This window comes from Pantoea sp. EKM10T, from assembly GCF_011800685.1.
Lineage (GTDB): Bacteria > Pseudomonadota > Gammaproteobacteria > Enterobacterales > Enterobacteriaceae > Pantoea > Pantoea agglomerans.
This window is the reverse complement of record NZ_JAALEU010000003.1, coordinates 400,205-513,134: the sequence shown is the minus strand read 5'-3', so window position 1 is coordinate 513,134 and position 112,930 is coordinate 400,205. Positions and strand designations below refer to the sequence as shown.

At 55.2% G+C, this 112,930-nt stretch carries 110 protein-coding genes, 1 pseudogene and 1 riboswitch (2 of these 112 cut by a window edge); of the genes and pseudogenes, 62 read left to right on the top strand and 49 right to left on the bottom strand.

What is annotated here, in order from left to right; genetic code table 11:
* The 3 genes in view from HFD95_RS08900 to HFD95_RS08890 are tightly spaced (each overlapping or abutting the next) and all read left to right on the top strand, a layout consistent with a single transcriptional unit that may run on beyond the window.
* Positions 1–102 carry the 3' portion of an efflux RND transporter periplasmic adaptor subunit gene (locus HFD95_RS08900; protein WP_167430133.1) on the top strand. Its footprint begins 987 nt before the window's first position, so 102 of the gene's 1,089 nt are visible here — the last part of the coding sequence; its start codon lies beyond the left edge, outside the window; its stop codon occupies positions 100–102.
* Positions 102–3,164: an efflux RND transporter permease subunit gene (locus tag HFD95_RS08895; protein ID WP_045139961.1), complete on the top strand. Its 3,063-nt coding sequence runs from the start codon at positions 102–104 to the stop codon at positions 3,162–3,164. Before HFD95_RS08900 ends, HFD95_RS08895 begins: the two co-directional genes overlap by 1 nt.
* Complete coding sequence (locus HFD95_RS08890) at positions 3,157–4,122, top strand: acyltransferase family protein (protein WP_167430132.1); 966 nt, start codon at positions 3,157–3,159, stop codon at positions 4,120–4,122. Before HFD95_RS08895 ends, HFD95_RS08890 begins: the two co-directional genes overlap by 8 nt.
* Here the strand turns inward: HFD95_RS08890 and HFD95_RS08885 are convergent.
* The 4 genes from HFD95_RS08885 to HFD95_RS08870 all read right to left on the bottom strand — a co-directional run bounded on the left by HFD95_RS08885 (position 4,108) and on the right by HFD95_RS08870 (position 6,855).
* The gene (locus HFD95_RS08885) at positions 4,108–4,800 is read right to left on the bottom strand and encodes a DJ-1/PfpI family protein (RefSeq protein ID WP_124890722.1); all 693 of its coding nucleotides are present in this window, start codon (positions 4,798–4,800) and stop codon (positions 4,108–4,110) included. The genes HFD95_RS08890 and HFD95_RS08885 overlap by 15 nt on opposite strands.
* 56 nt (positions 4,801–4,856) lie before the next feature.
* Positions 4,857–5,759: an alpha/beta hydrolase gene (locus HFD95_RS08880; protein WP_010246804.1), complete on the bottom strand. Its 903-nt coding sequence runs from the start codon at positions 5,757–5,759 to the stop codon at positions 4,857–4,859.
* A 107-nt stretch (positions 5,760–5,866) separates the two neighbouring features.
* Positions 5,867–6,190 carry an AzlD domain-containing protein gene (locus tag HFD95_RS08875; protein WP_167423109.1) on the bottom strand — a complete coding sequence of 108 codons (324 nt, stop codon included), beginning with the start codon at positions 6,188–6,190 and terminating at the stop codon, positions 5,867–5,869.
* Positions 6,187–6,855 carry an AzlC family ABC transporter permease gene (locus HFD95_RS08870; protein ID WP_010246808.1) on the bottom strand — a complete coding sequence of 223 codons (669 nt, stop codon included), beginning with the start codon at positions 6,853–6,855 and terminating at the stop codon, positions 6,187–6,189. The genes HFD95_RS08875 and HFD95_RS08870 overlap by 4 nt, the downstream gene beginning before the upstream one ends.
* A gap of 111 nt (positions 6,856–6,966) precedes the next feature.
* Between HFD95_RS08870 and HFD95_RS08865 the strand changes: the two genes are divergently transcribed.
* On the top strand, positions 6,967–7,515 hold the full coding sequence (locus tag HFD95_RS08865; RefSeq protein WP_010246810.1) for a helix-turn-helix domain-containing protein: 549 nt from the start codon (positions 6,967–6,969) through the stop codon (positions 7,513–7,515).
* Here the strand turns inward: HFD95_RS08865 and HFD95_RS08860 are convergent, their stop codons facing one another.
* On the bottom strand, positions 7,516–7,854 hold the full coding sequence (locus HFD95_RS08860) for an ASCH domain-containing protein (RefSeq protein ID WP_167430131.1): 339 nt from the start codon (positions 7,852–7,854) through the stop codon (positions 7,516–7,518).
* 119 nt (positions 7,855–7,973) lie between these two features.
* Here HFD95_RS08860 and zigA point away from each other — a divergent pair, with 119 nt between their 5' ends.
* Together zigA and HFD95_RS08850 are read left to right on the top strand one after the other, a co-directional pair.
* Positions 7,974–9,203, top strand: coding sequence for a zinc metallochaperone GTPase ZigA (zigA, locus tag HFD95_RS08855; protein ID WP_010246814.1), 1,230 nt, complete (start codon positions 7,974–7,976; stop codon positions 9,201–9,203).
* A 92-nt stretch (positions 9,204–9,295) separates the two neighbouring features.
* On the top strand, positions 9,296–10,474 hold the full coding sequence (locus HFD95_RS08850; protein WP_167430130.1) for an FAD-binding oxidoreductase: 1,179 nt from the start codon (positions 9,296–9,298) through the stop codon (positions 10,472–10,474).
* Positions 10,475–10,477: 3 nt separating this feature from the next.
* Here HFD95_RS08850 and HFD95_RS08845 read toward each other — a convergent pair whose 3' ends face one another.
* On the bottom strand, positions 10,478–11,848 hold the full coding sequence (locus HFD95_RS08845) for an aldehyde dehydrogenase family protein (RefSeq protein ID WP_010246818.1): 1,371 nt from the start codon (positions 11,846–11,848) through the stop codon (positions 10,478–10,480).
* Between the two features lie 459 nt (positions 11,849–12,307).
* Here HFD95_RS08845 and HFD95_RS08840 point away from each other — a divergent pair, with 459 nt between their 5' ends.
* From HFD95_RS08840 to HFD95_RS08830, 3 genes are all read left to right on the top strand, one after another.
* A complete protein-coding gene (locus tag HFD95_RS08840) occupies positions 12,308–13,237 on the top strand; it encodes a RepB family plasmid replication initiator protein (RefSeq protein WP_010246820.1) in 930 nt (309 codons plus the stop codon).
* Positions 13,238–15,044: 1,807 nt separating this feature from the next.
* Positions 15,045–16,244 carry an AAA family ATPase gene (locus HFD95_RS08835; RefSeq protein WP_010246822.1) on the top strand — a complete coding sequence of 400 codons (1,200 nt, stop codon included), beginning with the start codon at positions 15,045–15,047 and terminating at the stop codon, positions 16,242–16,244.
* Positions 16,245–16,251: 7 nt separating this feature from the next.
* Positions 16,252–17,223, top strand: coding sequence for a ParB family protein (locus HFD95_RS08830; RefSeq protein WP_010246824.1), 972 nt, complete (start codon positions 16,252–16,254; stop codon positions 17,221–17,223).
* A 1,143-nt stretch (positions 17,224–18,366) separates the two neighbouring features.
* On the opposite strand, the gene HFD95_RS08825 is transcribed toward HFD95_RS08830, so the two are convergent.
* The 4 genes from HFD95_RS08825 to HFD95_RS08810 are packed head-to-tail and all read right to left on the bottom strand — an operon-like array spanning position 18,367 to position 22,336.
* Complete coding sequence (locus HFD95_RS08825; RefSeq protein ID WP_167430129.1) at positions 18,367–19,377, bottom strand: transketolase family protein; 1,011 nt, start codon at positions 19,375–19,377, stop codon at positions 18,367–18,369.
* A gap of 1 nt (position 19,378) precedes the next feature.
* Positions 19,379–20,221, bottom strand: coding sequence for a transketolase (locus HFD95_RS08820; RefSeq protein WP_122459676.1), 843 nt, complete (start codon positions 20,219–20,221; stop codon positions 19,379–19,381).
* A gap of 12 nt (positions 20,222–20,233) precedes the next feature.
* The gene (locus tag HFD95_RS08815) at positions 20,234–21,532 is read right to left on the bottom strand and encodes an MFS transporter (protein WP_033779972.1); all 1,299 of its coding nucleotides are present in this window, start codon (positions 21,530–21,532) and stop codon (positions 20,234–20,236) included.
* A 54-nt stretch (positions 21,533–21,586) separates the two neighbouring features.
* Positions 21,587–22,336 (bottom strand): SDR family NAD(P)-dependent oxidoreductase, encoded by a 750-nt coding sequence (locus HFD95_RS08810; RefSeq protein ID WP_167430128.1) that lies wholly within the window; start codon positions 22,334–22,336, stop codon positions 21,587–21,589.
* Positions 22,337–22,533: 197 nt separating this feature from the next.
* Here HFD95_RS08810 and HFD95_RS08805 point away from each other — a divergent pair, with 197 nt between their 5' ends.
* From HFD95_RS08805 to HFD95_RS08790, 4 genes are all read left to right on the top strand, one after another.
* Positions 22,534–23,436 carry a LysR substrate-binding domain-containing protein gene (locus tag HFD95_RS08805; protein ID WP_167430127.1) on the top strand — a complete coding sequence of 301 codons (903 nt, stop codon included), beginning with the start codon at positions 22,534–22,536 and terminating at the stop codon, positions 23,434–23,436.
* A 199-nt stretch (positions 23,437–23,635) separates the two neighbouring features.
* A complete protein-coding gene (locus tag HFD95_RS08800; protein ID WP_022624569.1) occupies positions 23,636–25,087 on the top strand; it encodes a sugar porter family MFS transporter in 1,452 nt (483 codons plus the stop codon).
* 345 nt (positions 25,088–25,432) lie between these two features.
* Positions 25,433–25,993: a lipid IV(A) palmitoyltransferase PagP gene (gene pagP / locus HFD95_RS08795; RefSeq protein ID WP_167430126.1), complete on the top strand. Its 561-nt coding sequence runs from the start codon at positions 25,433–25,435 to the stop codon at positions 25,991–25,993.
* An 18-nt stretch (positions 25,994–26,011) separates the two neighbouring features.
* On the top strand, positions 26,012–27,511 hold the full coding sequence (locus HFD95_RS08790; protein WP_167430125.1) for an alpha/beta fold hydrolase: 1,500 nt from the start codon (positions 26,012–26,014) through the stop codon (positions 27,509–27,511).
* A 39-nt stretch (positions 27,512–27,550) separates the two neighbouring features.
* On the opposite strand, the gene HFD95_RS08785 is transcribed toward HFD95_RS08790, so the two are convergent.
* On the bottom strand, positions 27,551–28,405 hold the full coding sequence (locus HFD95_RS08785) for an aldo/keto reductase family oxidoreductase (RefSeq protein WP_167430124.1): 855 nt from the start codon (positions 28,403–28,405) through the stop codon (positions 27,551–27,553).
* A gap of 95 nt (positions 28,406–28,500) precedes the next feature.
* On the opposite strand from HFD95_RS08785, the gene HFD95_RS08780 reads away from it, so the two are divergent.
* Entirely contained in the window at positions 28,501–29,448 is a 948-nt protein-coding gene (locus tag HFD95_RS08780; protein WP_167430123.1) for a LysR family transcriptional regulator, read from the top strand.
* Here the strand turns inward: HFD95_RS08780 and HFD95_RS08775 are convergent.
* Both HFD95_RS08775 and HFD95_RS08770 read right to left on the bottom strand, forming a co-directional pair.
* A complete protein-coding gene (locus HFD95_RS08775) occupies positions 29,413–33,945 on the bottom strand; it encodes an ATP-dependent helicase (protein ID WP_167430122.1) in 4,533 nt (1,510 codons plus the stop codon). The two genes, HFD95_RS08780 and HFD95_RS08775, sit on opposite strands and share 36 nt — an antisense overlap.
* A 109-nt stretch (positions 33,946–34,054) precedes the next feature.
* Entirely contained in the window at positions 34,055–35,245 is a 1,191-nt protein-coding gene (locus HFD95_RS08770; RefSeq protein ID WP_022624565.1) for an MFS transporter, read from the bottom strand.
* A gap of 152 nt (positions 35,246–35,397) precedes the next feature.
* Here HFD95_RS08770 and HFD95_RS08765 point away from each other — a divergent pair, with 152 nt between their 5' ends.
* The 3 genes from HFD95_RS08765 (at position 35,398) to HFD95_RS08755 (ending at position 36,717) form a co-directional block, all read left to right on the top strand.
* Positions 35,398–35,670 (top strand): antitoxin, encoded by a 273-nt coding sequence (locus HFD95_RS08765; protein ID WP_022624564.1) that lies wholly within the window; start codon positions 35,398–35,400, stop codon positions 35,668–35,670.
* A complete protein-coding gene (locus HFD95_RS08760; protein ID WP_031292451.1) occupies positions 35,670–36,035 on the top strand; it encodes a type II toxin-antitoxin system PemK/MazF family toxin in 366 nt (121 codons plus the stop codon). The genes HFD95_RS08765 and HFD95_RS08760 overlap by 1 nt, the downstream gene beginning before the upstream one ends.
* A gap of 289 nt (positions 36,036–36,324) precedes the next feature.
* Positions 36,325–36,717 (top strand): VOC family protein, encoded by a 393-nt coding sequence (locus tag HFD95_RS08755; RefSeq protein WP_031292449.1) that lies wholly within the window; start codon positions 36,325–36,327, stop codon positions 36,715–36,717.
* A 124-nt stretch (positions 36,718–36,841) separates the two neighbouring features.
* Here the strand turns inward: HFD95_RS08755 and HFD95_RS08750 are convergent, their stop codons facing one another.
* The gene (locus HFD95_RS08750; RefSeq protein WP_010246855.1) at positions 36,842–37,459 is read right to left on the bottom strand and encodes a pyridoxamine 5'-phosphate oxidase family protein; all 618 of its coding nucleotides are present in this window, start codon (positions 37,457–37,459) and stop codon (positions 36,842–36,844) included.
* 409 nt (positions 37,460–37,868) lie between these two features.
* Here HFD95_RS08750 and HFD95_RS08745 point away from each other — a divergent pair, with 409 nt between their 5' ends.
* The 3 genes from HFD95_RS08745 to HFD95_RS08740 all read left to right on the top strand — a co-directional run bounded on the left by HFD95_RS08745 (position 37,869) and on the right by HFD95_RS08740 (position 39,385).
* Positions 37,869–38,417 (top strand): GNAT family N-acetyltransferase, encoded by a 549-nt coding sequence (locus tag HFD95_RS08745; protein ID WP_010670580.1) that lies wholly within the window; start codon positions 37,869–37,871, stop codon positions 38,415–38,417.
* A gap of 142 nt (positions 38,418–38,559) precedes the next feature.
* The gene (locus HFD95_RS22215) at positions 38,560–38,691 is read left to right on the top strand and encodes a hypothetical protein (protein WP_022624561.1); all 132 of its coding nucleotides are present in this window, start codon (positions 38,560–38,562) and stop codon (positions 38,689–38,691) included.
* 127 nt (positions 38,692–38,818) lie between these two features.
* Positions 38,819–39,385: a TetR/AcrR family transcriptional regulator gene (locus HFD95_RS08740; RefSeq protein ID WP_022624560.1), complete on the top strand. Its 567-nt coding sequence runs from the start codon at positions 38,819–38,821 to the stop codon at positions 39,383–39,385.
* On the opposite strand, the gene HFD95_RS08735 is transcribed toward HFD95_RS08740, so the two are convergent.
* Entirely contained in the window at positions 39,372–40,253 is an 882-nt protein-coding gene (locus HFD95_RS08735) for a LysR substrate-binding domain-containing protein (RefSeq protein ID WP_167430121.1), read from the bottom strand. The two genes, HFD95_RS08740 and HFD95_RS08735, sit on opposite strands and share 14 nt — an antisense overlap.
* Positions 40,254–40,349: 96 nt before the next feature.
* On the opposite strand from HFD95_RS08735, the gene HFD95_RS08730 reads away from it, so the two are divergent.
* The 3 genes from HFD95_RS08730 to HFD95_RS08720 are packed head-to-tail and all read left to right on the top strand — an operon-like array spanning position 40,350 to position 41,568.
* Positions 40,350–40,655: a carboxymuconolactone decarboxylase family protein gene (locus HFD95_RS08730; RefSeq protein ID WP_010246860.1), complete on the top strand. Its 306-nt coding sequence runs from the start codon at positions 40,350–40,352 to the stop codon at positions 40,653–40,655.
* On the top strand, positions 40,655–41,044 hold the full coding sequence (locus tag HFD95_RS08725) for a tautomerase family protein (RefSeq protein WP_045139977.1): 390 nt from the start codon (positions 40,655–40,657) through the stop codon (positions 41,042–41,044). Before HFD95_RS08730 ends, HFD95_RS08725 begins: the two co-directional genes overlap by 1 nt.
* On the top strand, positions 41,041–41,568 hold the full coding sequence (locus tag HFD95_RS08720; RefSeq protein WP_010246862.1) for a DUF4865 family protein: 528 nt from the start codon (positions 41,041–41,043) through the stop codon (positions 41,566–41,568). The genes HFD95_RS08725 and HFD95_RS08720 overlap by 4 nt, the downstream gene beginning before the upstream one ends.
* A 25-nt stretch (positions 41,569–41,593) precedes the next feature.
* On the opposite strand, the gene HFD95_RS08715 is transcribed toward HFD95_RS08720, so the two are convergent.
* Positions 41,594–41,971, bottom strand: coding sequence for a RidA family protein (locus HFD95_RS08715; RefSeq protein WP_029519589.1), 378 nt, complete (start codon positions 41,969–41,971; stop codon positions 41,594–41,596).
* Positions 41,972–42,431: 460 nt separating this feature from the next.
* On the opposite strand from HFD95_RS08715, the gene HFD95_RS08710 reads away from it, so the two are divergent.
* Together HFD95_RS08710 and HFD95_RS08705 are read left to right on the top strand one after the other, a co-directional pair.
* Positions 42,432–42,707: a hypothetical protein gene (locus HFD95_RS08710; RefSeq protein ID WP_010246864.1), complete on the top strand. Its 276-nt coding sequence runs from the start codon at positions 42,432–42,434 to the stop codon at positions 42,705–42,707.
* Positions 42,708–42,721: 14 nt separating this feature from the next.
* The gene (locus tag HFD95_RS08705; RefSeq protein ID WP_010246865.1) at positions 42,722–43,060 is read left to right on the top strand and encodes a type II toxin-antitoxin system RelE/ParE family toxin; all 339 of its coding nucleotides are present in this window, start codon (positions 42,722–42,724) and stop codon (positions 43,058–43,060) included.
* Between the two features lie 294 nt (positions 43,061–43,354).
* On the opposite strand, the gene HFD95_RS08700 is transcribed toward HFD95_RS08705, so the two are convergent.
* Together HFD95_RS08700 and HFD95_RS08695 are read right to left on the bottom strand one after the other, a co-directional pair.
* Positions 43,355–43,675 (bottom strand): hypothetical protein, encoded by a 321-nt coding sequence (locus tag HFD95_RS08700; RefSeq protein ID WP_010670571.1) that lies wholly within the window; start codon positions 43,673–43,675, stop codon positions 43,355–43,357.
* A 115-nt stretch (positions 43,676–43,790) separates the two neighbouring features.
* Positions 43,791–44,486: a B3/4 domain-containing protein gene (locus HFD95_RS08695; RefSeq protein ID WP_061902326.1), complete on the bottom strand. Its 696-nt coding sequence runs from the start codon at positions 44,484–44,486 to the stop codon at positions 43,791–43,793.
* Positions 44,487–44,529: 43 nt separating this feature from the next.
* Here HFD95_RS08695 and HFD95_RS08690 point away from each other — a divergent pair, with 43 nt between their 5' ends.
* Positions 44,530–45,132 carry a helix-turn-helix transcriptional regulator gene (locus tag HFD95_RS08690; RefSeq protein ID WP_010670569.1) on the top strand — a complete coding sequence of 201 codons (603 nt, stop codon included), beginning with the start codon at positions 44,530–44,532 and terminating at the stop codon, positions 45,130–45,132.
* 5 nt (positions 45,133–45,137) lie between these two features.
* On the opposite strand, the gene HFD95_RS08685 is transcribed toward HFD95_RS08690, so the two are convergent.
* Positions 45,138–45,644 (bottom strand): MarR family winged helix-turn-helix transcriptional regulator, encoded by a 507-nt coding sequence (locus tag HFD95_RS08685; protein ID WP_010670568.1) that lies wholly within the window; start codon positions 45,642–45,644, stop codon positions 45,138–45,140.
* Positions 45,645–45,781: 137 nt separating this feature from the next.
* Here HFD95_RS08685 and HFD95_RS08680 point away from each other — a divergent pair, with 137 nt between their 5' ends.
* The 4 genes from HFD95_RS08680 (at position 45,782) to HFD95_RS08665 (ending at position 49,014) form a co-directional block, all read left to right on the top strand.
* Entirely contained in the window at positions 45,782–46,939 is a 1,158-nt protein-coding gene (locus HFD95_RS08680; protein ID WP_167430120.1) for an MFS transporter, read from the top strand.
* 67 nt (positions 46,940–47,006) lie between these two features.
* Positions 47,007–47,699, top strand: coding sequence for an aspartate/glutamate racemase family protein (locus HFD95_RS08675; RefSeq protein WP_060679343.1), 693 nt, complete (start codon positions 47,007–47,009; stop codon positions 47,697–47,699).
* Positions 47,700–47,732: 33 nt separating this feature from the next.
* A complete protein-coding gene (locus HFD95_RS08670; protein WP_167430119.1) occupies positions 47,733–48,062 on the top strand; it encodes a DHCW motif cupin fold protein in 330 nt (109 codons plus the stop codon).
* 211 nt (positions 48,063–48,273) lie between these two features.
* Positions 48,274–49,014: a YoaK family protein gene (locus HFD95_RS08665; RefSeq protein WP_029519590.1), complete on the top strand. Its 741-nt coding sequence runs from the start codon at positions 48,274–48,276 to the stop codon at positions 49,012–49,014.
* 45 nt (positions 49,015–49,059) lie between these two features.
* Here the strand turns inward: HFD95_RS08665 and HFD95_RS08660 are convergent, their stop codons facing one another.
* Positions 49,060–49,785 (bottom strand): SDR family oxidoreductase, encoded by a 726-nt coding sequence (locus HFD95_RS08660; RefSeq protein ID WP_010246877.1) that lies wholly within the window; start codon positions 49,783–49,785, stop codon positions 49,060–49,062.
* A 99-nt stretch (positions 49,786–49,884) separates the two neighbouring features.
* Between HFD95_RS08660 and HFD95_RS08655 the strand changes: the two genes are divergently transcribed.
* A complete protein-coding gene (locus HFD95_RS08655; protein WP_167430118.1) occupies positions 49,885–50,769 on the top strand; it encodes a LysR family transcriptional regulator in 885 nt (294 codons plus the stop codon).
* Positions 50,770–50,789: 20 nt separating this feature from the next.
* Here HFD95_RS08655 and HFD95_RS08650 read toward each other — a convergent pair whose 3' ends face one another.
* Positions 50,790–51,185 carry a cupin domain-containing protein gene (locus HFD95_RS08650; protein ID WP_010246880.1) on the bottom strand — a complete coding sequence of 132 codons (396 nt, stop codon included), beginning with the start codon at positions 51,183–51,185 and terminating at the stop codon, positions 50,790–50,792.
* 115 nt (positions 51,186–51,300) lie between these two features.
* Entirely contained in the window at positions 51,301–52,317 is a 1,017-nt protein-coding gene (locus tag HFD95_RS08645; protein WP_167430117.1) for a substrate-binding domain-containing protein, read from the bottom strand.
* A gap of 424 nt (positions 52,318–52,741) precedes the next feature.
* Between HFD95_RS08645 and HFD95_RS08640 the strand changes: the two genes are divergently transcribed.
* Positions 52,742–52,936, top strand: coding sequence for a hypothetical protein (locus HFD95_RS08640; protein WP_010246886.1), 195 nt, complete (start codon positions 52,742–52,744; stop codon positions 52,934–52,936).
* A gap of 473 nt (positions 52,937–53,409) precedes the next feature.
* Here the strand turns inward: HFD95_RS08640 and HFD95_RS08635 are convergent, their stop codons facing one another.
* From HFD95_RS08635 to HFD95_RS08620, 4 genes are all read right to left on the bottom strand, one after another.
* Positions 53,410–53,664, bottom strand: a complete 255-nt coding sequence (locus HFD95_RS08635) for a biofilm/acid-resistance regulator YmgB/AriR (protein ID WP_010246887.1) — start codon at positions 53,662–53,664, stop codon at positions 53,410–53,412.
* A 160-nt stretch (positions 53,665–53,824) separates the two neighbouring features.
* Complete coding sequence (locus HFD95_RS08630; RefSeq protein WP_010246889.1) at positions 53,825–54,118, bottom strand: hypothetical protein; 294 nt, start codon at positions 54,116–54,118, stop codon at positions 53,825–53,827.
* A gap of 174 nt (positions 54,119–54,292) precedes the next feature.
* A complete protein-coding gene (gene ycgZ, locus HFD95_RS08625; protein ID WP_010246891.1) occupies positions 54,293–54,538 on the bottom strand; it encodes a regulatory protein YcgZ in 246 nt (81 codons plus the stop codon).
* 247 nt (positions 54,539–54,785) lie between these two features.
* Entirely contained in the window at positions 54,786–55,079 is a 294-nt protein-coding gene (locus HFD95_RS08620; RefSeq protein ID WP_167430116.1) for a hypothetical protein, read from the bottom strand.
* A 482-nt stretch (positions 55,080–55,561) separates the two neighbouring features.
* Here HFD95_RS08620 and HFD95_RS08615 point away from each other — a divergent pair, with 482 nt between their 5' ends.
* From HFD95_RS08615 to HFD95_RS08600, 4 genes are read left to right on the top strand one after another with little or no spacing between them, the layout of a single operon-like run.
* Complete coding sequence (locus HFD95_RS08615; RefSeq protein WP_371815233.1) at positions 55,562–56,452, top strand: metal ABC transporter substrate-binding protein; 891 nt, start codon at positions 55,562–55,564, stop codon at positions 56,450–56,452.
* Positions 56,449–57,264 (top strand): manganese/iron ABC transporter ATP-binding protein, encoded by an 816-nt coding sequence (locus HFD95_RS08610; RefSeq protein ID WP_010246897.1) that lies wholly within the window; start codon positions 56,449–56,451, stop codon positions 57,262–57,264. Before HFD95_RS08615 ends, HFD95_RS08610 begins: the two co-directional genes overlap by 4 nt.
* A gap of 2 nt (positions 57,265–57,266) precedes the next feature.
* Complete coding sequence (gene sitC, locus HFD95_RS08605; RefSeq protein ID WP_010246899.1) at positions 57,267–58,127, top strand: iron/manganese ABC transporter permease subunit SitC; 861 nt, start codon at positions 57,267–57,269, stop codon at positions 58,125–58,127.
* Positions 58,127–58,966, top strand: a complete 840-nt coding sequence (locus HFD95_RS08600; RefSeq protein WP_167430114.1) for a metal ABC transporter permease — start codon at positions 58,127–58,129, stop codon at positions 58,964–58,966. The genes sitC and HFD95_RS08600 overlap by 1 nt, the downstream gene beginning before the upstream one ends.
* 20 nt (positions 58,967–58,986) lie before the next feature.
* Here HFD95_RS08600 and HFD95_RS08595 read toward each other — a convergent pair whose 3' ends face one another.
* Positions 58,987–59,880 (bottom strand): LysR family transcriptional regulator, encoded by an 894-nt coding sequence (locus tag HFD95_RS08595; RefSeq protein WP_010246903.1) that lies wholly within the window; start codon positions 59,878–59,880, stop codon positions 58,987–58,989.
* Between the two features lie 439 nt (positions 59,881–60,319).
* On the opposite strand from HFD95_RS08595, the gene HFD95_RS08590 reads away from it, so the two are divergent.
* From HFD95_RS08590 to HFD95_RS08570, 5 genes are all read left to right on the top strand, one after another.
* Positions 60,320–60,808: a (2Fe-2S)-binding protein gene (locus HFD95_RS08590; protein WP_022624540.1), complete on the top strand. Its 489-nt coding sequence runs from the start codon at positions 60,320–60,322 to the stop codon at positions 60,806–60,808.
* Positions 60,805–61,797 (top strand): xanthine dehydrogenase family protein subunit M, encoded by a 993-nt coding sequence (locus tag HFD95_RS08585; RefSeq protein WP_167430113.1) that lies wholly within the window; start codon positions 60,805–60,807, stop codon positions 61,795–61,797. The genes HFD95_RS08590 and HFD95_RS08585 overlap by 4 nt, the downstream gene beginning before the upstream one ends.
* Entirely contained in the window at positions 61,794–64,178 is a 2,385-nt protein-coding gene (locus tag HFD95_RS08580; protein ID WP_167430112.1) for a xanthine dehydrogenase family protein molybdopterin-binding subunit, read from the top strand. The genes HFD95_RS08585 and HFD95_RS08580 overlap by 4 nt, the downstream gene beginning before the upstream one ends.
* Positions 64,179–64,273: 95 nt before the next feature.
* The gene (locus HFD95_RS08575) at positions 64,274–64,840 is read left to right on the top strand and encodes an NTP transferase domain-containing protein (protein ID WP_033768802.1); all 567 of its coding nucleotides are present in this window, start codon (positions 64,274–64,276) and stop codon (positions 64,838–64,840) included.
* Entirely contained in the window at positions 64,837–65,820 is a 984-nt protein-coding gene (locus HFD95_RS08570) for an XdhC family protein (RefSeq protein WP_167430111.1), read from the top strand. Before HFD95_RS08575 ends, HFD95_RS08570 begins: the two co-directional genes overlap by 4 nt.
* Here HFD95_RS08570 and HFD95_RS08565 read toward each other — a convergent pair.
* Positions 65,809–66,915, bottom strand: coding sequence for an ABC transporter substrate-binding protein (locus HFD95_RS08565; RefSeq protein WP_088234225.1), 1,107 nt, complete (start codon positions 66,913–66,915; stop codon positions 65,809–65,811). The two genes, HFD95_RS08570 and HFD95_RS08565, sit on opposite strands and share 12 nt — an antisense overlap.
* Before the next feature lie 22 nt (positions 66,916–66,937).
* The gene (locus tag HFD95_RS08560) at positions 66,938–69,058 is read right to left on the bottom strand and encodes a TonB-dependent siderophore receptor (RefSeq protein ID WP_167430110.1); all 2,121 of its coding nucleotides are present in this window, start codon (positions 69,056–69,058) and stop codon (positions 66,938–66,940) included.
* Positions 69,059–69,529: 471 nt separating this feature from the next.
* Here HFD95_RS08560 and HFD95_RS08555 point away from each other — a divergent pair, with 471 nt between their 5' ends.
* Positions 69,530–70,420: a MurR/RpiR family transcriptional regulator gene (locus HFD95_RS08555; RefSeq protein WP_163763467.1), complete on the top strand. Its 891-nt coding sequence runs from the start codon at positions 69,530–69,532 to the stop codon at positions 70,418–70,420.
* Positions 70,421–70,624: 204 nt separating this feature from the next.
* Entirely contained in the window at positions 70,625–72,598 is a 1,974-nt protein-coding gene (locus tag HFD95_RS08550) for an autotransporter outer membrane beta-barrel domain-containing protein (protein WP_167430109.1), read from the top strand.
* Between the two features lie 145 nt (positions 72,599–72,743).
* Here the strand turns inward: HFD95_RS08550 and sfnG are convergent, their stop codons facing one another.
* Complete coding sequence (gene sfnG, locus HFD95_RS08545; protein ID WP_010246924.1) at positions 72,744–73,829, bottom strand: dimethylsulfone monooxygenase SfnG; 1,086 nt, start codon at positions 73,827–73,829, stop codon at positions 72,744–72,746.
* A 312-nt stretch (positions 73,830–74,141) separates the two neighbouring features.
* Here sfnG and HFD95_RS08540 point away from each other — a divergent pair, with 312 nt between their 5' ends.
* Complete coding sequence (locus tag HFD95_RS08540) at positions 74,142–74,612, top strand: GNAT family N-acetyltransferase (protein WP_167430108.1); 471 nt, start codon at positions 74,142–74,144, stop codon at positions 74,610–74,612.
* A 103-nt stretch (positions 74,613–74,715) separates the two neighbouring features.
* Positions 74,716–75,594, top strand: a complete 879-nt coding sequence (rluF, locus tag HFD95_RS08535; RefSeq protein ID WP_033768811.1) for a 23S rRNA pseudouridine(2604) synthase RluF — start codon at positions 74,716–74,718, stop codon at positions 75,592–75,594.
* A 58-nt stretch (positions 75,595–75,652) separates the two neighbouring features.
* Here the strand turns inward: rluF and HFD95_RS08530 are convergent, their stop codons facing one another.
* The gene (locus HFD95_RS08530) at positions 75,653–76,711 is read right to left on the bottom strand and encodes an SDR family oxidoreductase (protein WP_010670548.1); all 1,059 of its coding nucleotides are present in this window, start codon (positions 76,709–76,711) and stop codon (positions 75,653–75,655) included.
* Between the two features lie 97 nt (positions 76,712–76,808).
* On the opposite strand from HFD95_RS08530, the gene HFD95_RS08525 reads away from it, so the two are divergent.
* The 3 genes and pseudogenes from HFD95_RS08525 (at position 76,809) to HFD95_RS08520 (ending at position 78,674) form a co-directional block, all read left to right on the top strand.
* On the top strand, positions 76,809–77,720 hold the full coding sequence (locus HFD95_RS08525; protein ID WP_010246931.1) for a LysR family transcriptional regulator: 912 nt from the start codon (positions 76,809–76,811) through the stop codon (positions 77,718–77,720).
* Positions 77,698–77,793: pseudogene (locus HFD95_RS22110) on the top strand (transcriptional regulator); the annotation flags it as partial. The gene HFD95_RS08525 and the pseudogene HFD95_RS22110, both read left to right, overlap by 23 nt.
* A 209-nt stretch (positions 77,794–78,002) precedes the next feature.
* Positions 78,003–78,674, top strand: coding sequence for a hypothetical protein (locus HFD95_RS08520; protein WP_163641174.1), 672 nt, complete (start codon positions 78,003–78,005; stop codon positions 78,672–78,674).
* A gap of 90 nt (positions 78,675–78,764) precedes the next feature.
* Here HFD95_RS08520 and HFD95_RS08515 read toward each other — a convergent pair whose 3' ends face one another.
* Complete coding sequence (locus HFD95_RS08515) at positions 78,765–79,616, bottom strand: Vmh family MBL fold metallo-hydrolase (protein WP_167430107.1); 852 nt, start codon at positions 79,614–79,616, stop codon at positions 78,765–78,767.
* A 146-nt stretch (positions 79,617–79,762) separates the two neighbouring features.
* Here HFD95_RS08515 and HFD95_RS08510 point away from each other — a divergent pair, with 146 nt between their 5' ends.
* From HFD95_RS08510 to HFD95_RS08500, 3 genes are all read left to right on the top strand, one after another.
* Positions 79,763–80,644, top strand: a complete 882-nt coding sequence (locus tag HFD95_RS08510) for a LysR family transcriptional regulator (protein ID WP_022624525.1) — start codon at positions 79,763–79,765, stop codon at positions 80,642–80,644.
* A gap of 38 nt (positions 80,645–80,682) precedes the next feature.
* Positions 80,683–81,102: a VOC family protein gene (locus tag HFD95_RS08505; protein ID WP_061703275.1), complete on the top strand. Its 420-nt coding sequence runs from the start codon at positions 80,683–80,685 to the stop codon at positions 81,100–81,102.
* Between the two features lie 486 nt (positions 81,103–81,588).
* Entirely contained in the window at positions 81,589–81,891 is a 303-nt protein-coding gene (locus tag HFD95_RS08500) for a type 1 fimbrial protein (protein ID WP_061902348.1), read from the top strand.
* Between the two features lie 316 nt (positions 81,892–82,207).
* Here the strand turns inward: HFD95_RS08500 and gabP are convergent, their stop codons facing one another.
* Both gabP and gabT read right to left on the bottom strand, forming a co-directional pair.
* The gene (gabP, locus tag HFD95_RS08495; protein WP_010246943.1) at positions 82,208–83,623 is read right to left on the bottom strand and encodes a GABA permease; all 1,416 of its coding nucleotides are present in this window, start codon (positions 83,621–83,623) and stop codon (positions 82,208–82,210) included.
* A 76-nt stretch (positions 83,624–83,699) separates the two neighbouring features.
* Positions 83,700–84,986, bottom strand: coding sequence for a 4-aminobutyrate--2-oxoglutarate transaminase (gabT, locus tag HFD95_RS08490; RefSeq protein ID WP_010246953.1), 1,287 nt, complete (start codon positions 84,984–84,986; stop codon positions 83,700–83,702).
* Positions 84,987–85,096: 110 nt separating this feature from the next.
* Between gabT and HFD95_RS08485 the strand changes: the two genes are divergently transcribed.
* From HFD95_RS08485 to HFD95_RS08470, 4 genes are all read left to right on the top strand, one after another.
* Complete coding sequence (locus tag HFD95_RS08485) at positions 85,097–86,587, top strand: PLP-dependent aminotransferase family protein (RefSeq protein ID WP_181955259.1); 1,491 nt, start codon at positions 85,097–85,099, stop codon at positions 86,585–86,587.
* 97 nt (positions 86,588–86,684) lie between these two features.
* Positions 86,685–88,061, top strand: a complete 1,377-nt coding sequence (locus HFD95_RS08480) for a glycoside hydrolase family 10 protein (RefSeq protein ID WP_241773177.1) — start codon at positions 86,685–86,687, stop codon at positions 88,059–88,061.
* 83 nt (positions 88,062–88,144) lie between these two features.
* Entirely contained in the window at positions 88,145–88,885 is a 741-nt protein-coding gene (locus tag HFD95_RS08475; RefSeq protein ID WP_022624518.1) for a nitroreductase family protein, read from the top strand.
* A gap of 166 nt (positions 88,886–89,051) precedes the next feature.
* A complete protein-coding gene (locus tag HFD95_RS08470; protein WP_010246959.1) occupies positions 89,052–90,254 on the top strand; it encodes an MFS transporter in 1,203 nt (400 codons plus the stop codon).
* Positions 90,255–90,317: 63 nt separating this feature from the next.
* Here HFD95_RS08470 and HFD95_RS08465 read toward each other — a convergent pair whose 3' ends face one another.
* Both HFD95_RS08465 and HFD95_RS08460 read right to left on the bottom strand, forming a co-directional pair.
* Complete coding sequence (locus HFD95_RS08465) at positions 90,318–90,533, bottom strand: YdgH/BhsA/McbA-like domain containing protein (protein ID WP_010246960.1); 216 nt, start codon at positions 90,531–90,533, stop codon at positions 90,318–90,320.
* Positions 90,534–90,642: 109 nt separating this feature from the next.
* Positions 90,643–91,560, bottom strand: a complete 918-nt coding sequence (locus HFD95_RS08460; protein ID WP_022624428.1) for a LysR substrate-binding domain-containing protein — start codon at positions 91,558–91,560, stop codon at positions 90,643–90,645.
* A 161-nt stretch (positions 91,561–91,721) separates the two neighbouring features.
* Between HFD95_RS08460 and HFD95_RS08455 the strand changes: the two genes are divergently transcribed.
* A complete protein-coding gene (locus HFD95_RS08455) occupies positions 91,722–92,402 on the top strand; it encodes a type 1 glutamine amidotransferase domain-containing protein (RefSeq protein WP_167430105.1) in 681 nt (226 codons plus the stop codon).
* A 1,085-nt stretch (positions 92,403–93,487) separates the two neighbouring features.
* On the opposite strand, the gene HFD95_RS08450 is transcribed toward HFD95_RS08455, so the two are convergent.
* Positions 93,488–94,000, bottom strand: a complete 513-nt coding sequence (locus HFD95_RS08450) for a LysR substrate-binding domain-containing protein (RefSeq protein ID WP_256378164.1) — start codon at positions 93,998–94,000, stop codon at positions 93,488–93,490.
* Between the two features lie 400 nt (positions 94,001–94,400).
* On the opposite strand from HFD95_RS08450, the gene HFD95_RS08445 reads away from it, so the two are divergent.
* Complete coding sequence (locus HFD95_RS08445; RefSeq protein WP_010246964.1) at positions 94,401–94,925, top strand: phenolic acid decarboxylase; 525 nt, start codon at positions 94,401–94,403, stop codon at positions 94,923–94,925.
* Positions 94,926–94,944: 19 nt separating this feature from the next.
* Here the strand turns inward: HFD95_RS08445 and clcA are convergent, their stop codons facing one another.
* Complete coding sequence (clcA, locus tag HFD95_RS08440; protein WP_243208627.1) at positions 94,945–96,273, bottom strand: H(+)/Cl(-) exchange transporter ClcA; 1,329 nt, start codon at positions 96,271–96,273, stop codon at positions 94,945–94,947.
* Positions 96,274–96,427: 154 nt separating this feature from the next.
* Positions 96,428–96,736, bottom strand: a complete 309-nt coding sequence (locus HFD95_RS08435; protein WP_010246966.1) for a YicS family protein — start codon at positions 96,734–96,736, stop codon at positions 96,428–96,430.
* Positions 96,737–96,901: 165 nt separating this feature from the next.
* Here HFD95_RS08435 and HFD95_RS08430 point away from each other — a divergent pair, with 165 nt between their 5' ends.
* Positions 96,902–98,128, top strand: a complete 1,227-nt coding sequence (locus HFD95_RS08430; protein WP_132499166.1) for an FAD-dependent oxidoreductase — start codon at positions 96,902–96,904, stop codon at positions 98,126–98,128.
* 152 nt (positions 98,129–98,280) lie between these two features.
* The gene (locus HFD95_RS08425; RefSeq protein WP_132499164.1) at positions 98,281–100,047 is read left to right on the top strand and encodes an EAL domain-containing protein; all 1,767 of its coding nucleotides are present in this window, start codon (positions 98,281–98,283) and stop codon (positions 100,045–100,047) included.
* 42 nt (positions 100,048–100,089) lie between these two features.
* On the opposite strand, the gene HFD95_RS08420 is transcribed toward HFD95_RS08425, so the two are convergent.
* The 6 genes from HFD95_RS08420 to ascF all read right to left on the bottom strand — a co-directional run bounded on the left by HFD95_RS08420 (position 100,090) and on the right by ascF (position 106,456).
* Complete coding sequence (locus HFD95_RS08420) at positions 100,090–101,025, bottom strand: ABC transporter substrate-binding protein (protein ID WP_010246971.1); 936 nt, start codon at positions 101,023–101,025, stop codon at positions 100,090–100,092.
* A gap of 23 nt (positions 101,026–101,048) precedes the next feature.
* Positions 101,049–101,810 (bottom strand): ABC transporter permease, encoded by a 762-nt coding sequence (locus HFD95_RS08415; protein WP_010670446.1) that lies wholly within the window; start codon positions 101,808–101,810, stop codon positions 101,049–101,051.
* On the bottom strand, positions 101,807–102,547 hold the full coding sequence (locus HFD95_RS08410; RefSeq protein ID WP_132499160.1) for an ABC transporter ATP-binding protein: 741 nt from the start codon (positions 102,545–102,547) through the stop codon (positions 101,807–101,809). Before HFD95_RS08410 ends, HFD95_RS08415 begins: the two co-directional genes overlap by 4 nt.
* Positions 102,544–103,245, bottom strand: a complete 702-nt coding sequence (locus tag HFD95_RS08405) for a TenA family protein (protein WP_132499158.1) — start codon at positions 103,243–103,245, stop codon at positions 102,544–102,546. The genes HFD95_RS08410 and HFD95_RS08405 overlap by 4 nt, the downstream gene beginning before the upstream one ends.
* Positions 103,246–103,313: 68 nt before the next feature.
* A riboswitch (TPP riboswitch) is annotated at positions 103,314–103,416 on the bottom strand.
* Positions 103,417–103,522: 106 nt separating this feature from the next.
* Positions 103,523–104,953, bottom strand: coding sequence for a 6-phospho-beta-glucosidase (locus HFD95_RS08400; protein ID WP_132499156.1), 1,431 nt, complete (start codon positions 104,951–104,953; stop codon positions 103,523–103,525).
* Between the two features lie 36 nt (positions 104,954–104,989).
* Positions 104,990–106,456, bottom strand: a complete 1,467-nt coding sequence (ascF, locus tag HFD95_RS08395; protein WP_132499154.1) for a PTS cellobiose/arbutin/salicin transporter subunit IIBC — start codon at positions 106,454–106,456, stop codon at positions 104,990–104,992.
* A 256-nt stretch (positions 106,457–106,712) separates the two neighbouring features.
* Between ascF and HFD95_RS08390 the strand changes: the two genes are divergently transcribed.
* The gene (locus HFD95_RS08390) at positions 106,713–107,732 is read left to right on the top strand and encodes a LacI family DNA-binding transcriptional regulator (RefSeq protein WP_010246982.1); all 1,020 of its coding nucleotides are present in this window, start codon (positions 106,713–106,715) and stop codon (positions 107,730–107,732) included.
* Here the strand turns inward: HFD95_RS08390 and HFD95_RS08385 are convergent.
* Both HFD95_RS08385 and HFD95_RS08380 read right to left on the bottom strand, forming a co-directional pair.
* On the bottom strand, positions 107,729–108,478 hold the full coding sequence (locus tag HFD95_RS08385) for a DNA-binding transcriptional regulator YciT (RefSeq protein ID WP_167430103.1): 750 nt from the start codon (positions 108,476–108,478) through the stop codon (positions 107,729–107,731). The two genes, HFD95_RS08390 and HFD95_RS08385, sit on opposite strands and share 4 nt — an antisense overlap.
* A 76-nt stretch (positions 108,479–108,554) precedes the next feature.
* Positions 108,555–109,817, bottom strand: coding sequence for a DUF1479 domain-containing protein (locus HFD95_RS08380; protein ID WP_022624415.1), 1,263 nt, complete (start codon positions 109,815–109,817; stop codon positions 108,555–108,557).
* Positions 109,818–110,072: 255 nt separating this feature from the next.
* On the opposite strand from HFD95_RS08380, the gene HFD95_RS08375 reads away from it, so the two are divergent.
* Positions 110,073–110,894: a Cof-type HAD-IIB family hydrolase gene (locus HFD95_RS08375; RefSeq protein WP_159226933.1), complete on the top strand. Its 822-nt coding sequence runs from the start codon at positions 110,073–110,075 to the stop codon at positions 110,892–110,894.
* Positions 110,895–110,923: 29 nt separating this feature from the next.
* On the opposite strand, the gene HFD95_RS08370 is transcribed toward HFD95_RS08375, so the two are convergent.
* The gene (locus tag HFD95_RS08370) at positions 110,924–111,316 is read right to left on the bottom strand and encodes a helix-turn-helix domain-containing protein (RefSeq protein ID WP_010246990.1); all 393 of its coding nucleotides are present in this window, start codon (positions 111,314–111,316) and stop codon (positions 110,924–110,926) included.
* A 111-nt stretch (positions 111,317–111,427) separates the two neighbouring features.
* Between HFD95_RS08370 and HFD95_RS08365 the strand changes: the two genes are divergently transcribed.
* The gene (locus HFD95_RS08365; protein WP_167430102.1) at positions 111,428–112,477 is read left to right on the top strand and encodes an NAD(P)-dependent alcohol dehydrogenase; all 1,050 of its coding nucleotides are present in this window, start codon (positions 111,428–111,430) and stop codon (positions 112,475–112,477) included.
* A 220-nt stretch (positions 112,478–112,697) separates the two neighbouring features.
* Here HFD95_RS08365 and HFD95_RS08360 read toward each other — a convergent pair whose 3' ends face one another.
* Positions 112,698–112,930, bottom strand: the final stretch of a protein-coding gene (locus tag HFD95_RS08360) for a hypothetical protein (RefSeq protein ID WP_167430101.1). Its footprint extends 457 nt past the window's final position; 233 of the gene's 690 nt are visible here — the last part of the coding sequence; its start codon lies beyond the right edge, outside the window; its stop codon occupies positions 112,698–112,700.

Sequence of the window (112,930 nt, the reverse complement as noted above, 5' to 3'; positions counted from 1 at the left end):
ATCAGCGGGCTGAAGCCGGGCGACCGTATCGTTTCCGCCGGTGTGGGTGAGTTGCGTGACGGTGAAGCGGTGCGCATCTGGCAGCGCGAGCGGGGGTTATAATGCGTATTCAGGAGCATTTTCTTGATAAACCCATTCGCATCTGGATGGTCATTCTGTTGCTGGGCGTGGGCGGAATCTATGCGCTGCTCAACATTGGCCGCCTCGAAGATCCGCTGTTTACCATTAAGTCGGCAGTAATTGTCACCCACTATCCCGGCGCGTCCGCACAGCAGGTTGAAGAGGAGGTAACGCTGCCGCTGGAGAATGCGCTGCAGCGCCTGCCGTCGCTGGACAATGTCACGTCCATTTCTGGCAATGGCCTGTCCCAGATTACCGTTAATATTCATACCCGCTATCTGGCCGATCAGCTGCCGCAAATCTGGGATGAGTTACGTCGTCGTGTCGGCGATGCGGCCCGGCAGTTCCCGCCTGGCGTTCAGGCCCCGCTGGTTAACGATGATTTCGGCGATGTTTACGGCTACTTCTTCGTCATTCACGGTAAAGACTTTACCAACAGCGAACTGCGCAACTATGCCGATCAGCTGCGGCGCGATCTGGTGCTGGTGCCTGGCGTCGCCAAAGTTGCAGTAGCGGGCGTCGAGCAGGAGGAGATCCGCATCGCTCTCTCCGCCAGCAAAATGACCGCCTATGGTATGACGCCGCAGCGCGTCGCCGATCTGCTGAGCCGGAATAACAGCGTTGCCAGTGCCGGAACGCTGCGGGTCGACAGCGAATCGATCCGTTTTCATCCCACCGGCGAACTGCAGACGCTGGACGATCTGGCTAATCTGCCGATTCTGCCCGCTGGCAACCCACAGAACGTGCATTTGCGTGATATCGCCACACTGACGCGTGGCGTTACCGACAATCCCGCCAATATCTACTTTGCAGACGGTGAAGCGGCTCTGGCTATCGGCATTTCGTTCGCGCCTGGCGTCAATGTGATTGATGTTGGCGACGCGCTTTCCGCCCGAATGGCGCATTATCAGCAGGATACGCCCGCCGGTATCAGCCTGAAGGTGTTCTATAACCAGGCCCATGAGGTGAAACAGTCGGTTGATGGCTTTATCCTCAATTTCCTGATGGCGCTGGCGATTGTGGTGGGAACGCTGCTGCTATTTATGGGCCTGCGCAGCGGCATGGTGATTGCCGCCTCGCTGGCGCTTAACGTGCTTGGCACACTCCTGATCATGTACCTGTTTAAACTTGAGCTGCAGCGGGTGTCGCTGGGCGCGCTGATTATTTCGCTCAGCATGCTGGTGGATAATGCCATTGTGGTGGTCGAAGGGGTCAAAATCGATCATCAGCGCGGGCACCCTTTACAGCAGGCCATTGCCCGCATGGTGCGGCGCACTGCCCTGCCGCTGCTGGGTGCCACGGTGATTGCAATTCTCGCCTTTGCACCGATTGGCCTGTCGCAGGATTCGACCGGCGAATACTGTAAATCGCTGTTCCAGGTGCTGCTGATTTCACTGATGCTGAGCTGGGTCACGGCGCTGACCTTAACGCCGGTGTTTATCAACTGGAGTGAGAAGCGCCGCAGCACGGCTCAGCCTGAGCAAACCGAACCCTCGGCACCTTATCAGGGCATCGTATTCCGGCTCTATCGTCAGGCGCTGGGCGGCCTGCTGCGTTTCCGTCTGACCACGCTGACGGTAATGGTGGCACTGCTGGCTCTGTCGCTGTATGGCTTTACCCTGGTAAAGCAGAACTTTTTCCCCTCCTCCAGCACGCCGGTCTTTTTCACCGATCTCTGGCTGCCCTATGGCACCGATATTCATTACACCGCGAATACGGCGGCGGACATTGCCCGGTTTATTAATCAGGATCCTGAGGTCGCAGCCACGGTCACGACGGTGGGCCAGGGCGCTCTGCGCTTTACCCTGACCTACGACGCGGCACGGCAGTACAGCAACTTCGCCCAGATTATGGTGCGGGTTAAGGATGGCCGACAGCTTGATGCGCTGGCGCTGAAAACCGAGGCCTATATTGAGCAGAACTTCCCACAGGTGAATCAGCGCATCAAACGTATCCAGTTTGGCAGCGCCAGTGACAGCGCCATTGCCCTGCGGGTGATCGGCCCCGATCCCGAAGTGCTGCGCCACATCGGCAGCCAGCTGGATGCCATTTTCCTGGCGGATGGCTCAACGTTTCCGGTTCGCAATGACTGGCAGGAGCGCAGCAAAGTGATCCGCCCGGTCTATTCGGCGCTGCGTGGTCAGGAACTGGGTATCGATAAACGTGACATCGATCAGGCGCTGAGAATGAATTTCAGCGGTGACGCGGTGGGCATTTTCCGTGACGGTTCGCGGCTGATGCCGGTGATGCTCTATCCGGCTGATGAAGAGCGGCAGAGTGTCGATCACATCGAGAATATTCAGCTGTGGAGTGCCGCCCTGCAGCACTTTGTGCCACTGAGCAATGTGATTTCCGACTTCCGGCTGGAGTGGGAGAATCCGCTGATTATGCGCCGCGATCGTACGCGCGTGCTGACGGTGCAGACCGATCCCGATCCCGCTTCAGGGTTAACCTCCGCACAAGTGGTGGCGCGGGTTCAGCCACAGATCGACCAGCTTAAACTCCCGGCGGGCTACCGGCTTGAATGGGGAGGTGAGCTGGAGAGTTCACGTGAAGCACAGAGCGGGCTGCTGAGTTCGCTGCCGGTGGGATTCCTGGCGATGTTCATCATTACCGTGCTGATGTTTAACTCACTGCGCGACGCCGTCGCTATCTGGATCACCGTGCCGCTGGCGCTGATTGGCGTCACCTGTGGCTTTTTGTTCACCGGTATTCCGTTTGGCTTTATGGCGCTGATTGGGCTGCTGAGCCTGTCGGGCATGCTGATCCGTAACGGGATCGTGCTGATTGAGGAGATCAGGCTGTTCCGGCAGGAGAAATCGCTGCAGCTGGCGATTATTGATGCGGCGACCTCACGTCTGCGTCCTATTCTGCTGACCGCCTTCACCACGGTGCTGGGCCTGCTGCCGCTGCTGCGCGACGTCTTTTTCCAGAGCATGGCGGTGGTCATTATTTTTGGCCTCGGGTTCGCGACAGTATTGACCCTGCTGGTGCTGCCGGTCATCTATCGTTGCTTCCATGGTCGGGAGGCGCACGGTGAATAAGAGCGGACTGGCAATGCTGAAGACGCTGGCCTGTATCACCGCCGTCTCGTTTTTCACGCTTTACCAGAGCTACGACAGCTACCATTACGACATTAATCTGACGCTGAACGTGCTGAGTTTTGTTTCGACGATCGCCACGCCGCTCTATTTTCTGCTCAGCGGTTATATCGACGCCGGTGAGCTGCATACGCCCGCGTGGCAGCTCGGCAAAATTCGCCGCATTCTGCTGATTTTTATCTTCTGGTTCAGCTTTTTCTGGTTTGCCGGGATGCATCATAAGGGCTATCTGATTCAGCCGTGGTTTGTAATTGCGCTGATTGTGATTTATGTGTCGCATCCGCTGATTGACCGACTCATTCAGCGGCCTGGGCTGATGGCATCGGGGATTTTACTGCTGCTGGTGTTAGCTTTTGCCTATGACCTGCTCGCCAGCCTCTACCCGGGCCAGCGGGCCTTTTCGCTGCTGCCGCAATACCGAATCTGGACCTGGGTGCTCTACTACCTCACAGGTCGGCTGATGGCCGCGCCGCGCGTGATGCAGTTGCTGACATCACCCAGAGTGATAAAGATCAGCCTGCTGCTGCTGCCCGCGGTTTATCTCTTTACCTGGCTGTATGAGCGTCATTACTTTCTTGCGCGCTTTCTGGCGACCCATAACGATGTGGTGCTGACGGGCTCGCAGGTTTATCTGCTGGTGGTGCTGATTGTGATCAGCATTAACGCCATTCGCCTGCCGGAAAAAGTCCAGTGGCTGACGCCGTTTCTGACGACCCCGGGGAAGACCATGACCGGCGTCTATATCCTGCACTATCTGATTTTTGGCCTGCTGGCGGCGGCAATCCGCATCCAGACACTGGGCGATAAACTGCTGGTCATCGCCCTGACGTTAATCTTCTCAATGGCGCTGTCACTGCTGCTGTTGCGCATCCCCGGTGTCAGTAAGCTAATCAGCCTGTAGTCGCAGAGCGGCTCGTTCGGTTGCCGCACGGCGAGTGGCAAGAAACTCAGCCATTTTCGCCCGCGCCTGCTCCACTTCCTGTGGCGGTGCGGTATGCGGCGAACCGCTGGTAAACGGCGGTTCGGGATCATATTCCATCTGCAGCTGAACCGATTTCGCCACCGCGTCACCCGCAATTTCTGCCACCAGCGTCAGGGCAAAATCGATGCCAGAAGTCACGCCTGCGCCGCTGATACGATTGCGGTCGCGCACCACCCGCTCACTGACCGGCTCCGCGCCAAGCAGTGCCAGTTGATCGATGGAGCTCCAGTGCGAGGTCGCACGATATCCCTTTAGCAATCCGGCGGCCCCCAGCACCAGCGAACCGGTACAGACCGACGTAACCCACTTCGCCTGTTCGGCCTGCTGGCGAAGGAAATTCAGCGTGACGTCATCCGACATCAGGGCGATCTGTCCCGGCCCGCCAGGCACACAGATCACATCCAGTGGCGGGCAATCTGCAAACGTAGTAGTCGGCAATATCGACAGGCCGCGATCGGAACGCACCGGCTGGCGATCTTTCCAGATGAGATGGCATTCGACACCAGGCGTGCGCGCAAATACCTCCCACGGGCCGGTTAAGTCGAGCTGAGTGACATCAGGGAACAGCAAAAGACCAATCTGTAGCGGACGCTTCATGCGTGAACTCCGGGCAGGTGATGAAACGCCATCATGCCGCGATGCCCGGTCAGATATCAATCCCGGCTACCGGAAACTATTTCCAGCGTATCCACCAGCGATGAGGGTAATATCTGGCCGTGACTCTGACCGGCATAACGCGTCAGAATCAGTCTGGCACCGCTCGGGCGCAGGATGTCGGTAAGCGCGCGCTCTTCCTGCTGAAGATCGTCAGAGTGGCCGGTTCGGCGTTCGGTGATGCCATCGCCCTCCATCAGATAGAGCGACAAATGTTTTAGCGGTCCGGCGTCGGCGCGTCGGGCCAGGGTAAGAATGCGCTGATGATTCCAGCTCAGCGAGGGAGCGGCCGCAAAATAATGGCTGAACCAGGCGGCATGAAAGAAGGTGTCCAGCACGAACAGTCCGCCGTAGGAGTGACCCCAGAGCGCACGCCGCTGCGGATTACTGGGCGCAATGCGTTCTGCCCATGGGACAATTGTGTTCAGCAGCAGCTGACGAAACTGATGGCTGCCTCCGCCTTTGCGGCCATGAGGCTGAGTGACCAGAGTATCAGGCGCATCATTGGGTGGGGTGTAGTCGTAATTACGCGCCACCACATCAAAGGGCAAATGGGTGTCGTAACCCACCGCGACCAGCACTGGCGGCGTGCCGCTGCTCAGCTTTTTAAGCAGAGGTTCTGTCAAATGTGCCATCGCCGCATTGCCATCCAGTAGCCAGAGCACCGGATAGCCGCCTGGCGGCGCATCGCTTTTGGGGATAGCAAGCCACACCCGATAGTGCCGTTCCCCATCCTGTGAAACAAACTTTTTACTCTGGAAGCGATACCAGGCGGAACCTGTGTCGGCGATGTTCTTGCCCAGCGGACGCATATCGGGTCGGGCAATAGCCGGAACGGCGGTTAAACCGGCTGTCATCACGGTCAGCAGCATCAGGAGGAAACAGGTACGGATAGTGTTCATTCAGCAATCCCTGCAAGGTTATCGGGCTAATCACGCCTGAGAGAGTGCCATCCTGACAAATTTTCACCGCGATAACATCCCCGCTTTTGCCGGGGTTAATAACATCCTCAGGGCATGCCGAGAAAACGCAACAGCGCCGTCATCGCCGCCGCCCCCAGAATAATCATAATCAGCGGCGCACGACGCCACGCCAGCAACAGGGCAAAGCCCACGCCCGCCACCCGTGCCACACCGGCAAAATGCTGGCCTTCAAACAGCGTGGTGGTGGCCGCTACCGCCAGCAACAATATCGTGGCGGCGTCGGAGAGCATCTGCTGGGTGCGCTCGCTGATTGGCAGACGGTTTCCCAGCCTGACGCCTGCAAACCGCATCAGATAGGTTCCGGCAGCCAGCAGGGCAATCCCGGCGATAATCATTCCCTGATGTGTCATTTGCGCGATCTCCATGTCAGCAGGCCCAGCAGTGAAAACAGCACCGGCATGCCCGCCGGAACCAGTGGCGTCGCCAGCAAGGAGAGCAGTGCGCCGACGGTCGCGGGGATCCGGGTGCGTCGCTGGCGCAGCGCCGGGAAGATCAGAGCAATCAGGATCGCCGGAAACACCGCATCCAGTCCGATCACCGAGACATCAGGAATAAACTGCCCGATTGCTGCCCCGATCATGACGCTGACCGGCCATATTAAGCCGATACCGATACCGCACAGCCAGTAAGCACTGCGGCGCTGCGCCAGTTGCGGCTGAGAGATCCCAAACACCACACTTTCATCGTTCATGATGTGACAGCCCAGCCAGCCTGACGGACCCTGCCCCACCAGATCCTTGACCGCGATGCCAAACGGCAAATGACGTGCGTTTACCAGCAGGCCCGCTGCGGCGGCGGTAAATGGACTGCCGCCACCGGCCACAATGCCGATAAACAGGAACTCCGACGCCCCCGCCAGCACCAGCGTTGAGAGCGCCAGCGGCACCCAGAGCGGAAACCCGTCGGCCGACGCCAGCGAGCCATAGGATAAACCAACAATTCCATCAGCCAGGCAGACCAGAAAAATCGCTTTGATCACCCCTTTGTCCAGCAACTGCATTTGCGGAAAAAGCATCACTCTGTCTCATAATGAACATATAATCCGATATAATGAACACTGCGAAAACGTTTTACAAGATGAACGTTATGTTCGATATAAAAAACATTCAGGTTATCAGGAGTGCGTTTGAATACCCCTATCAGCATTATTGCCAATGCCTTAGTACGTGAACGTCAGCGAGCCGGTCTTTCACTGGCTGAAGTGGCGCGCCGCGCAGGGATCGCCAAATCTACGCTGTCACAGCTGGAAGCGGGTAATGGCAATCCGGGCATTGAAACCCTGTGGTCGCTTTGCGTAACGCTGAACATTCCATTTTCACGTCTGCTGGAGCCGGATGCGCGTCGTCTGCAGGTGATTCGGCGTGGAGAGGGCCTGACGGTTACCGCCGATCTTGCCGATTATCAGGCCGTTTTGCTGGCCTCCTGCCCGCCCGGCGTTCGGCGTGATATCTATCTGCTGGAAGTTCAGCCCGGCAGCGAACGCATTTCCCAGCCCCATATCCCCAATACCATTGAGCATATTATTATCGCTAAAGGGCGTGCGCTGGTGGGCCCGGTCGACAGTGCGGTGGAGCTGGATGTGGGGGATTACATTACCTATCCGGGCGATGAGCTGCATATCTTTCGGGCGCTGGAAGCCGATACGATGGCGCTGCTGGTGATTGAGCATAGCTGATCACTGTTTAGTGAGCTTCTGCAGGGTTTCTGCGGGCGTGAGGTGAGTGATTAGCTGCACCTCACTGCTCAGCCTGATCTCCGGATAGTGCTCGCGCTTCCCTTCCAGCAGCACCTCATCAGGCCATTCCTCCTGTTTCCCCAGCGTCGCGGCGACTTCGCTTAAGCGCAGCGTGTCGACCTGCGTCACCCACACGATTACCGCGTCCGTTTCATCGTGCTGATTCACCAGTCTCAGCGGACCCATGGTGATATCGCCCTCCTGCCAGCGAATCGTCGAGGTTTTCTCTCCGGACCTGACGGCTGGGATCAGACGCGGGACAAGCGTGAGTTGTTGCATTTCCACTCCCTTTTAAACGCTCATTGATACCCGAAACAAAAACACAAATCCGGGTTGAAAACAAACTCACTAATGTTATGTTATAACGTATCTATAATCACATTCTTACAGGTAATACCATGACACTCTCTGCTCTGACATCCGACGATCCCCGTCTGCCGGTTGCCGTTCTCTCCGGCTTTCTCGGTGCCGGTAAAACTACCCTGCTTAATCATATTCTGAACAACCGCGAAGGACGACGGATCGCGGTGATCGTCAATGATATGTCTGAAATTAATATTGACGCAGCGCTGGTGCGCGATGGCGGCGCGCAGCTCTCCCGCACCGATGAAAAGCTGGTCGAAATGAGTAACGGCTGCATCTGCTGCACGTTGCGTGAAGATCTGCTGCTGGAGGTAAAACGTCTGGCTCAGGCCGGGCGTTTTGATCACCTGGTGATTGAGTCTACCGGCATTTCTGAACCGCTGCCGGTTGCCGAAACCTTTACGTTTGAAGATGAAGCGGGTGAAAGTCTGTCAGCCTATGCCCGGCTGGACAGTATGATCACCGTGGTCGATGGCTTTAACTTCCTGCGCGATTATCGTTCAGCCGATGATCTGCAGTCACGTGGCGAATCGCTGGGCGCGCAGGATGAGCGCTCAGTGGTTGATCTGCTGGTAGATCAGATTGAGTTTTGTGATTTGCTGGTGCTGAACAAAACGGACCTGCTCAGCCCGGCGCAGCTGCACCAGTTGAAGGGCATGCTGCAGGCGCTTAATCCGCACGCGCTTATTGTAAACAGTGAGTTTGGGCAGGTTCCGCTGGACTGCCTGCTGAATACCGGCCGGTTTGATTTTGACCGGGCAGCGCAGGCACCCGGCTGGCTGCAGACCCTGCGCGGTGAGCATCAGCCGGAATCGGAGGAGTATGGCATTCGTAACTTTGTCTATCGCGCCCGTCGTCCGTTCCATCCGCAGCGTTTCTGGCATGCAGTAAACCACCAGCTTGACGGCGTTATCCGCTCTAAAGGCTACTTCTGGCTGGCCAGTCGGCCGGAATATGCCGCAATGTGGTCGCAGGCGGGCGCGGTGGCACGTCAGGGTTATGCCGGGCGCTGGTGGGTCAGCGTGCCGCGGACTGAATGGCCACAGGATGCAGATTCGCTCAACTTTATCGCTGAACAGTGGCAGGAAGGTACCGGCGATGCGCGCCAGGAGCTGGTCTTTATCGGCATTGAGATGGACGAGAAGAGCGTCCGTGCCGCGCTGGATCATGCGCTGCTGACACCACAGGAGATGGCTGCGGGGCCTGAACAGTGGATCACCCTGGCCGATCCGGTGCCCGCATGGTTCGATGAAACCACCGCCTGACGCTGCGGTTGACGTACTTCTTTGACTTCGCAATAGTAAACGAACCGGCGGGTAGCAGTTTTCCACTAATCCCTGTTCAGGAGAGACCAGATATGCCACAACGTATTGCCGTAATCGGTGCAGGCGTGCTGGGTTTAGCCGTCGCGCAGTCATTGTCGCGACGGGGCGCACAGGTCACCGTCTTCGATAAAAACTATCCTGGCAGCGGAACCAGTCAGATCAGCTATGCCTGGGTCAATGCCAACGGCAAAGAACCCACCAGCTATCATGATCTTAATGCCCATGCGATAGACGAGCACAAGCGCTGGCAGGCCAGCCATCCTGCATCACCCCGATGGCTGCTGGAAACTGGCACGCTGGAGTGGGCAGCCGATGATTCATCCCTGCGCCAGCTGGCGCAGCGCGCAGCAAAGCTTACGACGCTCGATTACCCCGTAGAGAAACGTAGCCGCGCCGCACTTCTGGGTGCAATGCCCGAGTTGCGACTTGATCCCCGCGTTCAGCACGCCTGGTCTTTCCCGTCGGAGTGTCTGCTTTATCCGAGCCTGTTTATCGCCTCTCTGCTGGCAGAGCTGCGTACCAGTGGCGGGCAGTTGGTCTGCAACAATGAAGTGACGACGCTGACTGAATCGGCGCAGGATGTCCATCTTACGCTGGCCAGTGGGGATGAATGGCGCGGCGATCAGCTGGTGCTGGCGACCGGCCGCTGGGCACCGGAACTGATAAGTCAGTGCGGGCTTGAACTGGCGATGACCGATGCGAATCGAGCCGATCCTGTTGCCTGCAGTTTTCTGGCGCAGACCCAGCCTCTGCCGATCCCACTTAAATGCAATCTGATTACCCCGGAACTGAATGTGCGGCCGGATGGCGGTGGCCGTCTGATGCTGCAGGCGCTGGATCTGGATCAGCACGCCGATCCGGCGCGGCCGGTCTCGCCGGATGGACTGATTGGCAAAGAGATGCTGCGTCGATTGCGGCGGCTGTTTAAAAACACCGAAGCCGCGAGAATTGAGCGGATTGAAACAGGACAGCGGTCGCGTCCGTCAGATGGCTTGCCGGCATTAGGCTACATCAGCGAGTCAGCACGCGTTTATCTGATGGTCAGCCATAGTGGCATGACACTTGCCCCATTGCTGGGCAGGCTGGTGGCTGAGGAGATGCTGAGCGGCACAGCGTCACCAATGCTGAGTGCGTTTGCACCGCATCGGTTGCTGCGTCCGCTCAGTGCGGTCGCTAAAACAGCGCCCGCTTATCTTCCGTCGGCACAGTAAACACTAGCGACGATTCTTCCAGACGGTCTGCACGTTACAGAATTCGTGCACACCAAAGTGCGACAGCTCACGGCCGTAGCCGCTTTTCTTCACACCACCGATGGTAACGCGCGGATCGGACGCGCCGTTGCCATTAATAAACACAGCACCGACTTCCAGCTGGAGCGCCAGACGATCGGCAATCTCTTCATTACCGCTCCAGACGGTGGCGCTGAGGCCAAATTCGCTGTCGTTGGCGATCTCCAGCGCATGTTGTGGATCCCTTGCGACCGCAATAGCGGCTACCGGGCCAAACAGCTCCTGCCTGAACGCGGTCATGTCGCTGGTGACATCAGCGAGAATGGTCGGCGCGTAGTAGTTACCCTGCCCTGCCACTTTCTCGCCGCCCAGTACCAGACGTGCACCTTCACGCAGCGTGGCCTTTACCTGTCCATCCAGTTCGTCACGCAGATCGGCGCGTGCCATCGGGCCCAGGAAGGTATTTTCATCCAGCGGATCGCCCATGGTGAGTGCCTGGACCGCGGCAGTGAAGCGTTTTTCAAATTCTTCAGCGATCGGAGCTTCCACAATAAAGCGTTTGGCAGCCATACAAACCTGCCCGGTATTCTGGAAACGTCCAATAACGGCTGATTTAACCGCTTCATCAAGATCGGCATCCGCCAGCACGATAAAGGGATCGGATCCACCCAGCTCCAGCACGGTTTTCTTAAGTGCTGCGCCCGCCTGTGCGGCGATCGCGGCGCCAGCCCGGACACTTCCGGTAACGGCAACGGCGGCAATACGGTCATCTTTGATGGCTACGGAGACACCATCGTTGTCAACGTTGATCAGGTTAAAGCCGCCAGCAGGCAGATCGGTTGCCCTGAACAGCTCAGCCATCAGTGTGGCGCTTCCCATGACGTTAGGCGCGTGTTTGAGCAGATAGGTGTTGCCCGCCAGCAACATACTCACTGCGCCCCGCAGAACCTGCCACAAGGGGAAATTCCATGGCATTACAGCCAGGATCACCCCGATGGGACGGAATCGCTGCCACGCATCGGCAATCTGAGTGGGCTGATCGGCCAGCATTGCAGGGCCATGTTCCGCATACCAGTCGCATAAGTTAGCGCATTTCAGAACTTCAGCGCGTGCCTGTGCAATGGGTTTACCCATCTCCAGGGTGATCATGCGGGAAAGATCCTGCTCACGCAGACGGATCTGTTCGCCAAGCTGACGCAATACGCGAACGCGGTCCGTCATGGTGCTCTGTTTCCATGCAGCAAAAGCAGATGCGCTTTCAGTCAGTGTCTGTTCCAGCTCTGCACTATTCTGCAAAGGATAGCGTGCCAGAATTTCACCAGTTGTGGGGTTACGTGATAGGGCATGTTCAGTCATGGTGCCGTATTCCTCATTCTGTCAGTGATGGAGAGACGATACGCGCTGTAGTTGATGATGAAAAATGAATAATATTGAGGAAGTTGTTTATCGATTGAGAATGAATGCGGCTATGACCGATTAGTCGGTCAGGCAGTGGGCAGATTGCGGGCCAGTTTTTGCTGGTGGTCAACACGTCTGAAAATGATGTCACGCCTTAAGTTTTCCACTTATACAGTGACCAGATCCTAATAAACGATCCTTAATAGATCATATAGAGATCCTAAGAGATCCCCGATCGTCGCAGGCCGCACCCCACAAGGGCTGAAAGGGTGATCGCGTTCACTATAATCAGTAAAGTGTTCACTGTAATCAGTACTTTATTCACTGTACCAGGTAGAATGTTCACTGTAAACAGTGCTAATGTTCACTGTAGTCAGAAAACGATCCCTTTCATCCACAGAATGAAGATCTTACGCCATGGCAGATAAAGACAACGAAAACAAAGCGTTACTTGAACCTTTTCTGTCAGTGACAAAAAACAGCGGTGAAGTTATTCAGCTTCATCCCAACAAGAATAATACCGTTCAGCCTGTCGCTTTAATGCGTCTTGGGCTGTTCGTGCCGACGCTGAAATCTACTGCACGCGGTAAATCCGGTGCGATGGCATCAACGGATGCGACGAAAGAGCTGAAGAATCTGACGCTGGTGAAAGCGGAAGGCTACGAAAAGATTACCATTACCGGCGCGCGGCTGGATATGGATAACGATTTCAAAACCTGGGCGGGTATTATTCAATCGTTTTCCCGCTATCCGACCAAAGGCGATACCGTCACGCTGCCGTTTATCGATTTTGTGAAGATGTGTGGCATTCCCTCTGCCAACTCTTCAGCCGCCCTGCGCAAGCGTCTTGATGCCTCTCTGCGCCGCATCGCGACCAATACGCTCTCTTTTGAAGGCAACGGTAAGGCCTATCATACCCACCTTGTTCAGTCTGCTTATTACGATCGCGAAAAAGATATTGTGCGCATCCAGGCCGACCCCAAGCTGTTCGAACTCTATAACTTCGACCACAAAGTCCTGCTTCAGCTCCGTGCGATATCCCGTCTGAAGCGTAAAGAGTCTGCGCAGGCGCTTTACACCTTCCTGGAAAGCCTGCCAACCAATCCGGCGCCTATCTCGCTTGCACGCCTGCGTATGCGCCTGAACCTCGGCTCTAAGACCACCACGCAGAACCATGTCGTGCGGCGCGCGATGGAGCAGCTGAAAGAGATCGGTTATCTGGATTACTCAGAAGTGAAGCGTGGCCGCTCAGTCTTTTTTATTATCCACAGCCGTACGCCTAAGCTTGATGGCATCAGTAATCTGGAGAGCATCGATTCGCTGGATGAGATCGAGTTTGATGATTAGCCCCTCACGTTCACTGTAATCAGTATTCCTGCGTGGCAGTGTCACTTTCTGCGTCACCGGTGACATTGCGCCATCCACTCTTCATTCACTGTAATCAGTACTCCCCAGGGATTCACTGTGATCAGTAACGTTCACTGTAATCAGTATACGGGCCGCCGGACAAAAGTGTGTTCTTCCCCCTCTCCCTTCTGCGTGCCATTTTATAAGGCTTAACAAGTAAGTTAGTACTTACTCTCATATTTGTTAGCACTCACTTATACTGTGTTTACTGATTACAGTGAATGCCCTGACTTCGGTTGGCTAAGCCCCTCTCTGCTGATTACAGTGAATCCTTTTTACTGACTACAGTGAATGCCTTTGCTTTGCCCTGTTCTCGAATAGCATTACCGGCTGGCCAGCAAATCAGGGCTGGATGCGGTTTACCATGAGGGGTCTGCTCAGCGTGATTCACATGATACGTATGACCTGAATGACACACTTAACCAGAGAGAGCAGCGTGACACTGTTACTGACTACAGTGAATGTTTGCTGATGGGCACCACCCTCGCCTCACCATTGAATCTCTTTAACGGCTTTCCGAATGGCTACTGATTACAGTGAACGTTGTTGCCAGATGTCCGGTCTGAAGCGAGTCATAACTGCCATGGCGAGATGCTAATCTTGTACTGATTACAGTGAACGTTCTGCTGATTACAGTGAATGTTTGCTGCGGTGTACCTGAAAGTATCGTGCATTCTACTGATTACAGTGAACGTTCAAGTGAACTTGCTGACGGCATTGCTGATGTATACGATACGGGGCTGGTGCATGACTGGCTGAAGGGCGATAGAAGAAGCCGTTGCTCGCAAGGTCTGGTCACTTCATGACTCGGAACAACGTCGGCACACTCTGATGCAGAACAGAATCGCCTCTGTCTACTTACTGCTATCTACTGACTCATATTACGACCCCGTCGGCACGCCCTGATTCAGAACAGAATCGCTTCTGCCTACTTACTGCTAAACAGGAACTACTGACTACAGTGAATGTTTGCGCGGTTGTTCTCCTTCTAATCCCTTTTCTGTTTGTGATGTTACTGACTATAGTGAATGTTTACTGCTTTCTGGATTTACTGATTACAGTGAACGTTTATGGGCTTTACGCTTCTGTATCGCAGACCAGAGTCGGTTGTGACGTTGCCGGTGTATATTCCCTCTCCAGATTCCGATGCTTTTATAATCCGCTTAGGATTTTTCAACCCATCCTTACTGACTACAGTGAACGTTTACTCTGCCCTGCTCCCTCTTCTGGCTCCTGATCGGCAAGTTTACTGATTACAGTGAACGTTGCTCTTCACAGAGCTGAACACGTAAAATGCTACTGACTATAGTGAATGTTGAAGTGATGCAGTTGCAAAGATCAGCACAGCAACCGCATTTACTGCCTGAAAATCCGTTTATGAATGTATCCATCGCGCTTTCGCCTGCTCCATAAGTCACCGAATGAGACACAAGCTTTACTGACTACAGTGAACGTTTGATCTCTCCAGGGCTGTCTCCTGAGGTCTCCCCTTTCCTGCTCACTGTACCCGGTTTGTCTGATGATTTTTTAAACCTGTTTGCTCACTACAGTGAATGTTCTGCTGATTACAGTGAATGCTGACCGCAATTAACCTGCAAAATATACTGGGCCAGACGAAATAATGTGATGAAGCTCACCAAAACCCGTGTGGTTACATAAAAACGGAGATTATGTTGAGAAGATAATTTATTGCCTCACGTGCAGGATTTCTGTATAAAGTCATAAATCCTACATGTTTGGAGCAACTATGGCTAATGATGACAAGCAGGTGATGAAGGTTGCGCAGCGTTCAGAACGCATGCTGCTAAGCCTCACCGAGCAAATTCAGGCGCAAAAGCAGGAACTGCATGAAAATACCTACTATCAGGTCTATGCCAAAGCGGCGCTGGCAAAGTTGCCCAAACTGACCCGAGCCAGTGTGGATTACGCAGTCAATGAGATGGAAGAGAGCGGTTATCAATTTGATAAACGCGCGGCCGGTTCTTCCGTTAAATATGCTATGTCGATTCAGAATATTATCGATATCTATCATCATCGTGGCGTGCCCAAGTATCGCGATCGGCATAGTGACGCTTACACCCTGTTTGTCGGTAATCTGAAGGGCGGTGTCTCCAAAACGGTTTCTACCGTCTCGCTGGCACATGCGCTACGTGCACATCCCCATCTGCTTTTTGAAGATTTGCGCATCCTGGTTATCGACCTTGATCCGCAGTCCTCAGCAACCATGTTTCTGAACCACGAGCGCTCTGTAGGGCTGGTGGAAGCGACTGCGGCGCAGGCAATGCTGCAGAATGTCTCACGAGATGAGCTGGTCAATGAGTTTATCGTTCCGTCGATCATTCCGGGTGTGGATGTGCTGCCTGCATCGATTGATGACGCCTTTATCGCCTCAAGCTGGGATCAGCTTTGTGCTGAGCATCTTCCGCAACAGAACGTTCACGCCGTGTTGTATGACAACGTTATTGCCAAACTGAAAAAAGATTATGACTTTATCTTTATCGACAGCGGCCCGCATCTTGATGCCTTCCTGAAGAATGCGATTGCAGCGTCAGATCTTCTGATGACTCCGGTGCCACCGGCTCAGGTAGACTTTCACTCGACACTAAAATACCTGACACGTCTTCCGGAACTGATTGCGATTATCGAAGACTCCGGCGCGACCTGTCGGCTGCAGGGTAATATTGGCTTCATGTCGAAGCTCTCCAATAAAGCAGACCACAAACTCTGTCACAGCCTGGCAAAAGAGATTTTTGGTGGCGACATGCTTGATGCTGCCCTTCCCCGCCTTGATGGTTTCGAACGTTGTGGCGAATCCTTTGATACGGTTATCTCCGCCAATCCTTCGACCTACGTCGGCAGCAGCGAAGCGTTGAAGAATGCACGATCCGCCGCAGAAGACTTTGCTAAAGCCGTCTTCGACCGTATCGAATTTATTCGCCTGAACTGAGGTTTGTATGAGCGCAAAAAGAATTACGATTGGCAGAACCTTCAGCCAGACTCCACTGGAAAATGACACACCAGACAGCCAGCACAACCAGACATTCGTTCTGGCAACGGGCAAGCGCGCTTTGTTTCGTTTTGAACGCATTGCCGCCAGCGACGTTGAAAGCAAAACGTTTGTCACAATGGAAACCAACGGTCGCGATCAGGCAGGCCTGACACCTGATTCGCTGCGCGACATTATCCGGACCATTAAGCTGCAGCAGTTCTTTCCCGCTATTGGCGTGATGCGCGATGACCGCATCGAAATCCTCGACGGTTCACGTCGTCGGGCAGCGGCGCTCTACTGCAAAACCGGCCTGGACGTGCTGATTACTGACGCGGCCATCACCGCTGATGAAGCCCGCCGACTGGCGCAGGATATTCAGACGGCACGGGAACACAATCTGCGCGAAGTGGGTATGCGTCTGTTAACGCTTAAAGATGGCGGTTTATCGCAGAAGGAGATTGCTGAAAATCAGGGTTTGTCCCAGGCAAAAGTGACGCGTGCCCTGCAGGCCGCCAGCGTTCCGTCAGATTTAATTTCACTTTTTCCTAATCACGCTGAGCTGACCTATCCCGACTATAAAGCGTTGTTACAGGCTGCTGACAAGTTGAGTGAGTCCGGGCAAAGCGTTGAAGCTCTGATCAAATCCATTTCCAGGGAAATTGATGTGGTCTGTGCCCGTGAAGGTCTGGCCGAGGACGAGCTTAAAAATCATATCCTGCGTCTGATTCGACAGGGCAGCCAGACTCTGATCAAAGAACCGGAGAAAGATAAAACCCAGGCGACTGCACTCTGGTCTTTTGCTGATAAAGATCGCTTCGCCCGCAAAAAGGTACGCGGACGGATGTTCAGTTATGAATTTAACCGGCAGTCGAAAGAGTTGCAGGAAGAGCTGGATAAAGTTATTGCGGAGACCCTGAAAAAATATCTCAACCGTTAAGGCATCCGCACTCAAATCAGCCAGCGATAAACGCTGGCTTTTTTTTTGATTTTTTAGGTAATCGGCGTTAATAGAGATGGCGGACACCTAAATTTCAGGCTGAAATCGCCAGATTTTCAAGTGTGAATTCATGATTATGCTATTGAAATATAATAAATTAATCTATTGTGTCTTGCTGAAAAACTGCATGAAATCGCCACTTCGCTGAACTCTTTCGCCAGATACCGAAGCCGCTTCCAAACCGCACAGGTCACTATAAACAGAGATAACGTTTTTCGTCTGATGCTATCGTTGATGAATCTCATCGCCGCCAGCGCGCATCCGACGGTCAGAATATTGCAAGTAATGATTTTCCGGGACTGGTTCATTAGTGACCAATCAACTTTACTAAACCTCAGTCACAGCGTACCGGCTTCACACACTCCGCTAATTCCTCTGCCTGGCCTTTCTCCAAACATTAGCCCGCCAGCGATATTTCGTAATTAACTGTTTGTTTTTAGTATAAAAGATTAAAAAATTTCAGCCTGAAATCGCCATGCCTGCAGTTAAACACTCCCTCGTTTCAGGTCTGAGGGCGAACGGATAAGATCAGAAAAGAGGCGTATATTAAGAGCAGTAAAGTCCTGAACAGAGAGTGAAAAAAGATACTCAGAAACTATCCCTCACTTATCCACAGAAAAAGTGGATAACTTTTTCTGCGAGATAAAATTTTTTTTGAAGAGGTGCGATACAAGATGCAGCTTTGGCAGGGAACTCCATTAAAACCTGATCAGCGCGAAAAGATTGTCACAGTCTGCTCATGACGGAAAGGCAGTTGCATGGCATCAGATTCACTGTATTGGGTAAAGCAGATGAAATCGGCAGCTTACGGACGAAGAGCTCCTATCGGCCTACCTGATAAAAGGCGATGGCTCACTGCACTGCTGTTTACAGTGAATTGCGAGAAATAACGTCTCTATGGCATTGAACCGGGTTATCAGTGGCTGTTATCGGCATACAGCGTAGTTGCTGATGCGCAGAGAGTGCTGACCACTGCAATCAGTAATCAGACCTACATGAAGTGACGTAATGCAATGATGATCTTCCACGGCAGTACCGAACCTATGCAGAAGAAAACCGGGCCAGGCCCGGTTTTGAAATGAATCAGGCTTCAAGCCAGGCGGTGATTTGCTTAACCATGGCATCCGTTGAGATGCCATAACGGTTATGTAGCGTCGGTAGTGCGCCTGCTGCAAGGAAAGCATCCGGCAGAGCAATCTGTTTAAAGCGCGGCGTCACATGGTTTCGCATTAACAGGCCGGCAATAGCTTCGCCTAAGCCACCCGTTATCGAATGATTTTCAGCGGTGATAACCAGCTGGTTATGATGCAGTGCTACTCCTGCCTCACGCAGGATGGTCTCTTCATCCAGAGGCTTAATCATGGGTGAGTGAACCACACCGACCTCAATCCCCTGCTTCTCCAGCGCTTCAGCGGCTTCAAGCGCCCGCATGGTCATCAATCCGCTGCTGATAATAACGGCATGCTTACCGCCGCGCAGGCGCTGAGCCTTACCGTGGTGATAGCGATAGTCATATTTATCCAGCACCAGCGGAACCTTACCGCGCAGCAGGCGTAAATAGACCGGGCCCTGATGTTCAGCAATAGCCGGTATCACCTGGCTAATCTCAAGTGCATCGCAGGGATCGATGATAGTCAGGTTCGGCATGCCACGGAAGATTGCCAGGTCATCAGTAGCCTGATGACTCGGTCCATAACCGGTGGTCAGGCCCGGCAGTGCGCAGGCGATTTTAACGTTCAGATTCTCTTCGGCGATGGCCATGCAGATAAAATCATAAGCGCGGCGGGAAGCAAAGACGGCATAAGTGGTGACAAAAGGCATAAAGCCTTCACGCGCCATACCTGCTGCGGCGCTCATCAGTAACTGTTCCGCCATGCCCATCTGATAAAAGCGTTTCGGAAAAGCCTCTGCGAACAGGTGCAGATCGGTGTATTTACTTAAATCAGCCGTCAGCCCGACCACATCTGAGCGCTGCTCTGCCAGAGAGACCAGGGCATGTCCAAAAGGAGCTGAAACCGTGGGCTGGCCTTCAGCGGCGATCGAGGCGATCATGGCGGATGTGGTCAGACGTTTTTTTTGCGGTTGTGAACTCATCTCAGACTCCTTGCTCAAGTGCTGTCAGGGCTTTGTCCCACTCATCGGCATCGACCCGAATAAAGTGGGTTTTCTCACGACTTTCCAGAAACGGCACCCCTTTTCCCATTCGGGTATCGCAAATAATGACGCGCGGCTGCGGTTCGGGCCAGTTGCGAGCCGCATCAAAGGCGGCCTGCAAAGCAGAGATATCGTTGCCATCAACCCGCTGGGTGTACCAGCCAAAAGCCTGCCAGCGATCCACAATGGGTTCAAAAGCGAGAATCTCACTGCTATGACCGTCAGCCTGCTGATTGTTGACGTCGATAAGGGCGATCAGGTTATCAAGTTGCCAGTGTGAGGCGGACATTGCCGCTTCCCAGGTAGAGCCTTCATTCAGTTCACCATCTGAAAGCAGGTTATAGACTCGTGCCTGCGAGCCTTTCTGTTTCAGCCCCAGACAGGCACCCACGGCAATACCTAAGCCATGACCCAGTGAACCGCCGGTAATTTCCATACCTGGCGTATAGGCAGCCATGCCGGACATCGGCAAGCGGCTCTCATCAGTCCCATAGGTTTCCCTCTCCTCTTCAGGTATCACGCCTGCTTCCAGCAAGGCGGCGTAAAGGGCGATAGCGTAATGGCCAATCGACAGATAGAAGCGATCGCGGTCTTCCCACTCAGGTTGATCCGGCCGGTAATTCATGGCGTGGAAATAGCTGACAGCAAGCAAATCGGCGGCACCCAGCGCCTGACCGATATATCCCTGCCCCTGAATCTGCCCCATTAATAAGGCATGGCGGCGAATATTGGTGGCTCGTTGCTGCAATGAGAGCACGTGTGAAGCGTGACGAGAGTCAGTCATGTTACCTCCTGATTAACGATTAACGTCCGCTGCCCGGATGCGCAGCACGCATAGCGCGCCACCCAGCAGGACGGCAGCAATAAAGTACATTCCGGAAGCGGGCGTACCGGTTGCGGTGGTGATGGTGCCTATCAGCCACGGTGAGAAAAAACCGGCCAGATTAGCAATGCAGTTCACGGCGGCGATGCCTGCGGCGGCAGAGACGCCACCTAACAGATTGGTCGGCAACATCCAGAACAGCGATGAGGCGGAAAGAATGCCCGCAGCGGCAATACAGAGGGAGAGCAGTGACAGGGAAACGCTATGGCTCAGCAGAGTTGCCAGCGTCAGTCCGGTGAGTCCGATCAGCATCGGAACAATCAGATGCCAGCGGCGTTCACGATAGCGATCGCCACTGCGCCCGGCCAGCAGCATAAAGATAATGGCGCAGAGGTAAGGCAGACTGGTCAGAAGCCCAATATGCAGCGGTTCACTGACGCCTGAGTTTCTCACCAGCGTCGGTAACCAGAACGTCAGGGCGTACTGACCCATCACCACACAGAAGTAGATCAGCGCCAGCAGCCACAGACGACGGTCGGCGACAAAGGCTTTTACCGTGCCATGACAGGCTTTCTGCTGATTATCCTCGTCCAGATCGGCACGCACCCGGCGTTTCTCATCTTCATCCAGCCACTCTGCCTGTTCAACGCGATCCTTCAGAACCAGCAGTACCACTAATCCCATAATAAGAGTGGGGATAGCTTCCAGCATAAACATCCACTGCCAGCCTGCCCATCCGTGAAAGCCTGCAAAGGTCGCCATAATCCAGCCTGAGAGCGGGCCGCCAATCATCCCTGAGAGTGGAATGGCGACAAACCAGAGCACGGTCATACGCGCGCGACGGTGTGATGGAAACCAGTAGGTCAGGTAGAGCAGTAAACCTGGCGCAAGACCGGCCTCGGCAACGCCGAGCAGAAAGCGCAGCAGGTAGAACTGCCATGCGGTTTCTACAAAGGCGAACAGGGCTGAGATGATTCCCCATGTGATCATAATGCGGGCAATCCAGCGGCGTGCGCCGACACGGTGCAGGATCAGGTTACTCGGCACCTCAAAGAAGAAGTAGCCGATAAAAAAGATCCCGGCACCCAGTCCATACACGGTTTCGCTGAGAGACAAATCATCCATCATCTGTAATTTAGCGAAGCCCACATTGACGCGATCAAGATAGGCGCAGAGATAACAGAGCATCAGCCAGGGCATCAGGCGCCAGGCAATTTTGCGATAGGTTATATCGCGCGCAGCAGAGGCTGCGCTCAGATTAAGCGTGGTCATGGTGTTCACTCCCGAAGTTAGCCCGCCAGGCGTGCGGGCAGGGAAGGGCGCTATTTAATGGATCAGCATGCCGCCGTTCACATCCAGCGTGATGCCGGTGAGATAACCGGAGAGATCGCTGGCGAGAAACAGCGCAGCGTTGGCGACGTCACTGGCGGACCCAAGGCGGCCGAGCGGAATTCCGTCGAGAATGGCGTGGCGGCGTTCATCCTGTAACAGGCCACCAGTGATGTCCGTCTGGATCAGACCGGGCGTCAGGGCATTAATGCGTATCTGGTCAGGGCCAAATTCGCGCGCCATCGCTTTAGTCAGGCCCAGAACGCCCGCTTTAGCGGCACTGTAGTGCGGGCCACCGAAAATCCCGCCGCCGCGCTGTGCTGAGACCGAGGACAGGCAGATGATGCTGCCGCCTTTCTGCTGCTGCATGGTGGGGATCACCGCCTGAGACATCAGCAGCGTGCCGCGCAGATTGACATCAAGAATACGGTTGTAATCCTCGATGCCGATTTCCAGTGTTTTAACCGGCTGAGTAATACCTGCATTGTTGACCAGCACATCAATACGGCCGAAGTGATCAAGGACCTGGTCGATAGCACGACGAACAGAGAGGGGATCGGTCACATCGGTGGCCAGGCCGAGATGCCCATCACCACAAGACAGTGCGCTGGCCTGGGCGGCCTGCAGATCTAAATCGAGCACGACCACGCGCGCGCCATGATGAGCAAAACAGGCGGCTGTGGCCCGGCCAATGCCGCGCTGAGAGGCGGCACCTGTAATAATCGCAACATTATTTTCGAGTAACATTGTCCACTCCAGAAAAATAATTATTAGTGGTTCGGTATCGCTACCGGCAGGGTCACGATCAGAATTGATAAAGCGGCTAATATTGGCAATGCAAAAAAATTCATTTGATGCTGAATGAATTTGTTGGTTTGATGCAGTTAACAATTCTGCGATTTAAAAATGGGCACACATCACAAAATTCCAGTGTGGAGAGGCGGATGGAAAAGCAGTCTGATCACTTACCTTCGATTAAATCACTGCGGGTTTTTGAGCAGGTGGCCCATTTTGGTAATGTCGCGCGTGCGGCCGAGGAATTAAGTATTACGCCTTCGGCGGCCAGTCATCAGCTGGCAAAACTGGAGCGTGAACTGGGCTGTATTCTGTTTAATCGTTCGGCAAAGGGCGTAGTGCTGACGCTGTCGGGTGAGCATTACCTCAGGGAGATTGGTCCGATACTGCTGAGTCTGACGCAGGCGACTGCACGCATCAGTAACGAGAAAGCCCGCAGCAACCTCAGGATCCACTGCGCGCCCAGTTTCGGTCTGCTGTGGCTGTTGCCGCGCATCCATAAATTTCGCGACAGCTATCCGGAGTTCCAGCTCACGCTCTCCTGCTCTTACGAGAATTTATCTTTCAGCCGCGACAATATTGATATTGCGATACGCCATGGATTCCCGGACTGGAACTCATTCGAGATAAAAACGATCCGCCACGAAAGAATGTCGGTGCTGGCCTCGCCTGAGTATCTGAAAAAGCATCCTGTTAATCAGGCCGCCGATTTAATTCATCATGCGCTGATATTATCGGAGTCGCCGCTTATTCAGTGGCCGCAATGGTTTGCTTCTCAGCAATTACCTCAGCCGGATAAAGAGTGGTTATTTCGCTTTGATCGCTCTTATATGAGTCTTGAGGCGGCTATGTTAGGCCACGGTCTTATATTTGAAAGTGAATTGCTGGCGGAGGATTATCTGCGCAGTGGAAAACTGGTCAGAGTCTTGTCCGAACAGGAGAGTCTGCCCGTGAGCGCCCATCATCTGGTCTTCCCACGTGGGTTTGCCCAGTTTCCCCGCGTCGCGCATTTCCTGAGCTGGATCCAGCAGGAACTGAAAGCGTTAACCTAATGTTAAGATGAATTTCCCGGCGTCATTATTGCGCTGGTTTATTTCTTCGGTCAACTATCCCTGTTATAAAAATCGCATTGCTAAAGCTAACTTTTAAATACCGTCTACACTTCTTTACCCACTCGGTAAATATGTTCCATTTCTATTCCGTATGAAATTTAATCAAACGGATGTTTAACTTATTAATGGCAGGGATATTATGAGTACGAATACACCAGACTCTGGTGAAGCGGGCGATCACGCGCCTGCGGATACGGTACGCCAGCGCATTTTTTTGGTGGTACTGGTTGCCACTATGGGCGCGCTGGCATTTGGTTATGACACCGGGATTATCTCGGGTGCGTTACCCTATATGACCTCACCACCCGATCAGGGTGGACTTGGACTGAACTCATTCACTGAAGGGCTGGTAGCCTCTTCGCTGGTGTTCGGTGCCGCGATCGGCTCTTTCCTGAGTGGTTTCTTCTCTGACCGATTTGGCCGGCGTATTACCCTACGCAGCCTGGCGGTTATTTTTGTGCTGGGTTCACTGGGAACAGCGCTGGCGCCTTCTGTCAACGTCATGGTGGCAATGCGCTTCCTGCTGGGGATTGCTGTCGGCGGCGGCTCCTCTACCGTGCCGGTGTTTATCGCCGAAATTGCCGGACCGCGCCTGCGTGCGCCGCTGGTCAGCCGCAATGAGCTGATGATCGTTACCGGACAGCTCATTGCTTATGTTGCCAGTACGCTGCTGAGCTATCTGCTGCATGATGAGCACCTGTGGCGCTACATGCTGGCAATTGCCATGGTACCGGGTCTTTTGCTGTTTATCGGCACGTTCTTCGTTCCCGCCTCACCTCACTGGCTGGTGGCGGAAGGGCGTCTGAAAGAGGCTAAAAAGATCCTGAAATATCTGCGTGAAACGCCGCGTGAAGTGCGCCATGAGATGGCGCAGATGAAGAAGCAGGCGAGAGCGGCGGAACGTGGGCCGGATGCGAAAACCTTGATCCGTGAAAAGTGGGTGATTCGCCTGATGGTTATCGGCGTCGGTCTGGGCTTTGTTGCCCAGTTCACCGGGGTAAATGGTTTTATGTATTACACCCCGATCATCCTTAAACAGACCGGACTTGGCACCAGCGCCTCGATTGCCGCGACCATCGGTAACGGCGTGGTCTCAGTGGTGGCGGCGATTGTAGGTATCTGGGCGGTCAGTCGCTTCCCGCGCCGGACGATGCTGATTACCGGCCTGTGTCTGGTGGTCGCTTCGCAGATTATGCTGGGCAGCGTGATGACCTTTATCGCTCCCAGCCTGATGCAGAGCTATCTCGCCCTGGCCTGTATTCTGCTATTCCTGTTCTGCATGCAGATGTGCATCTCGCCGGTCTACTGGCTGATGATGTCGGAACTGTTCCCGATGCAGTTGCGTGGCGTGTTAACCGGCGGCGCTGTCTCACTACAGTGGATCTTTAACGCGATAGTCGCCTTTGGTTTTCCACCGATAATGGAATATGCCGGCAGCACCACCTTCTTCATCTTTGCCGCGATTAACGTCGGGTCGCTGATTTTCGTGATGGCGATGGTGCCAGAGACGCGGGGCAAAAGCCTGGAAGAGATTGAGTCACACATGAAAGAGAAGTTTGGTGAAAAGCCAAAAGAGGCTGAAGCCTCCTGAGTCTCCCACCGGATTCAGCCCACCGGCTGAATCCGGTTTTACCTCCTTATCGCCTTATCTTGTTACCTCCTTATCTTCTTACTAACCGTTGCACCGCATTTCTCCGTCCTTATCCTCACTAAATCCCAGCAGACAACATTCACTGTAATCAGCAATTTTCCCTCGATTAATTTCCATACAGTTCTGGCGATTTCAGGCTGAAATCGCCAGAACCTGACTGAATAAGCTGTCGTTATTGTCTTCAGAAACTACCGGTTAAGCGAAGCATGACCGCTGACAAAGATTGCATCAGGCTCTGCGCTATACTCATTTTTCATCTGCTCCGCACGCTGACCGGTAGGCACTATGAAAATTTCAACCACCACGGCAGTTTTTGCCGCATTGCTGACTACTGCGCCATTGCATGCTGAAAACACACCAATCTCCTCCTGGTGGAATGGATTCACTGACGATGTTGCGCAGACCTGGAACGCGCCTCAGCATACCGATCTCTACCTGCCATTTATCAGCTGGCACGCCCGCTTTATGTACGACAAAGAAAAAACCGATAACTATAACGAGAATCCCTGGGGAGGCGGTCTGGGCATTTCCCGCTACAGCGACAGCGGCAACTGGAGCGCGCTTTATGCAATGGCTTTCAAAGACTCACACAATGAGTGGCAGCCGATTGTCGGTTATGGCTGGGAGAAGGGCTGGTATCCTGGTTCGAATCAGGACTTTCGTTTTGGCGCGGGATTAACCGCCGGTATCACCGCACGCGAAGATTTTGGTAACTATATTCCGCTACCGATTATTCTGCCGCTGTTCTCTGCCGGTTATAAGGCGCTGAATGTACAGTTCACCTATATTCCGGGCACGTACAATAATGGCAACGTGCTGTTCGCGTGGTTTCGCTATGCATTTTAATTTTTCAGGAAAGGATTTATGACCCGGAGGTGGAAAACCGTCACCCGCAGGCTCTGGCGCCTTGCGATTGTGTCTGGAGTATTGTTACTGCTGCTACTGATTATTCGAATCTATGAGGCGGAGCGCGGGCCGGAGTTACATCGCTGGCACACCTGGGTCCCGCATGAACTGACAGTAGAACAGCTTGATAATGCGACCTATGCCGACTACCTCAAGGCCGAAAATCATCTGTTCGACGAGATGAAGCAGCAGGTCAGCAACCGGCTGGATGCGGAAGATAAAACGCCACTCAACCGATACTATGCCGGCAGCATGATCTATCCGGGGCATTTCGCGCAGGACTGGAACCGTTCCTATATTCTGCAACCGACGGGCACGCCGCGCGGTGCGGTGGTGCTATTACATGGACTGACCGACAGTCCTTATAGTCTGCGGCATGTGGCGGAGGCTTACCGTCAGCAGGGTTATGTGGCAGTGGCGATACGGTTACCGGGTCATGGTACGGTGCCTTCGGGTCTGACCGATGTTGACTGGCAGGACTGGATGGCCGCCACACGTCTGGCGGTGCGGGAAGCGACCCGGCTGGCGGGCACGCAGACGCCGCTGCATCTGGTGGGTTTCTCGAACGGCGGGGCGCTGGCGATAAAATATGCGCTCGACAGCCTGGGCGATCACACGCTGCGTCGTCCGCAGCAATTGATTCTGTTATCGCCGATGATCGGTGTGACTCGTTTTGCCCGGTTCGCAGGTGTTGCCGGGTTGCCCTCTGTTTTCCCTGCCTTTTCGAAAACGGCCTGGCTGAATATCGTGCCGGAGTTTAATCCGTTTAAATACAACTCTTTTCCGGTTCACGCTGCCCGGCAAACCTATTTGCTGACGCAGGCGCTGCAGAAAGAGATCCTGCAATATGCGCGTAATCAGCAGCTCTCCGGTTTCCCGCCCGTGCTGACCTTTCAGTCGGTCATGGATTCCACCGTCAGTACGCCTTCGGTCATCCGCTCGCTCTATAATTATCTGCCAGTGAACGGCAGCGAACTGGTGCTGTTCGATATCAATCAGGCGGTCAGCGTCAGTCCGTTATTCCGCCACTCCTCATATACCGCGGTTAATCAGCTGTTGCCTGCGGCGCGTCGGAATTACTCATCCACAGTGATCACCAATGCCTCCGCCACCTCACTGGAGATGGTGACGAAAAGCGTTCCCGCGGGAGAGATGCAGGAACGGATTCAGCCGCTGGCAATTGCCTATCCTGCGGGTCTCTACTCGCTGTCGCACGTTGCGATTCCGTTCCCGGCCGAGGATGGGTTATATGGCAGTGCGCCCGCGCAGAAGAATGAGTTTGGTATCAGTTTTGGGACGTTGTCGCTGCGCGGCGAGAGTGCAGTGCTGATTGTCGGGCTGGACTCAATTATGCGCGCCACCTCTAACCCGTTTTATCCTTATATGATTAACCGAATCGATCATCACATCAGTTGTAGCGACAAGCCGCAACTTGCGGCCTGCCTCAGCAGTTTCTGAATCAGTACAGCATCAGGCCCGCATCGTGCGGGCCTGATGTTAAATAGCGTTCAGCTTTTCCATCACCTCATCCGACAGTTCCAGGCTGCCGCTGGCAAGATTCTCTTTAAGATGTTCCGGGGAAGAGGTGCCTGGAATCAGCAGAATATTTGGCGATCGCCGCAGCAGCCACGCAAGTGCGACCTGCATCGGCGTGGCATTCAGGGATGCAGCCACTTCATTAAGCTGATCCGACTGCAACGGAGAGAAGCCGCCCAGCGGGAAGAACGGCACATAAGCAATTCCCTGCTGCGCCAGCTGATCCACCAGCTCATCATCCTGTCGATGCGCCAGGTTATACATATTCTGCACGCAGACAATCGGCGTCATCGCCTGAGCTTCTGCGATCTGCGTGGCGGTAACGTTACTCAGGCCAATATGGCGAATCAGTCCGCGCGCCTGTAACGCCAGCAGCGCCTCCAGTTGTGGCTTCAGAGAGCCTTCTTTCGGCCTGGCCGGATGCAACATACTGCGCAGGTTCACCACTTCAATCACATCCAGCCCCAGGTTGCGCAGGTTATCTTCAACTGCCTGCGTCAGCGCCTCTGGCTCCATCGCCGCCAGCCAGCCGCCTGTGGCGTCGCGTCGGGCACCCACTTTGGTGACGATGCAGAGATCCTGCGGATAGGGATGTAGCGCCTTTTTAATCAGCTGGTTGGTTTCGTGCGGACCGTAAAAATCGCTGGTGTCGATATGATTAACGCCTGCCGCTACAGCGTCGCGCAAAACCCGGATTGCCCGGGCTTCATCTTTTACCGGGCCGAACACGCCCGGCCCGGCCAGTTGCATTGCGCCGTAGCCGATACGGTTAACTTCACGATCGCCTAACGTAAAAGTCATGGTGGTGTTTGACATGAAAACCTCCTGCGTGAATGTAGATCAATTGTAACGGTGATTCAGCTGTGCAACTATCCGGTGAAATCAGGATAGACTGTACGGGGTGATGCACAATGGCGATCGATATGGCGCTGCTGGATGCCGTCGTGGCGGTGGCAAAAGCGGGAGGGTTTCGGGAAGCGGCACGCGTCACCGGCAGCAATGCGTCACGCCTGAGCGATGCGGTACGACGGGCGGAACAACAGCTGGGCATTCGTCTGTTTCACCGCACCACCCGCACCGTGGTGTTAACCGAAGCGGGCAGGGCGCTGATGGAACGTCTGCTGCCCGCGATCAATGAAGTTAACGCCGCGCTGGATGCGGTTAATCGCTACCGAAACACCCCTGGTGGCACGCTGCGGCTGAATGTGCCGGTCAGTGCAACCCGGCTGGTGCTGCCCGCGCTGGTGCCGGAATTTTTGCAGCGTTATCCCGACATCCGGCTGGAAATTGTGGCGGAGAGCAGCGTGCAGGATGTCTTTCGAGACGGTTGTGACGCCGGAATTCGTTATGATGAGCGGCTGGAGCAGGATATGGTGGCGATGCCCATTGGCCCCAGACAGCAACGGTTCGCGCTGGCGGCTTCTCCGGCTTATCTGGCAGAACATGGCCGACCGGAACATCCGCGCGACCTGATCCATCATCGCTGTCTGCGTGGCCGTTATGCCAGCGGCATCATGGCTGACTGGACCTTCAGCCATGAGGGCGAAGAGATCAGCGTTGAAACCAGCGGGCCGCTGGTGGTTTCGGTCGGTGGCGCAATGGATCTGGCGGTGGAGGCGGCCATCGCCGGAAGCGGCGTGATATATCTGTTTGATGAGTGGCTCAGGCCAGCCCTTGACAGCGGCAGGCTGGACCCGCTGCTGCAACCCTGGTGGCTGACTTTCTCCGGTCCGTGGCTCTACTACAACGATCGCCGCCTGATCCCCGCCCCGCTTCAGGCATTTATCGACTTTGTGCGCGAAAAAAACGGGCGCGAAAACAACTCAGCTATACCAGCTAAACCCCTGTGGCACGCGTGAAAATCCGGCATGTCGCAACGCGTTAAGCAGTGGTGACTGCGAAACCGGTTCTCCATCTACCTTCTCCAGCGTGAAACTCGCGGGCTTTTCACGCTTCAGTGCCAGGCCCAGCGCCGCCACCGCGATCTGCTGCAGCGCGGGATCGTCGATGAATGTCAGCAACTCTTTGCCTCCCGGCGTCAGGTAAAGTACCAGCGCGCCGCCTGCAATCACCACGCGTCCCCCCTGACGGCGGGTCGGGCGGATGCCGCTGGCGTGGAGCGGCCAGCTCAGCAACGCGCCAAACGGATTTGCCGGGTCCGGTGCGGCCAGCGCCACAGCCTCTGTCGCGGTCAGCGGCTTTTCTGCCAGCTCCCGCAGCCGCTCAATGGTGTTATGGTCGGCAAACTGCGCGCCGCCCGCACCAGCGACAAACCGGCCACGCAGCAGCCGTCCGGCATCTTCCATGCTGCGTAATACCGGCTGTAACGCCGGGAATCCTCCGGGGATCTGCTCCGATATCGCGCTACCCCGGCTGATCACCCCATAACGGTCGAGAAGATTTTCCACCAGCGACAGGGCCAGCCGGGCAGGAGCAACCTCCTGTCGGTTAACCCGCGACCAGCGACCAGCCAGCGTGTTGACCGCCGGTCGGCGTGCAGAAAGTGCGCCCGGGGTGAAGCGCTGACCAAAACGGGTGCGCAGGGAACGCGCGGGACGTGAACGGGTCGCGCCTGGCGTGGTCAGCAGCCCACGCACCGCAATCCAGCTATCGGTAGTGACATAGCCCTGCCACACCAGTTGCCACAGGGCAGCATAAATATCGGTGGTTTGCGTTTCTGCCTCGTCCATCTGTGCCATGATCTCATGAACAAACCACGAGCCACCCCGGCTCAATGCGTCGAGAGTCGCCTGCTGAATCGGCGTCAGAGGCTGTATGGTGTCAATCACCGGCAGTGTTTCAGCGGCATATTCCGTGAGGTGCAGCGAGATCAACCCATCATTCTGACCCAGCGCTTTGTGTCCGCACCAGGTAACCTCGCCACTGGCTAACAGTTCATCGAGCATCGCGGGCTGATAGTCGGCTATCCTGGCGCGCAGGATTTGTGGCTCCCACAGCGAGGCCGGTAGCGGCACGCCCGCAAGTTGCTCAATCACACGTAACAGCCTGCTAACCCCCTGATGCTCTTCACGCTGCGTGTTAAGCACATCGTGACGCTCCAGCAGCAGACTAATCCAGGCGGCAGGTGGAACAGGCCGGGTTGCTTCACGTGCTGATTGCAGTGAACGTAAGCGTAACCGTTTGAAGATCTCTGTGGAAACCCACTCCGTATCCGATGCGCCCTCTGGCGAACCCATATTGAGCAGGTTGCCTTGCTGATGCAGGGAAAGCAGCACCTCATTCACGACGGCCACACCCAGACCAAAATGCGTGGCCAGCTGTCGGGCGGTGAACAGGGTATGGGTTCGGGCGTAGCGGTTAATGAGATCGCGGAGCGGATCGGCCTGCGGCTCCAGAAATGTTTCGGGCAGATCGTCAGGCAGTACAACGGCCAGTGCATCGCGCAGGCGGGCTGCATCTTCAATGATCGCCCAGCGCTCTTCACCGGCAAGGGTGACCGTAATCATTCGCTGCGCGGCATCGAACTGCGTTATGGCTTCCGCGATCTGCTGGGCGTTGCCACTGAAACGTGCCGCAATACCGGCAACCGCGAGCGGGCCAAGATCGCGCAGCAGATCGATAATGCCTTCGGCGTGTTGTGCCTGATAGCGGGAATCGATGCGCTGCAGTTCCTGTTCAACCTGCTCAACGACGTCAGGTGCCAGCAAATCACGCTTGCTGGTCTGGCCGAGAAGCTCACCCAGCAGGTTACTGTCGAGCGCCAGCAGTGAGGCGCGCCGTTCTGCCAGGGGGGCGTCGCTGGCGTAAATAAACTCTGCAACATAGCCAAACAGCAGCGGCGCGGCAAAAGGGGAGGGCTGTTCGGTCGTCACCTCGACCAGCTTTACCTTTCCCTGTGCCATCTGTTCCATCAGCTGGTGCAGGGCAGGCAGATCGTAGACATCCTGCAGACATTCGCGTGCGGTTTCGATAAGGATGGGGAAATCGTCATACTGTCGTGCAACTTCCAGCAACTGACCGGCGCGCAGCCGCTGCTGCCAGAGCGGCGAACGTTTGCCCGGATTACGCCTCGGCAGCAGCAGAGCGTGTGAGGCACATTCACGGAAGCGGGCGGCAAACAGCGCCGACTGACCGACACTCTCAGTGACCTCCCGGGTCAACTGGTCGGCGTCGAACATAAACAGGTCAGCGCCGGGTAACACTCCCTCGCTGGCGGGAAAGCGGGCCACGATGCCGTCATCGCTGGCCGCAACAGAAGCATCAATGCCCAGGCGTTGCTGGATTCGGGCGGCAATCGCCAGCGCCCAGGGCGCATTGACCCGCTTTCCCCAGGGCGAATGCAGGATCACCCGCCAGTCGCCGATTTCGTCACGGCAGCGTTCGATCAGCAATGTGCGATCGTCCGGCAGTACGCCGGTCGCGGTGCGTTGTTCAGCCAGCAAAGCCAGCAGATTCGTGACTGCGCGGGCATCCAGCCCCAGCGCGCCCAACTGCTCCTGCGCATCCGCCGGTGAAGCCGCACTCAGATGACGCAGAAACAGCCCGAGGCTGGCACCCGATTCGGCCGAGCGGCCCACACCTTCTCCGCGCCAGAAAGGCAGACGAGCCGGACGGCCTGGCGCAGGCACCACCAGTACCTGGTCGTGGGTAATCTGCTGAATCCGCCACGACGTTGCGCCCAGGGTAATAATGTCATTGACCCGCGACTCATAGACCATCTCTTCATCCAGCTCGCCGACACGACGTGAGCCAGCCTGCTCTTCGCCTTCCGGCAGGATGACGCTGAACATGCCGCGATCGGGAATGGTGCCGCCGCTGGTCACGGCCAGATGCTGAGCGCCGGGTCGCGGCGTCAGCAGTCCGCTCTGACGATCCCACACCAGCTGCGGCCGTAGCTGAGCAAAAGCGTCAGAGGGAAACTTACCCGCCAGCATATCGAGCGTGGCATCAAACAGCCGACGCGACAGAGTGCGAAACGGATCGGCCCGACAGACCTGCGTGTACCAATCATCGACCTGTAAGGGATCCATTGCGACGGCCGCCAGGGTTTGCTGCGCCAGAATATCGAGCGGGTTACGTGGCGGAGCCAGCGCATCGAGCTGGCCCGCACGCATTGACTGCAATATGACGGCCGAATCCAGCAGATCGCGTCGGGTGCGCGGAAAGAGGATGCCGGTTGATACGCCGCCGACCTGATGTCCGGCGCGTCCCACGCGCTGCAGTGCACTGGCGACTGAAAGCGGTGCGCCCACCTGGATCACCAGATCCACCGGCCCCATATCAATGCCAAGTTCCAGACTGGAAGTCGCCACCACGCAGCGCAGTCTGCCCAGCTTCAGTGCGGCTTCAATCTCGCCTCGCTGCTCCTTCGAGACGGACCCGTGGTGCGAGCGGGCAATAAGATCGTCACTGTCGTCCGGTTCTGCATCCCGATCGCCAGCGGCTGTCTGCTGCGCCAGATAACGCGCATTGAGCCGCGCAGTCAGCTTTTCCGCCAGGCCACGCGAATTCACAAACACCAGCGTGGCGCGATGGGACATGACCTGCTGCAGAATGCGCGCTTCAATGTGCGGCCAGATCGAACCGCTGGCAGAGGTGGCTTCACCGGTCAGGTCATCGGGGCTGGCGATATCGGTCATATCTTCGACCGGAACCTCGATGGTCAGGTGCAGCGTCCGATCGGCGGCCGGATTAACGACCTGAACGGGCTGACAGCCGCCAAGGAAGGCGGCGACCCGCTCAACCGGTCGTACCGTAGCGGAAAGCCCGATACGCTGGGCGGGCTGTGGCAGCAGCGCATCCAGCCTCTCCAGGCTCAGCGCCAGCTGGGAACCCCGCTTCGATCCCGCCACCGCATGCACCTCATCGACGATGACCGTGGTCACGCCCTGCAGCGTCGTTCGCGCTTTTGAGGTCAGCATCAGAAACAGTGACTCGGGTGTGGTGATCAGAATATCGGGCGGGCGGCGCACCAGCCTGGCGCGCTCTGCACCGGGCGTATCGCCGGATCGCATTCCGATATTCAGAGTGATCTCTGGCTCATTCAGCGCCTGCCGCTCAGCGTAAACGCCTGCCAGCGGCAGATTAAGGTTGCGCTGTACGTCCGCGGCCAGCGCTTTAACCGGTGAAATATAGAGAATGCGGGTGGTCGTTTCACGTGCAGGTGAGGGCTGCGCGGTTCGGAACTGAAACAACGTGTCGATGGCGGTGAGGAAGGCCGCCAGCGTCTTCCCTGAACCGGTCGGGGCGATCACCAGCGCATGTTCTCCGCTGGCTATCGCCTGCCATGCCGCCTGCTGCACCGGCGTGGGTGCAACAAAGGTGGCAGAAAACCAGCGTCGTGTGGCGGATGAAAACCGGGCTAAAACCGCATCAGATTGGGATTTCGACATCATACTCACGGTATCACGCAGCAACTGCGCCTGAAATTAATCCGTTGAGTGTAAGTGAAAATTGCCGTTTGTGGATGACGCGGCAGATATCTGGCCGCGTCGGGCGGATTTATTAACTGGCCGCTCCGGCTAAAGCGCGACCTCTGATCGCCAGCAGCGACACCAGTGCCAGCACGATAATAGTCATGCCATAGAACCAGGCGGTCTGGTTCAGCCCGATATGCGGCGCTGCCACTCCGGCGGCAATCGCAGGGAGGGCAAAGGCGAGATAGCTTTTGATCAAAAAGGCGGAGAACAGTCCGGCGCGTTCATGACTTTCAGCTAACTGCATAATGATCTTCAGCACGCTGGAGAAAATCGATCCAAATCCCTGACCCGCAATGGCAGTGCCGAGATAGAGCCAGGCCACGCTGTGCAGAGAAAGGCCCGCAAGAGTGACGCTGACGCCCACTATCAGCATCAGCGTACCGATAACTAATGCCCGCGCAGGCGGTAACGGGCGAAAGAGAAATACTGCTGCCGTTGCGCTCAGCATCAGCGTCGCCACAATCGAGCCGCCGATAAAAGGCGATGTCAGGCCGGTTGCGTTCGCCACCATTGAGGGCATCAGTGAAAGGTAAAATCCGCCCAGCATCCAGGTTGCGATATTAACCGGCGTCACCATTAACAGCGGGCCCAGCGCGCGTCGCGGTATGCTGACCTGAGGTCGCAGTGCGGCCAGAACACCCGGCTGAGGCGCAATGGTTTCTGGTATTAGCGGCAACAGCGCCATGGCAACCAGCATCAGTATCAGCAGCAGCGCGTAAAGCGTCACCGTGGGAAAGGGCGCAAAGGTGACCAGTATGCCGCCCGCCAGCGTGCCCAGCGTCATCCCCAGAAAGGCGGTGAATGAGTTCAGCAGTGGCCCACGGGTTTTACTGGCGTCAATCAGGCTGGCACCAAAGGTCGGTAAGGCAATACCGGTAGCAAAGCCCTGCACCAGCCGGGCGGCGATTAAGGTGGTGGCAGAGTTGGCAGACATAAAGATCACCAGCGCGACCGCATTGATCGCCAGCGCCAGCAGCATCAGCGGGCGGCGGCCGGTATAGTCGGACACTTTACCGACCGTCAGCAGCGCGGCCAGCAACGCGAAAGCATAGGCACCAAAGATCAGCGTCAGCATGGTCGGCGTCAAATGAAACAGGCTGCGATAAAGTGGGTAGAGCGGCGTTGGCGCACTGCTGGTGGCGGAAATCAGCGCCGCACCGGTAAAACTGAAAAGCGTGGTGCGGGCAGCAGCCTGAGGCGTCAATGTGGGGTTCATGGAAATCACCTTAATGCAAAGTATTAGCTTTTAATAAGGTATACGGCTATCTGTACCTTAATGCAATATCTTTGCTTTAACCTATTTTGCTGTGTGACTTAGTGTCACCCTGTGGTAAGATTTGTGTTACTAAGTCACACATGGGAGGAGATATGGCTTCAACAAGACTTCGTCAGCAGGGCGGGGCGGTCGTGCTGACTATCCCCAGCGAGATTGCTGCCAGAGCGGGCTGGACTGTTGGCATTGAGCTGGACGTCACCGCAGAAGGCGAATCCGTGAATATTGTGCCGGTAACGCGTGTACCACGCGGTCGCCGCACAGTTGCTCAGTTGCTGGCCGGTATCGATCAGCAGGAAATTCAACAGTATAACGAAGAGGCCGCCGACGGGCTGAACGACGCGCCGCAGGGCAGGGAGCATATCTGATGGTTTCAAGGAGAGTGCCGCAGAAAGGCGAAATCTGGCACGTTAATGGCGATCCGGTTGAAGGGCGAGAGTTTAAAGGGCCGCATTATTACCTTGTTATCTCGCAACGGGAGTTGGTTGCGGCTTTGGGAACGGCAGTTTGCGTGCCGGTAACAAGTGGCGGCGGCGCATCACGCTCACAGGGCGTGACCGTTTATCTGGACGGTAACAGCACAGATACTGGCAAAGTGAACGGCGTGGCGCTGTGCTATCAGGTGCGCTCGCTTGACCTGACTGCGCGCAGGGCAAGCTATGCCGCCACAGTTGAGCCACATGTTATGGATGAAATATTGTCTTTGGTCGTAGACCTTATCGACCCGCGGTAAATCAACACTGGCTGAAAGTTAAAACTTAATAATTATAAATTCCTGGAAAGCATAAAGGTCTGGTCCATATTGTGATCGTGTGACCTGATGCAAGCGTTACAACCCCAAATGGGGCTCGTTAATGCTAACTCACATCCGCTCTCCCTTCGCCTGCGCTTTGTCTCTCCGGGCCGCTTTCCTGCGCTCTTCTCTGTCCGTTTCCTGATACGTGTTGTTATGTGCTTTGTGGGTTGTTTATCAATAATATTTCGGCGAGTCTCACTGTTAATAACAATCAGGGAGCCAGATGATGAAGATAGCTGAGATCGATCATATCCATCTCTACGTTGAAAATATTGAACAGGCAGAAAAGTGGTACAACGAGATCCTGGGCTTTGAACACGACCCTTCCCTGTACTTCTGGTTTGAACAGGGTGGGCCGCTGGTCATAAGAAATAACAGGGCATCACTCTCTCTTTTCCTGCGAAAATCTCAGCCACCAGGCCATACGGTGGCTTTCGGGGTGGCAGCATCATTTTTCAACGAACTTATGCCTGTACTCCGTAAGAATAAAATCCCTTTCAGCGTCAGTGACCACGACGTGTCGATGTCCGTCTATTTCAGCGATCTCAGTAATAATAAAATTGAAGTGACCTCTTACGACTACCTGCATGCAAAGCAGATACTGGAGAGCTTTGCGTAACGCTATCGCTGTTTGCGCTTAGAGGCGTGACTGCAGGCGCACTTGTGATCTCCGTTCCGAAAGTATAAGTACTTCACTCATCAGCACGCCGGATCAAGTGAAGCCTCCAGGCCCTGAACGGCGATTAGTAAAGTGAGTTCTTCAATCTCTCAGGCAGCGCTTTGTCGTAGGCATCGCCATCAATCTCTGCAATCTGTTTGAGGATGGAACCGGTGCTGGGCAGCGACTGCCGTGAGATCTGCGTTTCGGCATCCCATAATCCGGAGCGAATAATCGCCCGGCTGCACTGAAAGAAAACGCTCTCCACAGTGATGCGCAATACGGTTTTTGGCAGCTGATTGTTGATGGCAAAGCGCTCAAGCAGCGCCGGGTCGGTGCTGATTGCTGCCGTGCCGTTCACGCGCAACGTCTCGCCAATGCCAGGGATGAGAAAAAGCAGCGCTACCCGATTGTCATGCAGAATGTTGCGCAGGCTGTCGATGCGGTTATTGCCGCGTCTGTCGGGTAGTAACAGGGTCTTGTCATCTTCGATTTCGATAAATCCGGCCGGATCGCCGCGCGGTGAAACATCCAGTCCCTCAGGCCCCGACGTTGCCAGCGCCACAAAAGGCGAGGCGGCGATAAACGGACGATAGGCGGGATGAATATGATCCGTCTCTTTAGCGACAGAGGGCCGGGCGACCGTGCCGTAAAGACCTTCAAGTTCGGTAAGTTCAGTGATAATGCTGCTCTGTTCAGACATTTTTGCACTTTCCTTTCACTATTCAGATCCTCATAACGCTGAAGGTGAGACTACACAGACCCGACGCGCCAGTTTAAGCTGCACTTTAACACCCATGCAGCGTATTCAGAACCCGTTCGCCACCCTTTATGGCAATCGCCCCAGGTGAATCCGTCTTCCCGCCGCGAAAACAGCTTATTACCTGGGGCGGCAACCTCTTTCCACCCTTTACCAATATCAGAAGCACAACACAACGAAGTGACAGCCTCTGATGAGAGATCCATATTTTGCAATCAGATGAGTACAAAACCGCGGCTTGTGCTCTGAAATTAGCCACCGTTCGTTAAGCGTATTAACAGAGTTGGTGACAGCAGAAGTTGCTGATATAAAGAGTAAAGATTGCTTATTCAGCACCTAAAAGGAGCGCATGATGGTTTGGGAATCAGAGCGGCTGCTCTACAGATATACTCTTCGCGAGGATCTTGACGACCTCTTCAGAATTTATGGCGACCCCGAAACGCATAAATTTAACCCGCGAGGTCCATGGCCCGACAGAACGTATGCCATTCAGGCCATAGAGCGCATATTACAGAGCTATCAGGAACAGGGTTTTGGCGACTGGACGATATTTGAGAAAGCCCATCCGGATAAAATCATTGGCTTTGGGGGCGTTTTCAGAAGCCAGTTTGACGGTCGTCAGACGAATAATCTCGGTTACCGGTTTGAGCCTGCTGCCTGGGGAAAAGGGTATGCCACCGAGCTTTCCCGCAGAGCCATTCGCTACGGATTCGAAGAGGCCGGGCTGAGCATCATTACGGGTGTGACGCGCGAAAACCATCTGGCTTCGCGGCGGGTACTGGAAAAAGCGGGCCTGACCTTTTTGAAAAAGGTCGACGATCCTGAGGGGTTGCCTCCCAGCCTGATGTACACCCTGACACGACGTGACTGGCTTGCGGCTGGCAACATCGTTACCGAATAAGTTTGATCTTTCCCGTTTGTGATTCAGGCGTGGCGAAATCTGCGCCACCTTTTCGCGCAAAGTCCCTTTAAACCCTCTCTTATCCCGCGATTAATACTCCCCTGTGTGGATTACTTTAGCCACCTTAATCAGGGGAGGCTTTATGGATATTCGTACAATTTTTATTTCAGCAGTTATGGCAGTCAGTCTTTTATGGATAGGCGCATCAGATAACCGTTCGTCACGTCTCACCGCCGAGCCGGTTAAATCTGTCCTGAGTAAACTGCAGCCTTGATTCTCAATCGCCCGATAGCACACATTAGCGCCTGCTCAGCCTGAGATGCGGTACACTGCCGGTATCTGTTAATGCAACTTCGTTGCTTTAACCATGACGTTCAGGCTGATAAAAGCGGGAGAAAGAGATGGCGAGGGAGATGATTCGGCAGGGTGGGCGCAGCGCACGTATTCAGGCGGAAGTGCATAACACCGTTAACCGCTTGCTTGAAACGCTTGATCGTTCAGCTATTACAGTGCCGATGATCGCCGAACAGGCAGGTGTGACACCTTCCACGATCTATCGGCGCTGGGGCGATCTGTCCCAGTTGCTGGCGGATGTGGCCGTGGCACGGATGCGGCCCATTGCAGAACCGGAAGATACCGGATCGACGGCCGGCGATCTTACCGCGTTCATCCAGCAGTATGCTGAAGAGATGTCGTCCAAAGTCGGTCGTGAGCTTCTGGCTGATGTGATAGGAAGTCAGGCTGAAGTGGCGAGCCAGAAATGCTGTGGGTTTACCTATCAGCATCTTGAAACACTGAAAAGTCGGGCCGAGGCACGCGGCGAATCAGGCTTTGACGTTGATCGCATCATCGATGTGGTCGTGGCGCCGGTGATGTTTCATATTCTGTTCGGTGACCGCGACATCTCAGCAAAATACTGTTCGTCTCTGGTTCAGCGGGCATTTCAGACAGCAGTCAGCGCTGAATAAAGGGCAGGGCGGCTTGCGTTATCAGATGCTGCAAGAGTGCTCGCGCCGGATCGTCACCCTGATCTGAGCGGGCGAGCGCGATACCCAGATAGCCGGGCATTGGCAGCCGGTGTGATTCAATCACCAGCGTCTCCGGCAACCCTGCGCGGGTGCGCAGGGTGATGCCCAGCCCGGCCTGTAATGCCGCCCAGATCCCGCTAAGACTGTGGCTGGTGAACACTACTCGCCACGGAATACCTGCCTTATCCAGCGCCTCAATGGCGCGCGATCGCATGACACACGGCGCATCGAATGCCACCAGCGGCAGCGGCTCGCCGCGCTGCAGATATCCCGCCAGATCAAACGCCGGATGCTGTAACCAGGCTAACGGACACTGACCAATTAACTGCGTGCCAGCCTGCTGCTCTGCCTGCCACAGCAGCGCCAGGTCCAGCTCATGACGGGCCAGCGCCGTAAGCAGCGGCAGATTTCTGTCGACGCGTGCGGTCAGCATCACCTCCGGATGCTGCCGGTTGAACGCGCCGAGAATGTCCGGCATCAACGCCTCGCCAAAATCCTCCTGCATCCCGATGCGTATTTCGCCCTGCAACGCTTCGCCTTTCACTGCCCGCAATGTCTCATCGTTCAGCGACAGCAGGCGTCTGGCGTAACTCATCAGCTGTTCACCGCTGCGGGTCAGCTGCACATGACGCCCTTTTTTCATCACCAGCGCCGTGCCGCATTGCTGCTCCAGTTTCTTAAGCTGCGCACTCACGGCCGAGGCAGACCGACACAGATGCTGTGCCGCCAGGGCAAAGCTGCCGGCATCAATGCCCGCGACGAAACTGCGCAGCGCATCCATATCGAAGGACTCCGGTACCTTTTTCATTATTGTCCTGTAATTATGGATGGTAATAGCTGATTAATTTGATTTTCAGGATTGAAGGCCTGAGTGACACTCTGTCTCACCACTGAGGAGTGTGCAATGAAAAAATCGCTTGATCGGGAAACACTGGCGCAGCGCGCGCCAAAACTGGCCGAACTGACACAGCAGGTGCTGTTTGGTGATATCTGGCAGCGCGAACTGCTGTCACCGCGTGAACGCAGCCTGCTGACGCTGGCAACGTTAACCGCGCTGGGGCGGGTCCAGCAGCTGCCGTGGCACATCGATTTCGCCCGACAAAATGGGCTGACGCAGGATGAGCTGGTGGAGAGCTTCACCCATCTGGCGTTTTACGCAGGCTGGCCCGCCGCCGTCACCGCGCTGGGTTATCTGGAGGATAATCACTGATGCCCTTTACCCGAATTACCCTGCGTCAGGGCTACAGCGAGGCGGCTCTGCATCAGATTTCCACGCTGCTTCAGCAGGCGCTGGTCGCGGAATTTGACGTTCCTGAGCATGATTGCTTTCAGGTGATTGAGATGCTGCCCGCCGGACAGCGGGTATTTGATCGTCACTATCTCAGCGGCGGGCGTAGCGATAATTTCGTGCTGTTTCAGGTGACAGCAGGCCGACCGCGAACCCGACAACAGAAGCAGCAGTTTTATCATTCACTCTGTACGACGCTTCAGGCGGAGATGGCGATCGATCCTGACGACGTGATGATCATCATTCAGTTTAACAGCACCGAAGAGTGGAGCTTTAGCGGCGGCCGGATGCTGGCACAGGAGGCGTTATGATTATCATGCACTACCGTTTTACCCTGCCCGCTGACTACGACATGGGCATCATCGAACAGCGCATCAGTCTGAACGGAGCCCGGCTTGATGGCTTTCCAGGGCTGGTGGCCAAGGCATATCTTTACACTTGCCGTGATGATGACGGACAGAATGAAAACCGTTATGCGCCGCTCTATTTCTGGCGGGAGGCGAGTGGTATGCAGCGTTTCCTGCAAAGTCCTGGCTTTGCGACGCTGGTCAGGGATTTTGGCTGGCCGATCATCGAAAGCTGGCTGGCGCTTGAGGGGCTGACCCACATGCCGGATCTGGCCGATGCCCGCTTTATAACGCTGAACCGCTGGACGATTCCACCGCATTCAGACCTTACGACACTGCCGGTAACAACAGGGATCAGCGCCTGGGATGTGAGCCGCTGGCAGGGAGTAGACGTTAACGCTTCACACCAGCGCCCCGCTGGCGAGCAGGAAGTCTATCGCATCGGTTATCTGGCGCGGGGCGCAGCCGCCGCGGATCTGCAGCTCTAGCATCGGGAATGTCGTTGTTTTCTACTCAGAGGGCAAAAATGGCTTCAATCTCTATGCGCAGGTCAGTGGAGAAAAGTCCGCTGACCTGTACCAGTGAGCTGGCGGGCAGATGCTCGCCGTAGTTGCGATAAAGCACTTCCCGCAGCGCGGTGATCTCTGTGAAAGAGGTGATGAATATCGTGACCTTCAGCAGCGCTGCGAGCGACGTATGCTCAGCTGCGGCAACCGCCCTGAGTTGATCAAAAATGGCTTCTGCCTGTTCAGCCATATTTCCCTGCTGAGCCGCCGTACCGAAAGCGGTCAGCCCAGAGACATACAGCGTCACGCCATGTTTCACTGCGTGGACATAAGGCGCTTTTACTTCGCCCAGTTGCGGATAATTTTTGCGTTCTGGCATCGTCATATTTTTCTCTTTTAAGTGATTTCATACCATACAGGCTACTGGCATTAAAGCAGGCTGAGAGTCGATAGCGGGTTGTGTTAACAAATCGGCAATAGGCAGAAGAGGTGATTGCTGGTGGTTAAGGCGATCTTTTGACGATTTCAGTCGATTTCAGTCGATTTCAGACATCAACGCCGGGCCTGTGTTGCGTGCTATATACAATACATTGAATAGCATGACTACCTTCTGATTTTAAACCTATCAGGACGATGCCTTGCCATCCAGATTCAGTAACGTGGATAGGGTGGATAAATATGTACACGATTTCACTCGTAGGTTATATTCATCCTATGACCCTCGGAAAAGAGAGGGGCAGTTCAAATCTTACGGTCTGTGAAATTTTTTAATCAACGATGAAATCTGGATGGCTCTACCGGCAATCCCTTTGATTTTACCCGTCCTGTCTAATCGGAAATCATGTATGAACTCAAATCAAACCATGTCCCAGAAGCTTGCCAGAGACAGTCTCGGAAATGCTGCCGCCTTCGAAGGAGGAGTATACGTAACAAAAAACGGCGTCTCTGAACTCTTCATCCAGACTGCTGCTGAGCGTCAGGCTGAGATTAGAGAGATCGAGCAGGAAAGAAACATAAACGCCCTTTTCAAGCTGGCCTTGCAAGCTAAAAAGGAAGTCGCTGATGGCAAAGGCATGACCCCTGAAGACGTTCTGGGAAGGTTACGTGCCGCAAGAAAATAATAGAGAGGCTTTGAGTGTCAGAACAATATCAGCTGGTAATCGCGCCTCTGGCTGAACAGTGTCTCAAGGACATTGAGTCCTATAAGAGCGGAACAGTTGGGGCGCAGCAAGCGGCTGCATTTGTCGATAATCTACTCATGGATTCAGTCGACAATATCAGTCAGGATCCTGAAAGGTATCGCTACAATGCTTATCTTTCAGAGCGCGGGCTTTTGTTACGCGAACGTCTTGATGTTGAAGGAGAGTATCGTGTTCTGTACGATTTCGTGGACAATACTATCCAGATTCTTCTTTTCGTTAGCATGAAACAGGATTTCGGAAATTTGCTCTACAGATACAACATACTGAAATGACGCTCAGGGCCCGCTAATGCGGGCTTTTTCATAATGAAAGCTTATGGACGTAAGTGCCACTGTCAGCATCCCCGTTTTAGTTTCACTCAATTTTTGAGATTTCCGGATTCTCAGCCATCAGCCCATATTCTTCCGGCATCAGGTTATCAGGGATTCATAAGCCCGCTTACCTGTTAGTCGTAGACAAAAAACACTTTAATTTCAGATGTGTAGGGATAAGCCAGGACGGGCGCGGCCATAATGATGACCAGCGCGAAATCATATGAATAACGATATGAACACGCCCGTCAGAAATCAGCGTTTCAGCAATTGCTGGCAGGCGAGGTTATCCTGCACGGCGCGCTGTTGCTCATCAGGTGTCAGTTGCTGCCAGCGAGCAATCACGCTGCTGCCCAGCCCCGGTTTATAAGTGATTTTTTGCAGCGCATAATCAGAGTTGCCGCCTTCAATGACGTTCTGCATCTGCCGGTCGAGGGGCTGCTTACTATCATGATCAATCGCGCAGAACACCGCGACGTAATACGCCTTATCTTCCTCACTGTCCTGTGGGATAAACCACCAGGCGGTCAGGGCGAGGATCAGCAGCAGGGGCAGGATATATTTTACTTTAGCCATTTTAGTCACCGGTTGAGTGCCGTTAAGTCAGCCGGGTATGGCCAGACGCAGGGCGCGTATCCTGCCACAGTTTCCGCTCACCGTTAACCTTGTTCAGCCGCTGTTGAGGCAATGTTCAGTTTGCTGGCGCTTCAATCAGCGTCGTACTGATTTGCGCACCCGGCATCATCTGCTGTAATCCCGAAACCAGATCGTCGCTGGCCTGTTGCAGTGCGGAGAGCGGCATAGCGGGCAGACTTTCCAGAATGAACCACATCTGCTGCGCACTGGCATCCAGTCGGGTTCTTACACCCTGACGCCAGTTCCAGCGGCGACAGGTCACGCCCTGATCGTCGCGCCAGATCACTTCGCCCGGTTCCGGCGACTCATAAACCACCTCGCCCTCTTTAACGGTATCGAAACGTTCACTGCCGTCAGCTATCACCAGGCGTGGCTCGCCAGCATAGGCCTCGATATTTTCACCTCCGACCGGCAGCGCATAACGAATGCTGATGGCGTTATAGAGATCGACAACCGGATCGATGGCAGGCAATGCGCCATCCCGCAGCACACGCTTACGCAATGCTTCTGCCGAACAGGGTGTACGTTTCGCTTTGGCACCAAAGGCTTTAAATACCTCAGCCCAGGCGGCGAGATGCGCGTCTGCCCACGTCGCATCATCATTTAACACCTGCTGGCATGCGCTTTTCAGTGCATCGCTGGCAACGTCTGGTCGGGTAATCGGTGTGGCTTCCACCACAATACTCATGGCACGAAAGCCGGGAGCGAGCGCGAAAACAGTGGGATCGATTGACGGATGAACAGATAACATCGGATACTCTCTCAGTGACTAATTTATTTCATAGTAATGACCGATGACCAAAAAAGTCAATATAACGACCGATGCGGGTGCCGATGTCGCCAGTGTCAATCAGGCTGTTTCGGACAGCATCAAAAGCTGGCGTAAAAGTCAGAAACTCTCGCTGGATGAGTTATCACGCCGGGCTGGCGTCAGTAAAGGCATGCTGGTGGAGATCGAAAAGGGTGCCGCCAATCCCAGCATCGCCATTCTCTGTAAAGTGGCTGCCGCGTTGGGCGTCTCGGTGGCAGATATCGTCAACGTTTCGCATGCGCCTGACGCCTGGCTGATTGAGAACAGCGAAATGCCCCGGCTGTGGCAGGGTGAGCAGGGCGGTTATGCGCAGCTGCTGGCGGGAACCCGTGGGCCGGATATGATCGAGCTCTGGCGCTGGCAGATGTTTGCGGGCGAAGCTTTCCGTTCTGCCGGTCACTCCTCAGGCACACTCGAACTGTTGCATGTCGAGCAGGGCACGCTCGCCTTAACGGTGGGTGAGCAGACCCTGGTGGTGCAGCAGGGCTGTGCAGCCGTAGCGCGAACCGATATGCCGCATGCCTATGCCAGCGCCGATCACCTGCCGGTTATCTTCACCATGACGGTGGCCGAACTGCAGCGCTGACGGCGCTATTCTGCGGCTGTCGCTTCGCCTGGACACGCCAGCAGCAGCGTTTTCAGCAACCTTTCCAGTTCGGCACGCTCTGAAGCGCCAAGCGGGGCCAGCACCGCCTCCTGCGTAGCGGTATGGACGCGGAGTGCATGCTCAATCTGCTGCTGCCCGTGCGGCGTCAGCCCGACCAGCATGCTGCGCTTATCCTCTGGCGCGGCAATACGCTCGATCAGATGCTGCTGCTCCAGCCGGTTCAGACGATTTGTCATCGCACCGGAAGTTACCAGCAGCGCCTGGTAGAGCTGGGTGGGCGACAGGCGAAAAGGCGATCCCGCCCGTCGCAATGTCGCCAGCACATCAAATTCCCCCTCCTGAAAACCAAAAGGCTCCAGTGCCTGACTGCGCGCTTTCGCCAGATGTTTCATCAGACGCAACACCCTGCCGAAGATCCGCATTGAAGAGGCGTCGAGATCGGGCATCGCGTCGTCCCACTGACTGACAACGAAATCAATATGGTCATGCATAAATCACCTTTAAATATTGTGGTTATGTTGTCGGGTTGTGCGCAGCCTCTTAACACCGGGGGGAATTTATCTTAACGTTAAGATAAATGGTGGCAGCCCGGTGCTGTCATCGTCAATCCTCTGTTAAGGCGTCGATGATGAAAAATAAGGTGTTGTTCCTCATTCTGTTTGCCGTGATCGCTTTTCTTATCGGGCTGAACCTGCGCCCAATGCTGGCGATTATCGGCCCGCTGTTCCCGGTGTTGCAACTGCAGGCCGGGTTGTCGGCGACGACGTTCAGTCTGCTGACCACGTTGCCGGTGGCGATGATGGGCATGGCCGCACTCTCTGGCCCGTGGCTGATCGCCCACATCGGGCCGGTAAGGGGAATCGCCGCCGGTTTGCTCTGTCTGACTGTCGCCTGCCTGTGGCGCGGGGTTACGCTTACTCCCTCTCAGCTGCTGCTCACCGCGCTGGCGGGGGGCGCAGGGATTGGCGTGATACAGGCGCTGATGCCCACTCTGATCCGGCAACGCTTTGCTGAGGCCGCGGCAACGCTGATGGCGCTGTTCAGCACGGGCATTATGGCGGGCGCGGCACTGACTGCTGCCGGTGCTGACCCGCTGTTTTCATGGCTGGGCCTGCAACCCGCGCTGGCGCTTTCCGGCGGGTTAACGCTGGTCACACTGCTGATCTGGCTGACTTTAGTCAGGCGACCGCCGCAGGTGAGCGTGGCCTCTGATACAGCGACGCTGCCTGTGCGGCGTACCCTGTTGCTGATGCTCTTTTTCGGCATTGGCACGGGTGCTTATACGTTAGTGCTGGCCTGGCTGCCGCCATTCTATATTCAACTGGGCTGGAGTGCTCGCCACAGTGGCTATCTGCTCGCCGCGCTGACGTTAACCGAAGTGGTGGCAGGATTCATCGTCTCGGCGACGTTACATCGCTTTCCCGATCGCCGTCCGCTGCTGCTCGGCGTGCTGGCCCTGTTGCTGCTGGGGCTGCTGAGTCTGGTCTTTTACCCGGGTACGATGCCGATACTCTCTTCACTGTTACTGGGTACGGGCATCGGTGCGCTCTTTCCGCTGTCGCTGATTGTCACGCTGGATCATGCGCGCAGTGCCAGAGAGGCGGGCATTCTGCTGTCACGCGTGCAGGGAGGCGGATATCTGATTGCGGCTCTGATGCCGCTGCTGGCAGGCTGGGTGCGTGATAGCGGCACGTCAATGACTCAGGCCTGGCTGATCATGAGCGCTGGCGTGGTGCTGTTGATGGTGATTGCCCGACGCTTCAGACCTCAGAACAGTATCAACTGAACAAAGCCGTTGCCGATCAATGTCGATCTGGCATGCTGGAATAAAACCCCTGAACCCGGAGTGCATTGTGAAAGTGATTGGTCTGTTAGGCGGTATGTCGTGGGAGTCTACCGCGCTCTATTATCGCATTCTCAATCAGCAGGTTAAACAGCGGCTGGGCGGCCTGCACTCGGCGGAGCTGGTGCTCTATAGCGTCGATTTTCAGCGTATTGAGCAGCTACAGGCCGCGGGCGAGTGGCAGCAGGCGGGAGAGATACTGGCTGAAGCGGCACGCAATCTGGAACGGGCTGGCGCGCAGTTCATCGTACTCTGTACCAACACCATGCATAAAGTGGCAACACAAATCAGCGCCGCAACGGGCATCCCGCTGCTGCATATCGCCGACGCCACCGGACGGCGCATTCAGCAGGCCGGGGTGCGTAAGGTCGGATTACTGGCGACGCGATTCACCATGGAACAGGATTTCTATCGCGGGCGACTTCAGCAGCAGTTTGGTCTTGAGGTAATCACGCCGGATAGAGAGGATCGGATTTTTGTGCATGAGGTGATTTACCACGAGCTCTGTCTGGGCGAGATCAATCCCGCGTCGCGTCGCCGTTATGGGGAGATCATGCAGCAGCTGGTCGCGCAGGGCGCGGAGGCCATTATTCTGGGCTGCACCGAAATCACACTGCTGGTGGATGCCACGGATGCCAGCGTGCCACTGTTTGATACCACGCTTATCCACGCGGAAGAGGCCGTTACCCAGGCGCTGGCCTGACGTTTATCCTGCACTTAGCCTTGAGGGAATCGCATGAAAATTGAAAATCTGCCGTTTGGCCTGACCCAGTGGGATCAGATTGAAGAGACGATTCATCCCGGCGACCAGGGGCAGGCGACCTGGCGAACCGTGAAGTTTAACGATATCCGGGTGCGGATGGTCGACTATTCACCAGGCTATGTCGCCGATCACTGGTGCACAAAGGGCCATATTTTGCTGTGTATGGCGGGTGAGTTGCCCACTGAACTGGCAGATGGTCGCCGTTTCGTGCTGACACCGGGCGTCAGCTATCAGGTGGCGGACAATGCTGAACCACATCGCTCCTTTACGTCCACAGGCGCGCAACTTTTTATCGTTGACTGAGTTCACCATCAGCCTCTCTGGTGATCAGCTGCTGGTGAATCATCGCGTCGTTGACACTTTTAAAAGTAAACTGAATCAGCTTTATAAAAATCAGCAAAATTAATGGCTTATTTCATCAGAGTTATCTGGTTCTGACAGGAATAATTTCCATCAGGTTGTATGCTTGAAGCCTTATAAGAATGTTTTGCATTCACCTGAGGTGGGGAAGCCTGTGCTGATAAAAAAGAAGAAAGTTCGTTCGCATACCGAAGATCGACTGCTGGCGCTGGTGCTTGCCACCACCGCCGGCATCCTTAATGCCATGGCGCTGGGCGCGTTTGGATTTTTTCCATCGCATATGACGGGTAACACGTCGCAAATCTCCCAGGAAGTGACCACCAGCGACCTCCATACCATGCTGTTTTTGATGGCACTGATTATTGCCTTTGTGCTCGGCTGCACCGTTGCCCGGCTGGCGGTGGTAGTGGGGATCAGACATAAGTTACGCACCATATTCTGTCTGATCATTCTGGCGGAAGGGGCGGCACTGACGGCGGCATCAATCTTTGAAATCGTGTTCTACCGGCCAAGCTTTAACGGGGAAGTGCTGTTAATGCTGGGCTTTTTAATGGGGATTCATAATGCGACATCGACGCAGCTCTCCAATGGCCGCGTCAGATCGACCCACATTACCGGCACGCTGACCGATGCGGGTATTGCGCTGGGGTCGTGGATCTTTGCCCATACGTCCCACGCCGTGCATCTTGAAACCGACGATCGTCGCTTTTTCCAGAAGGTTCTGCACACCCATCTGACTACCGTGTTTTCATTCCTGAGCGGCTGTATTGCCGGTCTGCTGCTGTTCAAAGTCTATGGCTTTAACGCCATGGTTGGACTGGGGATATTTCTGATGCTGGTGGCACTGACGGCCATCGCTATCACCGTGCAGCGTACCCGCAGAAGCCTCTACTGACAGAAAACCTCCCGCCCGATGCACACAGCGCATCGGGCGGGTTGCTTACTGCTGCGTTCGGGTTGGCCGCACCACGATTTCGTTCACATCCACCTCTTCAGGCTGTTCAATGGCATAGCGAACGGCGCGACCAATGGCGTCCGGCTGCAACGCGATAGCGCGATAGTGCTGCATCGCCTCGGCGGCTGCCGGATCGGTAATGGTTGATGCCAGCTCGCTCTCAACCACACCGGGATGGACACAGGTCACCCGTAGCTGACTATTCTCCTGCCGTAATCCGTCGGAAATCGCCCGCACCGCAAACTTAGTGGCGCAGTAGACGGCTGCGGTGGGCGACACGGCCAGCGCCCCTATCGACGCGACGTTGATGATGTGGCCGCGCTGGTGGGCCAGCATGGTCGGCAACACTGACGCAATGCCATACAGCACCCCTTTGATGTTTACGTCGATCATCTGTTCCCACTCTTCCACCCGCAGCGATGCCATCGGAGACAAGGGCATAATACCGGCGTTATTGATCATTACATCCACCCGGCCCCATCTCTCCAGAGCATACTCAACAAACTGCGTCATCTCTTCGCGGCGCGTAACATCAAGCGCTTTGATCGCCACCTCTGCACCATTGAACTGCAGCTCTTCAGCCAGCGCGGCCAGGCGGCTTTCCCGCCGCGCACCCAGCAGCAGAATGACATCTGTTTTCGCCAGTTCACGTGCAATGCCTGCCCCGATGCCGCTTGAGGCGCCGGTAATTAAAATCACTTTCTGAGTCATTTTGTTTCTCCAGTCAGGTTGTCACTGGCGATCATACGGCGACTGGATTATAAAGATAATCCACCGAACGCTTTACGCACTGGTAACTCAATCTGACCAATGAATGCCGATAAAAATGCTCTCGAAGTTTTTGTGATTGTGGCGCAGACGCGAAATTTCCGGCTGGCCGCAGAACAATTAGGTGTTACGCGTCCGGCGATCAGCCAGAGTCTGCGGCGTCTGGAAGACCGGCTTAACATCACGCTGATGCAGCGCACCACACGATCGGTTCAGCTGACCGAAGCCGGACAGCGGCTCTATGCCGAAGCGGCGCCGGCGATCAACCAGCTCAATCGCGCCGTGACCGATATTGCCGAACTGGCTGCGGAACCTCGGGGCCTGCTGCGGCTGGCGATCTCCTCGATTGCTGAGCGGATGTTGGGGGGAGAGCTGCTGGCGAGCTTTATTACCGCTTACCCGCAGGTTGAGCTGGATATCACCGTCACCGATGAGGAGTTTGATATTGTCGGGCAGGGCTATGACGCAGGCGTGCGGCTGGGGGAGGTGATTGCTCAGGATATGATTGCGGTGCCGGTATCCACCGCGCAGCGTCAGGTGGCGGTGGCGTCACCCGCCTATCTGGCTCGTGCAGGCACGCCGCAACATCCTCAGGATCTGGTCAATCATCGCTGCATCGGCTGGCGAAGAGGGCCTGGTCTGGCCCCTTATCGCTGGGAGTTCGCAGAGCAGGGACGCGAGTTTGATGTTGCCGTCAATCCGCAACTCACCACCAACGACATGGGGGTGATGATCCGCACCGCCTGCGCCGGGGGCGGCATCAGCTTTGGCATGGAAGAAACCTTCCAGCCTTACATCGCACGTGGCGAACTGGTGACCCTGCTCGACGCATGGTTGCCCGCCTTTGCCGGCTTCTATCTCTATTTTCCCAGCCGCAAAAATCTGGCCCCCAAGCTGAGGGCGCTGATCGAGCACGTCAGACTTTAGCGACAGAATGCACGTCTGATTTAGCGCTGATATTGCTGATCGCTGACCTGCTCCAGCCAGTCAACCGGCGAGCCGTTCAGTGACTCAGCGATAGCAATATGCGTCATGGCGTTATCCGGCGTTGCACCGTGCCAGTGCTTCACGTTTTCCGGGATCCAGACGATATCACCGGTGTTCATCACCTGAATGGCTTCACCCTCACACTGAATCCAGCCCTGGCCATGCGTGACGATCAGGGTTTGCCCGAGTGGATGGGTATGCCATGCGGTGCGGGCACCCGGTTCAAAAGTCACCGTTGCGCCACCCACGCGGGCGGGTTCGGTTGCCTGGAATGGCGCATCAATCCGAACCGTGCCGGTAAAATATTCAGCAGGTCCCTTACGCGAAGGCAGCGATCCGTTGGCGATAATTTTCATTACTCACTCCTGTTGTTAACGTGTCATGCACAGTGTAACCGGCAAGCCGGAGCGTGATTAGCCCGCTCAGTCGGCAAACGGTTATGAGCCGGGCTCATTAATTGCCTGACAGTTTTCAGGCTGTCATGTTGTAACGGGTGATGATGTTAATTTTAGAGTAGGGCGCGGGCGGTTCTGAGGCGGGCAAAAATCCATGAAACGCCAGCAGCGTTCTGAAAGCGTGCAGCGCATCAAGCTGTAAATTATGCTCGATTAATGCATCAATTTTACCGGCCTGCAGCAGTGCACGATTCTCACGATCGAGATCGTGACCAATAAAAGCGTTAACCGTCCGCTTTTGTTCGGCAAAAGCGCGCAGTATGCCGGGATTACCGCCACCGACTGTGTAGACCGCATCTGCATCCGGATGTCTCTGCAAAAACTGTGTCACCGACTGCTGCATCCGGGCGTCAATGCCATAACCGCCTGCCACCACGCTCACCTGATGCTGGGGCGCAAACTCCTGCATTGCTCGCTGAAACCCCTGAATCCTCTCCTGTTCGCCAATGAAATCTTGACTGCCGGTCACAGCCACAATATGCGAACGACTCACCCGCAGCCATTTTGACATCAGAAAAGCCGCCACTTTACCGGCATCAAAATTATCCATGCCGATATAGCGCAGGCGCGCGCTGCCGGGCAGGTCGCTCATCATGGTGACCACCGGAACGCGTTGTTTCAGCAGTGATTCAAGGGTGGGATGAAGTTCACCAGAACAGGCTGCCTTAAGAATGACGCCGTGACTATGCAACGCTTTTTTATTCAGCAGCGCGTTAATCGCCTCCGCAGTCAAATTCGCGCCGAAGTGGAAACGCAGCTGAAGTTTAAAGGCAGTAAAACTGGCAATCTGACTGCTGAACGCCTCACGTATCAGTGGTTGAAAGCGGTCAGGTGTATGCATGATGACGTCGAAATAGATCGTTCTTCCCCTGGCGAGTCCCGCTTTTTGCATCAGTTCCAGGTCCGCTATCGCCTGCTGGATTCGGTGCTGGGTCGTGGCATGCACGTTGCCGCGCTGATGCAGTGCCCGGTCGATGGTCGCCAGACTGAGTCCCGACTGGGCAGCAATCTGTTTAAGGGTAAATTTAGCCATGTGCTGCTCGTGACACCAGAGGATGACGATAGTTTTATCATACTGCTGGCCATTGTCAGATGATCATTTGTGAAAGGCTGGTCAGCACATATCAGGCCGGGAAAGCTGCCGCGCAGGTTATCGCAACAAACAGTGAGTCGTAAAAGTGTTTATAACACATTCAGCCAAAAGTCTGTTTCCGCGATATATAACTATCCAACTCTCAATATACATGGGCATAAATAGATTACAGCGGTTGCTACCACGTTTTGGCTATTTATAGCTTCAGGGCTGCATGGGGTGAAAATAAAGCAAGATAATATTCTGAGGTTGTATAGTTAATAACCTTTTTGCCGCTTCGCTTATATTTCCCGCTTGACGGCTTTTTTGTTTTTTGGCTCCCGCTAATGATAGACTGTATATGCATACACCATCGGGAGGTCGTGTGAAGTACGACAACGATAATGAAATCCGTGCGCTGGTTGGTGCGGTAGTCAGTGATTTGATCAAGGCGGGAGAGCCGGTTCATTTTCACGACATTACGGACGCGCTGTTTCGCCTGAGCGAAGAGACGCGTGACAGCAGGCTGAAAGCATTGTGTCAGGAAGCGATAAGCTTTTTCACTCGTAAGATGCATTAAGGTTGCCAGGCCTGATGCCGGGCGTTGTCCCGGCCTGTGTCATGATAGCGTCCCTGCTACCTTTGACATCGGCGAGCATAAGAGGCTTTGCATATTGCTCGCAGCCTTTAAAAGGGATTTTACTGTGAGTCGGTCGTTTCTTTTTTATTCAGCGTGACGGTTGATGACAAAATTAAAAATGTCAGTCAGATCCTTCTGTTGATTATTCATTATGGGTAGCGAATTTCAGGTAAAGAAGTGCGTCGTTTCATTGGCAGGTATTATTAAACCTGAATGATCATCTTCTGGCATGATTGCAAAAAGCAATATCGTCGGGATCAAATCCCTGCCACATCATTAACCTGCAAAAGAATTTTTATATCGGATAATTTCTGTGTGGCATATCGGGTATACAGCAAAAGTGAGGGATGGAAACAAAAGCGGGCGAGGGGGAAGAGTATCCTGCGTTACCAGAGGTAACGCAGGATGGCGTATCAGATACCGGTATCGTCTGGCGTGCGGCCAACCACGATTTCCAGCGTTTTGCGTAACACATCCAGCCTGACAACATCTGAAGTACATTCCAGTTCCGCGATCAGATAGAGGATGATCGCTTTATTGGTTACACGTCCCTGATCAGCAACAATGTCACGAATCACTGCGCCCAGCAGTTCAGTTTCCGGAGCAAGCTGATCGCCTGCGCTACGGAAGTAGTCAATGATTGAAGAATCTGATGATGAATGCTGCATGATTTTTCTTTCTCTGAGGAAAATGGGTCAGATGCAATGGTTGAAGTCAAAAACGAGTGTAGGCGCAGTTTTCGTTTTGCCCAGCCCGCCTTAAAATTCTGTTCAGGTCTGCCGCTTCGCTTAAAATTAGCCGCATGTATCAGGTACGCAGTACGCTCAATCAGTGCTTTTTCGAACCCTCAGGCGGGCCATCACTGTTCATACGATGAGCCGTGTTATCACGTTCGGCACCGTCGCCCTGCACGCGTTTGCGCGCGGCAACCATACCATTACGGACTTCAGTGATGGCTTTGCGAATCACTGACACTTTCACGTCGTCGTCAGCATCAGCAGCCATCAGTTCGAGCTGTGCGATTAAGGCATTGCTGGATACCGGTTTGTCTGACTTGAGTAATGTCAGAACGGCTTCGCCGATCATGACATCTGTCAGTTTCTCATCTTCACTTCTGTACATACTGGCTTCTCTGATTGCGAATCAATGGCCATGCTGCGGGTCCGTATGCGTCAGCGGGTGCGACTTAGTGCACCCGATACGGGAAGCAGAACTGGGCTTTGTTGCTAGGATAGATCTTCCTGGGTGATGGCTGAAACAGACGTCCTGATTAACATGCACGACCGTGAGAGGGCATTAATCTTCGCGACGAAACAGCATCGCAATGAGTTCATGCAGATGACTCTCTTCTTCTGGCGTGGCAGCCAGTTCAAGGCGACTCAGCAGTTTACTGCAAATCGTTTTCCGACTAAGGCTATGACCTGCGCGCAGAATTTCCACCACAACCGAACCCAGCGTCTCCTGTTGCGACGGTGAGCTGGCCTGATTGAAGTAACGGGCAATATCGCTGATCGTTTCCGGGGCTTGTCCGTTCTGACGCATGTTGTTGTCCTCAGGTGGTTTAAATGTATGCACTCTTGATGCGCAAGTTATACATCTTTGCAAAACTTGTACAGAATTTTGGATTTTTGGGATTAATTTTTTTGTGCAAAAAGTGCTAAGGCTTTTAAAACAGGGTGTTACGAGGAGTTTGTAGCGAGGTAAAAATTGTACCAGATTCTTGTATCATTAACACCCCACCGACGCTCCGACCTGAATATTAAGGCCGGAGAGGAACGGCACACCTGGGTTAGTGTTTAAAGAAGATGTCATCAGCAGAGACGGGAGCAGCGGGCTCTTTGCCAATGGTTTTGGCAAGCCAGTTCGCCGGGGCGGTGCTGCGGGAACCGATGGTTTTGAACCCCATCAGCCATTGAAGCGCATGCTGCATCTGCTCAAGGCGAGTCTCATTAACTTCAGAGTCAGCCATGACCCTTAGTTCATTAATCAGCAGTTCAACATTCACTTCCTGACCGGCATTAAACAGGTTCATTGCGGCTTCGCCAATGATGACATTCGCTTTTTCGTCGCTGGAAAAATACAAATTATCCTCCTGGGTGATTGCGGTAAGTAACATTAACTGTAGCAAAAAAATTTACGAAGCTTAATCAATTCAGCCTATCAATAAGATTATTTTAATTGTCGGTCTGCTATGCGTGTCATGTGGGTACCGCCAGGTGTCAGAGCGCTTTTCGGTCAATTGCACAGCCAGGATGGCCTTTTTGTAATCCTGTTATCGCTTTTGCGGTTTACTCAACCACAGATGAGAAAGGCGTAAAACCCGGTTATAGCTATACATCACGCTTTCCATAAACTTTCCATCAATGAAATTAACTTTCTACATATCAATAAGTAAAACACCTAGCTTACAAAAATTCACATTCGGGCCCGGACGCTGAAGAAACTTCACAACCCTTCGCTGTTACAAAGGTATAGCCTGTGCTATAAAAAATAGCCTATGCTAATTATGTTCTGTTTTTAATCACCTCTGGAGATCGCCCTATGGTCCCGAAAAGAAAAATAACCATGATGCTACTGAGTGCGCTACTGACAACCCTGATGGCGACCAGCAGCTATGCAGCAGAAAAATTTAAGGTAGTGACGACGTTTACGGTCATCGCTGACATGGCAAAAAACGTGGCGGGCGATGCGGCCGAAGTCACTTCCATTACCAAACCGGGTGCTGAAATACACGAATATCAGCCGACGCCCGGCGATATCAAACGTGCGCAGGGTGCGCAGTTAATCATGGCGAACGGGCTTAATCTCGAACGCTGGTTTGAGCGTTTTTATCAGCATCTGGATGGGGTGCCGGAAGTGATTGTCTCTGCCGGGGTAAAACCGATCGGTATTGGCGAGGGGCCTTATAACGGTAAACCGAATCCGCACGCCTGGATGTCTCCGGACAATGCGCTGATCTATGTCGATAATATCCGTGATGCGCTGGTGAAATATGACCCGGCGCATGCGGAAACCTATCGTCAGAACGCCGCCGCCTATAAACAAAAAATCACCGCAGCGCTGGATCCGCTTCGCCAGCAGATTGCCGACATCCCGGAGGATAAACGCTGGATGGTGACCAGCGAAGGCGCATTCTCCTATCTGGCTCGCGACCTGGGTATGAAAGAACTCTACCTGTGGCCTGTAAATGCTGATCAGCAAGGCACGCCGCAACAGGTGAAAAAAGTGATCGACCAGGTGAAGAAAAATGCGATTCCGGCGGTGTTCAGTGAAAGCACCGTGTCGGATAAGCCAGCCCGCCAGGTCGCGCGGGAAACGGGTGCGCATTACGGTGGGGTGCTTTACGTCGACTCATTAAGCAACGCTCAGGGACCGGTGCCGACCTATCTGGATTTGCTCAGAGTCACCACGGAGACGCTGGCACAGGGCATCAAAGCGGGAGAGAAAGCGCAATGACAGACACCATCGTGGTTTCCGATGTTACCGTGACCTATCGCAACGGTCACACCGCGTTGCATGATGCCAGCTTCAGCGTGCCGGGCGGATCGATTGCGGCGCTGGTGGGCGTCAATGGCTCAGGCAAGTCAACCTTGTTCAAAGCGCTGATGGGCTTTGTCCGGCTCGCCAGCGGCAGCATCTCAGTGCTCGGCATGCCAACTCGTGAAGCACTGCGTCAGAGTCTGGTCGCGTATGTGCCGCAGTCGGAGGAGGTGGACTGGTCTTTTCCGGTGCTGGTGGAAGATGTGGTAATGATGGGTCGCTATGGTCATATGGGCCTGCTGCGTCGACCGAAACCGCACGACCAGCAAATTGTCAGTGATGCGCTGGCGCGGGTCGATATGCTGGATTACCGGCATCGTCAAATCGGTGAACTCTCCGGCGGACAGAAAAAAAGGGTATTTCTGGCGCGCGCCATTGCCCAGCAGGGCAGCGTTATCCTGCTGGATGAGCCGTTTACCGGCGTGGACGTTCAGACTGAGGCCAGAATCATCAGCCTGCTGGGTGAGCTGCGCGATGAAGGCAAGACCATGCTGGTCTCAACGCATAATCTGGGATCGGTCACGGAGTTCTGCGATTACACCGTGATAGTCAAAGGCACCATTCTGGCCAGCGGCCCGACGCGCACCACCTTTACCGCCGCCAACCTTGAGCGTGCATTCAGTGGGGTGCTGCGTCATGTGATGGTGAAAGGGCTGGACGATCAGATTATCACCGACGATGAGCGGCCTTTTATTGCGCCACGTACGGCACCTGAAGACGGAAACTGACCATGGAACTGTTACTGGAGCCTTTTGGTTATCACTACATGCTCAACGCGATGTGGGTCTCCGCCATGGTCGGCGGCCTGTGTGCGTTTCTCTCCTGCTATCTGATGCTCAAAGGCTGGTCGCTGATTGGCGATGCGCTGTCGCACTCCATCGTGCCGGGCGTAGCGGGTGCTTACATGCTGGGACTGCCCTTTGCGCTGGGCGCGTTTCTCTCAGGTGGGCTGGCGGCGGGCAGTATGCTGTTACTCAATCAGCGCACCCGCTTAAAAGAAGATGCAATCATCGGCCTGATCTTCTCCTCCTTCTTTGGTCTGGGTCTGTTTATGGTGTCGCTCAATCCGACCGCGGTAAACATTCAGACCATTGTGCTCGGCAATATTCTGGCGATTGCGCCCGCGGATATACTCCAGCTGGCGCTGATTGGCGGGCTGTCGATCATCATTCTGCTGTTTAAGTGGAAGGATCTGATGGTCACCTTCTTTGATGAGAATCACGCGCGCGCCATCGGACTGCGTCCTGAACGACTGAAAGTCCTCTTCTTTACCCTGCTGGCAGTCTCAACCGTGGCGGCGCTGCAAACCGTCGGTGCATTTCTGGTGATCTGTCTGGTGGTGACGCCAGGCGCGACGGCCTGGATGCTCACCGACCGCTTCCCGCGTCTGCTGATGATTGCCGTAGCGATTGGCAGTATCACCAGTTTTCTCGGTGCGTGGGCGAGTTACTACCTGGATGGCGCAACGGGCGGCATCATCGTGGTGGCGCAGACGTTGTTGTTCCTGCTGGCGTTTGTCTTTGCGCCCAAACATGGCTTGCTGGCTAACCGGCGTCGTGGCCGCCATCGTCCCGAAAAGGAGCCTGGTTGATGTGGATCTTTGAACCTTTCCCGTTCGCTTTTATGAACAGTGCGTTGCTGATTGCGCTGGTGGTGGCGATCCCCTGTGCGCTGCTGTCGGTCTTTCTGGTGCTGAAAGGCTGGGCGCTGATGGGCGATGCCATGAGCCATGCGGTATTCCCCGGCATCGTCCTCGCCTGGATGGCCGGGCTGCCGCTGGCGGTGGGCGCGTTTGTCGCCGGTCTGTTCTGTGCCGTTGCCAGTGGATTTCTGCAGGACAACAGTCGCATCAAGCAGGATACGGTGCTGGGAATCGTCTTTTCCGGCATGTTCGCGGTGGGATTGATCCTCTATATCGCCGTGAAACCGGAGGTGCATCTTGATCACATTCTGTTTGGTGACATGCTGGGCATTACGGGCGCTGACATAATTCAGACCTCCCTTATCGCAGCGGTGATCGTTGGGGTCATTGCGGTGAAATGGCGTGATTTTATGCTGTTCAGTTTTGATCCGCAGCAGGCGCAGGTCTCTGGCTTACCCGCACGCTGGCTGCATTATGGGCTGCTCTGCATGGTCTCGCTGACCATTGTGGCGACGCTGAAAGCAGTAGGAATTATCCTGTCGATTTCCCTGCTGATTGCACCCGGTGCTATCGCAATTCTGCTTACCCGCCGCTTTTCACATGCGCTGCTGGTGGCGGTCGTGGTGTCGGTGCTGGTGTCGCTGAGTGGGGTCTATCTCTCGTTCTTTATCGACAGCGCGCCAGCACCCACGATCGTGGTGCTGTTTGCACTGGTGTTTATCGTGGCGATGGTGATTTCAGGCCGCAAAACGCGACAGCTTGAACGTCAGCGGCTTAATGCCAGCTGACTGGCTATCGCGGCTGTCTCTCAACCGCGATAGCGCACCGCATCAATCAAACGTGTAAAGGCGCTGGTGTGCTGTCTGCGGCTGGGATAGTAAAGATAATAACCCGGAAAAGGCTCACACCAGTCAGCCAAAACCTGAACCAGACGGCCACTTTTAAGGTGTTCCGCAACGCTATCCTGCGGCACATAGCAGATCCCCATCCCGCTCAGTGCGGCATCAATGCGCGACGCGAGATGATTAAAAATTAACTGACCCTGCGTTTTGACCCTGATCTCCTTGCCATCACGCATAAACTCCCAGTTATAGAGGCCACCCAGCGTCGGCAGCCGCAGGTTGATGCAGTTATGATGCTGTAAATCATAGGGCGTCTCAGGTCTGCCGTGCTGATCAAAATAGCTGCTGGCTGCCACCACGCACATATTCCAGTCCGGCCCGATGCGTACCGCCACCATATCCTTTTCGACCTGCTCACCCAGTCGCACGCCTGCATCGAAACGGCCGCTGACAATATCGGTCAGACTGTTATCCACCGACACTTCAACATGGACATCGGGGTATTGCTGAAGAAAGGGCCTGAGCAGCGGCCAGAGTGTAGAGGTGAGCGCATGTTCGCCTGCGGTGATACGAATGTTGCCGGAGATTTTACCCTGACTGTCAGTGACATTGACCAGTTCAGACTCAATCTCGCTGAACAGCGGGGCGAGGGTAGTGATCAGCCGTTCACCGGCTTCTGTCGGGGCAACGCTGCGAGTAGTGCGCGTCAGCAACCGGACGCTAAGACGCTCTTCCAGAGCGCGAATCGCGTGGCTCAGTGCCGACTGCGACACACCCAGCTTCGCCGCTGCCCGGGTGAAGCTGCGCTCTTCTGCTACCACCACCAGATAGATTAGATCGTTAAAATTTTCTTTCAGCATAGGCCCTCTGACCTGTTTGATCGGTTATCCCGGTCGGGACAGGCCGATTTATCGACGTTAACTACGGCTTCGCTACCCGACCTGCTATCAGACCCGAAATTGCCTTTCAGGGTTACACATTTCGCGGCAGGATTAATGAGGCGGACAGATAAACCCTATGAACGACGGCTATAAAAGCTTTTTTCAATAAAATTAATAAAATCATTTAGATGAGCGTTGTATGAACACATATTTATCCCGATTCAACCTCGCTCCGCCATTCAGATAACACTTACTTTTCCCGGCTTCCCCGCAAAATTGCCAAAAAGCTGCTAAACCTTAAAGCAGAGATACGCGCGTAAAGATTAGGGTTATCACGATTTTCCCCCGATTCGAACCCCGTCAGAAATAAACCTATAAAAAATTACATCTTTTGGCCCCCAACAATGGGAAGCAGACAATGTCGGAAAAAATATCGCTAACAATGCAGGTTAATGGTCAGTCGCAGCAGATGCAGGTCGATCCCCGTGTCACCCTGCTCGATGCGCTGCGTGAGCATCTTAACCTGACCGGCACCAAAAAAGGGTGCGATCAGGGGCAGTGCGGTGCCTGCACGGTACTGATTAATGGCCAGCGGGTGCTGAGCTGCCTGACGCTGGCGGCTCAGGCGGATGGCGCCGAAGTGACCAGCATTGAAGGTCTGGCTTCCACCGAAGGTGAGCTGCACCCGGTGCAGCGCTGCTTTATGGAGAATGACGCCTTCCAGTGCGGCTACTGTACTCCGGGTCAGATTATGTCCGCCGTCGCCTGCATCAAAGAGGGCCATGCGGGTTCAGAAGATGAGATCCGTGAGTATATGAGCGGCAACCTTTGCCGCTGTGGAGCATATCCGCACATTGTGGATGCGATTAAACAGGCCGCAGCAGAGATGGCGAAGGAGTCCGCATGAATGAATTCAGCTGGAAAGTCGCGCAGTCGCCTGATGAAGCCGCAGCCCTGAAACAGCAATCTGGCAGCCAGTTTCTGGCAGGTGGCACCACACAGCTCGATCTGATGAAGTGTGGGGTCTTCACGCCGCCGCAGCTCATCGGCATCACTGGATTGACCGGGCTTAAAAACCTGCAGTTTGACGACGATAAGATCACGGCCGGCGCGCTGGTCACCATGAGCAGCCTGGCAGATCATCCCGCCTGCCAGCAGAACGCGCCAGCCATCTACGGCAGCCTGTGGCAGGCCGCGTCACCGCAGATTCGTAACATGGCCACGCTGGGCGGTAATTTACGCCAGCGTACCCGTTGCGCCTATTACCGCGATCCGGCGACCTTTTCCGCCTGCAACAAACGCAATCCGGGTTCCGGCTGCGCCGCACTGGATGGCGTTAACAGCAATCATGCCATCCTGGGCGCCAGCGACAGCTGCATCGCGGTCTATCCCGGCGATCTGGCGGTGGCGCTGGTGGCGTTTGACGCCATCGTGGTCCTGCAGAATCAGCAGGGCGAAACCCGCCGCATCGCGATTGATGATTTCTTCCTGCTGCCGGGTGAGACACCTGATCGTGAGCACGATCTGCGCGATGACGAAATTATTGTGGCCATTGAAGTGCCGCAAACCGAGTCACTGCGACACTCACACTACCTTAAAGTCCGTGACCGCAGCTCTTATGAGTTTGCTGCAGCCAGCGCGGCCGCAGGCTTTACCCTGGAGAACGGCGTGATGCGTCAGGTGCATATTGCGCTGGGCGGCGTCGCCACCAAACCCTGGCGGGTCAGATCGGTGGAGCAAGCGCTGGAGGGCCAGCCGTTTAATGAAGAGACGGTCTTCCAGGCGGCAGAACGGATTACTCAGGAGACGCAGGCGCTGACCCACAACGCCTATAAAGTAAAACTGGCGCCGCGTGTGATTGCACGTGCGCTGATGGCAGCAGGAGAAACCGCATGAGTGACGTAAATGACAAAGCACGTCGGGAGTTACTGAAGGCGACGGCGGCGATCTCAGCGGCGGGCAGCCTGGGTCTGAGTATGCAAAGCGCCAGTGCCAGTGATACTGCCACGGCGGAACCAGAAACCACCGATCCGATTGAGGGACTGGGCGCCGGGCGCTCGCGGGGTGACGGCAAAGTAAAAGTCACCGGTGAGGCGCGGTATGCGGTAGAACATCAGCCGGGAAATCCGCTCTATGGCGTGGTGATCCAGTCTACTGTTGCCAGCGGCCGTATCAGCCGGATGTCTACGGAAAAGGCGCAGCAGGCCTCGGGAGTGGTGGCGGTTTATACCCATCTGAATAGCCTGAAGATCAACAAACCTACCGCGATTGCAGACGGCGGCGCGGCGCAGTCAACCTATACCCCGATTCAGGACGATGTGATTATTCACAACGGCCAGAACATCGGTCTGGTGGTGGCAGAGACGTTTGAGCAGGCAACTTATGCCGCCTCGCTGGTGGAGATCGACTATGAAACCTCGCCTGCACTGATTTTTGCCACCGATGAGGATGTCGAACCGAAACCGGTATCGAAACAGGATATCGATATGGGCGATGCACAGGCGGCGATGCAGCAGGCCGAGGTGCGTCTGAGCCAGCGCTATACCACGCCGCGCGAATACAACATGCCGATGGAACCGCACGCCTGTGTCGCTGAGTGGCAGGATGGACGCATGACCGTCTGGGAGCCGAGTCAGTGGGTGGCAGGCGCGCAGGTGGAAATCGCCGAGTGGATGGGCATTGACGTTGAAGATGTGCGGATTATTTCGCCCTATGTCGGCGGGGGATTTGGGTCCAAGCCGGTGCCTTACACCCACGTCGCACTGGCCAGTGTGGCATCACGAGCGCTGAAGCGTCCTATCAAAGTGTCGCTGACCCGACCGCAGACCTTTACTGGTCTGGGCGGACGTCCCGCCACCTCGCAGCAGCTGGAACTGGGTGCCTCGCGTGACGGCAAAATCCAGGCGATTATCCAGCGCAGCTTCAGTGAAACCTCATTAATCGATGTATTTGCTGAGAACTGCAGCAAAGTCACCGCCCGCATGTATGCGGTGGGCAACGTCTCCGCCCAGCATCAGGTCAGGCCGATCAATACCGTGACGCCAGGCTGGATGCGGGCGCCAGGTGAAAACCCCAGCGCCTTTGGCTTGGAAGTGGCGATGGACGAGATGGCCTATGCCCTGAATATCGATCCCCTGGAACTGCGTATGCGCAACTGGGCGGACAAAGATTATCAGCTCGATCTGCCGTGGAGTTCGCGTCGCCTGAAAGAAGCCTATCAGAAAGGGGCTGAGGCCTTTGGCTGGGATAAGCGCATTATGACGCCGCGGTCGATGCGCGAAGGGCGTGAATTGATTGGCTGGGGCATGGCCTCTGGCACCTATCCGGTCAACAAACTGCCTGCTGAGGCAAAAATCATCCTGACCCCACAGGGTAAATTTGTGGTGCAGTGCGCCGGTGCGGATATCGGCACCGGGACCTATACCATCCTGGCGCAGACCGCTGCCGACATTCTTGGCGTCGCCTCCACCACCATTGAGGTTCAGCTGGGTGATACTGAGCTGCCGCGTGCCGGTGTCGCAGGTGGATCGCAGCTGGCGGGCAACGTGACCGCGGCGGTGAACGATACCGCCAGACGAATGCGCGACCAGCTGCTGAAACTCGCCAGCGAGCTGCCACAGTCGCCACTGAATGGCACTCCGGCATCTCAGCTCACGCTGAAAGGCGACGGGGTTCAGCATAATCTGCGCAGCGGTCTGGCGGTCTCATTTGCCCGGCTGGCAAGCCTGGCACCGGCGGAGAGTCTGACGGTGAAAGGCGGCACTTTCCCGGACGATCTGTCACAGAGCGAGCGCGACAAGATGGTGCGCAACCTTAATGACATGAGCCGCCCTGAAAAATTCTCGGCCCACAGCTGGAGCGCGCAGTTTGTGGAAGTGCGGGTCGATGAAGATTTCGGCACTATCCGGGTCAAACGGATGGTGGCGGCGCTCGACAGCGGTCGTCTCTACAACCCTAAACTGGCGCGCAGCCAGTGGATTGGCGGCATGATCATGGGCGTCGGTCAGGCGCTGATGGAAGAGGGCATCGTCGATCCACGCAATGGTCGGGTGATCAACAACAACCTGGCGGACTATCTGGTGCCGGTTAACGGTGACATCCCGAGCATTACCACCATCAACGTTGGCGAGCCCGATTTTGAGGCGACCACCATGGGCGGTAAAGCCGTGGGTGAGCTGGGTATCGTGGGCGTGGCGGCAGCGATCAGTAATGCGGTGTTCCATGCCACCGGTAAGCGGGTGCGCGACTTACCTATTACTCTCGATAAGATTATCTGAGCCTGTTCCTGACCTGCTGCCAGCAGGTCGATGTGAGGATATGCGGGCGCGGGCTGAAACCTGCGCCCGTTTTTCACGCTTAGCGGAGAGAAAGAGTGAAGATAGCGTTGATTGTGCTGGCCGCCGGGCTGAGTCGCCGTTTTCGCCAGCAGGCGGGTGAGCATAAGCTGCTGGCCGATCTGAATGGCAAACCGGTGCTGCAACGCACGCTGGAGCAGGCCGCTGCCAGTGGTCTTGACCTGTTTGTGGTCACGCGCCCGGACGCCGCTGCGCTTAAGGCGCTCTGCTCGCAGGCTACCCTGGTGCTGTGTGACAGCGGCGGGCTGGGCGAATCAATCGCCGCAGGTGTCAAAGCCAGCCGTGACTATGACGGCTGGCTGATTGCGCTGGGCGATATGCCGTTTGTCACGCCTGAAAGTTACCGCGCCGTCAGCGCCGCGCTGGCGGACGCGCCGATCGTCAGGCCGTGGATTGACGGCAGGCCGGGCCATCCGGTGGGCTTTCAGCACCCCTGCTATCCGATGCTGAGCACGCTACAGGGCGATGCCGGGCCGCAGGCGGCGGTGAAGTCACTCGCCGTCCGGCTGCCGCTTCAGGATCGCGGCTGTTTGTGTGATATCGATCTCCCTGCTGATCTGCAGTTAATAAAGGAATTTTCATGATTACGCTGGATCAACGTGTGATTAATGCGGCACTGAGCAGCTGCCTGGCGGGTCAGCAGGTCTGGCTCTGCACGGTGCTGCGCACCTATGGATCTTCGCCGCGCGCGCCTGGCACCCTGATGACGGTCAACGAAACGGGTGCTTACTGCGGATCGCTGTCGGGCGGCTGCATTGAAGAGGACTTTCTGGCGCAACTGGCGGCAGGAGCCTATCGCGCCAGCAGTCAGCGGGTGCGGTACGGTGAAGGCGGAATGCGTCCTGACGTCAGCCTGCCGTGCGGCGGCAGCCTGGAGATCGTCATTGAGTTTCTGCCGCCCGATGATGCCACGCTGGCGCTGCTGACGGCCATGCAGCGCGCGCTGAGCGGACAGCAGCCGATGGTGAAAATGATACGACCCGGCGAACGTGCGCAGTGGGAAGTGCTCGCCCCTGACAGGGTGTTGCCTGCGCTGGATGCCAGTGAACAGCAGATGTTACTGCCGGTTGGTGCGATACCGGAACTGCTGATCGCGGGCTACTCGACTGTGGCATATGAGTGCATCCGGCTCGGGCAGATGCTGGGATTTCACGTGCGGGTCTGTGAGCACCGACCGGAGATGCTGACGGAGCTGGAGAGCCACTTCAGCGCTGCGGACAACGTGACGCTGGTGTCACAGCATCCGGCGCGCTGGCTGGAGCTGAACGGCGCGCATGCAGCGGTGGCGATTGTGGCACTGACCCACGATCCCCGCATTGATGACCTGACGATGATGGAGGCGATCGCGACACCCGCGTTCTATATCGGCATCATGGGCTCGGCGAAAAATAGCGAGAAACGACGGGCGCGACTACAACAGATCGCCGGCATGGATCGTGCCGAACTGGACCGCATCCATGCGCCCATCGGCCTGCCTATCGGCAGCAAAACCCCGGCGGAGATTGCGCTGTCGGTGATGGCCGATATCGTCCGGGTGAAAAATCGCGGGCTGTCAGCCGCCTGAGTCCGACGTCGCCTCCGGTGCGAGCCGGTAGAGGTAGCTGCCCGAATAGGGGATCGGCAGGAAATCATGGAACAGCTGCCGCAATGTCTGTTCAGGATCGACATCGCGGAACAGTTGCGGATAGAGCGTGGTGGCGAAGAATTCTGTCGCTACCACGTGCCACGGACTGAGGTAAAAGTTGTGCCAGATTGCCCCGGCATGACCGTCCCGCAATGCCGTCAGCTGCTTCAGCGCATTCTGCTGACCGGTCAGCGCCAGCAGGCTCTGCCGGGTCTGCGCTGTTGTGACGGCGGGGCCGAGTTTTAAGGCTCCCGCTTCATCGGCGCTGCCGGTGCCGGTGGCGAAGTAAAAGTCGGGCTGTGCCGCAATCACACTCTCCTCACTCAGCCGTCCGAACACGCCTTTGATCTGCTGACTGGCAATGTTGTCGCCCCCGGCAAAGCGCAGCAGCTCACCCAGGTTGCCATTCACCGACGTCACGCAGCATTCACTGCGCCGCCCGAGATGCAGCTGCAAAAGAACTTTAGGTTTAGCACCGTGATAGCCCGCCAGTCGGCTCTCAATGCGCTGCATGTGGCTGCGGTAAAAGCGATTGAAGTCAGCAGCCCGCTGGGGCTGATTCAGCACCTCGCCCAGCAGGGTCATGCTGCGCTCGGTATTTTTCAGCAGCTCAACCCGCAGATCGATCTTCACCACCGGGATATGCGCCGCGCTGAGCATCTTCTCCAGCACTGCTCCGCTTTCACTGCCGCGCGCCAGCTGCGGCAGGATCACCAGGTCCGGTTTCAGTGCGATCACCTGTTCGGGATTCATGTCATTGACGCCATCCAGACCCAGTACCGGAATTTCCTCCATCTGCGGAAACTTACTGGCAAAAATCTGCCAGGTCTGGGGATCATACTTTTTCAGATCCTGTGGCCAGCCAGCGATATGCTGCAGCGGATTGCCGGGTGTCAGCAGCGCGACGCTGTAGAGCATCCGGCTTTCACCCAGCACAATACGCTGCGGATGGTCGGGTATCTCTACCTTACGGCCGGTGATGTCGGTCAGCGTGCGGGCGTGTGCGCCAGCGCTGACCAGTATCACGCTCAGCATTAATAACGCACAGCGCAGCGATTTAAAATTCAACACGGGCCTGTACCATCAGATTGCGGGTTTCACCTTCACGGACGCGCAGGTTGCCGCCGCTTGAACTGTAATAGTGCTGGTTAAACAGGTTATTGATGTTCAGACGCAGCTGCGTTTTTTCACCGAACAGGCGGTTGTTCCATGCCACAAAACTGTCTGCCACCACATAGTCGGGCAGGGTGAAACTGTTATCGGGATCGCCCGCACGGCTGCCGACATAGCGTGCGCCTCCGCCGAGCCGGAACGAGCCGGGCAGGCTGCTGATCTGCATCTCATGACTGAGATAGAGCGCACCGGCATGGCGCGGCGCATTCTGCAGCCGATTACCATTGTTATCCGGATTAACCCGGTCATTTACGATCTCTGCCTGATCATAGCTGTAGTTCGCACTCAAATCCCAGCCGGGTGAAATTTCGCCGTTCAGCTCAAACTCAGCGCCGGTCGATCGGGCTTTATCAATGGCCCGCGTGCTGCCATTAATATTCAGCGACATCGCTTTTTCGTCTATCCGATAGAGCGCGACGGTGGCGAACAGTTTCGGCGAGAGTTGCCATTTACTGCCAACTTCCCAGCTGGTGCCCTGTTCCGGTTTGCCGACATTGCCATCATCATCCACGTCGGTTGACGGGGTGAACGACTTACTGACGCTGGTGTAGAAAGAGAGATCAGGTGTGAATTTGTAGATCACCCCCGCCTGCGGCAGAAACTTATTACCCTCATCATTCAGGGTTTCCACCTGCGGATTAAAGCCGCGCGAGGCGCGCTGTTCATAATGCTGATAACGACCGCCCAGCACCACAATCCAGTCGGGTGACACAGAAATACTGTCTTTGGCGTAGAGCGATCGGCTATGAATGCGGTTCAGGTTATTGGCTGCTGCGCTATTTTCCGTGCTGGCGTCCGTGACCGGTGACAGCAGGTCATATTCAGGCGTGTAATAGTTGAACTGGCGGTTGACCTTGCCCTGATACTGATGGGCGCGATAAGTCTGGTTCATCTCATAGTCGGTGCCCACCACCAGCGCGTGCTGCATACCCAGAATTTCGGGATTACCCAGCAGATCCCAGCTCAGATATTTGGTTTTGTGGTTAAACCCGCGATTGGCATCGGCGCGACGTGTGACCACGCCGCTGCTGGCGTTCACCGCCGTCACGCGCACTTCATTGTTGTCATAGCGCCGCTGGTTCCAGCCCAGGGTTAACCGGGTGCGCCACTCATCATTAAACTGCCAGTCATAGTGGGCATTCAGGGTTTTGTTATGGCCCCAGGCGTGATTGGCTTTGTCATCCAGCCGATCTTTATAACCGATGTCGATTGGCTTGCCGTCAATGAAGGCCGTGCCGCGATCGTAGGGAATGTCATAGCGGTAGTCGGCATAGCTGATCAGAAAACTTGCCTGCTCGCCATACCATTGCAGAGAGGGTGCCAGCAGTGTGTGCTCTTCACTGCCAAAGTTGCGCCAGTAATCCTGATTTTGCTTTTCGGCGATCAGGCGGAAGGCGAAGCCGTTGCCCAGCGGACCGGTGACATCCAGGGTGCCCGCACCGCCACCTTCACTGGCGTAACGTCCGCTGACGCTGGAGTGCCAGCTGTATTGCGGCTTTTTGCTGACTACATTGATAATGCCGCCCGGATTCTGAATGCCATACAGCAGCGAGGAGGAGCCTTTTAGCACCTCAACCCGCTCGGTCGTGGCATCGAAATTCAATCCCTGACTGCTGCGGATGCCATCCCGGTAGATGGAGCCATCGGCGTTGCTGCCAAATCCGCGTCGTACAAAGCCATCTTCGGTGCCAGCCAGCGTGTTCGCTTCGGTCACACCGCTGACAAAGCGCATCGCATCCGCCAGTGAGCTTGCCTGGTAATCGTCCAGTTGCTGCTGCGTGACCACGCTGACCGACTGCGCCTCATCGATCCGCGCGGTCGGCATTTTACTGGCGACGCTACTCTGAGTGGCGCTGTAATTTCCCTCTGAACTGGCATCCGCGGTCACGGTCATATCCGGGGCGCTGTCGGTTGCTGCATTGACCTGTGGCAGCATAATGCTGCTGCAGATCGCCACGACCAGAGCGGGGTGCCGGGCCGGATATCGTGAGTCTTTGTTTATCATTTTTCTTTTGGTGTCTGTAACTGGCAGTTTCTGAAGCAAATACGCCCTGCATGACGGTCTGTCACTCAGGGCTTCCCTGGAGGTGGTCTGCAATATGCAGCGCTTTAAGCAGAGGAGAATCGCATCAGGGGTCAGACATCATTTCGTCACCCGGACGACAATACTTCTCATCTGTAATTGAGAATCATTCAAACATCCGCTATTGTAGTAGTAAACATAATTTGAATAGAATTGACTACATTTTTGCCGTATCGTTTATCGCTGCAAAAAGATCGGTTGGCAGTTTTATATTATTGAAAATAATGAATATAATTTTATATGAAGGTGAGGTTTTTGGTTAAATCCACATCTTCTGCAGGTGAAATATAAAACAGCATGACGTTTTTACTACATCTCCCGGCCCTTAAACTCTCCATTTAGCCAGACCAGAGATGAGCCTTTCCACACGTTAACCCCAGTTGCAGGTGCAGCATGAAACAGAGCAGGCCCGTTAAAAACAGAGTGGATGTGGTGGCAGAACGTCTTCGCGCCCGTGAAAAGCAGCTTTCACCCCGCCTGCTGGCGGTGGCGCGTTATATCGATCAACAGCGGGAAACGGTGCTGGAGAGCACCGCGATGGAGATCGCTGTGGCGAATCACACCTCTGATGCCACTGTAATCCGCGCGATTCAGGCGCTGGGCTTTAGCGGGCTACGCGACCTCAAACAGACACTTAAGGCCTGGTTTGGTCCTTCGCTGACCTCTGAAGATAAGATGATTACCACCGTCAGTGAGGTGACCAGTGATGTGAACAGCGCCATCGACTTTGTGCTGGAGGGCCACCGGCACGCCTGTGAGGTGCTGTCGCAGCCGCAGAATCGGGTGGCGGTAGCGGATAGCGTGGCGCTGCTGGGCGATGCTCGGCAGGTCGCTATTTTTGGCATCAACGCCTCAGGTATTCTGGCGGACTACAGCGTGCGGCTGCTCAACCGTATCGGTCTGCCCGCCTTTTCCCTTAACCGCGCTGGAATTGCGCTGGCAGAGCAGATGCTGGCGCTACAGCGTGGCGACGTGCTGATCATGATGGCGCAACAGTCGGCGCACCGGGAAGGGACAACCGTGGTACGTGAAGCGAAGCGGCTGGATATTCCGATTATTCTGCTGACCAACGCCACCGACTCCTTTTTCGCCCGCGAGGCGGATGTCGTAATCAATGTGCCGCGCGGCGGCGAGAAGGGACGCATTCCCCTGCACGGCACGATTATGGTCTGTCTGGAGATGCTGATCCTGTCCGTTGCCTCAACGCTGCCACAGCGTACCGTTAAGACGATGAAACGGTTACAGGATCTTAATCGCGGGCTGAAGCCCGCCAGCAAAAAGTAGCCAGTGTAACGACGCTGTGGCGGGTTCCCGGTATTTCACCTGAACCGGCACGGCTGATCTTTAAGTCAAATTTCTCCGCTTTGCGAGCGCGATCCCGTATTTTCTGCCACCCCTTTCCTCAGCCGTCTACGCTTACAGCTTGCTGCGCTAGCCGGTGCGGTTCTTACTCATACTGACTTTCATTTGATTTGTGCGGAGCTGCTGATGAAACCCCTTCACGCGCAATACCTTTTCTGCTGTGCCACCCTGAGCCTGCTGTCGCCGCTGCCAGCGATGGCCTGGAGCGACCTTACCGTCTTTGGCGATAGCCTGAGTGATGGCGGGAACGTCGGGCGCTTTACCTATGATGGCGCGACCCATCCGCTCTATGACGAGATCGTAGCGCAGTCGCTGGGTGATAACCTGCGCCCTTCATCGCAGGGCGGAAGCGACTATGCCGAAGGTGGCGCAGTTGCGGTACCTGCGATTAATCCCCTGTTTAACACTCAGGATCAGCTTGATAGCTACCTTGCGGCGCGAGGCGGACGAGCTGATTCGGACGGTCTCTATATTCACTGGATTGGCGGCAATGATTTAGCGGCGGCGGCTCTTGCCCCTCTCGCTGCCCGGCAGATAGTGGATAACAGCGCCAGTGCAGCGGCCTCACAGGTCAGCCGGTTGCTGGATGCCGGAGCCGGAACGGTGATTGTACCGACGGTACCTAATGTAGGGGCAACGCCCGCCCTGCTGCAGGCGATTCTGCAGGTGCTTGGCCCAGCGGCACAACCTGCCACGGCGGCGCTGTTTCAGTCGCTGAGCACCACCACTACGCCTGACCGTGCCGCAAGAGAGCAGGCGATTGAAACCGCGCTTGGCGAGGCGGCCGGACAAATCTCTTCAATTCCGCTGATCCGGGATGCCATTGCACAGCAGCTGATTGCCGCCTGGCAGTTACTGAGTCAGGAGGCGGCGGCCCTCACCGACCGTTACAACCAGGCTGAAGAGCAGGGGCTGGTGACCGCACGCGGGAACATCGCGCGAGTGGATATCAATGGCCTGTTTAATGAGGTGATCGATAATCCGGGCCTGTATGGACTCACGAATACGGCCGGAATGGCCTGTCCGCCAGGTGTCTCGGCGATGGACTGCACCTCCTCGACGACAGGATTTTCGCAGTCACAGCAGTATCTGTTTGCAGACAGACTGCATCCCAGCCCGGCGGTCCATGCGCTGATCGCCGATTACATTCAGTCGGTGCTGAATGCGCCGCTGCAGGTAGCTGCACTGAGTCAGGCGCCGTCGATGCTGGTGGGCGATGCGCGCAATACGCTGGATGGACATCTGCAGCAGCAGCGTCAGCAGCCCGCCAGTGCTGGCGAGTTTACTGTTTTCGGCGGTTATGCCGGGCAGCAGCGTGATTTCCGCGGCGACAGCCTGCAGGATGGCGATGCGACCAGCGCCAGCGGTACCGTGGGTGTGGGCTATCAGCTGACCGATCACTGGCAGGCCGGTGCCATGCTCTCTACGACCTCGCAACGTCAGGATCCCTCGTCGCGCTTTGATTACCGTTTACGCGGCAATCTGGTGGCGCTCTGGAGTCAGTTGAATTATCTCGATCGGGGATGGATTAATGCGGACGCCCATTATGCGGATCTCGACTTTGATGATATTGAGCGTCAGGTCAGGCTGGGACCGGCGACCCGCACGGAAAAGGGCAACAGCAATGGTAAGGTGCTGGGAATGCGGCTGCAGACCGGCTGGGATTTACCGCTGGGTAGCTATGTTTCTACCGGCCCAGTGGCCAGCTATGCGCTCGACTACACCCAGGTCGATGGCTATAAAGAGGAAGGCAACAGCAGCACCTCAATGCGCTTTGGCGACCAGACGCTGCACTCTCAAATCGGCGCAGTGGGCTGGCGTATCGACAGCAAAGATTTGCTGATCAATCCCTGGGCGCAGGTCAGCTACAATCACCAGTTTGGTGACAGCGATTCGGCGGTGACCGCCGGACTGAAATCGACCCGCACCGCCTTTACCCGCAGCAGCGATTCCAGTGATGATAACTGGATCGATATGGCGGTGGGTGCGAGCGTGCCGCTTGGCACCTCGGTGAATGCCTTTGCGGGCGTCTCGGCGGTAACAGGCAACAGCGACATGCATCAGGTGACATGGAACGTCGGGCTTAACGCCCGCTTTTAACGGATCTGCTTTGCGGAGTGAAAAGCCCTGCAGACGTTGTCCGTCGCTCTCATAATGATAGCGGCGGGCGACGTTGCAGCAGATCTGAGCGTTCATCACACCCCGGATGCAGTCGGGTATAACTCTCTTCTGTGGCGTACCTTTTTCACGCTTCGATCAAAGCCTGCGCCTCCAGTTCGCGGACCCGCGGTATCACTTCGCGGCCAAAGAATTCGACCTCTTCATGAAAGTGCAGAAATGCCAGCAGCAGCAGATCCACACCGGCCTGCTTCAGTTCGATAATGCGTTCAGCAATCTGCTGCGGTGTGCCAATCAGATTGGTTTTAAAGCCGTCGTTGTACTGCACCAGATCCTCAAACGACGATTTCGCCCAGTTTCCCTCTCCTTCGGGTGAGGCACTGCCAGCATTTTTGACCTCATGCTGAAAGCCTTTTACCGCATCCGGGTTGGCTTTGCTGATGATCTCATGAAGCACCGCCTGCGCCTGCTGTTCGCTCTCGCGGGCAATCACAAAACCGTTCAGCCCGATTCTGACCTGATGCTGATGACGTCCGGCTTTTTCACGGATATCCGCGACCTGCAGACGGACGCCGTCCGGGGTATTACCGTTGGTAAAATACCAGTCTGACACCCGGGCGGCCATGTCGCGCGCCGCGCGTGAACTGCCACCCTGGAAAATTTCCGGGAGCGGTGACAACGGCTTGGGTTTCATCACGTAATCGCGGAAGCGATAAAAATCGCCGGCAAAGCTAAAACTCTCTTCACGCCAGATGCCGCGCAGGCAGCGAATAAACTCTTCTGAACGCAGATAGCGCTCTTCATGATCGAGCCAGGGTTCACCAATTGCCTTGAACTCGCCCCGGAACCAGCCGCTGACAATATTAACGGCGATGCGTGGACCATAAAGATGGCTGATAGTGGCAATCTGCTTTGCCGCCAATACCGGATTCCACGGGCCGGGAAGCAGAGCGGCAATCACTTTTAATTTCGAGGTGTGACTAAGTAAATCCTGCGAGAATGTGACCGATTCATGCTGATTATCTGCGCCATATCCTGCAGTAAAGCGAATCTGCGTCAGCGCGTAATCAAAACCCGCCTGTTCAGCGATCTGCGCCAGTTTGCGGTTGTATTCGGCATCCCAGCGGGTACGCTGCTCTATCTGACTGATCACCAGTCCGCCCGAGACATTCGGCACCCAGTAGGCGAACTGTAAAGGTTGGTTCAGTGACATGGTTTTCTCCTGGCATATAGCTGGATTAATGGAACAGTTAAATCTTCCAAACTTTCAGATATAAAAGAAAAGACTTAGCAGTAACCGTGCCAGACATTAAATGATTGAAGTTAAAGAATTAAAATCCAGTTTTGCATAAGCGAGCTGTTGCAAATGCAGCAACACAGAAACAGTCCGGTTGCTGATGCAGCAGCGCTTTATGACCGCGCGTAACTGCGGCGAGGCCAGGGGCATCTGAACCCGGCGGTATTCGCAGATAGCCGCAAAGCGATGTGATAACGTAGCGGTTCTGTTGCAGAGCCGGAGGGCACTATGATTGTCAGACAGGCATCGCCCGAAGAGGCGCACCATTTATGGAACATCAGAAATCTGGCCATCCGTCATGGCTGCCAGCATGCTTATCCACCCGATGTGCTCGCCGCCTGGACGCCAGACCGCATGCCCGCCAGCTTTCCCGCAATGATCCGCATGAATCCCTTCTTCGTGATTGATGGCCCGGACGGCGTGCCGGTTGCTATGGGATCGCTGGATCTCGCCGCCGCGAGCGTTGAAGCCATTTTTACGCTGCCCGGCTTCGCCGGACAGGGAATGGCGGGGCTGATCATCGACACGATTAAAGCGGAGGCGCTGCAGCGTGGCTACCGCCGGTTGACGCTCGCGTCGACGCCGAACGCCGTGGGTTTTTACCAGCAGCATGGCTTCCGGCCGCTGGGCGAAAGTTTCTATCCGTCAAAGCTGGCGGGCAGCGATTTGCGCTGTACTGAGATGGCGATTGATCTGTGAATGCCCGCTGCCGTCAGGCTGGCAAAGCAGAGCAAAAGTTTCCGGTGCAAAGACTTCGCAAGCCCCCGCCGGTAAGGTATAGTCCGCGTTTTTTGGAGGAATCATGCTGACTGACTCATCAACTCGTCTTAATAAATACATCAGCGAGAGCGGCATCTGCTCCCGTCGTGACGCCGATCGTTACATCGAGCAGGGCAACGTTTTCATTAACGGCAAACGCGCCACTGTGGGCGCGCAGGTATTTGCAGGCGATGTGGTGAAGGTCAATGGTCAGCTTATCGAGCCGCGCGATGAAGACGATCTGGTGCTGATTGCCCTGAATAAGCCGGTGGGGATTATCACCACCATGGAAGAGGGCGAGCGCGATAACATCAGCGATTTCGTCAATCACAGCAAGCGCGTCTTCCCGATTGGCCGACTCGACAAAGATTCTCAGGGCCTGATTTTCCTTACCAACCACGGTGATCTGGTCAACAAGATCCTGCGGGCCGGTAACAACCACGAAAAAGAGTATGTCGTTACGGTCGACAAGCCGATCACCGATGAGTTTATTGCCGGAATGAGCGCGGGCGTGCCGATGCTAGGCACGGTGACCAAAAAGTGCAAAGTGAAGAAAGAAGCGCCGTTTGTCTTCCGCATCACGCTGGTCCAGGGGCTGAATCGCCAGATCCGCCGCATGTGTAAGCATTTTGGCTTTGAAGTGACGAAGCTTGAGCGCACCCGCATCATGAACGTCAATCTCAAGGGATTGCCGCTGGGGGAATGGCGCGATCTCACTGACGACGAACTCGTTGAGCTGTTTAAACTGCTGGAGAACTCCTCTTCAGAAGATAAACCTGCGAAGAAAGCTAAAGCCCCGGCGAAACCGGCCGCCGCCAAAAAACCGCAGAAGAGTGCGGCGAAACCCGCTGAAAAAGCGGATGCTAACGGTGCCTCACGCAAGCGCTTTGTCCAGCCGGGACGTAAGAAGAAAGGGCGCTAATAATGGCCCGATGCAGAGAGCGACTTTCCTGCTCTCTGCATCGGTATTCAACGGATCATCACGGAATGATCCGGGCCGCCCGGAAGCGGGCAAACAGATCGCAGAACATCTTATCCGTTGCGCGATAACCGTGGAATCCCGCCCGCCGCAGTTTGCTGCCGTCGCCAAACATGTCGTAATCCCAGCCAAAAACAAAATCAGCGAAGACACCATCACTGAGCGCCAGAATATCGGGCTGGAGCAGCGCGTCGGCAGCGGCGATTTCCCGCCACAGCGCACGATAATCCTGAAATAGTTGCCGGAACGACAGCGAAACCGGCGGCGCGATCTCCAGTTCAAACCACGCTGCAATGACCGGCCATAGCTCACTCCAGCGCCAGAGATCGCCGTTGTTGATATTAAACGCCTGATTGCGTGCGTCAGAAGTGCGTGCGGCCCAGATCGTCGCGTCGGCCAGCAGAGTGGCATCGGTAAAATCGACCATACTGTGCCAGGTTTCCGGCGAACCGGGAAAGCGTAAGGGCAGCCGCGCCGCGCGACAGATTGAGGCGTACAGCGCCAGGCTCAGCGCCAGGTTCATGCTGTTGCCCGGCCTGTCACTGCCGACCACACCGGGCCGCAGCGCACTCCAGTGCCAGGCTTTACCTTGCTGTTGTGCGCTCAGCCAGTTCAGCTGCGCGACGTTAAACTCAGCACCCGGTACACCAGGATCGCTTTCCCGCGCCGGCGTTTTAAAGCGTCCGAGATGGGCGCCATACACCTTGTATCCCTGCATCAGGCTGACATGCTCAAGTGGTGCGACATCCTCCATGGTCTGAACCAGATTTTGCAGCATGGCAAGATTCGGCCCGACCATGGTTCCCCAGTCAGAAGCGTTCAGCCAGGCGCTGTAAAAGATATGCGTGACGTCGGTGAGTGATGCCAGCCGTTGCTGGCACTGCTGGCTATCGCGCAGATCAACCGCAATCACCTCTGTGCCGCTGACTGCATAGTCTGACCGATGCGTCAGTGCTTTGACCTGCCAGTGGTCTGCTACCAGTGCCTGACTCAGTTGCTGACCGACAATCCCGCTGGCACCCGCCACCAGCGCAACCTTCTTATCCTGCGTCGTTTTCATGATCATTGCCCTGTTAAGAGAGAAGCTGCATTCTCACCTGCGTTTATTTCTGATTAAATCCCCTGAACCGGATGTCACTTATCAGGAAAATCAATAAATGCAGAACAAACTGAATGCGATTCAGACCTTCATCCGGGTTGCTGAAGCGGGATCTTTTTCGGCGGCGGCCCGGCAAAACGGCATGAAGCAGTCGGCGGTAAGCCAGCAGATTGCCGCGCTTGAAGAGGCGCTGGGGGTTGTGTTGCTGCACCGCACCACCCGCAAAATGGCGCTGACGGAGCAGGGTCAGCATTATCTGCAGCAGGTCAGGCAGCTGCTCAGCGCGATGGAAGAGCTGGAGCAGCAACTACGGCCTGAATCGCAGCCTCTGCACGGCAAACTCTATATGCAACTGCCGAGCGGCATCGGGCAGCGGCTTATGCCGCATCTGATTGCATTCCAGCAGGCGCATCCCGCGCTGCGTCTGAATATTGCGCTGGAGGATCGCCTGTCGGATCTCATTGGTGAAGGCGTTGATGTGGCAATCCGCCTCAGCGAATCGCCGCCCGCTACACTGGCTGCCCGTTCACTCACCACGGTTGAAACCGTGCTGGTGGCTTCCCCTGAGTGGATAGCGCGAAACGGCACGCCGCAAACTCCCAGTGACCTGCAGCACCATCCCCACATACGTTTTAGCGGCGTATCGCCCGATGCGCCGCTGCAGCTGGTGTCCGCGACCACGAGGGTGTCTGTGCCGGTGGAAAGTGCTTTTCGCTCTAACAACAGTGATGCATTGATGCAGGCCCTTGAAGCGGGGCTGGGGATCGGTGGGTTACAAACACTTATCGGCGCAGACGCGCTGGCATCCGGCCGACTGGTGCGGGTTTTACCGGACTGGCGGCTTCCCGACCGTTATCTTTATGCTGTTTTCCCCGATGCCCGCTTTATCCCGGATAAAGTGCGGAAGCTGGTCACGTTGTTAACTCAGGAGCTGGTGCGGTTGCAGGGAACAGGGCAGGGCGAGACCTAACGCCCAGGCTGTTTTACTGATCCGCATGGTGCAGCAGAACCCAGAAACGCTGAAGACGCTCGCGAAGCTCTGACAGGCCAGCCCGTATGGCTGGCATCCTGTTTCATTATCGATGCCTCCGGTTTCCCCTCGCTGAAGAATTTAAAAGCCCTCTCCCCCGATCCCGCAGTCCGTTTCATGCCACCCGCCAGATTTTAATGGGGGTCACATTCAGACCAACGACACTTTTCACCCTGATCAGGGCGTGGCAGGATAAGCGCAATCTATCAAGGAGTGTGCCTGATGTTACTGAAAGGTATGAACGATCCGCTGCTGAAAGCGTATCAGCATCCCAAATCACGGATGATGATCAGCCGTTTCAGGGGGCTGGCGGGGGATCGAAGACTCAGTGACTGGCAGGCGTTCTGTATTCTGGTCACCGGCTTTACCAATTACTGGTATGTGCATGCAGGTCACTACACCATTAATGTCACACTGACTAAAACTCGCCAGTTCGACTTCCTGCAGGACTTTCTGCATTTCACGGTTACGCTGGATGGGTTAATTGGTGATGAACATTTTCGTAGTCCGGATTTTGTGCTGCCCCATTATGATGTGCCCTACGAATTCTGCCGCTGGCGTAACAAGCGCGGCTATGATGCGTTAACCACTTATATCAGTAAGCAGGGGTTGAAATCCCATAAAGGGATATTTGTCGCCTCAGAAGGGGCTTCCCCGGAAGAGCAGGTGATGAAATGGGAAGGTGTGGTCAACGTCTATGACAAAACCTTTTTTAGCGTGACTAACTTCAGCACCACTCAGGAATTTCTGATCAAAGACATCAGTAGATCCATACAGGAAGGATTGCTGAAGCACCTGAGTTTTTACCGCGATCTGTTTCACTATATCTTCCCCTCACCAGCGGAGGCGCGGTTGCAGGCGCGCGATGACAGGCGCTATCTGGCTAAAAGATAGCGCCCGGGCATCTTTAGATCAGGTCAATGGGTTCAGCCGGGTCTGCTTAAACGTTGCAAACCCGGTAGTCAGCTGACCTCTCAGCGGGATTTACCACTTCATCTCGCCGGTATTGACTTTGGCGCTGAGTTCCAGTGAAGCCGGTTCTGCCAGTTTCGGCCAGGCGGCTTTCATGGCGGTAATCACCTGCGCTGAGGTTTTATGTTGCGCCAGCGCCGCCTCAAAACTCTTCAGATAATTCAGGGTGAAATCCACCGCCTGTGAACCGGCCGGACGGGCACCGAGATAGTGACCCGGAATCACGTTCTTCGCGTTCAGCGTCTGCATTTCGGTCAGGATATGACGCCACTCAGCGCGGCTCTGAACGGTCTGAGTGTCAGCCGTCCAGACATGAATGCCCGAGGAGAGGGCGGTACCGCCCAGAATGGTGCTCGCAGACGGGATCCATATATAAGCGGCGTATTGCTCCGGATGACGCAGCTCCAGCACCTCGCCGTCGACGCTAAAGCGGGTCTGATGGGTCACTTCAGGCACGACCACCTTATCCGGCGCGCCCTGCTTCATCTGTGGACCCCAGTATTTCAGCTTGGCGTCATGCGTCTGCTGGATATGCTTCACCACCGCCGGCGCGGCAACCACCTTCACGTCCGGCCAGGCTTTAACAATTGGCTCCAGACCAAAGTAGAAATCGGGATCGCCAGAAGTGATCACAATTTCCTTTAACGTTTTTCCGCTCTTTTTAATCATCTCTGCCAGTTTTTCACCGTCCTGGGTGCTGAACTGGGCATCAAACAGAATCGCTTCGGTTGGCCCACTAACCAGCGTTGAGGAGACGGCAAAGATGCCCTTTTCCTGCGGATTATAGGTTTGCAGTTGCAGGGTGGCCGCGCTGGTGGAGGCCGAGGCCAGCACCAGCATCACAGGTAACAGCGTAGTTTTCATTGAGGATCCTCAGAGATAAATGCCCGACTCAGGCAGGCGTAACGGGCGATGTTCAGTATCAGTGGCGCTATTCTACGCATCTGGCTATCTGTTAGAATTCCCGCAATCAGAGATGCTGAGTTTCATAATCCGAACAGGTGGAGTGGATGGACAGAGTCACGGCGGCAGCCGTTTTCAACCGGATATGTGAACTGGGCAGCCTGAGTGCCGCCTCACGATCGCTGGGGATCTCTCGCCCGATGGTCAGCCGTTATCTGGAGGAGATGGAAAAGTGGGCGGGAACGCGTCTGCTGCATCGCTCTTCGCGCCAGCTGACCCTTACGCCTGCCGGTGAGGCGATCCTGCAAAAAACCCGTCAGCTGGCCCTGATCTCAGAGGCGATCCAGCAGGAAACTACCCAGGGCGTCCCGGCCGGAACGCTTCGCATCGCCTGCGCCCACTTTACGGCTCTTCATCTTGTCGGCCCGGTGATCCCCGATTTTCTGGCGCGTTATCCGGCACTGCGCATCGAGCTGGAAATTAACAATCAGCCAGTAAGCCTGATTGGTGAGCGTATCGATCTCGCTATTCGCATCACCGACTCGCCAGAGCCGGGGGCGATCGCGCGCCGTCTCGGCGAATGCCACTCGGTACTCTGCGCCTCACCTGAGTATCTTAAGGCGCGGGGTAACCCGGAAACCCCGGACGATCTGGCTCAGCATAACTGCCTCTACTACAGTCGCTTTGCCGGACAGAGCTGGCATTTTACGGCGGCTGGCGGGGAGAAAATCGCGGTTGCCGTCAGAGGAAATTTCAGTGCGGGTATCTCTTCACTGTTGTGTGACGCGGCGATAGCGCATTGCGGGATAGCGATGGTGCCTGAGCAGGAGGCTCGCCACGCACTGGAAGCAGGGAAGCTGGTAAAATTACTGCCCGATTATGAGCCGCAACGTATTGGCATATGGGGGCTTTACCTGTCGCGTGAGCACCAGTCTGCCGCACTGCGGCTGATGCTGGATGAGCTGCAAAGCAGAATCCAGAGCCGGTGATGAGAGGGGAGAGTTACCGATCAAAATGGAACCTTACTATGAGTGATAATCAAACCCTTTACTGGAACCCTATGGTGCCAGAACTGACCGTCACTGACTTTACTGCTTCGCTGCATTTTTACACCGTGGTGCTGGGTTTCAGTGTGAGAATACAGCGCCAGCAGCCTGATTTTGCTTACCTCTGCTATGGAGAGGTGCAATTGATGATTGAGCAGTTCCATCCGCAGGGCTGGAACATAGCCGATCTGCGCTGGCCGCTGGGGCGGGGTATTAATTTCCAGATTGAAGTCGACGATGTTCAGGCTGTACTGATGCGTTTGCAGCAGCATGCTGTTCCGCTCTATCGGCCGCTTCGGGACAACCACTATGACATCGGCGAGACCACCGCCTGTCAGCGGGAGTTTCTGGTGCAGGACCCCGATGGTTATCTGCTGCGTTTCAGCCAGTATCTGGAATAAGCTGAACGTGTTTTGGCAATATTAATCAGCAGGAGAATGGCTTGAGTAAAATAGACATTCTCTTCGGATATTTTATATTGACTGTTCAATCATGATCAACGGAAGCCTTTAATAGCAGCGTAGTAAAGTCATCTAAAGCGCGAAGAGTTACCTGCTGTTTACCACCGTCACATTAATCATGACCTTTTCCACTAACGGAAGGCGCTATGCATAGCGTGTTAACTATTGCAAAGCGTCATTAAGTCACAGGCGGCCGTGATTTGCTGCTACAAAGCCATAATAAAAAAATGAATGTAAGAAAGAAAATTTATCCAGCGATGATCTACACTCTCGTTAGCTGGCTGGATTAGGATTATTCTCAACAAAGGTTTTTAAGGGATTTCATTGGGCTAAGCGTTCGTACATTTACATTTATTCGTTCACTCAGCACTTAATCTTTGGGAATGTGAGCCGATAACAGGTGATACATACTCAGGAGGACGCACAATGAAATCTTTTTTATCTGTCGGCATTAGCACGCTGCTGATTGCCCTGGCCGGACCGGTTATTGCGGATTCAAATTCAGGCATGCTCACCTTCAGCGGAGCCATTACTAATGGTTCATGTAATATGAATGTCGGACAAAATCCTGTCGTGTTTGACTGTTTTGATCCCGCCAGTGGTAAGGCTGTGGCCACTACTGCTGACCTGATGAATCGCGAATTGCTGACCAAATTACCCCTGGAATTAAAAATGCACTGGTTTAATCCTGAAAAGAGCAAAGGGATACTTTACGTTACCTATCTTTAACGCTTCTCTTGAGGTTTTATTCTGAACGACAGTGCAATGCCTTAGCAGCAACGGTGACATGGAACCTAAAGATATAAACCCATAACCAATACAGGGTTTATCATTAAGTCACTAAGAGCCAGTGAAGTATCTTCTTTGAAATTTTTAAGTCAGCATCGGGGAATTCATTTTACCGGATTGATCATCAGATAGTGTGCGCATCTTATTAAACCCCTGCATAATTGAGGGTTAACACGCGTTGCATCTGTTGATATGCAGAAAAACCCCACCTTTGCTGTCAAAGGTGGGTTTAATTTATAAAAAGCTTGCGTGAAGATCAGTAAGAGTCAGAAGAGCGCTGAGTAAAATATTTCGTGTTCTGACGCTTCTCCTTTTTACGACGCAGCACCAGGCTGGTGGTAATAATCAGCAGCGTCAAACCGCCGGTTGCCAGTAATTCAGCCTGATGTTTCGCATCAAACAACATGATTATCAGCACCGTGACGATAAACAGGATAGTGACCCACGTCAGGCCAGGAAATAACCACATCCGGTAACTCAGGACTTCACCCGCTTTCTCGCGCTTTTTACGCAGCACCAGGTGGGACGCAGCGATCACCAGATAGACCAGCAGTGCAATCGCTCCCGACGTGGCCAGTAAAAATTCAAACACCACGCTGGGCGCCAGATAATTGGCGATCACCGCCAGAAATGCAGCCGCGGTAGAGAGCAGCACAGCAATCCACGGCGTGCCGCTGCGATTGGTGCGTGAGGCAGCCGCCGGTGCATCTTTGCGGCGTGACAGAGAGTAGAGCATGCGCGAAGAGGTATAAAGTGCAGAGTTAAGACAACTGCACACCGCCATCAGCACCACCAGATCGACAATCAGTCGGGCGTGCGGGATGTTCATCGCCTGTAACACCGTCTGCCATGAACCCTGTTCAACCAGCCCTGGCGCATTCCACGGCACCAGCGCCACCACAAAGAAAATCGACAGCAGATAGAACAGTGCAATACGCCAGATGACGGAGTTAGTCGCCTGAGTAATCTGCTTGCCGGGATTCTTCGACTCTGCGGCGGCAATCGTGACAATTTCTGTGCCCATAAAAGAGAACATGGTGGTCAGGATGGCAGCCACTACCGCGCCGATACCATTCGGCATAAATCCGTGAGTGTCATAGAGATGCGACAGGCCGCTGGTATTGCTGTCAGGCAGCAGACCAAACACTGCCGCACCTGCCACGCCCAGGAACAGGATGATGGCAACGACCTTGATCAATGCAAACCAGAACTCAAACTCACCATAATTTTTCACGCTGAGCAGATTAGTAATGGTCAGCAACAGGGTGATAGCAAACGTGAACTGCCAGATGGCGACATCGGGGAACCAGGCATGAAGAATGGTTCCCGCCGCATTGGCTTCCAGCGGGATCACCAACACCCAGAACCACCAGTAGAGCCAGCCGATGGTAAATCCGGCCCAGCGTCCCAGCGCTTTATCGGCGTAGGTTGAGAACGAGCCTGAATCGGGTGAGGCGACGGCCATCTCGGCCAGCATCCGCATAATCAGGACCACCAGCGCACCGGCAGCGGCATAAGAGATCAGCACCGCGGGGCCCGCTTCAGAAATAGCATGGCCGGAGCCAACAAACAGCCCGGCGCCAATCACGCCCGCAATTGAGAGCATACGCACGTGGCGCGGTTTCAGGTTTTGAGCCAGCGAATCTGCATTCGCACTCTGAGTCATCGTCATGTAAACGTCTCCTGTCGACGTCCGGCCTGGATGGCCGGACGAACGGGGATGAACTTGCGTTAACGCGTCAGCGAAATCAGGCCGGGACGACGGGATGTCCGGCGGGTGCGACACAGAGATCGATCACCGTGGAGAGAATGGTCAGCGCCTGGCTGAACTGCGCATCCGGAATGGTGAGCGGGTAGAGGAAGCGGATGACGTTGCCTTTGGCTCCGCAGGTCAGCAGCAGCAAGCCCTGTTCCATCGCCATCTTCTGAACCGCCTGCGCGGTGCTGGCCTGATAGAACTCCATCGCCACCATCGAACCCAGCGCACGCACTTCAGCAATATCCGGATGTTTGCGTTGATGTTCCTGGAGTTCTGCTTCAAGCCGGGCACCGAGATCAACGGCGCGCTGGCAGAGCTGCTCCTCTTCTATTACATCCAGCACCGCATGGGCCGAGGCGATAGCCAGCGGGTTTCCGGCATAGGTTCCGCCCAGACCACCTGGTGCAGGTGCATCCATCACCTCTGCACGACCGGCGACCGCGGAGAGCGGCATCCCGCCTGCCAGGCTTTTCGCCATGGTGATGATATCGGCCTTCACCGGGTAGTGTTCCATGGCAAACAGCTTGCCGGTACGGGCAAATCCACTCTGGACTTCATCCGCAATCAGCAGAATGCCGTGACGGTCAGCCAGCTCCCGCAACTGCACCATAAACTCTGCAGGTGCCGCATGGAATCCACCTTCGCCCTGCACCGGCTCCAGCACGATCGCGGCGACGTCATGGGGCGCAATGTCCTGCGTAAAAATTTCTTCAAGGCTGGTCAGTGCCGCCTCGATGCTGATCCCCTGAACCGCGCTGGGATAGCGTGCATGGAAGACTGACGGCGGCATCGGGCCGAAATCTCGCTTGTAAGGCGCCACTTTTCCGGTCATCGCCATGGTCATAAAGGTGCGGCCATGGAATGCGTTACCAAAGGTGATGATGCCGTGGCGGCGGGTATAGGCACGCGCCACTTTTACGGCATTTTCTACCGCTTCCGCCCCGGTGGTGAAGAAGGCCGTTTTCGCCGCACCGGCGATGGGAACCCGCTGATTAATACGCTCGGCCAGTGCGATGTAGCTTTCGTAAGGGGTGATCTGGAAAGCCGTATGGGTAAACTTTGTTAATTGATCGGCAATCGCCTGTTCAATGCGTGGATGGCGGTGGCCGGTGTTCAGTACCGCGATGCCGCCCGCGAAGTCAATCCAGCTATTACCCTCCTGATCCCATAAGGTGGCGTTCTCTGCCCGGGCAACGTACCAGTCGCACAGCGTACCGATACCTTTGGGGAGAGCCTGTGCTTTGCGCTGCTGCAACAGGTTATTTTTTTCGCTCATTTATTCCACCTCGTTAATATGCGTGTTTACAATTCCCGACAAACACGTTTATTTATGCCTGAGGCGTGGTGAGTTGCCAGAGCCAATTGTCAGAGGAAAGGTGGAGCCAATTGCGACTCTTATACGCAGATCATCTATTAGCGCGGTTACAGTTTTTAAGAACTGGCTCATTACATCAGCGGCTGCTGAACTGCATGCAGGCCGCGATCGCTGAAGAGGTGTTTCCGCGCGGAAGCCGTTTACCGCCAACCCGCGATCTGGCGCGCGAACTGGGCGTGTCGCGAAACACGGTTATGCATGTTTATGAGAGCCTGATGGCGCAAGGCTATGTTACCGCGCGGACCGGCAGCGGCACCTGGATTGCAGAGACGCTGCCGGAAAACTCTCTGCAGAGTGATGCAATTGCCGACCTTCAGGCGGTGAAGGCGCAACGACCGGCAACGCTGTCGAAGCGGGGTGCCAGTCTGCTGGGTCACGCTACAGCATCGCCTTACCAGTGGGGCGCGTTTGTCCCTGGCGCGCCGGATGTGACCGAATTCCCCCATAAGCTGTTTAGTCAGATTCAGGCGCGTCTGAATCGCGAACCTGACGTTCACCGCCTGGTCTACAGCAGCGGCGGTGGCTGTCCCGATCTGCGCCATGCGCTGGTGGATTATCTGCGGGTGGCACGCTCAGTGCGGGCCGATGCTGACCAGATCCTGATCACCGAAGGGGTTCATCAGGCGGTTGATCTGGTGACGCGGGTGTTGTGCGATCCTGGCGATCGGGTCTGGATGGAGGAGCCCGGCTACTGGGGAACACGCAATCTGCTGCGCATGAATGGCCTGAAGATTCGGGCGATGCCCGTGGATGAGCAGGGACTGGTGCCGGACAGCGGCCCGCCACCCAGGATGGTGTTTGTGACGCCCTCTCATCAATATCCGCTGGGTGTGCATCTAAGCCTGGCCCGTCGTCAGGCATTGCTCACCTTTGCACGTCGCCATCAGAGCTGGATTGTGGAAGATGACTACGACAGCGAATTTCGTTTTTCCGGCCAGCCTCATCCCTCACTGCAGGGGCTGGAAGCGGATGCGCCGGTCATTTACATGGGAACGTTCAGCAAAACGCTCTATCCCGCGCTGCGCATTGGCTACATGGTGGTGCCGAAACCGCTGGCACAGCCGTTGCGCATCGCCGCGGCAGAGCTCTATCGCGGCGGACATCTGCTGATTCAGCGTGCGCTGGCGGAGTTTATCCGGCTGGGCCATTACATGGAGCATATCCGCCGGATGCGCCTGCTTTACCGCCAGCGGCGGCAGTTTCTCTGCAGGCTGATCGAGCGCTATCTGGGGCCAGCCTTTTTACCGGCATTCAATCATGAAGCGGGACTGCATCTGGTGATCCCGCTGCCAGCAGGCGCGGATGACGTGGCGATAGCCGCGGAGGCGCTAAAGCGCGGCGTCAAAGTACGGCCACTTTCGCAATATTATATGCACCCTCAGGAGGCGCGCGGATTGCTGCTGGGTTACGCCTGCGTCAATGAGCGGCAGTGTCAGGATGCGTTTGGCACACTTAAAGCCTGTCTTGCGTCCGCCGGAATGGTATTCACTCCGCAGCGCTAGCGGGTTCAAGGGTGCTTTTTTTGAAGGAGGGCGGTTTTACTGCCGCCTCTGTGCTAACGCATTGACATTTAATCAGAGTCACCGAGAATACTCCTCTTTGCGCCCCGACCAGACAATACTGGAGTCTATCATCGCCTTTAAACCCTTTACTGCACCGGCCCGTGCGGCTATTAAGCGAGGCGCCGCGCTGGCTGCCGCGTTGTTGCTGGTCAGTTGCGCATCTGAGCCGCCGAAATCGCTGGTCACACCTTTTCCGCCCGTGACGAAACAGCCGCTACCGACGCCTGGCAAGCCAGCACATCCTCATGCGCAGGAACCGATGCGGGGTGTCTGGTTAGCCACGGTTTCGCGCCTTGACTGGCCGCCCGTTGCGTCGGTGAATGGCACCAATCCGGCGCAGCGTATCCGCCAGCAGCAGCAATCACTGATCGAAAAGCTGGATAAGCTGAAAAGCCTGGGCATCAACACGGTGTTTTTCCAGGTTAAGCCTGATGCCACTGCGCTCTGGCCCTCAAAAATCCTCCCCTGGTCAGATATGCTGACAGGAAAAATTGGTGAAGATCCGGGCTATGATCCGCTGCAGTTTATGCTTGATGAGGCGCATAAGCGCGGTATCAAAGTCCATGCCTGGTTCAACCCTTACCGGGTGTCGGTAAACACTAAATCGTCTACCGTCAGCGAACTCAACCGCACGCTGTCACTGCATCCGGCCAGCGTTTTTGTGCTGCATCGCGACTGGATCCGCACTGCAGGCGATCGCTATGTGCTCGATCCGGGTATCCCTGAGGCGCGTGACTGGATCACCAGTATTGTGGCCGAGGTGGTGGCGCGTTATCCCATCGATGGTGTGCAGTTCGATGACTACTTCTATGCGGAATCTGCCGGTTCACTGCTCAACGATAATCAGACCTTCAGCCGCTACGGTCAGGGGTTTGCCAGCAAAGCGGACTGGCGGCGTCACAATACTCAGCAGCTGATTGAGCAGGTGTCACGTACCATCAAACAACTGAAGCCGGACGTGGAGTTTGGTGTCAGCCCGGCGGGCGTCTGGCGTAATCTGTCGCATGATCCTGCCGGTTCCGATACCCGCGGAGCGGCGGCGTATGATGAAGCTTTTGCCGATACCCGCCGCTGGGTGCAGCAGGGCTTGCTGGATTACATTGCACCTCAGCTCTACTGGCCTTTTTCCCGTCAGGCGGCCCGATACGATGTGCTGGCAAACTGGTGGGCAGAGGTCGTGAAACCGACCAAAACCCGGCTCTACATCGGCCTTGCTCTCTATAAAGTGGGCGAGCCGTCAAAAGTTGAGCCTGACTGGACACAGCAGGGCGGCGTACCGGAGCTGAAAAAGCAGCTCGACCTTAATGAATCGAACCCCAATATTGATGGCACGATTCTGTTCAGAGAGAACTATCTGAATCAGCCGCAGACTCAGCAGGCGGTAAGCTATCTTAAAGGCCGCTGGGGAGGCTAAGAAACGCCGCGACAGCATGACCAGTGCGGTTAAGTTTTTCCCTGTGACTTGCTGCTATTCTTGCGCTTTATATGGGAGGAACCATGAGCGAACTGATTGATATTTTTACAAGTCACAAAAGTGAACGCAGTTTCACTGAGCAACCTGTCGATGAAGCTGTGCTGGATCGGATTATCAGTACCGCTTATCGCGCACCGACATCAGTAAACTCGCAGCAGGTTTCTGTGGTGATCACGCGTGATGCCGGACGTCGCGCACAGATCGCCGCCATTGCAGGCGGTCAGCCGTGGATTGCCAAAGCACCGGTGTTTATCACCTTTGTACTGGATATGCATAAATCAGCCGTGGGAATGGCCGCTGTCGATCAGCAGCAGATCGCCCATCAGAGCATTGAGAGTATCGTGTCGGGTTCTACTGATATCGGTATCGCGCTGGGATCGGTAATGGCGGCTGCGCGTGCCGAAGGTCTGGGGATTGTGCCCATTGGCGGTATCCGTCGCGACCCGCAGGCGATGATTTCACTGCTGGAGCTGCCGCCACTGACCTTCCCGGTAGCGGGTGTGGTAATCGGTCACGTAGACGAACCGGCTCATCAGAAACCACGTCTGCCTCTGGCAACGTTCCGCCATGATGAGACTTACCAGACGCAGGGTCTGGAGCAGCAGATTGCAGCCTACAACGATGAGATGGTTCAGCACTGGAAGACGATTGGTCGTAATGACGGTGAGAGCTGGAGCGAAAGCGTCAGCGGTTACTATAAAAACATCTACTTCCCGAATGTACTGCCAGCACTGCTGAAGCAGGGTTTTGGCACAGATAAATAGTTCGCTCTCGTTATTGAGTGAATAGAAAAAGGCCATCCGTAGCGTTTACGGGGGGCCTTTTTCATTTTGTTACTATAACGAAAGGTGACTTTCCACGTCGTAACACATAATTTCCCTTTTAACCGAAGCGCAACTGCCTCTAACACTTACCTTCCAGGGAAATAACATGTCTCAGCGTTCACTCTACGCGCTCTGTTTAATGAGCTTTTTTCTGGCCGATGTCCGCGACGGCCTGGGGCCATTTCTGGGCATCTTTCTTACGGAGCGACACTGGCAACCCGACGAAATCGGTCTGGTAATGACCTGTGGCGGTATCGCTGGATTACTTGCCACGCTACCGGCAGGGATCGCCGCCGATGCGACCCGTCATAAAAAAATCATTGTGCTGCTGGGCTGTCTGGTGATTACCGTTGCCACACTGCTGCTGTGGTACAGCAATCAGACCTGGACGGCGATGGTCTCTCAGGTTGTAGCAGGCCTGGCTGCGGCGTTTATCGGCCCGACTGTGGCGGGGATCACCTTAGGGCTCACGGGTCAGCGCGGCTTTAACCAGCAGATGGGACGCAACGAGGCGTTTAATCATGGCGGGAATACGATTGCTGCATTGCTGGCCGGTTTTTCAGCCTGGTACTGGGGCATGGGTGCCGTTTTCATTCTTATGACGGTAATGGCGGTTTTCGCTGCTTTCGCTACGCTGGCAATTCGCGGAAATGAGATCGATAACGATGTGGCGCGCGGTTATGAACCGCATGAAGAGCGTCAGCCAGCGCTGCACTTATCAATGTTGTTGCGAAACCCGGCGCTGATGATCGCCGGTTTGACGCTGCTGCTGTTTCATCTTGCCAATGCCGCGCTGCTGCCGATGCTGAGCATGCGCGTCGCCTCGGCAGGCGGCCAGGCGGCGATCAGTCCGGGCCTTTACGCGGCGGCAACGGTGGTGATTTCCCAACTGGTGATGATCCCGGTCGCGCTGTGGGTATCTAAACGCGTTGATACGCACGGCTATCGCCTGTTTATCATGATCGCCCTGATGATATTACCGCTGCGCGCGGTTCTCGCCGCCGGCTTTGCCGGGCCGATTTTTGTCATTCCGGTTCAGGTTCTGGATGGTATTGCGGCCGGGATTCTCGGTGTGGCGGTGCCAGGCTATATTGTCTCCCTGCTGCGGGGTACGGGTCATGTTAACGCCGGGCAAAGCGTTATTATGCTGATGCAGGGCGCAGGTGCCGCGCTGAGTCCCGCCATGACGGGCATGATCGCCGCACGTTATTCTTACAGCACCGCGTTTGCGGTACTCGGCGCAATTGCGCTGGCAGCGCTGATTCTATGGTGGCGCACCGGTAGCGCCCCAGCCGCCCGTCTGGCCTGATCGGACACAAAAAAGGCTGCCCATTGGGCAGCCTCTTCTGGCAAATCCGTTTGCGACCATCCGTTATTTATACAGTTCTGCGGTCATGTGAACACGGTTGTTGGTGTTCGCTTCCGTAATTTTATACTGCGCACCCTGTTCCTGAGCCTGAGCAGCAATTTTTGATTCTGCGCCATCCAGTGTGGATGAGGTGACAGAAACGCTCTCGGCAAAGCTGCCAAAAGAGATCAGAGAAAGAGTTGCGAGTGCGGCGATTGAAAGTGCTTTTACGTTTTTCATGGTCATATTCCTGAGTTATGAATTGGGAGGATGTTTGCCTCCGATGGGAATAATAGTAACTCAGGTTATGATATCAATATTAACTATTAGTGCGGCAATGGTGACCGTGCTAATTGTTTATCTGAGGATCAGACAGCGACTGTGCCGTCTCTGTAATCAACGTCCTGAACCAGCGATGGGCAGGATCGTCGCGATAGCGTGCATGCCAGCCCATTTCAACCGGAAAGGTGCCCAGGTCAACCGGCGCGGGAACGATTCTGAGCCGCTGATCGCGTGAAAGATGCTGACAGATCAAACGCGGCAGGGTCGCGCAGTAGTCCGTGACCGCAATCATTTCCGGCACGGCCAGAAAGTGTGTGACGGAGACTGCAACCTGACGACGCAGGCCTCGCTGTTCAAGCGCCTGATATAAACCGGCGCGCATACGGCCAGGCGGCAGAACGTTGACGTGCTTTAACTGCTCATATTGCTCCGCGCTGAGGTTTTCGCCCACCAGCGGATGATCGGCGCGTATCACGCAGGCCAGACCTTCATTCATCAGGTGCTGAACGACGAGATTGTCGGGCGGCTCCACGATACGGCCCAGCACCATATCGGTATTACCTGAAATCACACCGGTTTCAGTGACGTCATTGCCAAAAGGAGTGAGGCGGAGTCGGATGCCGGGCGCACAGCTCCTCAGACGAGCCACGATGGCAGGCATCATGATGAATTCGACATAGCTGTTAGGCGCAAGCGTGAAGAGCCGGGTGGCATGAAGCGGATCAAAGTCCTGCTGGCCAAGAATAACCTTGTCGATCGATGACAGCGCAGCACCGACCACCTGAGCCAGCTGTTCCGCTTTCGGCGTCGGTCGCATCCCGTAACGCTCGCGGATAAATAGCGGATCGTTGAGCGTTTCACGCAGCCGGTTTAATGCATTAGAAAGCGCCGGCTGGGTTATGCCAAGCCGTTCCGCTGCGCGGGTAACGTTGCGCTCTTCCATCATGACCAGCAAAACTGGCAGTAAATTCAGATCGTATTTCATTAAGCTATAATGCTATGTGAATAACTGAAATTGAAGAAATAAATTTCATAAATATTCGTAACCCCGCCATGATTAACGGGTCAACGCAGAAGATAGCGGCTCAGACGCTGGTTCTGACTATCCTTACACCTGAAACCGACTAACTGTTATATGGAGCGGAAATGAAAATTTTAATGGTTTTGACCTCGCATGATGAGTTGGGCACCACTGGCAAGAAGACCGGTTTCTGGCTGGAAGAGCTTGCGGCACCTTACTATGCATTTCTTGATGCGGGCGTAGAGATTACCCTGGCTTCACCGAAGGGCGGACAGCCTCCACTCGATCCAAAAAGTGATGAACCCGATTCTCAGACTGATGAGACCCGCCGCTTCCATGCCGATTCTGCTGCTCAGGCAGTACTGGCCTCGACCGTCAAGCTTGATACTGTTGATCAGGAAGCGTTTGATGCCGTTTTCTATCCAGGCGGCCATGGTCCTTTATGGGATCTGGCAAACGACAAACACTCCATTTCGCTGATTGAGCAAACCCTGCAGGCGGGCAAACCGGTTGCGCTGGTCTGTCATGCTCCAGGTGTCCTGCGTGATGTGAAAAATGCTGATGGCACGCCTCTAGTCAAAGGAAAGAAAGTTACTGGCTTCACGAACAGTGAAGAAGAGCGCGTTGGCCTGACTGAGGTGGTGCCGTTCCTGGTTGAAGATGTGCTGAAACAGAACGGGGGTCTCTACTCACGCGGTGATGACTGGCAGTCCTATACGGTTCAGGATGGCTTGCTGATTACCGGTCAGAACCCAGGTTCATCAGCCGAGACCGCGAAGGTTTTACTGGCAAGCCTGGCGAAATAAAGATCTTTACAGCATGCTGAGTTTTGAGGGCGCCTGCGGGCGCCTTTTTTTATTGCTACCGTTAAGTGTCAGGATAGATAGTGACCTGCTTAATTATTCAGGTTGAATAGATTAGGGCTCAATTTTTCTTAACATTGATAATAAATTTACGGGCGTTTCAGAGCTAAATGATTGCCTGAAAAATTCACTGCAAATATAAACATGTTTTTAAAACCAGTGTTGACATCGTTTTTTATATCCGTAGAGTAGGACTCATCAGCGGCGTGCAGTTGCCCTGATAAACCGGAAATAAAAGTGTTTCGAGTAAAGTAAAAAGGCCCGACAAATTTGTGAGTTGAACTTGTCGGTGGTTCTGTTAAACATTGTTCTTTAAAACTGTTCGTTAGTTAAGATAACCCTGTTAAATGGAGTCGAAGTTAGTCTTTAAGAAGTATGTAGTATCGCGTCGCGATGATGTAAGGCCTCGTAGTTCTGAACGTTACGTTACGACAGGATACGATTGCGGTTTAAACGTCGTAATGAAAGTAAGGCAACGCATCAAAGAGTATATATCGCGATGGGGGTGTGCAGATTTATACGGGCCTGACCTGTCTTTGTCTCATAAAAGACTATCAGGTGGTTGAAACCGTTAATAATAGTGACATTTCAGTATTGTGATCATTATTATCCGCAGGATCTGTTCATAAATAGCAGTACCGAAGTAGTACCTATCAATTAAGTTAGTTAATGGTAAACGTAAAATCTGTAGTACCTTAAAAGCCCTGGCTATTTCAGTCAGGGCTTTTATCATTTTACGATGTCTGTCAGTTCTTTTCAGAACGTAAATGTGACTAATTACCATTACCAAAACAGCTTTTAAAAAAATAACCTGGGTGCTTCACGCGCGGTTTATTCTTCTGCTATTTTTTCCTCAGTTCAACACTCTCTTTCCTGATCTCCCCAGCATCAATTTTTACCCCGCTATCGACATAGTAAAGCGCGATTTTGCCTTTTCGACGTCGGACAGAATGCGATATAACGCCCCGTTATCCTGTCTGTTGCTTAAACAAAATCGCAAAACAGTGAGCCGCAGTCCGCTATCCCTGTTAATACACCACCGTTTTAGCCACGGACGCCAGTCGTTCACGCAGCCACTCATGCCCTTTGTGATGATGGGTTCGGTTATGCCAGGCCATGATTTTGCTGAAGCCGGGGATGACCAGGGGGGCTGGCAACATGACCAGACCCGTAGTGTCGACCGCCAGTCGTTTCGGTACCACGCTTACCAAATCAGTGACGCGCAAAATTTCCGGGAGCACCAGAAAACTGCAAACTGAGAGCGTTACCCGGCGGGCCCGGCCAATCGCAGCCAAAGCCTGGTCGGTAACCCCATGAAAATTTCCGCCGGGCCACGAAACCAGCGCATGATCCTGCGCACAAAACTCATCCAGCGACAGCGTCGCACTGCCCGCCAGAGGATGATTTTCACTCAGCAGACAAACATATTCTTCATTGAACAGTTGCTGCGTATGCAATGTCGGCGGCGTGGTCTCTGGCGTCAGCAACGCCACATCAACTTGCCCAGTTTCAAATTGTCCTGACAGGGTCTTATCTGGCAAAGTAATGATGAAAGCATAATCAACCCAAAAAAAGGAAAATACATCCGTTATAAATTTTTAAATTATTGAAAAATAAGCTCTATATCGAAAGTATACTGAAGAAAGACTTACTCAGCATGGTGATAGATGACTGATAGATTTCTCACCTGACAACTATGCATCTATAAGTTTCCACTAGTAATTCATATGAAAGTATCTCTTTTCAGGATTCTATTGCCTTCAGGGAGCCGGGAAGGGTTTTTTAAGGAGTTTTTAATTTACCCATTGCGAACCATTTCCGTTTTCTGATGGCAAAAAAATCAATCTGCGTCATAGTCAATATTCACCGAGTTATTGCGCTATAGCTTTCTTTTGAAATTCATCTGCGCCTGTTAAGTGCGCTATTCAAACAGATGTTAAAATGTCTGCAGAATCTCCAGAGAATATCTCCAGCGATCTTTCTCAGTTCGTCGGTACGCATTTTGTCTATACCTATGATAATGGCTGGAAATATGAGTGGTATGCTCGCAACGAAACCACCTGCGACTACCGCATTCATCAGGGATTGGTAGGTGGCCGCTGGGTGACCAACCAGAAAATGCATGCGATTCAGTTCGCCCCTGGCATCTACAAAGTAGACTGGCATGAGCCCACCGGCACCTGCGTCAGCCTGCTGTTTGATCTGAATCGCACCCTGGTTCACGGCACAATTTTCTTCCCGCAGTGGATTGCCGGTGAAGGTCAGCATCCGGAAAAAACTATCTGTTATCAGAATGACTTCATTGAAGATATGCACCGCTTCCGCGATGAAGGGCCGGCCTATCCGTATGTGATCATTCCAGAGTTTGCGAAAGTGACCTATATGAAGAATGAAGGTCCAGATAACGATGAAGTGATCAATCAGGCACCTGGACAGATGCCTGCTGACTACTTTGATGGTAAGTAATTAAGCCGGTCACCCGCCCCTACGGGCGGGTAGCTTCTGCCTGACGCGCCAGCGTGCGGGCGAGGATTGATGAGTAGAGTGGTTTCCCTCCCAGAAACTGCGCCAGTAGCGTAGCGCCCAGACAGGTAATAATCATCGGCAATATCAGCTGATAGTTATCGGTCATCTCCAGCACCAGTACGATACCGGTCAGCGGTGCCCTTACCGACGCCGCAAACAGTGCTCCCATCCCCGCGATAGCAAAGGTGCCCGCTTCCAGATGATAAAACGGGAAGAGGTCCGACATGACCACCCCAAAGGCTGTACCGAGCAGCGTACCCAGCGCCAGCATCGGCGCAAAAATACCGCCCGGCGCACCTGAGCCAAAACAGAGCAGGGTGGTCACCAGCCTGACCAGAAAGATGATCAGCAGCAGGGTGAACGGGAAGACGCCATGGACCGCCTGTGGGATCAGTTCTGAACCGCCGCCTGCGCCAGGTGCAAACATCAGAGCCAGAATACCGCAGCCGCCGCCCAGCAATGCACCGGCCAGCACCACGCGTGCCGTTTTACCGGCATAAAAGCGGGCAAAAAGATCCTGCGTGATAAATATCAGGCGGTTAAACAGGACGCCGACCATACCGATTATCATCCCGAGCACCAGATAGAGCCACAGCGTCTGCACCGGCGCATCAGCCAGCTTGCCGACGGAGATCACCGCCTGTTCGCCGTTGAAACAGCGGAACACAATGCTGGCCATAATCACACCGGTAAACACGGCTTTAATTGAAATCAGGTTATAGCGGAATTGCGGACGCATCTCCTCGATGATAAACAGGATGCCTGCCAGCGGCGCATTAAACGCCGCCGCCAGACCGGCCGCCGCGCCGGTTGCCAGCAGCGTATGACGTGCCTCATTGCTGCGCATCCCCAGAATATCAATGACCATGCGGCCAATGTTCCCACCGAGCTGCACTGTCGGGCCTTCCCGGCCCAGCACCATACCAGCACCCAGCGTGCCCATGCCGCCAAAGAACTTCACCGGAATCACCCGCCACCAGCGCACAGGCCTCAGCTCTTCCAGGGCCCCTTCAATTTCAGGGATACCGGAGCCACCCGCTTCGGGAGCAAAGCGCCTGACGAGAAAATATCCCACCATCGCCAGCAGAGCCGAGATGGCAAAGGCGGCAGCGTAGAGCATCCAGCCCTGAAACTGCGATGGTATAAGCGTGTCAGCACGCCACTGCTGTATTTTTTCAACGGCCCGGGCAAACGCCACGCCCGCCAGGCCAACCAGCGTACCGACCAGCGCGGCACAGAACAGCATCGCCAGCGGCGTTTTATCACGATAGAGCAGGGCGCGAAACATCCGGCTGCGCGCCGCGATGGAGCGGGGAACATAAACCGGCTGCGGTGATTCTTCATTCATTGAGAGACATTCTTGTTCAACAAGACCAGCGCCCCAGTTTACTGAGTGATAAGGTGAAAACAAACGTCAGGATCAATTTCATCGGGGTAAAGGGTTAATTCGTCTGTGGTGGACAAACCACTTGCGCCATGCGTTCGCGGTAGGCTGGATCATCCTGGTTTTTCAGCGCCTGAGCCGCCGCGGCCAGCGTGACCTGATTCTGCTTCTGGTTCTGCTTATCGTTAAGAAACGTCTGACGCAGCTTTTCATCGGAGATGGCTGGCGATAACTGGCACTTCTGGCGCAGATCGTCAGTTATCTGCTGCTGACGCAGCGCAAACTTCAGCGTGTCGTAGGGTGCGGCTGCCACAATCAGCGGGCTTAACAGCGGCAGAATAAACAGCGTGTTGCGGATCACGTTCATGATGGTCTCCTGACTGCTGAGGACAGGATCGGGTCTTCGGCAGTTTTCAGTTGATATTAATCGCATTGAGTGATTAGCCTGAGCACAATATTCCCGACCGACTGCGGCAATGTCGCCACGGTCGACGCAATAATCATAGCAATACTGGCGTGACAGGGAGCTGACATGCAGCCACATTCCACTGAAATTCTCACCGCTGACTGTTGTATCGTCGGCGGTGGCCCGGCCGGATTAATGCTGGGTTATCTGTTCGCCCGCGCAGGCCTGCGCGTGGTGGTGATCGAAAAGCACGCCGATTTTCTCCACGATTTTCGCGGTGACACCATCCATCCCTCGACGCTGGAAATTATGCACCAGCTCGGTCTGCTGGAATCTTTCCTGACGCTGCCGCATCAGCGTGCTGAAAAGCTGGAGGCGGAAATCGGCGGACAGAGTATTACGATGGCCGATTTCTCACGCCTGCCGGTTCAGTGCCGTTTTATCGCCTTTATGCCGCAGTGGGATTTCCTGAACTATATGGCTGAACAGAGCGCCCGGTATTCGGGCTTCAGCCTGCTGCAGTCGACCTCTTTTGAGTCGCTGAATGTTGAAAATGGCAAGGTCAGTGGTGTGATCGCTTCCCGCGGGAATCAGCAACTGCACATCCGCTGTAAACTGGTGGTCGGTGCAGATGGCCGCCATTCACGCGTACGCGAAGCGGCAGGACTGACCGGACAGGAATTCGGCGCAGCACGCGATGTCATCTGGTTCCGCTTAAGTAAACAGCCGCAGGATCCCGATCTGGGTATGGGGCATAAAGGGCCACGCCAGAACTTTATTGTTATCGATCGCGGCGACTACTGGCAGTGCGGACTGACTATTCCGAAAGGGGAGTTTGAAGCGAAACAGGCCGCCGGACTCGACGCGTTTAAATCAGAAGTGGCGGCCCTTTCGCCCTTTGAAGCGACGCGCATGGCGGAAATCGAGAGCTGGGAGGCGTTCAAACTGTTGACGATACGTATTGACCGCCTGGATAAGTGGGCGAAGCCCGGGCTTCTCTGCATTGGTGATGCGGCGCATGCCATGTCGCCGATTGGTGGGGTTGGCGTAAATCTGGCGATTCAGGATGCGGTAGCGACGGCGAATCTTTTGACCGATCCTCTGAAGCGAGGAGAACTGCAGCTGCGCGACCTGGAAAAAGTGCAGAAGCGCCGTCAGTTCCCTACCGTCGCCACACAGTTTTTGCAGATCAAAATGAGCCGCAGCAAAGCAAAAAGAAAACCTACGGGAAGCAGCAAGGTTCCCGTGATTATCCAGCGCCTGCCGTTTCTGCGTTTTGTACTGGGACGCCTGATCGGTCTGGGCTTCAGGACGGAGTCGCCGCAGGTTGCGCACATGAAAGAAGAGCGTTAAATGATTTCGACAGCGATCAGATATCATGCGACACTGTTTCACTGTGAAAGTACTGTCAGATTGAGCCGCTATTTATCTGATAATTGGGCGCTAATTGAGCATTTCTGAGCTAAATTATTTTCGATTTTTGCGCCTGCATAGGAGAGGTTTCAGTGCATAACGAGCAAAATGGCAGCGACGTAAAACGTCTGAGTGCGATCAAGGCACTTTTGTCCCCGGATGAAGCCCGGGATAAGGTGCTGGAAAGATTCGTTAATCTCGCCAGCCAGGTGCTGGGTATTTCTGGCAGCTTCATTTCAATTATTGACGATCATAACCAATATATTAAAGCGTCCCGCAACTTCGATCTTAAGCAATCGACCCGTGATGAATCTCTTTGCCGCCACGTCATTGATGGTGAGGGACATCTGGTGGTGTATGACACCTTACTGGATGAGCGCTTTGTCACGCACCCGTTTGTGAAAGGTGATCCGCATATTCGTTTCTACGCCGGTGTCTCGCTGCAGAACCTCGACGGTGCGGTGCTGGGCACGCTCTGCGTCACCGATACCCAGCCACATCCCTTTACGGATGAGAAACTCGCTACGCTGCGCTCACTGGCTACGCTGGTCACCTCATTTCTGGATGCCTGGAACAACGCGGGTTTTGCCGACGTCATTACGCACCTGCCGAATCGTCCACGCCTGATTCGTGATATTCAGCAGCTGACCCTTGTCGCACCACAGAGCCGCTTTCGCCTGATTCTTATCGACTGCCTCGACATCATTCGCGCCTATGAGCTTTCCCGTGCGGTGGGCATTGCGCCGATGGAGAAACTGCTAAAGCAGATGGCGCAGGATGTCGCTCACCGGCTCAATCTTCCGGAGAATGAAACGCTCTATACTTTCGCTCCAGGCCGTTTTGCCATTGTTCAGCCTTACTCGGGTCGTTATACAGCACATAACATGATCGACCTGTTTAAGGGCATGAAGGCCGATCTGGCGGAAAATATCACGCTCGACCTGGATGTCTTTACCGGTGAAACAGAGTTTGTACCGGGCCAGATGGATGCCAATGAAACGGTGCGTCAGGCCGTGAGCGCGCTGCATGAGGCGGTGGATGAGAACATCAATGCAATGTGTTTTGAAGAGAGTTACGACTCGCGGCGCACCGATGACTTTATGATCATGAACGATCTGGCTCAGGCGTTGAATAAAGACGAAGAGCTTTACCTGGCCTGGCAGCCTAAAGTGTGTCTCAAAAGCGGTAAAACGGTCGGGCTGGAGGCGCTTATCCGCTGGAATCATCCTGAGCGGGGCGAGCTTTTCCCTTCAGAATTCATTCCGTTAGCGGGTAAAACCAACCTGATTTCCGATCTGACCAACTGGGTTATCGATCACACCATTGAGCAGCTTGCGCGCTGGGATCGCGAATACGATCTGATTCCGGTTTCGATCAACGTCAGCGAACGCGACTTCGCAAAGCCCGATTTTGCCGATCGGCTGGTGGCAAAATTAGCGGCGGCTCAGTTACCCAATTCTATTCTGGGCATTGAGTGTCTGGAGAATGAACTGATCACCAAAACCAATGTGGCGATCAGCGGGCTGGAAGCGCTGAAATCACACGGCTTTGTGATCTCGCTGGATGATTTCGGCACCGGCTACAGCAACATCAGCTATCTGCAGGATATCCCGCTGGATGTGATCAAGATCGACCGATCCCTGATCTCGCGTATGAGTGAAGATGATGCATCAAAAATCATCGTCAGATGCATTATTCAGATGCTGAAAGAGCTGAACTACACCGTGCTGGCCGAGGGCGTTGAGACGGAAGCCACCCTGACGTTGCTGAAAACTTACGGTTGCGATCAAATCCAGGGCTACTTCTTTTCAAAACCGCTGCCAGCCAGCGATATTGAACACTGGCTTTATCAGAAGTGATGCCAGGAAAATGGCCCGCAGCGATCGTTGCGGGCTCTCTTATTACTCACTGCCGGTGGCGTAGCGCTCAACCGGCGTGATGCTTTTAATCAGCTTGTTATCAAACAGAAATTGCTCGTAAGCCTGATAACGTGCGCGATCCAGTTTTGCCGGATCGGCGGCAAACAGCGGCAGGGTGGCACGCCATGCCTGATGATTCAGCGGTGTGTTCAGCTCCGGATGCGCGCGGGCAAAGGCCTGCCAGCTCTCCTCCGGGTGCGCCTGCAACTGCGCATTACCCTTCTTCAGTGCCCGCAAAAACTTTTTGATTTTCTCCGAGTGAGCTTCATCACGGTTGGCGACGATGATCAGTTCGTCATAGGCTGGAACACCATAATCCTCGACGTTGAAGACTACCGGGTTTTTACCGTGCTGTTTCATCTCCAGCGCTTCGATATTGCGATAGCCGCCGATAACGGCATCCACCTGCCCGGTCATCAGGGCACTGGTGAGCTGGAAATTGACGTTAACCAGCTTAACCTGATCGGCCTTAACGCCATCATGGTTCAGCATGGTCGCCAGCGTCGCCTGTTCAATGCCGCTGACCGAATAGCCGATACGTTTCCCTTTTAAATCGGCTGGTTTTTTTACCGTTTCGTCTAACGTCATCAGCGTATTCAGCGGACTGTTAATCAACGTCCCCACCCGCATCAAGGGCAATCCCTGATCGGCGAAGAAATGCAGCTGCGGCTGATAGGTTATCGCTAAGTCCGCCTGCTTTGCTGCCACCAGACGCGGCGGCAGCGCCGGATCGGAAGGCGGCACAATGTTAACCTCCAGCCCTTCTGCCGCAAACGCGCCGGTCTGCTGGGCCACCATAATTGGCGCATGATCGGGATTGATATACCAGTCGAGCACCAGAGTCAGTTTCTCCATCGCCTGAGCCTGTGTGGCTAAGGTGGCGCTGAACAGCAGGGTAAACAGAGGCATTTTTGTCATGGGTTTTCTCATTGGTTTAGTCATTAATGTATCTCGGGTGCCCAGGTAATCAGGCGGCGCAGCAGGATGTCGAGGGTCAGCCACAGGGCCAGCGTCATCAGCACCAGAATAAACAAGGCGGCGAAACAGAGGTCGCTCTGCATCCGGGCGTTGGCATTCAGCATCACGTAGCCCAGCCCTTCGGCCGAGCCGACCCATTCACCGATGATTGCGCCTATTGGCGCGACGGCTGCCGCCATCCGCAATCCTGAGCCCAGGGCTGGCAGCGCGGCTAACAGCCGGACATGGCGCAGTTGCGCTGCAGGTGATGCGCCCAGCGTGCGGGCCAGATCGAGATAGCCGGGGGTGACGCGACGCAGGCCATCAAAAAAGGCGGAGGTCACCGGGAAGAAGATTACCAGGACGGCCATCGCGACTTTGGCGCCCATGCCGAAACCAAACCAGAGCACCAGCAGCGGCGCCAGGGCAAAAACCGGAATCGCCTGGCTGGTGATCACCAGCGGCATCATCCAGCGCTGCAGCCACGGCGAAAAGGTCATGCCCAGCGCCAGCACACTCCCCAGCAGCACGCCGAGGGCCATGCCGCTGACGATCTCGGTCAGGGTAATCAAAGTGTGATGGCCGAGATAACCTGCGTTTTGCCACAGTGCGATGGCGACCGCAGCGGGTGAGGGCAGCAGAAAGGCCGGAACCGAAGTCAGTGTGGCGAGCCACCACAGCGCAATCAGTCCGGCAAACAGCATCACTCCACGGTGAAGACCGGCAAAACCTTTGTGTAATCTCATCCCGCTATCCTGCTCAGCTGCTTCAGCAATGCGGCCTGACTCTGCAATACCTGTATGTCGTCTGCAGCCCGCGGTGGCTGGCCCGCCAGGGGCGGGCAGGTTTCAATTCCCGCAGAACCGATCACCAGCATGTGGTGACTGAGCCGACAGGCTTCGGCGGCGTCATGGGTAATCAGCAGCACGGTGTGTCCGACCAGCACTTCTGCAGCCAGCGTCTGAATCTGAGCGCGGGTGAGGGCATCCAGTGCGGAGAAGGGCTCATCCATCAGCACAACGGGCTGACGGGTGTAGAGGGTGCGGGCCAGCGCGGCGCGCTGACGCATCCCGCCGGAAAGTGTCGCGGGTCGCGCGTTCGCAGAATGGCTAAGACCTACCCGCATCAGCAGATGCTGCGCCCAGTCGCGATCGGCCCTTTCACCTTTCAGGCGACTGGCGAGGCAGACATTTTGTTCAACCGTCAGCCACGGATAGAGCAGATCCTGTTGCCCCATCCAGGCGATGCGTCCGGTCAGTGGCAGGCCGTCGCTGCCGCTGACCTGCCCGGCGGTGGGTGGCGTCAGACCGGCAATAAGCCGCATCAGGCTGCTTTTTCCGACGCCGCTGGCACCCAGTAAAGCGGTAAAAGCACCGCCCGCGATCTCCAGATCAAGCTGGCTGAAGAGTGGCTGCTGGCCATAATTCAGGCTGAGCTGGCGAATTGAAATGCCTGGCGGCACCGGATGGCACGGCAGGTTCATGAGCTGATCCGCTGGGCGGCAGCATGGTTGAGACCCATCTGCCAGAAAGCGGCTTCCAGCCGGGTCGCGGTGGTGAAGATCGCCGCCAGCGGGTTAAACCGCTGTTCACCGGCGCGCTGCCGGGCCAGGGTTTCAAACAGTGAAAGTGAGGAGCGAACGCCAGCCAGATAGGCATCGTCGCCGTAATTTTCTATCCATGCCGCGTAAGGATTCCCCTCAAAGCGGGTTGCGGGATCATGAAGTAGTGTCAGGCCAATTTCAGCGTAACCGGCAACGCACGGCATCAGCGCGGTCAGCAGCTCCAGCGCATCCCCGGTGTGACCCACGTCCAGCACGTAGCGGGTGTAGTTGAGCGTTTCCACGGCTTCGGGTTCACTCGCCATAGCCGCCTCGCTGATGCCCCATTGCTGGCAGTAAGCCTGGTGAAGTGGCAGTTCGCTGACGATGGCGTTAAGCGATGCCGTTGCGCTGCGTAAGGCTGCTGGCTCGGAAAGTTTGCTGATCAGCAGGCCCCAGGCACGGGCGAAGTGCAACAGAAACAGATAATCCTGGGTAAGATAGTGGCGGAAGGCGGCGGGTGGCAGGGTGCCCTGACCGAGTTGCCGCACAAAATCGTGCCCGATATAGGCGTGCCATTGACTGCCCGCCTGCTGGCGCAGACGACCATAAAAGCCGGTGTCGAAAAGCGGATGTGACATAGGATCTCCAGTAACAGGGAGATCCGGGCATACGGTCTGGAACAGGGAATGTTGCAGGAGATGACGCAGAAAATCTGCCGACCCGTCCCTTCGCTGGCATGACCCAGATCAGGTTCAAAGGGTTCGGCTTACGCCATCTCAGCCCATTACAGGACACCCCTCGGAGACATTGGTTATACGATAATTACTGCCGGAGTACAACGGCAGAAATAAGCGTTCTGTTCCGGCGTTGCTGTCGCGCCAGTAACAGCATGACGATAGATTTTAAGTGACGTTGTCACTCAAGATCCGCACCATTACTGGCAATGACTTTTTTGTACCACCAGAAGGATTTCTTCCGCGTGCGCGCCAGCGTGCCGTTACCCAGGTCGTCGCGGTCAACATAGACAAATCCGTAGCGCTTGCTCATTTCACCCGTTGAGGCGGCAACCAGATCGATACAGCCCCAGCTGGTGTAACCCATCACTGGCACGCCATCCTCGATCGCGTCGCCCATGGCGCGGATATGTTCGCGCAGATAGCTGATGCGGTAATCATCGTTGATCTCGCCATTTGATTCGATCTCATCGCGCGCGCCCAGGCCATTCTCCACCAGAAACAGCGGCTTCTGATAGCGGTCATACATCATATTCATCGTGATGCGTAAGCCGAGCGGATCGATACCCCAGCCCCACTCACTGCGCGGTACATGCGGATTGGTCAGGGATTTCACCACATTGGCGGCGCTGCTGTTCTGCTCGTTCATCTCGGCCGAGGCGCAACGTGAGGCGTAGTAGCTGAACGAGACAAAATCGACGCTGTTTTTCAGAATGTCGTCATCGCCGTCAGCGATCTCAAGCGTCACACCTTTTTCACGGAATACGCGGGCGGCGTAGGCCGGATAGGCCCCACGCGCCTGCACGTCAATAAAGAACAGGTTTTCGCGATCCTTTTCCAGCGCAGCCCAGACATCTTCCGGCTTGCTCGACCAGGGATAGAAGTTGCCGCCTGCCAGCATGCAGCCGACCTGGTTCATCGGATTCACTTCATGCGCGATGCGCGTCACGAGCGCGCTGGCGACCAGTTCATGATGGGCCGCCTGATACTTTACCTGATCCTTGTTCTCACCGGGTTCGAACACCAGACCGGCGCCGGAAAACGGGCTGTGCAGCAGGATATTAATCTCATTGAAGGTCAGCCAGTATTTCACCAGGCCATCAAACGCCTCAAAGCAGCTGCGGGCATAGCGGGCAAAAAAGTCGACCATTTTGCGATTGCGCCACGAGCCATATTCAGTCACCAGATGCATCGGCACATCAAAGTGACAGAGCGTGACCAGCGGTTCGATATTATATTTCCGGCACTCCTCAAAGACCGCGCGGTAAAAGGCGATGCCTTGCGGATTGGGCGTCAGTTCATCGCCATTGGGATAGAGACGGCTCCAGGCAATCGACGTGCGGAACACGCTGAACCCCATCTCCGCCATCAGCGCAATGTCTTCCGGATAGCAGTGATAAAAATCGATGGCTTCATGGCTGGGATAAAATTCATCGTCACGCAGGGTAAAACGCTTTTCCAGACCGAGTTTGACCGGCAAACGGTGCGGGCCATGTGGAATCATGTCGACGGTGGTTAAGCCCTTTCCGCCTTCACGAAAGCCGCCTTCACTCTGGTTGGCGGCCAGTGCGCCGCCCCATAAAAATCCTTGCGGAAACCTTGAATCAGACATGCAATCCTCTTTTCCGGGTCAGCGTGACCCTTTCCTTTAGTGGCTATTAATCGCGTTAGCGCGTTCGGTAACGGGCGCAGGTTGCGTTGCGCTTTCGGGTGCGGTTTTGGTTTCGGGTTCGGTTTCAGGAATATCTTCAAAACCTAACAGCAGCGTCAGCACAAATGACAGCACCACAGACAACACCATGACCGCACCGACCCAGACAATACTCATGGGATTGGTAGGATCGAAGAACTGTACGCTGGTAAACAGGCCGGGAGAGGCCATGGAGTGGCTGGCCAGCCCGCCAATGCCCGCGACCGCGCCACAGATAAAACCACTGATCAGACAGGCGATCAGCGGTCGTTTTAAGCGGACCGCAACGCCATACAGCGCCGGTTCTGAAATGCCGGCAATAATCGCTGATGCCGCCGCTGCCAGCGCGGTCTGGCGCAGTTCACGGTTTTTGGTCCGGAACGCCACCGCCAGCGACGATCCCCCCAGCGAAAGGTTGGCGCCAATCTCTGACGGCATCACCATGCCCTCTTTGCCGGTTTCGGCAATGGTCTGGATGATGGTGGGGGTGAACACCCGATGCATCCCGGTCATCACCAGCAGCGGCCAGATTGCGCCCATAATCGCGACGGAAAGCCAGCCAAGATAGCCATGCACGGTGTAGACCAGCGCGGAGATGCCGCTGCCGATCCAGATACCAATCGGACCAATCAGCACAATCGCGATGGGTGCCGCAATCAGCACAATCAGCATTGGTTTCAGGAAGTTTTTAGTGACGGCAGGGGTAATACGATCCACGCCGCGCTCGATGTGCGACAGGATCCAGGTCATCACCAGCGCCGGGATTACGGTGTAGGTATATTTCACCGCGGTCACCGGGATGTAAGCAAATTCCACCGCCTGACCCTGTGCCGCTTTCGCCATCAGTTCAACAAAGTTGGGATGAACCAGTACACCGGCAATGGCGATCGCCAGCGACATGTTCGTTTTGAATTTCAGCGCCGCAGAGGCGGCCACCATGATCGGCAGGAAGAAGAATGCGCCATCGCCAATCACGTTGAGGATGACCAGCGTTGATGAGCCTTTCTCAAACACGCCCGCCATATCCAGGATCATCGCCAGCAGCTTAACCATTGACCCGCCAATAATGGCCGGAATCAGCGGCGACATGGTGCCCACCAGCGCATCAAGAATCCCTGCACCGATGCCTCGCAGCGTGATTTTACGTTTCATGGGTGCAGCCGATGTCGCTGCGGGCGAGCCCAGCTCCAGCACCGCCTGATAAGCCTGTGAAACGTTGTTACCAATGATCACCTGGCACTGAGTGTCGTTGTGCACCACGCCCATAACACCATTGATCGCCTTGAGCCGGGGATAGTCGACCTGAGCTTCATCTTTCAACACAAACCGCAGGCGGGTCATGCAGTGGGTTACGGCTTCGATATTGGTGAGGCCGCCTAGCGCATCAACGATGGCGCGTGACACCTCGGCATAATTTCTGGGCATGATCGCTCTTCTCTGTAGGGTAAATCGGTCAAAGTTTTTATGTTTTTGCGCCTGCGGGCAGGCAAATAGGAAACCGGTTTCACAAAATCATGAAGTGCTTTCATGGCGCCGACAAGCGCCAAAATCATCCAGATCTCTTTTTTGTGAACTCCATCACCTGATGCTGCCAGGTAACCTCATACTAAGGCGGGGTAAATATTTCCAAGATTGAGAGGCTTAGGTAGACTGCAGGACGACGCAGCAAAGGAGCATCACCATGGCAACGATTCAGGAAGTGGCAAACAGGGCGGGCGTCTCTAAAGCGACAGTGTCACGTGTGCTCTCGGGCAATGGCTATGTCGGGCAGGAAAAGCGCGAAAAAGTACTGAAGGCGATTGCCGAAACCGGATACCGGCCCAATCTGCTGGCGCGCAACCTGGCGACAAAAACGTCTCAGACCATTGGACTGGTGATCACCAATACGCTCTACAGCGGCAGCTACTTCACTGAACTAATGGCACACTCCGCGCGCATACTGGAGCAGCAGGGCCGCCAGCTGATTCTGGCGGACGGCAAACACACCGCTGAGCAGGAAGAGGCGGCGATTCAGTTTCTGCTCGATCTGCGCTGTGACGGCATCATTATCTATCCGCGCTTCCTGAGCATTGACGCGCTGGATGCGATTATCTCCCGGCACAAACAGCCGATACTGGTGATCAACCGGCGGCTGCGCGTCAACCATAGCTACTGCATTTACAGCGATCAGCACGCCAGCAGCGCCACGGCGGTGAGCCATCTGCTGAATCAGGGGCATCGTGAGATCGCGTTTATCACCGGTTCACTCGATTCGCCGACCGGCGTCGAGCGACTTTCCGGCTATCACGCTGCGCTGGCCGCACAGGGCATTGAAGCCGATTCCCGGCGAATCGTGACCGGTAAATGGACGGCGCAGAGCGGTATGGCGGCCGTGGACCAGCTGCTGGAACGCAGGGTGACATTCAGCGCGCTGGTGGCGAGTAATGATGAGATGGCGATTGGTGCCATCAAACGTCTGACTGAACGCAACATCGCGGTACCCGGGCAGGTTTCGGTGATTGGCTTCGATGATATTCCGCTGGCGCCCTTCATCACGCCGTCGTTATCCAGCATGAAACTGCCGGTCACCGAGATGATCGATGAGACGATTAACCGCCTGCTGAACATGCTGGATGGCGGAGACTGGCATACTCAGGCACCCTTCACGGCCAGCCTGATGATGCGGGACTCCGTTACTAAAGGCCCCGGCCGTTCTGCTTAACCTGCGGCGATCTGTATCACCTCTATCGCCTGTTCCCTGAGCAGCGCTACCGTCGCCGCATCCAGCGTCTCATCGGTAATCACGTGCCCGACCTGATAACCGGATGAAAGCGGATAAGGGTGAATCTGACCAAACTTGGAGGCGTCGGTCAGGGCATAGCTCTCAGCGCCTTTCGCCAGCACGGCATCCACCACATCACAGCGCAGCATGTTGCGGCCGGTAAAACCGGTCTCCGGATGCCAGCCATCCACGCCAACAAATGCCCGGTGAAAATGAACCTGCTGGATGGAATACCGCGTCAGCGGGCCGACTACCGACTCACTGCTTTTCTGCAGCAGGCCACCGAGTACAATCACCTCACAGGTGGCTTCCCGAAGAAGCTGGGCAATATAGTGACTGACGGTAATCAGCGTAAGATCGGCGCGGTCAGCCAGCGCACGCGCCAGCAGCGCATTGGTGCTGCCGCCTTCGATGAAGACCGATTCACCTACCTGAACCAGGCTGGCCGCATGTCGTGCCAGCGCCTGCTTAGTGAGATAGCGGGTATTCATGCGGGTGCCGACGTTATCGCTGTCCAGCGCCAGCGCGGAACCGTGAACCCGCCGCAGCAACCGGTCGCGTTCCAGCAGTGTGAGATCCTGACGCACCGTCACTTCAGAAACCCCGGTAAGCTGCGCCAGTTCGCTGACCGTTACGCTGCCCCGGCTATTAACCAGTTGAATAATCTGATGATGTCGCGGGTTCATAATTGCGTTTCGCAGAAAAAAAGAAGCTCCAGTGTAACAGGGATATCCCGCGCTGGTGTACAACGCGGGATTGGGATCAGGACAAATCCAGCGACCGGCGTCCGTTAAGATTGAGATCCTGCAGCGTAAAACGCTGGTCCCACTCTGTTTCATAATCTTCTGGCGGAAAATCTCCCGGCGAACGTCCCTGCTCCAGCGCCTGTGCAACCCGCCGGGCATAGGCGCGGTTTTTGTCACACATTGGCGCAGCGGGGATATACATCACATTGCCCCAGCCCTGCTGATCTTCAACCGGTGCAACGGCGTGGATCACATCACAGTGCCACCATACCGAATCGCCCGCCTCTAAGGCCGGTATCGAACAGAGTCCTGCAATCAGGTGCGGATGCCACTGTTCATTAACGGGCAACACCCGGCCCGGCGCGACGCCGCACAGTTCATCTTCAGGTACGTCTGAAAGCAGCGGGCGCAGCAGAACATAGGCCATCGCCTGCGGCACCGGCACCACGTGCAGCAGGCCCTGACCGGGGATCATATCGGAGAGTGCGGTCCAGCCCTGAAAGGTCCGGAACACGGAACATTTGGTGGTACCCGGCAGATCATACTCATCCACTTCGGTGCGGTGAGCTGCATCCCAGGGGTCGTAAGCGGCAAAATCACCGTGAAACAGCTTACTGAAAACCTGCTGATACGCGGGGAGTAACCAGCGTTCCAGCGCGCCGGAATCGGTATGGGCGCCTAATCCCTTCGAGGTGGTGCCCGGCAAGCGGCGACGGATGCGATCGGGATAGATAACGCTGACATCCGGGTCAAACCACTGCTTTCCCTGTGATTCAGACTTCCATAACCGGTTCAGAAAAGATTGCGCGTCAGCCATTGCCGCGCTCTGCCGCGCCTGCATTTGCGCCTGTGACCAGTAAATCGGATAGATTTCGGGGCGGGAGGCGGCCAGCGATCCAAAAAAGTCATCGCCGGGGCCGCGATAGTGTTCGTCAAACCGGTTGTGATCCAGATAGTCGAGCATCGACTTATCCCATGCCAGCGCCTGCTCACGCGCGAAGTGCTGCTTAATTACCACACAGCCGCGACGTTTAATCATCGCCCGGGTTTCATCCGAAACCTTTCCCGCTGCAATGTCCTGCATGGGCACTACCGGCCAGGCACTGCCCGTGCGCTTTTCATCTGCTTTTGCTTCAGCAATCGCAGCAGTGATGTTGTCGCAAACCTGACGGAAAAGGGCATCGACATCACCAATCTGTTGGCGTAACTGCTGTTTCATCTCGCGAATAGCGGTTTTGACGTCGTCAGGTAAAGGGGTTGATCGGGAATCTTCACGCATCTCGTGCTCCTGAATATCTGGGGGTTGAGTTACGAATGTAATTAAAATAACCTTCATTCGTAATATTCGACTGAGGTTAACATCCTTTTAACGAAAAAAAACGTGCGTGATAACACAACTCCGGAACCGGAACGCTCTGAAAGCCGTTAGCAAAGTCACTATTTGCATTCTCATTAATCCACACAGCGAGTAAGCTTTATGAATCAAATCAATCAGCCGAAAGGACAGAACGGCGAACGTATAGGGGCAGGCGAGATGGCGGTTAAGATGATTGCGGTGGATATGGACGGCACCTTTCTGGACGACAATAAGCAGTACAACGTTCAGCGGTTTTCACGTCAGTATGCGCTGCTGAAGCAGAAGGGCATCCGTTTTGTGGTGGCCAGTGGTAATCAGTATTACCAGCTGCAGCGCTATTTTCCCGACATCAAAGATGAGATCGCTTTCGTGGGGGAAAATGGCGCATGGGTTTCTGACTGTAATGAAGAGATCTTCTGCGGAGAGTTAGCTCAGGAGAAAGTGCATAAGATCCTCGATATCCTGGCGCATGAACCTGACATTGCGGTCGTGGTCTGTGGACGCAACGGCGCCTATATGCATTCATCCACCTCTGATGAGGTGATGGCAATGCTTGCAAACCACTATCACCGGCTGGAAAAACGCGATGACCTCTATGCCATCGACGACACCATATTCAAATTCTCGCTGAAGCTGGAGCACGAAGGGGTTGATGCACTGCTGCAAAGACTGCATTCCCGTCTGGGCGAGCTGGAAAACATCATGCATCCGGTATCCAGCGGTTTTGGCTTTATTGATCTCATTATTCCCGGCTGCCATAAGGCACACGGCATTGCGCTGCTGCAGGAAAAGTGGGGCATCAGCGATTGCGAAGTGCTGGCGATTGGTGACAGCGCCAATGATATTGAGATGCTGCGTCAGGCCTGCTTCAGTTTCTCAATGGCCAATGCCGCTGATTCGGTCGCTGCCGTGGCGCGCTATCAGACTCAGAGCAACAATGATGAAGGCGCGCTGAATGTCATTTCCCGCGTGCTGGCGCGCGAATTCCCGTTCGATTAAGCCTGCACTGCGTGAGAACTGGCGGCCTTCTATCCGCCACTCTCCTGATGGCTGCGCGCGTGATGTTCCATTTCATCCAGCGCAGCCTGATTCTCCAGTCCCCACTGATACATCTGCTCTATTGGCTGTGCGAAGGTATGCCCCAGCGGCGTGAGGCTGTATTCCACTTTTGGTGGCACCACCTGCCAGACCTGACGCGACACCAGTCCGCGCTGCTCCAGCTCACGCAGCGTCTGAATCAGCATCTTCTTCGAAATACCCTGCAGGCTGCGCTCCAGTTCACCCGTGCGTGCCCGATTTTCCGGCCAGTGATAGAGCGCATGCAGCACCATCGTGCTCCACTTCACCGAAAAAAGTTCCAGCAGGCGGCGTGGCGGTGAATCCGCATAAAAGCAAAGTTTTCCTTCAACCCAGACCGGCATAGTGACTTCCCAGATAGTATGGTAACCAAAAGGTAACTACTACCAAATGGGGTTCCGTGTGTCTATAGTGGGCCGCTTTCTTTACGACCACCAGGTGAGAAGAGGCAACAGATGAAAATTAACGCGCTGATAGCGTCCCAGGCAGAACAGCCGCTGCGGGCAGGCCAGGTAGAGTTACGCGAGCTGCAGGCTGACGATGTGAAAATCGAAATTCTTTACTGCGGTGTCTGTCACTCCGATCTGCATATGGCCCGTAATGAATGGGGAGTCAGCCGCTATCCGCTGGTTCCCGGTCACGAAATTGTCGGACGCGTAGTGGCAGTGGGCAGCAACGTCACTAAATTTGTCGCCGGGGATACGGTTGGCGTTGGCGTGATGGTCGACTCATGCGGTGAATGCCATTTCTGTCAGCAGCAGGAAGAGCAATATTGTGAGGCGGGTTTCACGCCGACCTACAACGGTACGGATAAATACACCGGCAATACGACATTTGGTGGCTATGCGCAGCATGTCATCGCCGACCAGCATTTTGTGGTCACGGTGCCCGACAATCTGGCACTGAATGCGGTGGCACCGCTGCTGTGCGCTGGCGTGACCGTCTGGTCACCGTTGCAGCATTTTAAAGTCAAAGCAGGCGATCGTGTGGGTGTGGTCGGGCTTGGGGGATTGGGCCATATGGCGGTTAAACTGGCCAGTGCACTGGGCGCAGAAGTCACCCTGTTTACGACTTCTCCGGCGAAAGGGGAAGATGCACGCCGGCTCGGCGCTAAGAACGTGGTGATCTCACGAGACGCCGCACAAATGGCTGACTGCCAGGCGTCACTGGATATCATTCTGGACTGTGTCGCTGCACCACACGACCTTGATCCTTATCTCGGTGCGCTGAAAACCAATGGTCAGCTGGTGCTGGTGGGCATACCCGATCAACCTCATCCATCACCGAATGTGACACCGATGGTGTTTCGTCGCCTGAGTATCAGTGGCACCTCGATTGGCAGCATTCAGGAAACGCAGCAGATGCTCGACTTCTGTGGTCAGCACAACATCACGGCTGATGTTGAGATGATCACCGGTGAAGAGGTCGAAACTGCCTTTGAACGTATGCTGACCAGCGATGTGAAATATCGTTTTGTCATCGATATGCAGAAAACCCACTGGTAATGAATACGGTCCGCTTTAAAAGCGGGCCGTCTGACTTTTACACGGGCTGAACCCAAAGGATTAAGCCCTGCCTATAGTTACAACATACTTATATACTTTAGTATCGACCGTTCTCATTGAACTCCGTGCAGCAGGGGTCTTGCAGCAAGATCGTTCTGATTAAACAAAAAAATACCCGGCTCATTGACCGGGTATCTCTTTTGCCGCTTACCAGGCGCAGTTAATCCTGCTCTTTATCCGCGTCACTCTTTTCCGCTTCTGCTTTCTCCACAGCATGGGTAAAAGGCTTAAGCAGCTGAATATCCAGAATCACATAAACCATGGTGCTGATAAACAGGGAGATGACACTGCCAAACACCCCGCTGGTGGTAAACGTCAGATAGTTATAAATCACCAGCCAGGTCAGGCAGATAAACAGCGCGAGCGAAATAGAAAGGTTGGGCACGGAGTAGT

What these genes read in the sequence shown, in the direction of transcription:
- HFD95_RS08895 (WP_045139961.1), top strand. Translation starts at nt 102, where the DNA reads ATGCGTATTCAGGAGCATTTTCTTGATAAACCCATTCGCATCTGGATG.
- HFD95_RS08885 (WP_124890722.1), bottom strand. Translation starts at nt 4,800, where the DNA reads ATGAAGCGTCCGCTACAGATTGGTCTTTTGCTGTTCCCTGATGTCACT.
- HFD95_RS08880 (WP_010246804.1), bottom strand. Translation starts at nt 5,759, where the DNA reads ATGAACACTATCCGTACCTGTTTCCTCCTGATGCTGCTGACCGTGATG.
- HFD95_RS08875 (WP_167423109.1), bottom strand. Translation starts at nt 6,190, where the DNA reads ATGACACATCAGGGAATGATTATCGCCGGGATTGCCCTGCTGGCTGCC.
- HFD95_RS08870 (WP_010246808.1), bottom strand. Translation starts at nt 6,855, where the DNA reads ATGCTTTTTCCGCAAATGCAGTTGCTGGACAAAGGGGTGATCAAAGCG.
- HFD95_RS08860 (WP_167430131.1), bottom strand. Translation starts at nt 7,854, where the DNA reads ATGCAACAACTCACGCTTGTCCCGCGTCTGATCCCAGCCGTCAGGTCC.
- zigA (WP_010246814.1), top strand. Translation starts at nt 7,974, where the DNA reads ATGACACTCTCTGCTCTGACATCCGACGATCCCCGTCTGCCGGTTGCC.
- HFD95_RS08850 (WP_167430130.1), top strand. Translation starts at nt 9,296, where the DNA reads ATGCCACAACGTATTGCCGTAATCGGTGCAGGCGTGCTGGGTTTAGCC.
- HFD95_RS08845 (WP_010246818.1), bottom strand. Translation starts at nt 11,848, where the DNA reads ATGACTGAACATGCCCTATCACGTAACCCCACAACTGGTGAAATTCTG.
- HFD95_RS08840 (WP_010246820.1), top strand. Translation starts at nt 12,308, where the DNA reads ATGGCAGATAAAGACAACGAAAACAAAGCGTTACTTGAACCTTTTCTG.
- HFD95_RS08835 (WP_010246822.1), top strand. Translation starts at nt 15,045, where the DNA reads ATGGCTAATGATGACAAGCAGGTGATGAAGGTTGCGCAGCGTTCAGAA.
- HFD95_RS08830 (WP_010246824.1), top strand. Translation starts at nt 16,252, where the DNA reads ATGAGCGCAAAAAGAATTACGATTGGCAGAACCTTCAGCCAGACTCCA.
- HFD95_RS08825 (WP_167430129.1), bottom strand. Translation starts at nt 19,377, where the DNA reads ATGAGTTCACAACCGCAAAAAAAACGTCTGACCACATCCGCCATGATC.
- HFD95_RS08820 (WP_122459676.1), bottom strand. Translation starts at nt 20,221, where the DNA reads ATGACTGACTCTCGTCACGCTTCACACGTGCTCTCATTGCAGCAACGA.
- HFD95_RS08815 (WP_033779972.1), bottom strand. Translation starts at nt 21,532, where the DNA reads ATGACCACGCTTAATCTGAGCGCAGCCTCTGCTGCGCGCGATATAACC.
- HFD95_RS08810 (WP_167430128.1), bottom strand. Translation starts at nt 22,336, where the DNA reads ATGTTACTCGAAAATAATGTTGCGATTATTACAGGTGCCGCCTCTCAG.
- HFD95_RS08805 (WP_167430127.1), top strand. Translation starts at nt 22,534, where the DNA reads ATGGAAAAGCAGTCTGATCACTTACCTTCGATTAAATCACTGCGGGTT.
- HFD95_RS08800 (WP_022624569.1), top strand. Translation starts at nt 23,636, where the DNA reads ATGAGTACGAATACACCAGACTCTGGTGAAGCGGGCGATCACGCGCCT.
- pagP (WP_167430126.1), top strand. Translation starts at nt 25,433, where the DNA reads ATGAAAATTTCAACCACCACGGCAGTTTTTGCCGCATTGCTGACTACT.
- HFD95_RS08790 (WP_167430125.1), top strand. Translation starts at nt 26,012, where the DNA reads ATGACCCGGAGGTGGAAAACCGTCACCCGCAGGCTCTGGCGCCTTGCG.
- HFD95_RS08785 (WP_167430124.1), bottom strand. Translation starts at nt 28,405, where the DNA reads ATGTCAAACACCACCATGACTTTTACGTTAGGCGATCGTGAAGTTAAC.
- HFD95_RS08780 (WP_167430123.1), top strand. Translation starts at nt 28,501, where the DNA reads ATGGCGATCGATATGGCGCTGCTGGATGCCGTCGTGGCGGTGGCAAAA.
- HFD95_RS08775 (WP_167430122.1), bottom strand. Translation starts at nt 33,945, where the DNA reads ATGATGTCGAAATCCCAATCTGATGCGGTTTTAGCCCGGTTTTCATCC.
- HFD95_RS08770 (WP_022624565.1), bottom strand. Translation starts at nt 35,245, where the DNA reads ATGAACCCCACATTGACGCCTCAGGCTGCTGCCCGCACCACGCTTTTC.
- HFD95_RS08765 (WP_022624564.1), top strand. Translation starts at nt 35,398, where the DNA reads ATGGCTTCAACAAGACTTCGTCAGCAGGGCGGGGCGGTCGTGCTGACT.
- HFD95_RS08760 (WP_031292451.1), top strand. Translation starts at nt 35,670, where the DNA reads ATGGTTTCAAGGAGAGTGCCGCAGAAAGGCGAAATCTGGCACGTTAAT.
- HFD95_RS08755 (WP_031292449.1), top strand. Translation starts at nt 36,325, where the DNA reads ATGAAGATAGCTGAGATCGATCATATCCATCTCTACGTTGAAAATATT.
- HFD95_RS08750 (WP_010246855.1), bottom strand. Translation starts at nt 37,459, where the DNA reads ATGTCTGAACAGAGCAGCATTATCACTGAACTTACCGAACTTGAAGGT.
- HFD95_RS08745 (WP_010670580.1), top strand. Translation starts at nt 37,869, where the DNA reads ATGGTTTGGGAATCAGAGCGGCTGCTCTACAGATATACTCTTCGCGAG.
- HFD95_RS22215 (WP_022624561.1), top strand. Translation starts at nt 38,560, where the DNA reads ATGGATATTCGTACAATTTTTATTTCAGCAGTTATGGCAGTCAGTCTT.
- HFD95_RS08740 (WP_022624560.1), top strand. Translation starts at nt 38,819, where the DNA reads ATGGCGAGGGAGATGATTCGGCAGGGTGGGCGCAGCGCACGTATTCAG.
- HFD95_RS08735 (WP_167430121.1), bottom strand. Translation starts at nt 40,253, where the DNA reads ATGAAAAAGGTACCGGAGTCCTTCGATATGGATGCGCTGCGCAGTTTC.
- HFD95_RS08730 (WP_010246860.1), top strand. Translation starts at nt 40,350, where the DNA reads ATGAAAAAATCGCTTGATCGGGAAACACTGGCGCAGCGCGCGCCAAAA.
- HFD95_RS08725 (WP_045139977.1), top strand. Translation starts at nt 40,655, where the DNA reads ATGCCCTTTACCCGAATTACCCTGCGTCAGGGCTACAGCGAGGCGGCT.
- HFD95_RS08720 (WP_010246862.1), top strand. Translation starts at nt 41,041, where the DNA reads ATGATTATCATGCACTACCGTTTTACCCTGCCCGCTGACTACGACATG.
- HFD95_RS08715 (WP_029519589.1), bottom strand. Translation starts at nt 41,971, where the DNA reads ATGACGATGCCAGAACGCAAAAATTATCCGCAACTGGGCGAAGTAAAA.
- HFD95_RS08710 (WP_010246864.1), top strand. Translation starts at nt 42,432, where the DNA reads ATGAACTCAAATCAAACCATGTCCCAGAAGCTTGCCAGAGACAGTCTC.
- HFD95_RS08700 (WP_010670571.1), bottom strand. Translation starts at nt 43,675, where the DNA reads ATGGCTAAAGTAAAATATATCCTGCCCCTGCTGCTGATCCTCGCCCTG.
- HFD95_RS08695 (WP_061902326.1), bottom strand. Translation starts at nt 44,486, where the DNA reads ATGTTATCTGTTCATCCGTCAATCGATCCCACTGTTTTCGCGCTCGCT.
- HFD95_RS08690 (WP_010670569.1), top strand. Translation starts at nt 44,530, where the DNA reads ATGACCAAAAAAGTCAATATAACGACCGATGCGGGTGCCGATGTCGCC.
- HFD95_RS08685 (WP_010670568.1), bottom strand. Translation starts at nt 45,644, where the DNA reads ATGCATGACCATATTGATTTCGTTGTCAGTCAGTGGGACGACGCGATG.
- HFD95_RS08680 (WP_167430120.1), top strand. Translation starts at nt 45,782, where the DNA reads ATGAAAAATAAGGTGTTGTTCCTCATTCTGTTTGCCGTGATCGCTTTT.
- HFD95_RS08670 (WP_167430119.1), top strand. Translation starts at nt 47,733, where the DNA reads ATGAAAATTGAAAATCTGCCGTTTGGCCTGACCCAGTGGGATCAGATT.
- HFD95_RS08660 (WP_010246877.1), bottom strand. Translation starts at nt 49,785, where the DNA reads ATGACTCAGAAAGTGATTTTAATTACCGGCGCCTCAAGCGGCATCGGG.
- HFD95_RS08655 (WP_167430118.1), top strand. Translation starts at nt 49,885, where the DNA reads ATGAATGCCGATAAAAATGCTCTCGAAGTTTTTGTGATTGTGGCGCAG.
- HFD95_RS08650 (WP_010246880.1), bottom strand. Translation starts at nt 51,185, where the DNA reads ATGAAAATTATCGCCAACGGATCGCTGCCTTCGCGTAAGGGACCTGCT.
- HFD95_RS08645 (WP_167430117.1), bottom strand. Translation starts at nt 52,317, where the DNA reads ATGGCTAAATTTACCCTTAAACAGATTGCTGCCCAGTCGGGACTCAGT.
- HFD95_RS08635 (WP_010246887.1), bottom strand. Translation starts at nt 53,664, where the DNA reads ATGCAGCATTCATCATCAGATTCTTCAATCATTGACTACTTCCGTAGC.
- HFD95_RS08630 (WP_010246889.1), bottom strand. Translation starts at nt 54,118, where the DNA reads ATGTACAGAAGTGAAGATGAGAAACTGACAGATGTCATGATCGGCGAA.
- ycgZ (WP_010246891.1), bottom strand. Translation starts at nt 54,538, where the DNA reads ATGCGTCAGAACGGACAAGCCCCGGAAACGATCAGCGATATTGCCCGT.
- HFD95_RS08615 (WP_371815233.1), top strand. Translation starts at nt 55,562, where the DNA reads ATGATGCTACTGAGTGCGCTACTGACAACCCTGATGGCGACCAGCAGC.
- HFD95_RS08610 (WP_010246897.1), top strand. Translation starts at nt 56,449, where the DNA reads ATGACAGACACCATCGTGGTTTCCGATGTTACCGTGACCTATCGCAAC.
- sitC (WP_010246899.1), top strand. Translation starts at nt 57,267, where the DNA reads ATGGAACTGTTACTGGAGCCTTTTGGTTATCACTACATGCTCAACGCG.
- HFD95_RS08600 (WP_167430114.1), top strand. Translation starts at nt 58,127, where the DNA reads ATGTGGATCTTTGAACCTTTCCCGTTCGCTTTTATGAACAGTGCGTTG.
- HFD95_RS08595 (WP_010246903.1), bottom strand. Translation starts at nt 59,880, where the DNA reads ATGCTGAAAGAAAATTTTAACGATCTAATCTATCTGGTGGTGGTAGCA.
- HFD95_RS08590 (WP_022624540.1), top strand. Translation starts at nt 60,320, where the DNA reads ATGTCGGAAAAAATATCGCTAACAATGCAGGTTAATGGTCAGTCGCAG.
- HFD95_RS08585 (WP_167430113.1), top strand. Translation starts at nt 60,805, where the DNA reads ATGAATGAATTCAGCTGGAAAGTCGCGCAGTCGCCTGATGAAGCCGCA.
- HFD95_RS08580 (WP_167430112.1), top strand. Translation starts at nt 61,794, where the DNA reads ATGAGTGACGTAAATGACAAAGCACGTCGGGAGTTACTGAAGGCGACG.
- HFD95_RS08570 (WP_167430111.1), top strand. Translation starts at nt 64,837, where the DNA reads ATGATTACGCTGGATCAACGTGTGATTAATGCGGCACTGAGCAGCTGC.
- HFD95_RS08565 (WP_088234225.1), bottom strand. Translation starts at nt 66,915, where the DNA reads ATGCTGAGCGTGATACTGGTCAGCGCTGGCGCACACGCCCGCACGCTG.
- HFD95_RS08560 (WP_167430110.1), bottom strand. Translation starts at nt 69,058, where the DNA reads ATGATAAACAAAGACTCACGATATCCGGCCCGGCACCCCGCTCTGGTC.
- HFD95_RS08555 (WP_163763467.1), top strand. Translation starts at nt 69,530, where the DNA reads ATGAAACAGAGCAGGCCCGTTAAAAACAGAGTGGATGTGGTGGCAGAA.
- HFD95_RS08550 (WP_167430109.1), top strand. Translation starts at nt 70,625, where the DNA reads ATGAAACCCCTTCACGCGCAATACCTTTTCTGCTGTGCCACCCTGAGC.
- sfnG (WP_010246924.1), bottom strand. Translation starts at nt 73,829, where the DNA reads ATGTCACTGAACCAACCTTTACAGTTCGCCTACTGGGTGCCGAATGTC.
- HFD95_RS08540 (WP_167430108.1), top strand. Translation starts at nt 74,142, where the DNA reads ATGATTGTCAGACAGGCATCGCCCGAAGAGGCGCACCATTTATGGAAC.
- rluF (WP_033768811.1), top strand. Translation starts at nt 74,716, where the DNA reads ATGCTGACTGACTCATCAACTCGTCTTAATAAATACATCAGCGAGAGC.
- HFD95_RS08530 (WP_010670548.1), bottom strand. Translation starts at nt 76,711, where the DNA reads ATGAAAACGACGCAGGATAAGAAGGTTGCGCTGGTGGCGGGTGCCAGC.
- HFD95_RS08525 (WP_010246931.1), top strand. Translation starts at nt 76,809, where the DNA reads ATGCAGAACAAACTGAATGCGATTCAGACCTTCATCCGGGTTGCTGAA.
- HFD95_RS08520 (WP_163641174.1), top strand. Translation starts at nt 78,003, where the DNA reads ATGTTACTGAAAGGTATGAACGATCCGCTGCTGAAAGCGTATCAGCAT.
- HFD95_RS08515 (WP_167430107.1), bottom strand. Translation starts at nt 79,616, where the DNA reads ATGAAAACTACGCTGTTACCTGTGATGCTGGTGCTGGCCTCGGCCTCC.
- HFD95_RS08510 (WP_022624525.1), top strand. Translation starts at nt 79,763, where the DNA reads ATGGACAGAGTCACGGCGGCAGCCGTTTTCAACCGGATATGTGAACTG.
- HFD95_RS08505 (WP_061703275.1), top strand. Translation starts at nt 80,683, where the DNA reads ATGAGTGATAATCAAACCCTTTACTGGAACCCTATGGTGCCAGAACTG.
- HFD95_RS08500 (WP_061902348.1), top strand. Translation starts at nt 81,589, where the DNA reads ATGAAATCTTTTTTATCTGTCGGCATTAGCACGCTGCTGATTGCCCTG.
- gabP (WP_010246943.1), bottom strand. Translation starts at nt 83,623, where the DNA reads ATGACGATGACTCAGAGTGCGAATGCAGATTCGCTGGCTCAAAACCTG.
- gabT (WP_010246953.1), bottom strand. Translation starts at nt 84,986, where the DNA reads ATGAGCGAAAAAAATAACCTGTTGCAGCAGCGCAAAGCACAGGCTCTC.
- HFD95_RS08475 (WP_022624518.1), top strand. Translation starts at nt 88,145, where the DNA reads ATGAGCGAACTGATTGATATTTTTACAAGTCACAAAAGTGAACGCAGT.
- HFD95_RS08470 (WP_010246959.1), top strand. Translation starts at nt 89,052, where the DNA reads ATGTCTCAGCGTTCACTCTACGCGCTCTGTTTAATGAGCTTTTTTCTG.
- HFD95_RS08465 (WP_010246960.1), bottom strand. Translation starts at nt 90,533, where the DNA reads ATGAAAAACGTAAAAGCACTTTCAATCGCCGCACTCGCAACTCTTTCT.
- HFD95_RS08460 (WP_022624428.1), bottom strand. Translation starts at nt 91,560, where the DNA reads ATGAAATACGATCTGAATTTACTGCCAGTTTTGCTGGTCATGATGGAA.
- HFD95_RS08455 (WP_167430105.1), top strand. Translation starts at nt 91,722, where the DNA reads ATGAAAATTTTAATGGTTTTGACCTCGCATGATGAGTTGGGCACCACT.
- HFD95_RS08445 (WP_010246964.1), top strand. Translation starts at nt 94,401, where the DNA reads ATGTCTGCAGAATCTCCAGAGAATATCTCCAGCGATCTTTCTCAGTTC.
- clcA (WP_243208627.1), bottom strand. Translation starts at nt 96,273, where the DNA reads ATGTTTCGCGCCCTGCTCTATCGTGATAAAACGCCGCTGGCGATGCTG.
- HFD95_RS08435 (WP_010246966.1), bottom strand. Translation starts at nt 96,736, where the DNA reads ATGAACGTGATCCGCAACACGCTGTTTATTCTGCCGCTGTTAAGCCCG.
- HFD95_RS08430 (WP_132499166.1), top strand. Translation starts at nt 96,902, where the DNA reads ATGCAGCCACATTCCACTGAAATTCTCACCGCTGACTGTTGTATCGTC.
- HFD95_RS08420 (WP_010246971.1), bottom strand. Translation starts at nt 101,025, where the DNA reads ATGACAAAAATGCCTCTGTTTACCCTGCTGTTCAGCGCCACCTTAGCC.
- HFD95_RS08415 (WP_010670446.1), bottom strand. Translation starts at nt 101,810, where the DNA reads ATGAGATTACACAAAGGTTTTGCCGGTCTTCACCGTGGAGTGATGCTG.
- HFD95_RS08410 (WP_132499160.1), bottom strand. Translation starts at nt 102,547, where the DNA reads ATGAACCTGCCGTGCCATCCGGTGCCGCCAGGCATTTCAATTCGCCAG.
- HFD95_RS08405 (WP_132499158.1), bottom strand. Translation starts at nt 103,245, where the DNA reads ATGTCACATCCGCTTTTCGACACCGGCTTTTATGGTCGTCTGCGCCAG.
- HFD95_RS08400 (WP_132499156.1), bottom strand. Translation starts at nt 104,953, where the DNA reads ATGTCTGATTCAAGGTTTCCGCAAGGATTTTTATGGGGCGGCGCACTG.
- ascF (WP_132499154.1), bottom strand. Translation starts at nt 106,456, where the DNA reads ATGCCCAGAAATTATGCCGAGGTGTCACGCGCCATCGTTGATGCGCTA.
- HFD95_RS08390 (WP_010246982.1), top strand. Translation starts at nt 106,713, where the DNA reads ATGGCAACGATTCAGGAAGTGGCAAACAGGGCGGGCGTCTCTAAAGCG.
- HFD95_RS08385 (WP_167430103.1), bottom strand. Translation starts at nt 108,478, where the DNA reads ATGAACCCGCGACATCATCAGATTATTCAACTGGTTAATAGCCGGGGC.
- HFD95_RS08380 (WP_022624415.1), bottom strand. Translation starts at nt 109,817, where the DNA reads ATGCGTGAAGATTCCCGATCAACCCCTTTACCTGACGACGTCAAAACC.
- HFD95_RS08375 (WP_159226933.1), top strand. Translation starts at nt 110,073, where the DNA reads ATGGCGGTTAAGATGATTGCGGTGGATATGGACGGCACCTTTCTGGAC.
- HFD95_RS08370 (WP_010246990.1), bottom strand. Translation starts at nt 111,316, where the DNA reads ATGCCGGTCTGGGTTGAAGGAAAACTTTGCTTTTATGCGGATTCACCG.
- HFD95_RS08365 (WP_167430102.1), top strand. Translation starts at nt 111,428, where the DNA reads ATGAAAATTAACGCGCTGATAGCGTCCCAGGCAGAACAGCCGCTGCGG.